Raw genomic sequence first — 115,343 nt, 5'->3', positions numbered from 1 at the left:
TTAAACAAAGTCGGCCAATGGTGTTTCATCATACCGCCGCATGAACCTGATGGCACGACAATCGGCCAGTTTTCAGGGAACAGATCCAATTGGGCTTTGGCTACCTCAAACGCTTCTTGCGGGTGGCCTGAAGAATAAGCAGGCTGGCCGCAGCAGCTCTGACCCATCGGAAAATGGATGCGGATGCCTTGCTGCTCGATTAAGGTCATGGCATCCATACCGGCTTCGGGCATGAAGATGTCGAGAACGCAGGTACCGAAGAAATATGCATCGGTCGGGACGCTGTCGAAACGGATAATGGGGGTAGGGGTTTTTACGCTCATTTTGGCAGAGATTTCTTTATTGTAATGAGTAAAGGATAATTTTGTACTTTAAGTAATTCGATGTAACAGGTCAAGTTGAATTTTTCAAAATAAATTTGCGGATAAATGATTAAAAGCTAAAAAGCTTATTCCTTCTAATGCTTCATATTATGGTAATCATTATCATTAAATTCAATCGATAATTTGTTTATATTGAAATGAAGATAATTTTCAGATGGCATATCTATATATCTATAATCTATATATCTATAAATAAAAATTATGATAAAAGGCCGTCTGAATCAGTTTTAAAGGTTTGAAAGAAAGATTTGACCTTATGCCGAGACCTTTGCAAAACCTGATGAACCACCAATAAAAACCAAAACAGCCGTCATTCCCACACAGGCGGGAAGTCATCTTAAAATTTCAGAAACTTATTTTATTCAATAGTTTGCCATATTCAAAAATGGATTCCCGTCTGTGCGGGAATAGCGTCGATTCTTTGTTCAGTAGCTTTTCAGGGAGTTTTGCAAAGATCTCAGGCAGTCTGAATTCAGCGGTTTTCCAGACTGCCTTGAATGCCTTAAGCAGGCTTTAAATTCAGGTACAATGCTCGATATTGATGAAAAAAAAACATTATTTAAGCCGAATCATGATGACTCAAGCTGCGAAACCCTCCCGCTGGCTGCCGCTGTTGATGGCTATTGCCATTTTCATGCAAATGCTGGATACCACCATTTTAAATACCGCGTTGCCCAAAATTGCCGAAGATTTGCATGAATCGCCGCTGAATATGCAAATGGCGGTGATTGTTTATACCTTAACTGTAACTGTGGCGCTGCTGATTCCTTTAAGCGGCTATTTGGTGGACCGTGTAGGCACGAAAAAAGTATTTCTCGCTGCAATTTCCATCTTTATGCTGGGCTCGCTATTGTGCGCCGCTGCGCCAAATTTGCCGATGTTGGTGCTGGCCAGGGCGGTACAGGGTATTGCGGGTCTATGCTGGTGCCGGTGCCGCGTTTGACGATTTTGCGTGTGTATGAAAAATCACAATTACTCAATGCGTTTAATTATGCGGTGATGCCTGCTTTAATCGGGCCGGTGTTGGGCCGTTGGTCGGCGGCTATTTGGTGGAATATGCGTCTTGGCATTGGATTTTTCTGCTGAATCTGCCGATTGGCTTGATGGGGCTGATCGTCGGCTGGAAAATTATGCCTGATGTCAAAGGTGAGAAAACGGCGTTGGATTTAAGCGGTTTTCTGATGTTTGCTGCGGCAGCGTGTGCGCTGACCTTGTCGGTAGAAATTGTGTCTCATTCTAATGCCGCGCCGTTTTCATTGCTGCTGGCGGCAAGCGGGGCGGTGTTAATGTGGCTGTATTACGTCATGCGAAAACCGCACCCGATCCGATTTATGCCGGCCATCTGTTTAAAGTGCGCACGTTCCGCCTGGGCTTGACGGGCAATTTGTTTAGCCGCTTGGGAATTAGTTCGGTGCCGTTTTTACTCCCTTTACTGTTTCAGGTGGCCTTTGGCTACAGTGCGAGTTTATCGGGCTGGCTGGTGGCGCCGATTGCACTGGCTTCGTTGCTGGTGAAGCCGGCCATCAAGCCGATTATGGCGTGGTTTGGTTATCGTAATGTGCTGATTTGGAATACGCGTATTCTGGGCGTGTTGATTATGCTGGCGATACCTGACGGACAGGCACCGATAGCGGTGTGGGTGATTTTATTGCTGCTGATGGGTATGTGTAATTCGATTCAGTTTTCATCGATGAACACGCTCACACTGGAGGATTTACGCAGTTATCAGACCGGCAGCGGTAATAGCCTGATGGCTGTCAACCAGCAATTGGCCATTGCTTTAGGTATTGCTGTAGGTGCGCTGATGCTCTGGTTCTGGCGCGGTAGCAGCTTTGCTCAGGCGGATTTGCATATTGCGTTCCAACTCACTTTTGTCGGCGTCGGCTTGATTACTTTGCTTTCCAGCGTGATTTTCAACCGTTTGCATGTTTCAGATGGCCAAGATCTTACAAATTAGCAATAAAAATCAGGTAAAATGCGCGAAGCAACAATTTAAGTTCATTTTTTCAGACGGCATGCAAAAAATAAACCGGCAAGGATGTCTTGTATATTCACAAGGCCGTCTGGAAACAGTATTTCAATGAAGACACCATATTTGACATTCATGTTACCAGCGTTTCTTGTCGGCTGTGCCGCTCTGCCGTCTTTAGACGAGCGGGCGGAAAGCCAATATATCGAAGTGGATTCTGCACCGCGCTTGGAAGCCATTTTAAAACCGTCGCAACAAGGCGAGATTGACAATGATCGGGCGACTTCAGGCATCTATTTATTAAACGATGCGCATGAAGCCTTTGTCGCGCGTGCAGCTTTGATTGAGTCGGCTGATGTCAGCTTGGATTTGCAATATTATATTTGGCACAACGATATTTCCGGCCGCTTATTGTTTAATTTGGTACACCGTGCTGCCGAGCGTGGTGTGCGCGTACGCATGCTTTTAGACGATAACAACACCAACGGTTTAGATAATGTTCTGTTGGCGCTGGATAGCCACCAGAATATCGAAATCCGCCTGTTTAATCCGTTCGTGTCACGCAAATGGCGTGCGTTGGGCTATCTGACCGATTTTCCGCGTCTCAACCGCCGTATGCATAATAAATCGCTGACTGCCGACAACCGCGCCACCATTCTCGGCGGCCGCAACATCGGTGACGAATATTTCCAAGTCGGGGAAGACACCGTCTTTGCCGATTTGGATATTTTGGCAACCGGGCCGGTGGTTACCGAAGTGTCGAAAGATTTCGACCGCTATTGGGCGAGCAATTCTTCCTACAACGCCACCAGCATCATTAAAAAGGCAGCATTGAAAAAGGCTACAAAGAGCTGGAATATGATCGTTCGGACAGCAACGAAGTTTTGGCCAAATACCGCAAAGAAGTCGAAAATTCGGGCTTGTTTAAATCGATGCAGGAAAACAACATCGAATGGTTTAACGTGCATACCCGCCTGATTAGCGATGATCCGGCCAAAGGCTTGAACCGCGACCGCTCCAAGCAATCGATTCAGGAGCGGCTGTTTAAAGCGCTGCAAAAACCACAAAAAAGTATATATTTGGTGTCGCCGTATTTTGTGCCGACCAAAAGCGGCACCGAAGCCTTGTTGCAAATGGCCAAAGAAGGCATTGATGTGAACGTGTTGACCAATTCCTTGCAGGCGACCGATGTGGCGGCGGTACATTCGGGTTATGTGAAATACCGCAAACCCTTACTCAAAGCCGGGGTACACCTTTATGAATTGCAGCCCAACCATGCTGTACCGAAAACCAAAGACCGAGGCTTGACCGGCAGCTCGGCCACCAGTTTGCATGCCAAAACTTTTATTGTCGATGCCAAGCGGGTGTTTATCGGCTCGTTCAACCTTGATCCGCGCTCGGCCCGTCTGAATACCGAAATGGGCGTGGTCATTGAAAGCCCTGAAGTGGCGGGCATAATGCAGCGCAGCTTGGTGGAAACCACGCCGAAATACGCTTATAAAGTGACCATGAACAAATTTCACAAGCTGCATTGGTACAATCCCGAAGATGGCAAAACCTACGGCAAAGAGCCGGAAGCAGGATTTTGGAAACGCGTGACCGCGCGTATTTTATCGTTTTTCCCGATTGAAAGTTTATTGTAAGGCCGTCTGAAAAGTGAAAGGAAAAGCGGTGGAACTGATTTGGAAAGCTTTATTTTTAGCTGCAAGCACCATGCTGTTGGCTTCGTGCGGCACCACCGCCAAAAAGCCGAAAAAAACGGTGAAAACCGCCAAACAGGCATCGGTGCGCAAGATCCAGCCGTACGCATCAGCCACATCGACCGTGCCCACGGTTCGCAAGAAATCATGATTCAAAGCATGGGCTTGGTCGGCACACCCTATAAATGGGGCGGCAGTACCACGGCTACCGGCTTCGATTGCAGCGGCATGATTCAATATATTTATAAAAACGCACTCGGCGTAAATTTACCACGCACCGCCCGCGATATGGCCGCCGCCTCGCGCAAAATTCCCGACAGCCAATTGAAACCGGGCGACTTGGTGTTTTTCAATACCAGCAAGCGCACCAAATATTCGCATGTCGGTATCTACATCGGTAATGGAGAATTCATACACGCGCCAAGCAGCGGCAAAACCATTCAAACCGAAAAACTGGCCAAGCCGTTTTACGCCAAAAATTACTTGGGCGCGCATACCTTTTTTACCAATTGATGCCGTCTGAAAGCGGTATTTGTCAAACCACGTCATCAAGGCCGTCTGAAATCTTTCAGACGGCCTCGGCACCAATAAAAACAAGGAAACATCATGCACACCGAAACCGTATTGTCCGTATTGAAAAACCTGCAAAACCACATCTGTGCCGCATTGGAAGCCGAAGACGGCGGCGCGGTGTTTGTACGCGGCGAATGGACGAGTAAACTCGGTAAAGGTGAATCACGAGTGTTAAAAAACGGTGCGGTTTTTGAGCAGGCGGGCGTAAATTTTTCCCATGTCAAAGGTGAAAAAATGCCGGTATCAGCCACGGCCCACCGTCCTGAATTGGCCGGCGCCGCATTTGAAGCCATGGGCGTGTCGCTGGTGATTCACCCGAAAAATCCGTATGTGCCTACCAGCCATGCCAACGTGCGCTTTTTCATTGCGTATCCCGAAAATCAAGCGCCGGTGTGGTGGTTCGGCGGCGGCTTCGATCTGACGCCGTTTTATCCGTTTGAAGAAGACATTCTGCATTGGCACCGCGTGGCGGAAAAGCTGTGCCGCCCGTTTGGCGCGGAAGTCTATCCCGAATACAAAAAATGGTGCGACGATTATTTCTATCTCAAACACCGTGGCGAAACCCGCGGTGTCGGCGGCCTGTTTTTTGATGACTTAAACTGCTGGGATTTCGACACCTGCCTGAATTTCATCCAAGCTGTCGGCGAAGGCTATATGAAAGCCTACCAACCAATTGTTTGCAAAAGGAAAAACACCGCATACGGCGAACGCGAACGTGATTTCCAGATCTACCGCCGCGGCCGCTATGTCGAATTCAATCTGGTGTGGGACAGAGGCACGCTCTTCGGCTTGCAAAGCGGCGGCCGCACCGAAAGCATTTTGATGTCGATGCCGCCACTCGTGCGCTTTGAATACCAATATCAGCCGGAAGCAGGCAGCCCGGAAGCGCGTTTGAATGAGTTTTTAACGCCGCGTGATTGGTTGAGTGAGTCGGAATAATAATGTTTAGGCTGTCTGAAAAACTTATTCAGGTTCAGACGGCCTCAATTTAATCAATGAAAAGTAAATTCAGTAGTAGCAAATACGGGTATAGTAAATTCATCTTGATTTCATATTAGAAAACGACAAATTAAGATGCTGATTTACGCCTGATTGGTATAAAATAACCACTTTATTTTTGTTAACAATTTCCCAATTTTCAGACGGCCTCAAATACGCCGCCACAATAAACAAAGGAACACAACATGCCGGACTACCGCTCCAAAACCTCTACCCACGGCCGCAATATGGCCGGTGCGCGCGCATTGTGGCGTGCCACCGGTGTGGCCGATGCCGACTTCGGCAAGCCGATTATTGCGATTGCCAACTCGTTTACCCAATTTGTGCCGGGTCACGTTCACTTGCACAATATGGGTCAATTGGTGGCGCGCGAAATCGAAAAAGCCGGTGCGATTGCCAAAGAATTCAACACCATCGCGGTGGATGACGGCATCGCTATGGGGCACAGCGGCATGTTATACAGCCTGCCGAGCCGTGATTTGATTGCCGATTCGATCGAATACATGGTCAATGCCCACTGCACCGATGCGCTGGTGTGCATTTCCAACTGCGACAAAATCACCCCGGGTATGCTGATGGCGGCCATGCGTTTAAACATTCCGACTATTTTCGTATCCGGCGGCCCGATGGAAGCGGGTAAAGTCATCGGCGCCATCAATATTGCCGACGAGCGTCGTTTGGACTTGATCGATGCCATGATTGAAGCGGCAGACGACAATGTGTCCGACGCGCAGATTCAGGAAGTCGAGCAAAACGCATGTCCGACTTGCGGTTCGTGTTCCGGCATGTTTACCGCCAACTCAATGAACTGTTTAACCGAAGCCTTGGGCTTGTCGCTGCCGGGCAACGGTTCTTACTTGGCCACCCATGCCGGCCGCAAAGATTTGTTCTTGGAAGCAGGCCGCCTGATTGTTGAGATTACCCGCCGCTATTACGAGCAAAATGACGAATCCGTGTTGCCGCGCAGCATCGCCACCAAAGCCGCTTTTGAAAATGCCATGACCATGGACATCGCCATGGGCGGTTCGACCAACACCATTTTGCACTTGCTGGCCGTGGCCAATGAAGCCGGCGTCGATTTCAAAATGGCCGACATTGACCGTTTGAGCCGCGTGGTGCCGTGTATCTGTAAAACCGCGCCAAACAACCACGACTATTATATGGAAGACGTGCATCGCGCGGGCGGCATTTTCGGCATTTTGAAAGAGCTGGAAAAAGCGGGCAAACTGCACACCGATATTCCGACCATTCACGCGCCGACTTTGAAAGAAGCGATTGCCAAATGGGACGTGACCAATCCGGAAAACACCGAAGCCATCGAGCGCTTCAAAGCCGCACCGGGCGGCGTGCGCACCACGCAGGCCTTCTCGCAAAACCGCATGTGGAAAACGCTCGATCTCGACCGTGAAAAAGGCTGTATCCGCAGCGTGGAACATGCCTATTCGCAAGACGGCGGTTTGGCCGTATTGTTCGGTAATATTGCCGAGCGCGGCTGCGTGGTGAAAACCGCCGGTGTGGATGACAGTATTCTGAAATTTACCGGCCGCGCGCGCGTGTTTGAAAGCCAAGATGCCGCCGTGGAAGGCATTTTGGCCAACCAAATCGTGGCCGGCGACATCGTCATCATCCGCTACGAAGGTCCGAAAGGCGGCCCGGGTATGCAGGAAATGCTGTACCCGACTTCTTATTTGAAATCAAAAGGTTTGGGTAAAGCCTGTGCCTTGCTGACCGACGGCCGTTTCTCCGGCGGCACTTCAGGCCTGAGCATCGGCCACGCCTCGCCGGAAGCGGCAGAGGGCGGCGCCATCGGTTTGGTGAACGAAGGCGACACCATCGAAATCGACATTCCAAACCGCAGCATCAACCTGATGATTTCCGATGAAGAATTGGCACAACGCCGCGCCGAAATGGAAGTACGCGGCAGCCAAGCATGGAAACCGGTCAACCGCGACCGCTACGTTTCCCAAGCCCTGCGCGCCTACGGCCTGATGGCGACTTCCGCCGACAAAGGTGCCGTGCGCGACGTATCGCAAATCAAACGCTAATCGGCAGTAACAGGCCGAGACCTTTACAAAACCCTAGATTTGAGTACAGTTCAAAGTTGTAGCAACACAGAAAGCGCAGACATATCATGAAGATAGGCAGGCTTTCGAGCAAGCGTACAACGAAGAAATGTGCCAAAGATAGGGATTTTGCAAAGGTCACGGGTCGTCTGAAGCATCATGCTTCAGACGGCCTCCTGAAAGAATGCAATGGATAAATTCGTTATCGCCATGATTGCCTTGGCCGTCATCTTATTGATTTTGATGGGCGGTGGTTTTGTGGCGACCGAATATTTGAAAAAACATCCGGATATATTCCAAGTGCAGCCGAAAAAATGAATCGATTGAACAGCAAGGCCGTCTGAAAAAATAGTATTTTCAGACGGTCTTGCTTTTATGTTTGGTAGAATGCCTGTATTCAAACAATTATGCTCAATGGCTCAATCAAGGCCGTCTGAAACACAATCATGAAATCCCTTATTCTTTGGCTCAGCCTGTTTGCCGCTGTGTTTGCTTTTTTCCGGTATCAGCAACCGCCCAAAATGACACCGGAGCAATTGATGCAGGCGAGTGCGCCGCACGATCGTTCGGCGGTGGCGGGTTTGGGCGGCTTGGGCTATTTGAACTTTTTGCGCAAAACGGCCGGTTTGCAGCCCTTGGCGCATTCTTCGATTTTGGAGCAATCCGCCCGCAATCATGCGCTATATCTGACTGAACATCCCGACGATGGCCATGATGAATACAACCGCGCCAGCCGTTATTTTACCGGCAACAGGCCGTCTGAACGGGCAAGACACGCGGGTTATATTTATGAAGGTGTGCATGAGAATGTCAGCACCAGCAGCCGCTTTCAAGATGCGGATAGGGCGGCGGAATTTGCCGTACATCAGCAGCTTGATGGCTTGATGACGGCGATTTATCACCGCTTTTCTTTGTTGGAACAAAATATTAACGAAGCCGGTGTGGCCTATGAAAACGGCCGCAATCATACCGCGCTGGTGGTGAATCAAGGGCATAAAGGGTTTAACCGATTATGCGGTTTAGGCCGTCTGAAAGCCGAGCCGTACCGTCATTACTACAAGCAATCTTGTCACAACGGTGCGCTGGTGTATGCGGATGAAGTGCAAAACCGGCGAGAGTTGTTGTACACGGTTTATCCGATGGGACATTTCGCCATGCCTGATTTTCAGGGCGAGCGGCCGGATCCGATGCCGGGGCATGAGTTTACCGGTAATCCGGTGAGTATTTCTTTTTCCGACCAAGCAGGACGTGTGGTAATGCGTTCGTTCAAATTATATCAAGGCGAACAGGAAATCACCCATAAACGCGTGCTGACCCAACACAACGACCCAAATCAGCAATTCAGTGAGCGGCAATTTGCGCTGTTTCCCGTTCGGCCTTTGGAATACGGCACGCTTTATCGGGCGGTGTTTGAATTTGAGCGCAAGGGCAAACCGGAGCGGGCTGAATGGACATTCCGCACCAAAAAACCGGATTATCCGTATTTTATTGTGAAAGGTAATGAAAAATTATCGCTGCAATCGGGCAAGAAATACTTTATCCATTGGCAGAATCATTGGTGCTTAAAAACTTGCCCGCAATTGGTGTATCAGCAGCGTGGCGGGGCAAAATTGGAAGTGTTGGAGCGACAAATCGGTGGTGTGTTGGTACGCGTGAGCGGCGTAGCGGGTGGCGATGTGCGGCTGATGTTTGAAGGTGACCGTGATAAGGCCTTGCTGCTGTATGTATCTTCCTAAATATGGTATGCCGAGACCTTTGCAAAACCTATCTTCGGCATATCTCTCCGTTATGCGCTGCTCAAAGGCTTGCCTGTCTCAATCATATTTCTGCGCTTTGTGCGCTAATCTAACTTTGAACTGAACCCAAATCGAGGTTTTTGCCAAACCTGATGAATGATCAATGAAAACCCAAATGACTGTCATTCCCGCGCAGGCGGGAATCCATTGTTGAGTATGACAAACTATTGCATAAAATAGGCTTCTTAATTATTAAGATGAATTCCTGTCTGCGTGGGAATCATGTCGGTTTTGAGTGAGCCGGCTTTTTAGGAAATTTTGCAAAGGTGTCAAATCTGGAGTTTGCAAAGGTAGTGTCTCACTTTGAAATTTGATAGGCTAGTCAATAGGTATATTTTGTGGTAGTTTACACTTACTATGAAAAAACGCCAAAGACTAGATTTTAATCAACTTGCAAAAGCTGTTGCTGAAAAGGCAGAGCAAGAGCATATTATGATTAAGCCTCAAACAGCATCAAAAATTCAGGTCTCATCAATTGCTCACAATGATGAAGATTCTGAAACTTTATTGATGGCATTTATCAATGCTCAATCTATTGAAGAGCAAAGTAAGAAATAGATTAATTTATACGTCTATTCCGCTGCAAATGCTGAATTTGGAAAAGCCGCAGACTGACTTGATACACCATACTTCATGCCTGTTTGTGGTTGCTACAAAATTATCCGAATAATCTCATTCAAGTATGGCAAGATAAGGCGGTTCAGTATAACCATTTGCTGAAAGATTTTCGGGATTGCCTCGATAAATTTCGGCAAATGGTTTCGCAGATGAATCGGAATTTAGATAAAACTTTTGTATATGTTGTGGTGGTTTGGTGCTGTTGTTAAAAATCCAGCTAATTCTGAAAATCCTTTACTCCAAGTTCTTTTCAGAAAAATCATTAAAAGAACCCAAACAGAAATTGTTCTGGGTAATTTAGTAAAAGAAGAACTTCCTGTTGCAACCATTTCTCAATACCTGATTGGTTCAATATGACCCAATAGTAAATCGAGTGAAATTGTAGATGGGGCTGTATTAGATTAGCAGTTATGCTACCCTGCAAAAATGAAGATAACAAACTGTAAATTAAACAAAAAAGCACAAAAGAGATTGCTTGAATTTTTTGTACTTGAAGTTACTGCCCGCGCAGCTGCCAATTTGTTGGAGATTAACCCCAATTCAGCAGCCCTGTTTTACCGCAAAATCCGTCAAGTCATTGCCTACCATTTAGAACTTCAAGCAGATGAAGTTTTTGATGGTTCTGTTGAATTAGATGAAAGCTATTTTGGCGGACAACGTAAAGGCAAACGCGGTCGCGGAGTAGTAGGTAAAGTAGCTGTATTTGGTATTTTAAAACGATATGGTAAAGTTTATACCGTTGTTGTTGAAGACACCAAACAAACTACTTTATTGCCTGTTATTAAACGAAAAATCATGCCTGATAGTATTGTTTATACAGACTGTTACAAAAGCTATGATGTTCTTGATGTAAGCGAATTTATTCATCATCGCATCAATCATTCACAGATTTTTGCAGACCGTCAAAACCACATCAATGGCATTGAAAATTTCTGGAACCAAGCAAAACGTGTTCTGAGAAAATACAACGGAATTGACCGTAAATCTTTTCCATTGTTCTTGAAAGAATGCGTGTTCGTTTTAACTTTGGTACGCCAAAAGAGCAGCTAAAAACTCTGCGAATTTGGTGTGGTATTTAGGACTAATCTACGTCAGCCCCAAATAATTTAACATTGATAATTTAAATTTAAAACATTAAATTTTAGTATTAGGAAACAATCATGAACAAAACCCTCTACAAAGTGATTTTCAATAAAAAACGCGGTTGCATGATGGTTGTCGCTGAAAACACCACTCATGAGGGTAAGTCAGCCGCCGATACAACAGCTTAATCCGTTGAAGTGGCTATGGGTTCGGTTCATTCAGCATTCTCCGTATTATCCTTTTCTGTATCATTAATTTTAGGCGCAGCCAGTATTTTGGTCGCGCCTTTAACTTTTGCAGAGGGTATCGTTGCCGATAAAACCGCCCCTAAAACCCAACAACCCACCATTTTGCAAACAGGCAACGGTACACCGCAAATCAACATTCAACCCCCTACTTCGGCGGGGGTTTCTATCAATCAGTACCAGCAGTTTGATGTCAATAACAAAGGGGCAATTTTAAATAACAGTCGTGGTCATACCCAAACGCAATTAGGTGGCTGGATTCAAGGCAATCCTTGGTTGGCAGGTGGTCAAGCACGCATAATTGTCAATCAAGTCAATTCTGCCAATCCATCTTTATTAAATGGTTATATTGAAGTGGGTGGGCGGCGAGCAGAAGTGGTAATTGCCAATCCTGCGGGCATTCAAGTGAATGGCGCAGGATTTATTAATGCCTCTCGCGCCACTTTGACCACAGGTATGCCACAATACCAAGCAGGGGCTTTAACAGGTTTTGCTGTGCAACAAGGCAGTATTGGGATAACTGGGCAAGGTTTGGATGCCAGTCAAACCGATTACACCCAATTATTGAGCCAAGCAGTCAAAATAGATGCGCCGATTTGGGGCAAAGATGTACGCATATTGGTGGGACAAAATAATGTGTCCGCAGATGGGACGGTGTATGCAGTAAACAATATTTCAGGCAGCCAATCATCAACCAACAACCCATCTACTGCTACCATTTCAAGCACACCACTGTATGCCATAGACACAGGTGCATTAGGCGGTATGTATGCTGGCAAAATCACCTTAATCAGCACAGCACAACAAGCTGGTATTGGTAATCAAGGGCAACTGTTTGCTTCTGCTGGCAATGTTGCCATTGATGCCAAAGGGCAGTTGAGCAATAGCGGCACAATTGCTGCTACGAATGCGCAAGATGCCAACAATTTGGCGGAACACAAAGTCAATATCCGCAGTCAAACTGTTGAAAATAGCGGTACAATTGCATCACAACAAAGCACGCAACTTCAAACCCAATCTATTCAAAATAGCGGCACATTATTGTCTTCTGGCGAATTGTCTATTCGCAATTCAGGCAGCCTGAAAAATGAGGCATCAGGTACGATTGAAGCCGCCCGTTTGGCTATCCATACCGATACGCTCAACAATCAAGGTAAACTCGCCCAAACAGGTTTGCAAAAACTCTATATTGCAGCACAGGGCAAAATGGATAATCGTGGCCGCATTGGTTTGCCGGATACGATACCTGCGTCATCAAATGGTTCAAACAGCAATACAGGAAATCACACTCCGAACACATCTTCAAATTCCTCCCCTACCGCACCGACCACTGCAGCAGGTGCAGGTAGTGCAGCCGTTAGTACAGTTACATCAACCGCAGCCCCGACCTTTGCTGATGGTTTGATTCAAACAAGTAATACTTTAACCAATTCAGGCAGCATCATTGCCAATGGGCAAACCACCGTGGTGGCACAGCAAGGGTTAAATAATGCTGGGCAAATAGATGTTCATCAACTGGACGTAACAGGCGCAGCGTTTAACAATCAAAACGGGGCGTTAATCAGTGATAAGGCCCATATTCAAACAGATAGTTTCAATAATCAAAACGGCAACATCACAACACGTAAACAGCTAACGATTGAAACCACTCGGCTGAATAATACTAATGGCAAATTGTTGTCGGCAGGCAAAGCTGATTTAACCGTTTCAGGCAGCCTGAATAATGCCCGACAAGCAGAAATTCAAGCCAAGCATTTAACGCTCAATACAGGTCATTTAAATAACGCGGGTAATATTTTGGGCGAAGGCAGTAGCCGTATTGCCAGTCAAAACAGCTTACGCAATTCAGGCAGCATTGCTATTGGACAACTGACAGCAAAAGGTCAAATCTTAAATAATGCGCAAGGGCAAATTGTTGTAGATACAGCCAATGTTCAAAGTCAGCAACTGCTGAATCGAAACGGCAATATCACGACCACACAACAACTGACTGTTCATAGCCAAAAGGTAGATAACCAACAGGGCAAACTCTTGTCTGCTGGAAATGCACAATTTACCGTTTCAGGCAGCCTAAACAATCAAAATGGCGAAATAGCAACCAACCAACAACTCGCCATTCATGATGATAAGCGGCATACCCTTGAGATTGATAATACAGATGGCACGATTCAATCAGGTCATGATGTTTCTATTCAAGCCAAATCTTTATCCAATAAAGGCACGCTTGCCGCTGACGATAAGCTCGATATTGCACTGCAAGATGATTTCCATGTAGAGCGCAACATCGTAGCAGGTAATGAGCTTTTATTCAGTACACAAGGCAGCCTGCAAAATGCACATACTTTGCAAGCAGGTAAATACATTCAAATTCAAGCGAACAGCATCAATAATGAAGCGCAAGGCAGTATTCAATCAAGTGGTACAACAGATATTGCCGCGCAGCAAAGTTTGGATAATCGCGGCTTAATCGATGGACAGCAAACCAAAATTCAAGCCGAACAGGTGCGTAACATCGGTACAGGTCGGATTTATGGCGATAACGTAGCCATTGCTGCCACTCGTTTAGACAATCAAGATGAAAATGGCACTGGTGCCACCATTGCTGCACGAGAAAACTTGAACTTAGGAATTAATCAATTAAACAACCGTGAAAACAGTCTGATTTACAGTGGCAATGATATGGCGATTGGTGGTGCATTAGATGCCAAAGGTCAAGCCGTAGGTAGAGCTCAAAGTCTGCACAACGCCAGTGCCACTATCGAAGCCGCAGGCAAAATGCGTTTAGGTGTTGAAACGTTGCGTAATACCAATGAGCATTTGCAAACGCAAGTAGTAGAGACAGGGCGCGAGCGTATTGTGGATTACGAAGCACAAGGACGCAACGAACGTTTACGCGAAGGCATGCAACAAACACAGGGTTGGTTTACCTACGATGATGAATCCATCCATCTGCGTACACCAGACGGCGCAACCCATGAGCAATGGCACAAATACGATTACGACCAAATTACTCAAGAAACCCAAGTTACTCAAACTGCGCCAGCCAAAATCATTGCAGGTGGCAATTTAACCATTGATGCCGAAAAAGTCTTCAATACCGACAGCCAAATCATCGCTGGCGGCAGCCTAATTGCGCCTACCGAACAAAACGGTTTGCACAATAAGCAAACCTTTGGGCAAAAAATCGTTTCCAGTGAAAATGGTAAATTACACCGCTATTGGCGTGAGAGACATAAAGGGCGTGATGAAACAGGTTATGACGTATCCTCATACACACTACCTACCGAAATCCAACAATCTCTCACTGGGTTCATTTGCTTACGAGTCCAACCGTAAAGCAACCAGCCATACTGGGCCCGAACAAAACGCAGGTTTGCAGTTGGGTGGTTGGGACAACATTCGCACGCTAACCAATCAAGTAAACATACTGAATGGTACAGGCAGCTCTGCCTTACTACCCACCAGTAGCCTATTTACCATCCATCCAAATCACAATGGTTATTTGGTAGAAACCGACCCACGCTTTACCAACTACCGCCAATGGATAAGCAGTGAGTATATGCTGTCTGCGCTCAAAACAGACTCTGCTCGATTACACAAACGTCTGGGTGATGGTTACTACGAGCAACGTCTCATCAACGAACAAATTACTGCACTCACAGGACACCGCCGTTTAGATGGTTACCAAAACGATGAAGAGCAATTCAAAGCGTTGATGGATAATGGTATTACGGCAGCCAAAGCCATGAATCTCAGTGTCGGCATTGCATTGAGTGCCGAACAGGTAGCGCAGCTGACCAGCGACATCGTTTGGTTAGTGCAAAAAGAAGTCAAACTCCCTGATGGCGGTACGCAAACCGTATTGGTGCCGCAAGTTTATGTACGCGTTCAAAATGGCGACATAGACGGCAAAGGCGCATTATTGTCAGGTAATAATGTACAAATAGACGTTTCAGGCAGCCTGAAAAACTTAGGTACCATTGCAGGGCGCAATGCGCTTATTATTAACACCGATACTTTAGACAATATCGGTGGACGTGTTCATGCTCAAAAAGCAGCTGTTTCTGCTACGCAAGACATCAACAATATTGGTGGCGGTCTCTCCGCTGAACAGGCATTATTGCTAAAAGCAGGCAACAACATCAACAGCCAAAGCACAACCGCCGGCAGCCAAAATGCGCAAGGCAGTAGCACTTACCTAGACCGAGTAGCAGGTATTTACATCACAGGTAAGGAAAAAGGTGTTTTAGCAGCACAAGCAGGCAAGGACATCAACTTCATTGCCAGTCAAATCAGCAATCAATCAACGCAAGGGCAAACCCAGCTGCAAGCAGGACGCGACATCAATTTAGATGCCGTACAAACCGGCAAACATCAAGAAACCCATTTTGATGCCGACAACCACATTATTCGCGCTTCAACTAATGAAGTCGGCAGCAGTATTCAAACACAAGGCGATGTTACTCTGTTGGCAGACAACAACCTTAATGCCAAAGCTGCCGAAGTCAGCAGCGCAAACGGCACGCTTGCCGTATCCGCTAAAAATGACATTAATATCAGCGCGGGCATCAATACTACTCAAGCTGATGATGCGTCCAAACACACAGGCAGAAGCGGCGGCGGTAATAAATTAGTCATTACCGATAAAGCCCAAAGTCATAACGAAACCGCTCAAAGCAGCACTTTTGACGGCAAACAAGTTTTATTGCAGGCTGGACACGATGCCACCATCAGTGGCAGCAATGTCATTTCCGACAGCGGCACCCTGATTCAAGCAGGCAATAATGTTCACATTGGCACAATCCAAACTCAAAACCAAAGTAAAACCTATCATCAAACCAAAAAATCAGGATTGATGAGCGCAGGTATTGGCTTCACGATTGGCAGCAAAAAAGATACGCTGGAAAACCAATCCCAAAGCACAGAACATACAGGCAGCACCGTAGGCAGTATCAAAGGCGATACCACCATTATTGCAGGCAAACAATACACCCAAATCGGCAGTACCGTTTCCAGCCCTGAGGGCAATCTCCTAATTGCCGCAAAAAACATCAATATTAAAGCTGCGCAAAACCAGTTTGACAACAAAACTACCCAAACCTACGAACAAAAAGGTTTAACGGTGGCATTCAGCTCGCCTGTTACCGATTTGGCGCAACAAGCTATTGCCATCGCACAAAGTGGTAAACAAGTCGGACAAAGCAAAAACGATCGCGTCAATGCCATGGCAGCCGCCAATGCAGGTTGGCAAGCCTATCAAACAGGCAAGAGCGCGCAAGATTTAGTCAATGGAACAACCAATGCCAAGCAAATCAGCATTTCCATTACCTACGGCGAACAGAAAAACCAACAAACCACCCAAATTCAAGCAAACGAAGCCCGCGCGAGCCAAATCCAATCAGGCGGACAAACCACATTAATCGCCACAGGTGCAGGCGAACAATCTAATATCAACATCATAGGCGCAGGCGTTGTAGGCAAAGCAGGAACTACCCTAATTGCTGATAACCAAATCAATCTGCAATCAGCCGAACAAACCAATACCGAACGTAGCCAAAACAAATCAGCAGGTTGGAATGCAGGTGCTGCTGTTTCATTCGGGCAAGGTGGCTGGTCATTAGGCTTTACCGCAGGCGGCAATGTTGGCAAAGGCTACGGCAATGGCGACAGCATTCCCCACCGACATACCCATGTTGGCGATTCAAATAGCCAAACCATTATCCAAAGCAACGGCGACACCATGCTCAAAGGCGCACAAGTCATAGGTAAAGGCGTACAAGTTGATGCCAAAAACCTGCATATCCAAAGCGTACAAGACAGCGAGGGCTACCAAAGCAAACAACAAAACGGCAGCGCACAAGTAACCATAGGCTATGGCTTCAGTGCTGGTGGCGATTACAGCCAAAGCCACATCAATGCCGAACACCAAAGCGTTACCCAACAAAGCGGTATCTTTGCTGGTGATGACGGCTATCAAATCCAAATAAAAGACAACACCGACCTTAAAGGCGCATTGATAACTTCCAGCCAAAGCGCAGAAGACAACGGTAAAAACCGATTTGCCACAGGTACACTCAGCTTCAGCGACATTCAAAACCGCAGCAGCTACGATGGCGAGAGCTTCGGTGTTGGTGCGAGTATTGCTGTGAGTGGCGATACATTAGGACAGGGAGCGCAAAATAATCCGCAAGAAAGCCGCTTAAAAACCGTAGCCGATAAAAACGGCACAGGTTCGTCTATCGGTTACGGCAGCGACAGCAACAGTCAAAGCAGCGTAACAAAAAGCGGCATCAATACGCGCAACATCATCATTACCGATAAACAAAAGCAAATCCAGCTGACTGGCAAAACAGCCGAGCAAAGCAAAGCCGAAATTCACACCAAGCTAAATACTGAAGCCCTACAAGAGAACCCAAATCTTTCAGGCAGCCTGAAAAATACCTTTGACAAAGATGCGGTGCAAAGTGAGTTGGATTTGCAGAGAACGGTTAGCCAGCAATTCAGTCAAACCAGCCAGCAAGCAGGGACGCACATCAACAAAAAATATGATGAGCAAAAAGTAAAAGAAAAAGCTGCCATAAAAGCTGCTGAAGAAGCGTTAGCCAATAATGATATGGCAACCTATGTCATTAAACTGCAAGAAGCGGCTAATGCAGAAAAATCAGCGGCAAATTGGCAACGTGGTGGCGTATTGCTCAATATGATAAGCGCAGGATTAAGTGCGCCCACTCAGAGTACAGCAGGGATTGCCGCAGCGACTGCATCGCCAGCATTGTCATATCAAATCGGACAACACTTCAAAGGATTAGCCCAAGAAAACCAACGCAGTGGCAAAACAGAAAATGCCGAACCCACCACAGGACAACAAACCGCCCATATACTCGCCCATGCAGTATTAGGCGCGGCAACTGCTGCGGCAGGAGAGCATAATGCACTGGCAGGAGCGATAAGCGCAGGTGGTGCGGAAGCGGCTGCGCCTGTGATTGGTAAATGGCTATATGGAAAAGACAAAGGAAGCGATTTAACGGCAGAAGAGAAAGAGGCTGTAACGGCGATTACGAACTTGCTGGGGACTGCTGCGGGTGGGGCTGTTGGGAATAGCACAGCCAATGCGGTACAGGGCAGCCTGAATGCGCAGGGGCGGTGGAGAATAATCACTTACGAAAAGGGCAACGGGAAATTAAAAAAGCTGAATTACGTTCCTGCAAAGGGGATTTCTTGTGTGAATTAAAAGTTGAAGAAAAATGGGAGCAGATAGGCTTACAAAACCTACGAGAACTGTATGCAGCTTGTGATAAAGGTATTAAGACAGCAGAATGTAATAATTTCAGAAATCAAATTGATACATCTACATATCAAGGAAAGCGAGATTACAACTATCCTACTGGATTGGAATTAAAAAGCGAATTGGCTGGAGCAATAGGAGTCGGTCCTCAAGTCAATGGTAAGGTCACTATAACATTAGGTAATAGAGGTTCTTCTGCACAAGCAGAGGGTGGAATTGGTTTAGGCATCGGCGTGATAGCTTCTGGTGGTATATCAAAACAAACAAGAAAATTAGAAATTGATGATAATAAGAGTTTTGATGCAACAACAGAATATACCATATGGAATCCTAAATTCGGTTCCAATCCTTCTGATAATAATGCAACACTAGGTACAAAATTAGAACTGGAAGGTAAAGCATTAATATTTCATGGGAATGCAAGTATATATGGAGGAAGGGAATATAAATCCAATAATAGTTCTTCTATATACAGAGGAGCGGAAGGAAAGGTTTCGACAAAAACACAAATAGGTAGTGGATTGATGCTTAAATGGGATATTTGGAATGGCAGGACTCAGAAATATGACTATAAAATTAAAAGATAAAGAAAACGCTATGTTGGTTGCTAGTAAATTCCAAAGAAAAATGCGTTATCCTAAATTGTTTTTTGTGATTTTTGGCATAATTTCAGGTTTGGCACTTATTCAAAAAATAATAACTGGTCATAGTTTTTTAGATAACACCATATTAGGAGTAATGTTTTTTATGTATTTCTTTTTTGGTGGGATAGGTACTGTTTTTTTTATAATAATTGCTGGAATATGTCCGTATTGTCATGAATTTCAAAAACTGAATGGCACAGCTATTAGTTTAGATGACGATAATGTTACTTATTCAAAAGGGGTATCTCCATTTAATATCGATTATTGCAGTAAATGCGGCAATCCTTTGTCCCCAAAGGCAGTTGAACATGTTTTCAATCAATGTACTGATAATTAGCCAGCGTAGCCTGTGCAACATACCAACCGTGAAATGGCAGGGTGTGCATTCATGCACACGCGGTTTTAGCGATGCTTAACTTTATTTACTGCCTACGGCATGCTGTTCTAGCTTTGCATAAGTTCGTGTGGCTAAATCATAGATTTAGACACTCACTTATAGCCAAATCAGAGATTTGGATAAAACATGCAAGGCTGCCTGAAAAATACCCTTTACACTATTTTATTTTGTTTTAACCCTCCAAACTCCCCCCTTGAACTATGCCTACCCCACCCCTAAACATCATCTCCCCAAAGCTCTTCCCCAATGAGACATGGAACGAAAGCGAAGCACTTGGTGCAATGACTTGGCTATGGCATCAATCTGCCAGCCATCGCCAAGTGACTATTGCTGAGATGATGGCGTATGTATTACCTGTGTTAAAAAACGGTCAATTTGCTCTGTTTTGCAAGGGTACGCAACCAATTGGCTATATCTCTTGGGCATATTTTGATGAAGTGGCGCAGGCGCATTATTTGCAATCCGACCGCTATTTACGCGACAACAGTGATTGGAACTGCGGCGATAATATTTGGATTATCCAATGGTTTGCACCATTGGGACACAGCCATCAAATGCGCTCGGCTGTACGCCAGTTATTTCCCAATACAACAGTACGCGCTCTGTATCATAAGGGAGCGGATAAGGGTTTGAGGGTTTTAACCTTTGGAGCTTAATGCAACCGTGTCTTAAATGTAACCATGTATTCAATCAATACTTATTGATGATTTTATTAACTTTGCGACCACACCATGAAACTTCATTTATTTGCCTAATATTCGCCTCTTGTCTTTGTGCTGCTTATCGGCAGGTATCATCGCTCCTGCTACTTTGTTCGCCGCGCCTAACCCTGCTGAAATCCGTTTGCAACAAGATATTTTGCAACGCCAACGCGAAGAACAGTTGCGTCAAACGATGCAGCCTGAAACAGATGTGCGTTTGGATAGTGGGCAGGTTAATGAAACAGTCAATCAGCCTGTTGGCAATGACGACAGCCAACCGTGTTTTGCGATTAATGAAGTGGTTTTAGAAGGCGAACACCATCAAAAATTCCAGTTTGCTTTAAAACGCGCATTGCATGAAACAGGTTTTCAGGCAGGCAAATGTTTGAATGCGGGCGATATTAACCGCATCATGACCGTAGCGCAGAATGCAGTTATCGGACGCGGTTTCACCACCACACGCATTTTGGCTGCACCGCAGGATTTAAACAGCGGTAAGTTGGTATTAACGGTGTTGGCTGGGTATTTGAAAAACATTGAGATTGATGTGTCGCAAAAGGATGAAACTCATGCGGATAGAATTGCGGCATTTCAAAACGAATTCCCCACCCGTTCAGACGGCATCTTGAATTTACGCGATTTGGAACAGGGTTTGGAGAATTTAAAGCGTATTCCAACAGCGGGCGCGGATATTCAAATTGTGCCAGTGGACGGCGTACCCAATCAAAGCACGGTGTTGGTAAAGTGGCAGCAACGATTGTTGCCTTAACGTTTAAATGTGGGCATTGATGATTCAGGCACGAAAGCAACAGGCAAATATCAAGGCAATATCAAGGCAATGTTACTTTTTCAGCGGATAATCCACTGGGATTGAGTGATTTGTTTTATGTGAACTATGGACATTCAATCGGCAATGTACCCGATGAAACAGGCCGTTCAGGCAGCCTGAAAAAAGGCAACAGCCGCAATTATGCCGTCCACTATTCCGTTCCCTTTGGCAAATGGACATGGGCATTTAATCACAGCGGCTACCGTTATCATCAGGCTGTGGCAGGTTTGGCCGAAGCCTACGACTACAACGGCAAAAGTTACAATACAGATTTTGGTTTCAACCGCTTAATCTACCGCGATGCCAAACGCAAAACACATTTGGGTGCAAAATTGTGGACTCGTGAAACACAAAGCTATATTGATGACGCAGAAATCACGGTACAACGCCGCAAAACCGCAGGCTGGTTGGCTGAGTTAAGCCATAAAGAATACATCGGCAGCAGCACCGCCAATTTTAAAATCGCCTACAAATGCGGCACAGGCATGAGCGATGCTCTGCCAGCGCCCGAAGAAGCCTTTGGCGAAGGCACATCGCGCATGAAAATTTGGACAACAAGTGCCGATGTGAATATTCCTTTCCAAATTGGTAAACAACCATTTGCTTACGACACAACCATCCAAGCACAATGGAATAAAACACCGCTCACAGCCCAAGACAAATTTGCCATTGGCGGTCGCTACACCGTACGCGGCTTTGATGGCGAATTGAGCCTAGCAGCCGAACGCGGTTGGTATTGGCGCAATGATTTGAGTTGGAACTTCAAACAAGGACATCAGTTATATTTAGGTGCAGATGTGGGACGCGTTTCAGGACAATCCGCGCAATGGTTATTGGGACAAACTCTGGCTGGCGCAACGCTTGGTGTGCGCGGACAAATGAAAGCGGGTGGGCAACTGTATTATGATTTGTTCGCCAGCCGCGCTTTGAAAAAGCCCGAGGGCTTTGAAACGAAAAGATGGGTAACGGGGTTTCGGGTGGGGTATGGGTTTTAGGAATATTGAAAGGGCTGTATTAGATTAGCCCTAAATATCACGCTAAATTCATAGAATTTTTAGCTACTCTTTGGTGTGTCAAAACTGATAATCTAATACAGCCCCTAAATATTTATTATCAAATTCAAATTTTGCTTGCGAAAATGTCTTTTGAGTTAATCCCTGTATAATTGGCTGGCTGTTTTTATGTCTTTATGATTCATAATAATTCCTTTGCAAAAATATACGATTAAAATTAAAAAAGTGATTTATTCCATGCTAAAATTCAAACTGAATTTTAAGAGAATTTTAGCTATGAATATTCTACCTATTGATAAAAAAGTACAAGTAATCCAGCTTCTTCTTGAAGGCTGTTCTATGCGTTCAATAGAGAGAATTGTTGGTTGCTCAATCAATACTGTTACCAAATTATTGGTTGATACAGGTAGGGCTTGTTTTGAATATCAAGACCTTAATTTACGCAATCTTACCAGTAAATTAGTTCAATGTGATGAAATTTGGAGTTTTGTTTATGCTAAACAGCGCAATGTACCTGAAGAGTTGAAAGGTATTTTTGGTTATGGTGATGTCTATACTTGGACTGCATTAGAACAGAAAGTAAATTGATATTGAGTTGGCTGGTAGGTGCGCGTAATGCAGGTTGTGCTAAACTATTCATGCAAGATGTAGCCAGTCGTTTAGCCAATCGTGTTCAACTTACAACTGACGGTCACCACCCATATCTACAAGCAGTTGAAGATGCCTTTGGTGGTGAAATTGATTATGCGATGTTAGTAAAATTATATGGCAGCCAACCAACTGATGATAAACGCCGCTATTCTCCATCAGGATTTAAAGGTGCATACAAACAAATTATTTCAGGTAGTCCAGTAGATGAACACATTAGTACCAGCTTTGTAGAACGCCAAAATTTAACCATGCGTATGCACATGAGACGATTTACTCGTTTGACCAATGGATTTAGTAAAAAAGTTGAAAATCACATGAATGCAGTCAGCTTGCACTTTATGTATTACAACTTTGGACGAATACATAAATCTTTGCGTATTACCCCAGCAATGGCTGCTGGCATTAGTGACCATGTATGGAGCATTGAAGAGATTGTGCGATTAGTTCCTGAGCCTGTTGCAAAAAAGCGTGGTCCTTACAAGAAGAAAAGCGAATCACAAAAAATAAAATTTTAAAGTGAGACACTACCTTTGATGATAACCGGTTTATCCGTTGACATAATAATCCCGCCGCCCAAGCAAACATCGCCGTCGTAAAGCACGGCAGATTGGCCGGGAGTCACCGCCCATTGCGGTTCATCAAACACCAATTCGATGGTGTCATCATCGAGATAACGTAATTGGCAGGCGGCATCGGCCATACGGTAGCGGGTTTTGCAACTGTAGCGGCCCGGTTGCGGACGCTCGGGCAGGGTAAAGCTTAGATCGTTCATGATCAGGCTGTTGGTGTAAAGCAGCGGATGTTCGTGGCCTTGCACCACGATTAATTCGTTTTTGCTCAGATCCTTGGCGGCAACAAACCACGGCTCCCCCGCGCCACCGATACCCAAGCCTTTGCGTTGGCCTAAGGTGTAAAACATCAAGCCGACATGTTCGCCGACTACTTTGCCTTCAGGAGTAACCATTTTGCCGTTGTTGGCCGGTAGGTATTTTTGCAGAAATTCGCGAAAAGGGCGCTCACCGATAAAGCAGATGCCGGTGCTGTCTTTTTTCGCAGCGATCGGCAGCTCAAATTCGGTAGCCAAGCGACGTACTTCGGGCTTTTCCAAATCGCCCAACGGGAAAATGGCACGCTTGAGTTGATGTGGCTTTAAGCGGTAAAGGAAATAGCTTTGATCTTTGTTCTGGTCAAGGCCTTTGAGCAGGTAATGCACGCCGTTGCGCACTTCCTTGCGCGCGTAGTGGCCGGTGGCAATGGTGTCCGCACCTTGCCCGATGGCGTAATCCAAAAAACATTTGAATTTGATTTCGGCATTGCACAATACATCGGGATTAGGTGTGCGGCCGGCACTGTATTCTTTTAAGAAATAGGCAAATACATTGTCTTTGTATTGTTCGGCAAAATTCACAATATCAATGTCGATGCCGATAATATCGGCCACGGCAATGGCATCGAATGAATCTTGCTTGATGCTGCAATATTCGTCGTTGTCGTCGTCTTCCCAGTTTTGCATAAATACGCCGTTGACTTGATGACCTTGTTTTTTCAACAAAGCAGCAGTCACGGACGAATCGACGCCGCCGGACAGGCCGACGGTGATGTTTTGCGGGGTGTGTTGAGTATTCATGCAGGTAGATATAGGGTAGAAACGGAAAATTTAAAGCGGAATTATAGCATATTTAGTAGTGTTAATTAAAAACAGGCCGCCTGAAAACCATGATTTTCAGACGGCCTGTTTTCAATCATCAACACATTGCAAATTAGTGTTTGTGTGCGCCTTCGCCGTGGTTGTGTTTATCTGCGGCAGGCATAGGGGCGGTTTTTACCGGCACATTAATGGTCTGCGCTTTCTCGTTTTTGAATTTCAGCGTTACCGGAATGGTTTCACCGTCTTTCAGCGCGCGTTTCAAACCCATAAACATAATATGGTAGCTGCCTGGTTTCAATTCTGTGTTGGCTTTGCTTGGCAATGGCACACCGCCTTTGACTTCGCGCATACGCATCACACCGTTGTCGTTGATGTGGGTATGCACTTCAACACGATCCGCCACTTCACTGCTGCCACCAATTAGGAAATCTTGCTTGGCATTGTCATTGTGGATGGTCATGAATGCACCACTTATGTGCATGCCTTCTACGGTGGCACGAGCCCATGCATCTTTAACCTGAATGCCTGCGGCTGAAGCGGAGGTTGCCAAACCGGCGATGATTAAGGTTGCTAAAAGTTTTTTCATATCATATTCCTTGGTGAATGATGGTAATAGAATAATGTTACAAGAAAAGGCTGGCTGAATACTTTGATATGGGTTAAAACGCAGGTTAAAACAGGTTAAACCCGTATTCGCGCCACAGTGACATCAGCCAGGCCAGCGCCAGCAGGGTTAAAGCCAGAAGCTGAGCGGCCGAACCGGCATCTTTGGCGCGCTTGGCCAGTTCGTGTTTTTCGGTGGAGGTATGGTCAACCGCGGCTTCGATAGCGGTGTTGAACAATTCGGTAATCAAAGAAATAAACGAAGCCATAATCAGCAAAATACGCGTGGCGGGGCCGAAGTTCAGCAAAAAGGCGGTGATAATCAAAATGGCGTTGAGCAACACCAATTGGCGGAACGCGCTTTCAAAGCGGTAAGCGGCTTTCAGGCCGTCTTTGGAATAGCCGAACGCATTGATAATGCGTTGCAGGCCGGTTTTGCCTTTTTTGGCGGCGGCGTAAGAGTCGTTTTTCATGGTGATATGGATTTGTTGTCAGCAAGATAAATAGGCCGTCTGAAAAGGGGAAATAATTTCAGGCGGCCTTGATGGTTGGTTAAGCTTTCGACCAATATTCAACCGCGTCGGCAAACATTGCTGCCACATCAAAGCCTTTTTGCTTCATGATTTCTTGGAAACCGGTCGGGCTGGTGACGTTGACTTCGGTCAGGTTGCTGCCGATCACATCCAAACCGGCCAGCAGAATGCCGCGGCGTTTGAGTTCGGGTGCAAGCGTTTCGGCGATTTCACGATCTTTCTCGCTCAATTCTTGCGCCACACCACGGCCACCGGCAGCCAAGTTGCCGCGTGTTTCGCCGTTTTGCGGAATACGTGCCAAAGCGTAAGGCACAACTTCTCCGCCGATAATCAGAATGCGTTTGTCGCCATCGGCGATTTCAGGAATGTAGCGTTGCGCCATAATGGTGCGTGAATCCAGCTGCATTAAGGTTTCCAAAATGCTGCCGATATTGGGGTCTTGCCAGGTTAAGCGGAAAATGCCCATGCCGCCCATGCCGTCGAGCGGTTTGACGATGATGTCGCCGTGTTCTTTCAAAAAGGCGCGCACGTCTGCCGAGCGGGTAGTGACCAAAGTCGGCGCGGTAAACCGGCTGAAATTCAAAATCGCCAGTTTTTCATTGAAATCGCGCATGGCTTGACCGCTGTTGAAAACCTTTGCGCCTTGCTCAGCGGCCAAGGTCAGAAATTGGGTGGCATAAAGGTATTGCATGTCAAACGGCGGGTCGGTGCGCATAATCACGGCATCGAAATCTTTTAAGGCCGTCTGAATTTTATCGCCGTTTTGAAACCATGAATGATCGTGATCGTCTTTCGCGCCCAAAAATTCAAACGGTGCCGCTTGTGCCACCACCAAACCTTGCTGCACCGACAATTCGCCGCTTAAAGTATGAGCAAGCTGCCAGCCGCGTTTGGCCATTTCGCGCATCATGACGTAAGTAGTGTCTTTGTAGGTTTTGAAAGCAGACATCGGGTCGGCGATAAACAGAACGTTCATGGGGATTCCTTAAGATGAGATAGTACCATCATACACTTATTGAGACCGTCTGAAAATTTTCAAAGCAGGATTTATTTTTATATTTTAAGTAAGAGTAATGTTTGTTATTATATAAGAGGTTTAACCATGAAAAGGGAATAGAAATGAATAAAGTGATGTTTGCATTTTTGGCCTTTGGATTATTGTCGGCGCCGGTTTGGGCAAATGATTATGCCAACTATACCAATGAAGAATTACGTAAACTATGTGAGTTTCAAAAGCAGAGCCTGCAAAGAAAACACAACGGTACGCCTGCTTGCGAAGCTTTGAGAAAACGAGGCCGTAAATAAAGTAGGGGCATGGCGAAGATTAAATAGGCCGTCTGAACGCCGATAGATGTTCAGACGGTCTGCTTTTTGGTTGCCAAATTTAAAAGCGATCAAGCAGCGGCTAGTGTTAACAATTCAGCAGCGTGATGACGGGTGGTATCGGTGATGATTTCACCGCCCAGCATACGGGCAACTTCTTCCACGCGTTCTTGTTTGTCCAACACGCGGATTTCGCTGACGGTTTGCTCACCTTCGCTGTGTTTGCGCACTTGCCAATGGTGTTCGCCGCATGAGGCAACTTGCGGTAAATGGGTCACGGCCAAGACTTGGTGTTGTTTGCCTAAGGCGCGTAAGGCTTTGCCGACCATTTCGGCCACGCCGCCGCCGATGCCGGTATCAACTTCGTCAAAAATCAGGGTCGGTACATGGGTGTATTGGCTGGATACGACTTGAATGGCCAAGCTGATGCGCGCCAATTCGCCACCGGAGGCAACTTTGTTTAACGGACGCGATACACTGCCTTTGTTGGCGGCGACTTGGAATTGAACTTGCTCCAGGCCGTGTGCGGTTGGTGATGATGGCAGTAAAACGATGTCGAACCGCGCGCCTTTCATGGCCAAGTGCTGCATGTGTTCGGTAGTTTCTCCGCTCAATCGGCCGGCAGCTTGGTGGCGCATGGCCGAAAGTGTGTGCGCAGCTTCTTGGTATCCGGCAAATTGTTGCGCCACGGCCGCTTCCAAGGCTTTCAAATCGGCGGCTGCATGTAAGCTTTCCAATTGATCGGAGATTTCTGCTAATTTATCCGGCAGGGCTTCCGGCCCGATGCGGTATTTGCGCGCCATGCTCATGAGTTCGGCCATACGGCGTTCTTGTTCGGCCAATTCATCGGGATCAATGTCGGTGTGGCCGGCGACATCGCGCATATTGGCACTGATTTCGCCCAATTCGGCTTCGATGCTGGCGAGCATATTCAGGCTCTCGGCAAAGCGCGGTTCGATGTTTTGCAGGTTGCCGAGCAGTTTTTGGCATTGGTAGATTTGGCGCTGAATGCCGTTGTCGCCATCGATTTTTTCGCCGATTTGTTCGGCTGTTTGCAACAATTCGGCGGCATGCGCCAAGCTGTCGTGGTTATGGCTGAGGTTTCCCATTCGCCGGCTTGCAGCTTGAGCTGGGTTAACTCGTTAAATTGCCATTCCAAACGTTCGCGCTCGATGGCGATATTTTCGGATTGCTCGTGCGCTTCTTGCAGCGATTTTTTGGCGGCAACCCAGCTTTGGTATTGCTGGCGCACGTTTTCCGCTTGCTCTGACGCACCGGCAAAGGCGTCCAAAAGCTGGCGTTGGGCGGATTCTTGATTTAAGGAATGATGGGCATTTTGGCCGTGAATATCGATTAATTGCTCGCCGATGGTTTTGAGCTGCGCCAAGGTGGCCGCTTGGTTGTTGATGTAGCTGCGGCTTTTGCCTTTGGCATCGATGATGCGGCGGATGTTGAGCTCTTCCGCGTCGTCTTCCAGCAAGCCTTGTTCGCGTAACTGGGCTTGCAGTTGCGGCAGGCTGCCGATATCAAATAAGGCGGAAAGTTGCGCTTCTTTGGCACCGTTGCGCACTTGGCTGTAATCGGCTTTGTCGCCTAAAAGCAGGCCGAGCGCGTCGAGTGTGATGGATTTGCCGGCACCGGTTTCGCCGGTTAAGACGGTAAAGCCGTTTTGGAAATCGAGATTGAGCTGTTCGACAATGACGAAGTCGCGCAATGAAAGTGCCATCAACATAAGTTTTCCTCACTGGGCGGTGTTAAATATGATTTGGTTTAGGTTTTTTGAATTATAACTAAGATTTTATATAGTTTGAATAAGTTTTTTTGTATTTTTATTTGATAGATATTGTGGTTTTGTTCATGGTTTTGAATTTATTGATTTTATTTTGTTGGAAAAAGGCCGTTTGAAAACATATTTTCAGACGGCCTTTGTGTAAAGTCAGGATTAGATAAAGATGTCAACAATCAGAACCAATGCCAGTGCGGAGAAGGCACCGATAAAGGAAACCATCGTTTTGGCCATGAATTGGTCTTTTACATCTTTGAGTCCGTAGAGGCCATTGAACACCCAGAAGCCGCTGTCGTTAAAGTAGCTGAAGGATACCGCACCTGCACAGGTGGACATTGCAACTAATACTGGATTCAAGCCCAATTGCGGTACCAAAGGAGCGGTAAGGGTGGCGGCGGTAATCAGTGCCACGGTCGCGCTACCTAAAGAGATACGCATCAGCGCTGCAATCACAAACGGAATGAGGATACCCGGGATACCGATGTTCAATACGGCTTCTCCTAAGGCGTTGCCGATGCCGGCATCGCGTACTACATAACCCAGCGCACCACCTGCACCGGTAATAAACAGAATCATGCCGGTTGATTTTACGCCGTCTTCGATAGCGTCGGCGGATTCTTTGGCGGTCAAACCTCGGCCTAAGCCGTAGAGTGCAATCAGGAGGCCGACAATCAGTGCAATCACCGGATGGCCGATCATTTTTAAGAATGAGGCAAATGTGCCTTCCATCTTCATGAAATCAACCGTGGTATTGCCCAAAATCAGGAGCAGCGGAATCAGAATTGGAGCAAAAGACAAACCGGCACCAGGTAGGTTTTTATCTTTGTAGATTTGTTCCATGTTTTCAATGGATTTGATGTACTCTTGTTTGAAGTCGGTACGGATAAAATCGGTACCGTCTTCTGTAGGGATTTGGTAGATTCTTTTACCCAGCCATTTGGAATAGAGTGTAGACATAATCAATACTGGTAAAGTCATGACCAAACCCCAGACAATCATCATACCCATATCGATTTCCAAGATGCCGGCCACAGCAAGCGGACCAGGAGTCGGCGGGATGAAAACGTGTGCCAGCTGCAAACCGGTAGCCATTGCTAAACCCAAGCCGATGACACTTTTACCGGTCATGCGTGACAGGGATTTGGCCAGCGGAGTCAGAATTACCAGGCCGGAATCGGCAAAGACGGGAATGGCCACTACATAGCCGGTAAGTGCCAGTGCCCATTCCTCTTTCGCCTTACCAATCAGTTTGATGATAGAAAAAGCCATTTGTTCTGCGGCGCCAGAACGTTCCAAGATCGCACCCATCATCACGCCCAAGCCAATGATGATACCGGTACTGCCCAAAGTGCTGCCGAAACCTTTGGTAATCGAACTGATGACGTCGGCGAAAGGCAGGCCGCCGATCAGGCCGGTTACCAAAGACGAGATAATCAGGGCGACAAATACGTGGATACGGGTTTTCATTGCTAAGATCAATAGCAGGATAATCCCCACGGCCAAGCCGATTAACATTTGGCCGCTGCTTACGGTGGCTTCCATAGTTTTTCCTTTATGTATAAAAGTAGCAAATGCAGTTAGTTGCTTATTAATTGGTCGGATAAGCTTGCTAAAGCGGCAGACCGCTTTTCAGACGGCCTGCATTACCGACCCGTCAAACAGGTATTGTTGTTTTAGCGCACCAAGCAAGGTTTTTTGTTGTCGAACTCCCAGCCCGGAATCAGGTATTGCATGGCCATCGCGTCGTTGCGCGCACCCAAGCTCATATTTTTGTACAACTCATGCGCTTTGGCCACTTGATCCATATCCAATTCCACGCCCAAGCCCGGTTTTTTCGGTACTTCAACCAAGCCGCCTTTGATTTGCAGTGGCTCTTTGGTTAAGCGTTGGTTGCCTTCCTGCCAAATCCAGTGGGTATCGATGGCGGTGATGTCGCCCGGTGCCGCCGCAGCAACGTGGGTAAACATCGCCAAAGAAACATCAAAGTGGTTGTTAGAGTGCGAACCCCAAGTCAAGCCCCATTCGTGACACATTTGTGCAACGCGAACGGAGCCTTGCATGGTCCAGAAATGCGGGTCAGCCAACGGAATATCTACGGATTGCAGCGAAATGGTGTGACCCATTTGACGCCAGTCGGTGGCAATCATGTTGGTGGCGGTCGGCAAACCGGTTGCGCGGCGGAATTCAGCCATGACTTCGCGGCCTGAGTAGCCTTGTTCGGCACCGCAAGGATCTTCCGCATAAGCCAATACGCCTTTCAATTCTTTACCGATTCGGATGGCTTGTTCCAAAGACCAAGCGCCGTTCGGTCAAGGGTTATGCGTGCTTCAGGGAAACGTTTGGCCAAAGCTTTAATCGATTCGGCTTCTTCAAAACCATCCAACACGCCGCCTTTCAATTTGAAATCGTTGAAGCCGTATTTTTCGTAAGCCGCTTCAGCCAAGCGAACCACAGAATCAGGGGTCATCGCCATTTCGTGACGCACACGGTACCAATCGCAAGGGTCGTTTCCTTGGTTTTGGTATGGCAGGTCGGTTTTCTTGCGGTCACCGATGAAGAACAAATAGCCGAGCATTTCTACGGCATCACGTTGTTGGCCGTCACCCAGCAAAGAAGCCACGGTAACATTCAGGAATTTGCCTAATAAGTCCAACATGGCCGCTTCAATGGCGGTGACTACGTGGATGGTGGTGCGCAAGTCAAACGTTTGCAAACCGCGGCCGCCGGCATCGCGGTCGGCAAAGTTATTGCGCACGGCATTCATCACATTTTTGTATTCGCCTAAGGTTTTACCGATGACCAAAGGTTTGGCGTCTTCCAAAGTTTGGCGGATTTTTTCTCCGCCCGGCACTTCGCCGACACCGGTGTTGCCGCTGTTGTCTTTCAAAATCACGATATTACGGGTGAAATAAGGTGCGTGTGCACCGCTCAGGTTCAACAGCATGCTGTCGTGGCCGGCTACGGGAATCACGGTCATTTCGGTAATTACTGGGGTAGACATGGTACAACTCCTTAAACGAATGGGTTTGAAATCAGGGGTTTCAGACGGCCTTTCAGTGATTAAGCCGTCTGAAAGAAATACTGTGTCATTCAATTTGTTTATGGCTATTATAGGCAAATGCATTAGGCGGGGAACTGGCCGAATTCATCAATCTAGTTTGATGTAGTCGGTAATTTTTGTGCAAATGTACAAAACTTGACAAAAAGCAAAGTACTTTCTTTACAAAATATTAACGAACGGTATGAATAAAAGATAAGGGTTAATCAGGTTTTCTATAGGTGTTGAGATGATTTGAATACTTATCTTGGATATCGGCCGCCTGAAACTTTTATTGCAGACGAAATAGGGTATGTTGAGATTAAATTACGCTTAATGTTGCCAGTCAAAGTAATATTAATAGAATAAAAAGAAGGTATTGTGACCAAATGCTATTTTTAGGAAACAGGCCTTCTGAAGGAAATAGCGGTCGGATTGGTTGATCATGTATTGGTATATAAGTTGGCGGGAAAGATTGAAAGAAGCCTTATTCAGCATAATCAACAAAACCCGACCTGCCAATGCACATAATTTTGCCAAATCAGCCGCTGTTTTTTAGGCATTTGCACGATGATAAAACAGACGGAAAATTTTAGACTGTTTCAAATTTCAAAATAAGGAGCCGTAGCATGAATGAGAAATATTTTCCTAACCCGTTGCGTCAGCGTTTGCTGAACCATGAAAAATTAATCGGTTGCTGGAGCGCCTTGGGCAGCCCGATTACTACTGAAGTATTGGGTTTGGCCGGATTCGATTGGATTTTATTGGATGGCGAACATGCGCCGAATGATGTGTTGTCGTTTATCCCGCAATTGATGGCTTTAAAAGACGGCAACAGCATGCCGGTGGTGCGTCCGCCGCAAAACGACCCTGTGGTGATTAAGCGCCTGCTGGATATCGGCTTTTATAATATTCTCGTGCCTTATGTTGAAACAGAAGAAGACGCCGTTCAGGCGGTGGCTTCTACCCGTTATCCGCCGGTGGGTATCCGCGGTGTATCGGTCGGCCACCGTAACAACGGCTACGGCACCATCCCGGATTACTTCAATAAAATCAACGACAACATCGGCGTGCTGGTGCAAGTGGAAAGCCGCTTGGGTGTGGAAAATGTCGACGCGATTGCTGCGGTGGAAGGCATTGACTGTATCTTTGTCGGCCCGGGTGATTTGTCGGCGGCTTTGGGTTATCTCGGCCAGCCTAACCATCCGGAAGTGCAAAAAGTGATTCAGGATATTTTTGCGGCAGCCAAACGTCATGGCAAAGCCTGCGGTATCTTGGCACCGGTTGAAGAAGATGCCCGCCGTTATCTCGAATGGGGTGCAACTTTTGTCGGTGTCGGCAGCGATTTGGGCGTATTCCGCGGTGCGAGCCAAGCCTTGGCAGACAAGTTTTTAAAATAAGTTTCAGACGGCATTCAATCATGAATGTCTTGTTTCAGACGGCATTCATTAGGCCGTCTGAAAACCAATGAGTAAATGCGAACAGAAAGGAAGATTATGAAAATCGGTTTTATCGGCTTAGGTATTATGGGCAAACCCATGAGCAAAAATCTGTTGAAAGCAGGTTACGAACTGGTGGTATTGGATTTTAATCAAGAAGCCGTAGCTGAAGTAGTGGCTGCCGGAGCGAAAAGCGCAGCAACCCGAAAGAAGTGGCAGAGCAAGTGGGTGTGGTGGTGACCATGTTGCCAAACTCGCCACACGTGAAAACGGTGGTATTGGGTGAAAACGGCGTGATTGAAGCCGCCCGCGAAGGCTTGGCCGTGATTGACATGAGCTCGGTTGCGCCTCTGGCCAGCCGTGAAATTGCCGAAGCTTTGGCAGAAAAAGGCGTGCAAATGTTGGATGCGCCGGTGAGCGGCGGCGAACCTAAAGCCATCGACGGCACGTTGTCGGTAATGGTGGGCGGCTGCAAAGATGTATTCGACAAATACTACGACGTCATGAAAGCCATGGCAGGCTCGGTGGTATACACCGGCGATATTGGCGCAGGTAACGTAACCAAATTGGCCAACCAGGTGATTGTGGCCTTGAACATCGCCGCCATGTCCGAAGCCTTGGTATTGGCGACCAAAGCCGGTGTGGATCCGGAATTGGTTTACCAAGCGATTCGCGGCGGTTTGGCCGGCAGCACCGTATTGGATGCCAAAGCCCCAATGGTACTCGACCGCAACTTCAAACCGGGTTTCCGTATTGATTTGCACATCAAAGACTTGGCCAATGCCCTGGATACGTCACACGGCGTGGGTGCCAGCCTGCCGCTGACCGCAGCGGTGATGGAAATGATGCAAGTGTTGAAACAAGACGGTCACGGCCAGTCAGACCACAGTGCATTAGCGCGCTATTATGAAAAATTGACCAATACCGAAGTTAAACGTTCAAATTAATCTCGGCACGATAAAAAGGGGAAGAGATTAGCCCCCTTTTTTCAATCGTGGGGAAAGCGAAGCGACGGAATCATTTCGCCACTGCGGTATTTCGTTTGCGTTTCCCACTGTCTTTCAGACGGCCTGAGCCGGAACCAACAGAGAGAGCAGAGCAAATGAAAATTGTGATTGCACCGGATTCTTATAAAGAAAGTTTGTCTGCCATGCAGGTGGCCAACCTAATCGAACAAGGTTTTCAATCGGTTTTCCCTGAAGCCAAGTATGTAAAAGTACCGGTTGCCGACGGCGGCGAAGGCACAGTCGATACCATGATTGAAGCGACCGACGGCAAGAAAATCACCTGTGAAGTGGTCGGCGCATTGGGTGAAAAACAAAGCGCGTTTTGGGGCTTGTCCGGCGATGGCAAAATTGCTTTTATCGAAATCGCGTCAGCCAGCGGTTTAGAACAGGTGCCGTCTGAAAAACGCAATCCTTTAATCACCACGACATACGGCGTCGGCCAATTGATTTTGGAAGCGCTGGATCAGGGCGTGCGCCATTTTATCATCGGTTTGGGTGGCAGCGCGACCAATGATGGCGGAGCAGGTATGTTACAGGCATTGGGCGTCTCGTTAACCGATAAAGACGGTAAAGAGTTGGCTTATGGTGGTGCAGCATTGGCTGATTTAGACAAGATTGACGTGTCCAACCTTGATGGCCGTCTGAAAGAATGCCGCTTTGATGTGGCCTGTGATGTGACTAACCCTTTGGTTGGTGAAAAAGGCGCCTCTCATGTTTTTGGCCCGCAAAAAGGTGCCACGCCGGAAATAGTGGAAGAACTGGATGCCGCATTGAATCATTATGCCGATATTATCCAGCGCGATTTGAAGGTTGAAGTTAAAGAATTGCCGGGTGCCGGTGCGGCAGGTGGTTTGGGCGCGGCGTTTGCCGGTGTGCTGAAAGGCAGTTTGCAAAGCGGTATCGGCATTATTACCCGTTTGCTGGATTTGGAAGAAAAAATGCGCGGCGCATCTTTGGTGATTACCGGTGAAGGCCGTATCGACCATCAAAGCATTAACGGCAAAGTACCGGTAGGCGTGGCGCAATTGGCGAAGAAACAAAATATTCCGGTGATTGTGATTGCCGGCAGCTTGGGCAAAGACGTCGAAGTGGTGCATGATTACGGTATTGATGCGGTGTTCAGCATTCTTAATAAATGCTGCTCTTTCCCTGAAGCAGCTGCTGAAGCGCCTGAAAATTTAGTTCTTTCTGCGTGCAATATTGCTGCAATCCTGAAAATCAACCTGTCGGATACTTAAAGAAAGGGAGGCCTATGTCGGTTTATTCATTGGATAAAAATCTGGCCCAGCAAATTGTCGAACGCACGATGGACATCATCGGCTGCAACATCAATATTATGGATGCCAAAGGCAGAATCATTGCCAGCGGCGATGAAGAACGCATAGGTGAAACCCACGACGGTGCGCTGTTGGCACTCTCGCAAGAGCGTACCGTCGATATTGACGAGCAGATTACCAAAAACCTGCATGGTGTTCGCCCGGGCATTAATTTACCCTTGCGCTTAGATGGCGAAACGGTCGGCGTAATCGGTTTAACCGGTGAGCCGGATAATTTACGCGAATTCGGTCGTTTGGTGTGTATGACTGCCGAAATGATGCTGGAGCAGGCACAGTTGTTTGAAATGCTGGCGCAGGATGCGCGTTTGAAAGAAGAGCTGATTCTTAACCTGGTTTCAACGGAGAAAATCAGTCCGTCAATGAACGAATGGGCGAAACGCTTGGGTGTAGATTTAGCGACACCGCGCGTGGTGTGTATCATTGAAGTCGATACCGGCCATCTGGATATCGAAGCCATCAGCAACGAATTACATAATCTGCAAAACCTGCTGCATTACCCGAACGCGATAATTTAGTGGCGATTTTGTCGCTAACGCAAATCGTGATTCTCAAACCTGCCCTAGATTCGCTTGGCCGCTGGGATGTACACAATCACATGGAGCGGGTGAAGTTACTGGTGTCGCGCATGAGTGAACAAACGTCATTAAACGTGCGCATCGCCTTGGGTAACTATTTCCCCGATTGTGAGGAAGAGACCAACAGTATCGCCTTGTCTTACCAGACGGCCAATACGACTTTGCAGGTGGGAAAAAATCGGTTTCCCAAGCAGCGCATTTACAATTATCAGGAGCTGATTTTGCCGGTATTGCTCAACCAGCTGAAAGACGGCTGGCAGCGGCGCGAATTGGAGCGGACGCTGAATAAACTCAAGCAGGCAGATAAAAACGGCCTGCTGACCAAAACATTGCTGGCTTGGTTTAATCACAACATGCATTCGGCGGAAACGGCTAACGCATTGTTTATTCACCGGAATACCTTGGAATACCGTTTACACAAAATCGCTGAATTGACGCGCTTGAATCTTGATCATACCGATGACCGTTTTTTGCTGTATATCGCAGTACACATGGTATGATTTATGTCTAAATAAAAGGCCGTCTGAAAAACATTTCTGCTTTTCAGACGGCCTTTCGTCAATTAAACCAGTTGTTCGCCCCAGTGCAATTTCTGGCGCAGGGTTTTGAAATATTGGTAATCGGTGGTGTGCAGCACACGCAGCGGATTGTGGTAGCGGCGGATAATCAGGCGGTCAAGGTTTTGGATGTCGTGGAATGATTGCCCGTCGAAATGTACGCGGGCATCGCCGCTTTTGGTTACCAAAATTTCGATTTCACTGGTGTCGGCCACGGCAATCGGGCGGTTGGTCATGGATTGCGGGCAAATCGGTACCAAGGTAAAGGCGCGCAAACTGGCCTGTAAAATCGGACCGCCGGCAGCCAAGGCATAAGCGGTCGAACCGGTCGGGGTGGAAACAATCAGGCCGTCTGAACGCTGGGTGTACACGAATTCTTGATTGATAAATACTTCAAATTCAATCATTTGCCCTGCCCCGCCGCGTGACAGCACGGCATCGTTTAACGCCAGCGAGCGGTGAAGAATTTCACCGTCGCGGATTAAATCCACTTCCAACAAAATGCGCTCTTCCGGCAGATACTTGCCTTCCAAAACCGGCCGCAAATCTTCGACCATTTGCTCGCGCGGGATTTGGGTCAGAAAGCCGAGATGGCCTTGGTTGACGCCAATCATCGGAATACCGCGCCCAGCCACTTCACGGGCGGCGGAAAGGAATGTACCGTCGCCGCCCAATACAATCACCAAGTCGCAATATTTGCCTAAATCGGCTTTGCAGCAGGTGGTGCAGAGCGGAATATCGTCGGCAAGGATGCTGTGTTCGACGATGGTTTCTTCGTCTAGATAAATCGAAAAGCCGGATTGGCATAGAAATTCCACCAAGGTATGCACGGTGGCTTGGATTTCGGGGTGTTCGGGCGGGTGACAATGCCGATGTTTTTGAATGGACTGTTCATGGCGGTGGGATGAAAGTAGGAGGCCGGCTGAAATCAGAGCCGGATATCGCGCTCAAGCCGGTCAAGGCGGGCGTGTAGGCGGGCAACATCGTCGCGCAGTTGGTCGACTTCTTCCATCCACGTGGCCAGCGTGGCTTGGTCGATGACCGGCGATTTCGGTTCGCGGGAAAACTCGCTGATTTGCTCGGCGATGCTTTTGCCGATTTGTTTGACCGTATGGCCGATAACGGCGGCGCGGGTGGCAATGCTGCCGGCTGCGGCATCACCGAAAATGCGGCTTAAATCATCGTTGGCATAATAGCGTAGTCCGCCGAGAATCGGCAAAAGCGACATACCCAAAATCAAATCGCCATCGATGGCAATATCGCCTACACCGGGCTGCCCGCCTTGCAGGATTTTTTGAATGGCGCTGTTGTGGAAAGTGATTTCGGTATCAGGCGCATGGGAGGCGGCTTCTAAAAAGCCTTTTTCGCTGATGCGGCCGTGAATACGGAAACCGGCAATCTGAACGCTCAGGGTTTTACCTGCAAATCCGGCCAGATCATATTGATGCTCGGGATTCTGCTGAATCAGGTGGTTGATCACTGGAAGGAGGGCGGACATGGTTTTCTCTGAGGCCGTCTGAAAATAAAACAAGCTTGATTTTACAGACTTAAGCCGCGCACGCAAACGGTATTTACAATTTTTCCGCTGCTTTGGCCGTCGGGATTGAAATCGGGTGCGGGCAAACCAAGCTTGGCGGCTTCGGCGGTATAGAATTCGGCGCGGGTCGGATGATTCGGTTCGACCACGTTTTTGATACGCTTGCCGTCGGGATTCGAGGCCGTCTGAAGCAACGCGGCCACGGCCAAATCCTGATGCACCACATTTACCGGCTGTTTGCCACCGCTGATATTGCGTTTCAAGAGTAATCGTGTTACCGGATGGCGTTCGGCCGAATAAAGGCCGCCCAGGCGCAAAATATCGACATTGGGAATGCGGCTGTCGAGCAGCAAGATTTCCACCGCGGCAATCTGCCTGGCGTTGTCGGTCTGCGGGTTCAGCGGGCTGGTTTCATCGCACTCGCGCGCTTCGTCGCCGTAAACGCTGGTGCTGCTGGTGAAAATAATGTGTTGCACATCAAGCGATTCGGCCAATTGCAGCCATTGTTGCAGCGTGGCGGTGTAATCGTTGAGCGAAGACGGCGGCAGCAGGCAGAACCATGTCGGTTTGTCTGCCCAATGGTGCAAGGCCGTCTGAAAAGCATTGGGTTGGTTTAAATCGATGGCATCAAGCTGAATCGGCAGGTTGATATCATCGGAAGTAAGGTGGCGTTTGATGGCGGCCACTTCACAGCCGTTTTCATAGAGTTTCTGCGCCAACGGGCGGCCGAGATAGCCCAGCCCGAGAATGGCGCAAGCAGGAAGTGTTTTGTTCATATTAGACGGCCTTTTATTTTTGCCAGCCCGGCTGCACCCACTTAGGCACATCGACAAACTTATACGCCGTCATTTGGGCTGGCAAATCTGATGGATTATCCGCCACGCAGAGCAAGCCCAGATTGGCTTTAGGCATAAATCCTTGCGCGGCGGTTTGCTGCATTAAGCTTATCAACGGATTAAAAAAGCCTTCGATATTCAATATGCCGATGGGTTTGACATGAAGGCCAGCTGGGATAGCGACAAGACTTCAAACAATCCTTCATACGTGCCGATGCCGCCGGGCATGGCGATAAAGGCATCGGATAGGGTAATCATTTTGGTTTTGCGTTCGGTCATGTCGGCCGTTTCGATAAGCTCGGCCAAAGCCTGGTGGGCGACTTCTTTTTCACGCAAAAAAGTCGGAATCACGCCAATGACTTCGCCGCCATGAGCCAAAACCGCATCGGCAACCGTGCCCATCAGACCGACTTTACCGCCGCCGTAAACCAGACGGCTGCCACGCTCGGCAATGGTTTTACCCATGTCTTGGGCAGCTTGATAAAAAGCAGGCGATTCCCCTAAATTTGAACCGCAATAAACAGCGATATTTTTCATGTTATTCATTTTCTGAGTAAAAGCCGAGGCCGTCTGAAAATCAATTCTTTTTCAGACGGCCTGAACAAAAGTAAAAAATCAAACCGGCAGGTTGCTGATTTTTTGGTCGAATTCAACCATGTAGTCCGGTAACAGATAAGGGCGCAACAGGCTCAATGAGCGTTGTACGCCGCGTGCTTTGGAGTCTTCGGTTAATTTTGTGCGGCCTTGCAGTGAGCCATCGAAATCAAACCAGTATTTGGTCATTATCCACATATTCACGGCCAAGTCGTCAATGGCGGTCTTGTCGGCGCAAATGATGCCGTGGTCGTTGAGTTCGTTCAATAATTTTACCAATAGTGGTGACACTTTGGCGTGGGTAAAGTTGTTGTGTTCGCCCAATAATTCGGCGCTGCGTGCCAAGAGGGTGTTCACATCGCTAAATAAGAAACGATATTCCCACATTACATTGTAAATACCGGCCATGTAGGTAATCGCGCCTTCAACATCTTTAGGCAGCTCCGCTTCTTGCAGGTATTGCAGCAAGGCTTCGCTGTAGCGCTTGAAAAGCTGGATAATGATTTCATCTTTATTGCGGAAATGGTAATACAGATTGCCGGGGCTGATGCCCAAGTGCGCTGCGATGTGATTGGTGCTGATGTTTCGCTCGCCTTCTTCATTAAATAAAACAAGGCTGGCATTGATAATGCGGGTATAAGTATTGATTTTGGGTTCTCGTACCACGTGATTATTCCTTAATGGTATAGCTTACAAACTGTATGAAGCCGGAAGCCAGTTGGGTTCGGCATGTAATGTAACTTGGAATTTTTCTTCAATTACGTGACAAATGTGTTGCGCCAAACGGTAAACATCTTCGGCTTGGGCGTTGTTTTTGTTCACCAACACCAAAGCCTGTTTGTCATGCACGGCCGCACCGCCGATTTGGAAGCCTTTCAGACGGCATTGGTCAATCAGCCAGCCTGCAGCCAGCTTAACGGTGCCGTCGGCTTGCGGGTAATGCGGCATATTAGTGTATTCGCTCGATAATAATGCAGCTTGCTCCGCACTGACAATCGGATTTTTAAAGAAACTGCCGACATTGCCGAGAATGTTCGGGTCGGGCAGTTTACTGTTGCGGATTGCGCACACGGCATCAGACACGTCTTTTGCCGTGGCTTCCCGGCCTTGGCAGATGGCTTCGACTGCGGCGGCTAAGTCGCCGTATTTCAGGTTGGGCGTGAAATGCTCTTTGAGGGCAAACACTACCGACACAATCACATAGCGCCCTTTGCCGGTCTGCTTGAAAAAGCTTTCACGATAAGAAAATCGGCAATCGGCATTGCTCAATTCGACAAAGTTTTCGTTGTCCAAATCAAAGCAGCGTACGCTGTGAATGACGTCTTTCACTTCCAAACCGTATGCGCCGATGTTTTGCACCGGAGAAGCGCCGACTGTGCCCGGAATCAGGCTTAGGTTTTCCAAGCCGCTTAAGCCTAAATCCAGCGTGTGCAATACAAATTCATGCCAAATTTCACCGGCTTGCGCTTCGATATACACAAGGCCGTCTGAACGGGCGATTTCGCGCACGCCTTTATTCGCCATGTGCACCACCAAACCGGAATAGTCTTCCATCAGCAGAATATTGCTGCCGCCACCCAGCCACAAGACGTTGTGGCGACTGAATTCAGGCAGGCGGATAATTTTGCGGATATCTTCAGCCTGTTCCAAAACGGCAAAGGCATGGGCATTGGCTTTAAGGCCGAAGGTGTTGTAGGGAGTCAGGTCGGTTTGATAACTGAGTTTCATGATAAAGCCTGAGAAAAGGTTTCAGACGGCATAGGATAAGGCCGTCTGAAAAAAATAAATATGATGGTTTTCAGACGGCACGTGATTCGCGCCGTCTGAAATTTATCGTGCATAAGATTTCACCAATGATTTGCTACACAATTCCAAACACCAAACCAATGCCATCGCGGCAATGCTGAGCGATACGATTAGGGCCGCCCAAAAACCGTTCAAGCCCATGTCGAAGCGGTAAGCCAAGATATAGCCCGGTAGCAGACCGCACAGCCAAAAGGCAATGGCATGGATATACATCGGCACTTTGGTAACTTTATAGCCGCGTAGGGCGTAGGAAGCAATGCACTGGGTCGAGTCAGACAATTGGAACACCGCCGCCAACAGCAACACACCTGCGGCAATGTTCAGTACCGCCGCATCGTCGGTGTACATGCCCACCAAAGGATAACGCAATGATATCAAAGCCAAGGCGGTGATGACAGCCAATGCCCAGCCTAAAATCAACGATACGCCGGAAATATATCGGGCGCGGGCAAATTGGCGGCGGCCGAGTGCAAAACCCACACGCACGGTCGAAGCTGCGCCGACACTTTGCGGCACCATATAAATAATGCCGGTCAGGCTGATGACCACCTGTTGCGCCGCCACGTAATCTTCGCCCAAACGCGCTACTAAAAACACAATGAAGGTAAACGCGCTGGCTTCCAAAAAGTAAGACAAACCAATCGGTGCGCCCAGTTTCCAAAAATTTTTAAAAGCCGCCCAATCCGGCTTGCTGAAGCGGTCAGTCAGCTTGAATTTTTTGAAATAATCCTGTTTGGTAACATACAGCCATAAAGCGATGGCGTTGAACCAAAACACCAAAGCTGTCGCCAAGCCGCAACCTGCACCACCCAAAGCCGGCATGCCGAATTTGCCGTAGACAAATATATAATTGAGAGGCACATTCAGAAAAAACGCTGCCACGCTGACCCACATAATCACGCGCGGGCGGTTGAGGCTGGAGGCATACGCGTGCAGCGCGCGGTGTATCATCGCCGCGGGCATGCCCAAACCGGTAAAAATCATATACAGCGCCATCGTGTCTTCGATGTAGCCGCTCAAATCCAACCAGTTGCGAAACGGCATAATCACCGTCCACATCAGCAGCATACCGATTATGCCCAAGGTCAGCCCGAACCACAAACCTTGGCGGCCGGTTTCACCCACTTCATCAAATTTACCCGCACCATTAAGCTGGGCGATGATGGGGTTCAGCGCAGTCATGATGCCGATAAAAGTGATGAAAATGGTGGCAAATGCGCCGCTGCCCAAAGCCACGGCGGCTAAATCTTCCTTACCCGCACCACCGGCCATCACGGTATCTACGAAACCGATGCCGATCTGCGCCACCTGTGCCAACAGCATCGGCACCGCCAGCAAAATCAAGTGGCGGATTTCTTTTTTGAAAACGGGAAAAGGATAACGGTTGATATCGAGAAGCATGACAATAGCGCAGAAAATAAAACAGGCCGTCTGAACATTCAAACGGCGCGGAATCGTTAAACATGCATTATAGGCTAAATAAGGCAAAGCGGATAGATTGTTCGGGTGGATTGCCAGGCAATAATCTTATCCCGTTTGCAGGTCGTCTGAACCATAAAGCAACATATAAAAAGGCCGTCTGAAAGTGTGGTTAACTTTCAGACGGCCTTTGATGAATGTCAGCAGCCAAATTCAATGAATGTGACACATGTTACAAAAAATTCGGCCTGAGCCCTCTGCAAAATCTTCATCCTTGGCACATTTCTTCGTTATGCGCAGCTCGAAATCTTGTCTATCTTCATGATATGTCTGCGCTTTCTGCGCTGCTCTAACTTCGAACTGTACTCAAATCCGAAGTTTTGCAAAGGTCTCGGCCTCGCTTTCATTTTACAGTGCAGCCAAAGCCGCGTTCAAAGTGGTGCTTGGGCGCATTGCTTCAGAAGCCAACTCTTCGTTCGGGCTGTAGTAGCCTTTGATGTCCACAGCTTTACCTTGACCGGCGGCCAATTCTGCCACGATTTTATCTTCGTTGGCCGTCAGGGTTTCAGCCAATGGCGCAAATTTGGCTTTCAACTCAGCATCTTTGTCTTGATCGGCCAATGCTTGTGCCCAGTAGAGCGCGATGTAGAAGTGGCTGCCACGGTTGTCGAGTTCGCCGGCTTTGCGTTTTGGAGACTTGCCGTTCAACAGCAATTGCTCGGTAGCGGCGTCCAAAGTGTCAGCCAGAACTTGCGCTTTGCTGTTGCCGGTTTTTTGAGCCAAATGCTCAAATGATACCGCCAAGGCCAAGAATTCACCCAAAGAGTCCCAACGCAAGTGGTTTTCTTCCAAGAATTGTTGCACATGTTTCGGTGCAGAGCCGCCCGCACCGGTTTCAAACATGCCGCCGCCGTTCATCAAAGGCACGATAGACAGCATTTTTGCGCTGGTACCCAATTCCAAAATCGGGAACAAGTCGGTCAGGTAGTCGCGCAATACGTTACCGGTTACAGAGATGGTGTCTTCGCCATTTTTGATGCGTTCCAAGCTGAACTTGGTCGCTTCTACGGGAGACAGAATGCGGATATCCAAACCATCGGTATCCAAGTCTTTCAGGTAGGTTTCCACCTTGTTGATCAGGCTCTTATCGTGCTGGCGTTTTTCATCCAGCCAGAATACGGCAGGGGTGTTGCTCAAGCGGGCACGGTTTACCGCCAATTGTACCCAGTCTTTCACCGGAGCATCTTTGGTTTGGCACATGCGCCAGATGTCGCCGGCTTCAACTTCGTGCTTCATCAACACTTCGCCCGAAGCATTAACTACTTCAACCACACCGTCGGCTTCGATTTCAAAAGTTTTGTCGTGCGAACCGTATTCTTCGGCTGCTTGTGCCATCAGGCCGACGTTTGGCACCGTACCCATGGTGGTCGGGTCGAATGCGCCGTGTTCGCGGCAGAAATCGATGGTGGCTTGGTACACGCCGGCGTAGCTGCTGTCAGGAATCACGGCTTTGGTATCTTGCTGCTTGCCTTCTTTATCCCACATTTGACCGGAATTGCGGATCATCGCCGGCATAGAGGCATCGACAATCACGTCGCTTGGTACGTGCAGGTTGGTGATACCTTTGTCGGAATCCACCATCGCCAAATCAGGGTTGGCCGCGTATACAGCAGCGATTTCGGCTTCAACCGCAGCTTTGGTTTCAGGCGGCAGTTTGTCCAAGTTGCCTAACAAGTTGCCGAAACCGTTGTTTACGTTGACACCGGCAGCGGCCAATTCGCCACCGAATTTTTCAAATACAGGGGCAAAGAAAGCTTTCACGGCGTGACCGAAGATAATCGGGTCAGACACTTTCATCATGGTCGCTTTCATGTGCAATGAGAACAGCAAACCTTGCTCTTTGGCTTCTTTCACTTGCTCATTCAAGAAGCTCACCAAGGCTTTTTTGTTCATCACGGTTGCGTCGATGATTTCGCCGTCTTTCAGGTTAACCGGTTTGCGTAATTCTTTTTTGTTGCCTTGTTTGTCGGTGAAGACAATAGAAACAGAAGTGGCGGCCGGTACGGTAACCGATTGTTCGTTATGGAAAAAGTCGCCGCTTTGCATGGTGGCAACGTGGGTTTTGGAATCTTTAGACCAAGCGCCCATGCTGTGTGGGTTTTTCTTGGCAAAGTTTTTCACGGCTTTAGGCGCGCGGCGGTCAGAGTTGCCTTCGCGCAAAACAGGGTTTACCGCGCTGCCTTTGATTCGGTCATAGCGCTCGCGGATGGCTTTTTCTTCATCGGTTTTCGGGTCGGTCGGGAAATCCGGCACAGCAAAACCTTGCGCCTGCAATTCTTTAATCGCAGCAGTCAGTTGCGGTACAGACGCGCTGATGTTCGGCAGCTTGATGATGTTGGCTTCTGGTTTTTTCACCAGCTCGCCCAACTCGGCCAAAGCATCCGGCACGCGTTGCTCTTCTTTCAAAAAATCCGGGAACGTGGCCAAAATACGGCCGGCCAATGAAATATCTTTGGTTTCTACGTTGATGTCGGCGAATTGGGTAAACACACATACGATAGGCAGGAATGATTTGGTTGCCAAAGCAGGTGCTTCATCGGTGTGGGTATAGATAATGGTGGCTTTGTTAGTCATAGAGATTCTCTTGTAGGTTAAGGTTTTTCTTTTCCATGCCAAGCGGTATGGCACACCTTATTATGGCATAATTTAAAGAAATTGGGGAATGCAGTCATTATCAATAAGCTAGTTTTTTGGTATAGCAAACGCTGCCTAATCAAAGATGGGCGAGTGAGCGATGAATATCGGCTGCGGAGGTAAACCGAGCAAGGTGAAATCAGATTGGTCTTAACTATCCGGAGTAATTAATTTTGTTCCCAATTAATTCAGATGTTTATTGAACCGTTCTTTTTTCATGCTTGACAGCCCTGCGGCAAACCAGTATAGTTCAGGTTTCCTTAGGAGTAATGGCTGAGAGGCTGAAGGCACTTCCCTGCTAAGGAAGCATGTGGGGTCAACCTGCATCGAGGGTTCGAATCCCTCTTACTCCGCCAGAACAAAACAAAACCCGCTGATAAATCAGCGGGTTTTGTTTTGTTCTGGTGGAGATTTATTGTGTTATCAACCATCATGATGCAAACGTGTTGCATTGGTTTACGGTTGTTGCTTGAATATCCAAAACAATATTGAGGCCGTCTGAATGAATGATTTGATTGTTTTAAACAAACCTTATGGCGTGATTTGCCAGTTTTCACCGCATGAGAAACACCCATGCCTGAAAGATTATGTCGAGCAGCCGGGTTTTTATCCAGCTGGGCGCTTGGATACGGATAGTGAAGGTTTGTTGTTGTTGACGAATAACGGGCGTTTGCAGGCCAGAATTGCGGATCCCAAGTTTAAACAGGAAAAAACTTACTGGGCGCAGGTAGAAGGCGTGCCGGATGAGGCAAAGTTGGATTTTTTGCGCCGTGGTGTGGATTTGGGTGATTTTGTGACGGGGCCTGCCAAGGTGCGTGTATTGGCCGAGGGGGAAGCGGATAAACTGTGGCCGCGTCAGCCGCCGATTCGGATGCGTAAAACAGTGCCGGATTTTTGGTTGGAAATTAAGATTACTGAAGGTAAAAACCGCCAAGTGCGACGCATGACGGCGAAGGCCGGTTATCCGTGTTTGCGTTTGGTGCGGGTAACGATTGGGTGCTTGGATATTTTTGAATTGGATTTGGCTTTGGGTGAATGGCGGTTTTCGCCTCGTCGGCCTTGAGTTTTTGATTGAAAAAAAGGCCGTCTGAATGTTCAGACGCCCTTTGACGTTTGCAATGTATTGCCGCGTATTTCGGCAGTTTTTAGACGTATGGATTAGTGGTTCGTATGGCCGATTTGGAAGGTGAGCGTGGAGTAGTTAGACTCTTTTTCGCAGACTTTTTGGTCGCGGAAGTCGGTTTTGTGCTCAACATTGACTTTCCAGAAGCCTTGGCGCAATGGAATGATGTCTACTTCGCCTTTGTCGTTGGTCACATCATAGAATGCTTGCGCTTCTACTTTGTGGGTTTTGCTGCGGTCACTGTTGTCAAAGCCGTCGAAGGTTGCGGTTACCGGATGGTTGGCCAACGGTTCGCCACGATAGAGTACGCGTACTTTAAAGCGTTCGCCGGCGTGAACGTTAGCCGGATTGTCGAGCGGTACGATTTCTAAGTTTTGGCCGACTTGTTTGGTGATGATGGCGGTGTCTGCACTTTCATGGCCGACGTTGACGATGTTTTTGCCGTACATACGGCTTTCTTCGCAGTAAGCGGCATCGGCCATTTCGGTTTTATTCACACGTTTCCAACCAGCGGCGTTTTTCGACCAGAAAGTCGGTTGGTATTCGGCAATTACTAAGTAGCTGCCGTCTTTAACCGGACGGTTGCTGCGGTATTGGTAGTTGAATTGGCCTTTTTGAATCAGGTTTTCTTTGCCTTTTTCGGTCACCAGTTGCAATGGTTTGAAGATGTTGAGGCGGTCTTTGGCAATCGGCTCTAATTCTGGAAATTCGCCGTAGCCCAATTCGGCGGTCAGGTGTTCGCCGCCGTGGGTGTGGGCAGTTTCAACCCATACGCGGTGGGCGTGTGCGGCGGTGGATAGGAACAATACGGAAGTAATCAGCAAAATAGATTTTTTCATGATGGCTGTTCTCTAAAAAGTAAGGTGGTTCAAGTAAACGATTAGTTATGGTATAACATATTTTAAATAATGTAAACGATTTTGTTACGGGGTAACAAAATGCCGTCTGAAATGGTTTTTCAGACGGCATTTATCTTCAATTAAGCTTGTAATGGTTTCAATTGATAAACCAAATTTTCGGCTTTTACTTTAAAGAGCAAATCGATGTTAGGGTGTTTGCCCGGATTGGCTTCGGCATCGGCCACATGCTCTGCAAACAAGGCCAAACCGCGTTCGGCGGCAGTGGTGTTTAATTGGTTATCAAATTCTTGCGCCAGCGCGTGATAGAGTTTTAATGATCCGATCTTGCCCGGTGCGGCAGGAATATGATGAACAGTTTCGCCTTGTTCGGTATTAACGTCCAGACCGCTTAAGTGGTCGATTGCAGGCATGGCAGCCAGATTGTCTTGAAAGCCCATGGTGTTCCTTAATTTGATGTGGTGAAGAAAGGGGGAAACAGGCTGAGACCTTTGCAAAATCTTCATCTTTGGTACATTTCTTCGTTGCGCGCTGCTCGAGAGTTTGCCTATCTTTATGATAGGTCTGCGCTTTTTATGCTGCTGCAACTTTGAACTGTACTCAAATCTAGGGTTTTGCAAAGGTCTCAGGCCGTCTGAAAGCTGATATTTTTCAGACGGCCTGCTTATTTGAATCATCGTGTGCCGAAAATCTTATCGCCGGCATCGCCCAAGCCCGGGATAATGTAGCCGTCTTCGTTCAGATGGCTGTCGAGCGCGGCGGTGTAGATGGTTACATCGGGATGCGCATCATTGACGATTTTCACGCCTTCGGGTGCGGCAACCAATACCAAGGCTTTGATGTTTTTGCAGCCTTTGGCTTTCAATAAATCAATGGTGGCAACCATCGAGCCGCCGGTGGCCAGCATAGGGTCGATAATCAAGGCAGGGCGCTCGTCCATGCTGTCGACGAATTTTTCAAAGTAGGAAACCGGCTTTAAGGTTTCTTCGTCGCGTTGCAGGCCGACCACGCTGATTTTGGCAGTGGGAATCAAATCCAATACACCGTCGAGCATGCCCAAGCCGGCACGCAAAATCGGTACCACGGTTAAGGTTTTGCCTTTGATGCGCTCGCCTTCAATACGGCCGCACCAGCCGTCGATGATGTATTTTTCCATGGTGAAATCGCGGCTGGCTTCGTAGGCCATCAGGCGGGCGAGTTCGGTGGCGAGTGCGCGGAATTTATAGGTGCTGCATTCAGCTTCGCGCATCAGGGTTAATTTGTGTTTGACCAAGGGATGGTCGATGACGGTCACATTCATTGCTTCTACTCGGTATCTGGTAAAGTGAGCTTATTATACTTTTTTTTAGGTGTCGCGCAAACAGTGTAAACCATGAAAAAGGCCGTCTGAACAGGGTTTCAGACGGCCTTTGTTAATAATTAGGCTTTTAACACTTCTTCCAATTCGCCGGCTTCGAACATTTCCATCATGATGTCGGAGCCGCCGACAAATTCACCGTTGACATACAGTTGCGGAATGGTCGGCCAGTCGCTGTATTCTTTAATGCCTTGGCGCACTTCGTCGTTTTCCAACACGTTAACCGTTACATAATCGGTGCAGTTAACTGCATTCAAAATTTGTACGGCGCGCGAAGAGAAGCCGCATTGCGGGAATTGCTTGGTGCCTTTCATAAACAAGACAACACGGTGGGTGGTGACAACTTCTTTGATTTGATCATGAATGCTCATGTATGGTTCCTTTAAAACAATCGGATTGATTCGGTTTGAATGTCATCATTATACGCAAGTTGCGGGAATTTAAAATGACTCTTTTGGCAATACGGTGAGTAAATAGGACGTAAAGGATGAAATTCAAGCAACGGCCATCTGAAAATAAAGTTGGCGATCTTTGCAAAGTTCCTTCAAAAACCAGTATATACAAACGCGACGTCATTCCCGCGCAGGCGGGAATCACCGCAAAATCTAAGAAACCTATTTTATTTAACAGTTTGCTATGCTCGAAAATGGATTCCCGCCTGCGCGGAAATGACGTCGGTTTTGTGCGTATTAGCTTTTGAAAGACTTTTGCAAAGGTGTTTCAGTTTATATTTTCAGACGGCCTATTGTCATTTGCGCTGCAATACCGCCGCAAAGAAACCATCGGTATGGTGAACCGCAGAATTCATACGCAGGTATTGACCGGTGTTTAAGTCCACTTTGGCGGCGGCGAGCAATTCGCTGCTGTCGAGCAATTCAAACTCGGGATTTTCGGCCAAGAAACGCTCGACCTGATGTTCGTTTTCTTCCGGCAAAATGCTGCAGGTGGCATATACCAAGCGGCCTTTCGGTTTAACCAATTTGGCAGCTGCGGTGAGAATGCTGTGTTGTTGTGCCAATAAGTCGGACACGGTTTCCGGCGATTGGCGGTATTTCAAATCGGGGTTGCGGCGCAATGTGCCCAAGCCTGAACACGGTGCATCAACCAAAACGCGGTCGGCTTTGCCGGTGAGGCGGGCGATGCGGCTGTCATGTTCGCTGCTGATGCGCTCTGGGTTGATGTTGGTCAGGCCGGCGCGGGTCATTCGCGGTTTGAGATTAGCCAAGCGTTTTTCGGCGATGTCGAAGGCGTAGATGCGGCCTTTGTTTGCCATTTGTGCACCAATGGCCAAGGTTTTGCCGCCTGCTCCGGCGCAAAAATCGACTACGATTTCCCCGCGTTTGGCACCGACCAGTAAAGCCAGCAATTGGCTGCCTTCATCTTGCACTTCGACCGAACCGTCAAGAAACAAATCGTGTTTGTTTAAGGCGATTTTGTTTTTCAAACGGATGCCCCACGGTGAAAACGGCGTGGCTTCGGCGCTCGGTTCTTCGGCTTGCAAGACGGCCAAGACTTTATCGCGCTTGTTTTTCAAGGTATTCACGCGCAAATCCAGCGGCGCGGGTTGGTTGATGCTGCGGCCGAAAGCGAGAATTTCTTCGTCGCTGTAATGGGTTTGCAATTGTGCAATCAGCCATTCCGGTAATTCGGCAGCGGTATGCAGGCCGTCTGAAAACTCGGCTTTGCGCGCTTTTAAATGGCTGAGAAACTCAGTTTGTTCTTCATCGAGCAAATCTTGGATTTTGCCGATGTTGACGCTGCGGCCGAGCACCAATGCCGCCAGCGCGGCTTTGCGCGATTGGGCGTGGGGGCGGCGTAACACGGCGGCGATTTTTTGATAATGACGCAAAGCGGCAAAGGCGGTTTCGGCGATTTCGTGGCGGTCTTGGCGGCCGAGCTTTTTGTGCTCGCGGAAGTAGGCGGACAAAACCGCATCGGCAGGTTGCTTGAAAGTCAGCATGTCGGCCAGCAATGCGGCGGTGTGTTCGAGTTGAATCGGTGTCATGGGCGGGTTACTTTAAATCATGAAATAGGTCGATTATACGGGATTTTCAGACGGCCTGAAGACGATGCCGTCTGAAAAAGAAGCTAGGCAACAGATTGAAGCGGCACTTACACGCTTTTCATGATACGCAATATTTCGTGCCAATAGCCGTCGGGACGACGCTCGAGTACGGCGACTAAGCCGCTGTCGATTTGGCGCACGGCTTCGGTACTTAAGGTTTCTGTTTCAGTCACACGGGCGGGTGCGAGATAGGCCATGCGCTCGAGCAGGTAATAACGCGTGTCGGTGCGGCTGAAATCGTGTGCGTTCCAATCGCTCAGATACACGCCGCGCCAAGCGTAAGGATTGAGCGGCGCTTGGAAATCAGTAAAGCCTTCGGTAAAAAAGCCGATCCGCGCACAATTGAGGCCGGTTGCAAATGGTTCGGTAATTGATGTTGCTGCAAGGTTTTGAGGCCGTCTGAAAATTTCAGCAGCATCAGTTGCTGCGGTAATTTGTTGGCTTTATCGGCCAAGCGGTCTTGCCGGTTTAAACCGCATAAATCATTAAATTGTCCGCTGGTACTGCCATAATATTTACACGTTAATTCAAGATGATAAGCCTTACCGTTGAGTTTGACGATAAAATCCGCTGCGCCGACGGTGAGGCCGTCTGAAACCACTTGCAGGTTTTGTGCCAACAATTCGGCATGCGGCGCGCGGTTGAACCAAAAGGCCAGCAAATGTTCGGCATATAAACCCAAACGGCGGCCAAACGGCGCGTGTTGCGCCAGATAATCGGTGAGCGGCTGGGGATTTTGATCGAGCGAGAGCAGGTAGCGGAAACCGTGTTCGCCCAGCAATTCGCGCACCGGTAATTCTGCTCCGCTGTGCCACAGGGGCGGGGCGGTAAGCAAGCTTGCCAGCTCGCGCACGGACTGGCTGGTGAGTTTCCACCATAAGGCATCAAGGGCGTAATTCATGAGTCTATTTTGATTCAGACGGGCGTTTTAGGAATGAAGGCCGTCTGAAAAAATTAATCTTTCAAACGTTGTTTCAAGGTATTGAAAAAACCGCGCAAAATGTCGATGTCTTCTGTTTGCGTGTTGGCGCGGCCGAACAGGCTTTGCATACGGCGCATCAGGCGTTCGCTGTTGCGGCGTTTGAAAAAGTCTACGTCATGCATCAACGATTCCATGTGTGACACCATGCCTTTGATTTGCTCGTGGGTGGCGGCGTGGTCTTCCTGCTGCAAGTGCGTCATCGGCACATCGGTTTGGCTGAAAATCTCATAGCAAACCACTTGCACGGCTTGGGCGAGATTCAGCGAGAAATAATCAGGATTGCCGTTGATGGTCATCAAGCGGTTGCAGGCCTGCACTTCTTCAATCGACAGGCCGAAGGTTTCGTTGCCGAACACTAAGGCCACTTGTCCGCCGTTGGCCGCTGCTTGTAATAATTCGGGCACTAATTGACGAGGGGTTTGCAGCGGCGCAGTGATTTCACGGCGGCGGCTGGTGAGCGCGCAACTGATGGTCGTGTCGGCCAAGGCCTCATCTAAAGTAGCAACAATTTTGGCGTTGGCCAATACATCGGCCGCACCTGATGCCAGTGTGAAGCTTTCTTCCGGTAATTGGAAATTTTGCGGGTTTTGCGGGTCGAACACAGGCGGATGTTCCGTCATCGGCGTGGCCATCAGGTTGGGCGCGACAATAGTGAGCTTGTACAAACCCATGGTTTTCATGGCGCGCGCGGCCGAGCCGATATTGGCCGGATGGCTGGTGCGCGTGAGAATGATGTGGATGTGGTTTAAATAGTCGGGCAGGGTGGGTTTGGCAATCATGTTTGTTTCGGTTTCAAAGCTAATCGGTTATAATGCGGCATACTTCCATTTCTCCATTTCTTTCAGACGGCCTTTATCAAAACAGGCCGTCTGAAAATCTGAAACGTTCTTTAACAACATTGGAAACGTGAAAACGTTGCGCTTGGCGTGCGGTTACTGTGCGCCAAGCGGTATTGTACCTTATTCTAGAAAGAAACCCATGAACCCGATTTTAAATACTGCCTTTAAAGCTGCCCGTCGCGCCGGCCAGATGATGACCCGTGCCGGCGGCAATCTGGATACTGTCAAAGTCGACAGTAAAGCCTTTAACGATTTTGTTTCCAATGTTGATCGTGAATCAGAAATGATTCTGGTGGGCGCGCTCAAAGAAGCCTACCCACATCACAAAATCACCTGCGAAGAAACCGGTTCCCACGGTAAAGACAATGCCGAATACGAATGGATTATCGATCCTTTAGACGGCACCACCAATTTCTTGCACGGTCATCCACAATATGCGATTTCTATGGCGCTGCTGCACAAAGGTGTGTTACAAGAAGCCTTGGTTTACGCGCCTGAACGCAATGATTTATATATGGCATCGCGTGGCAAAGGCGCATTGCTGAATGATCGCCGTATCCGTGTTTCCAGCCGCGTTGAATTAAACCGTTGCTTAATTGGTACAGGTTTTCCGGTGGTTGATCAAAGCATGATGGACAAGTATTTGGCTATCTTGAAAGATTTTTTGTCGAAAACCGCCGGTGGTCGCCGTGAAGGTGCGGCTGCGTTGGATTTGTGTGCCGTGGCTTGCGGACGTTTGGACGGTTTTTTGAATTTAACTTAAAACCTTGGGATATTGCTGCTGGTGCATTGATTTTACAAGAAGCGGGTGGTATCGTGACTGATATGAAAGGAAACGAAAGCTGGTTGGAAACCGGTGATGTAGTGGCCGGCAATCCGAAAGTATTGGGGCAAATGTTGCAGATTATTTCTTCTCATCAATAAGTTAGAATTATTGCAAGAGTTTGTTTCCAACGACCTCTTGTTTTGTCTGGTTTGCATTAATTAGCAAACGATACATACGGTTCATAGATTCTGATGATAAACAAATAGTCACTTTATTGACAGTATAAAGAAACGTGTACTTTTGGTAGCGTATCGATACCTTTTATCTGAGAAATGATGAGAAATGTTAAATATGATGATATGCTGTGAACATTAATAGAATAGGCTGTCAACCAATTAAATTGCAAGAATTTTTTAGCCCATAACAAACACATATACGGATACACTTGTTGTGAATCATATGCGCCCCCCACTTTCCCATCTTATGCCGTTCAGCGCCCGCCAATCGGGGTTTCTGAAAAAAATTTCCTTACTTTCGATTGTTTGTATGATGTCTGCGCAAACTGTTTCTGCGCAGGATCTCAAAGATATTCTCAAAGCATCCATGCTTTCCGACCCGACCGTGTTGGAAGCGAAAGCTACGGAAGAATCTGCCAAAAGCACCACCAAAGCCACCCGTGCCGGCCACTACCCGATATTGACCTTGACCGGAGTCCAGGTATTGGCTGAAAAAAACCAAGACAAAAGCGATGATATGGACGGCGGCTTGGGTGTGCGCGGCACGCTCAATCTGTATTCTTGGGGCGGTATCGAAGCCGCTGTGCGACGTGATAAAAACAAAGAAAAATATTACAAACACAAATATTTCGAAACGCAAGAACAATTGGGCAGCGAAGTGGGCAAGTTATACCTGACTGCTTTACGTGCCAAAGAAATGTTGCTGGTGAATCAGCAGAGCCTGGTTCGCCATAATAACCTTTTGAAAGATTTGAATGTTATTGCGAAGTATGACAGCGGCCGCCGTTCTGAGCTGATTGAAGCCAGAGCGCGTCAATTGCAAGTAGAAACCACCATTTCGCAACAACGCCGTACCATGGAATTGGCCTTGAGCCGTTTATCGCGCTATACCGGTAAGAAAATGACAGAAGCGGATTTGACTGATCCATTCCGCAGCGATACGTCAACCAGCTTGGTACAAACCTATCAGAATCCGGATAAAAACATTAATCCGTCTTATCAGGCGCAAATCGCTGAGCAGGAGAGTGTAAAAGCCGAGTTGGATGTTTCCAAATCGCAACGCCTCCCAGCCATCAATTTGGAGGGCAATGCTACCAAAGAAACCAAGCAACTTTATTTAAATGTGGCTTGGAATGTGTTGGATATTGCTGCCCGTCATAATGTGCAAAAAAATGCGCATGCTTTGATTGCGGCTGAATCTAAATCCGAACAAATACTGCGTGATGTCAACGAAAAAGCACAAACTGCTGAAATTGACATGAGACAAAGTGAGCAGCGTGCCGAAATCACATCACAACACATCGCGGCGCAAAAAGACGTAGTGAAAACCTACGAATTGCAATTCCGAATTGCCCGTCGCACTTTGACTGACGTATTGGGTGCCTATACCGAGTTATCGCGCATCGAGCAGGAAAACATTACCGCGCACAACGATTTCCGTGATGCCGCTTTGGAATACCTTGTCACACAGTCACAAGTGGCCAATTGGGCCGGCGTGAAGCAATAAACATCAGAAAATTTATCATCATTACGTGAATCCATCATCATGAAAGCTATTATTGAACATGTTGCATTAGTTACCCGCTTATTAGGGGCTCCTGTGTCGGAAGCAGCGCTTTCGGCAGAGGTGGTGCGGGATCAAAAACTGAATGTCAACTATCACTCTCTTACTGAAGTCTTACGCAGCCACGGCTTTGAAAATACCTTGTCCAAACGAAATTTGGAAGACATTCCGTCTTTGGCGGCGCCTGTGCTGATTATTTTGCACAATGAAGAAGCCGCCGTGATTACCCAAATCGAAGGTGCGGGTAAGGGGCGTAAATATCACATCCGCCAGGTGGATGGTTTAGAGCAAGAACTGGATCATGAGCAATTATCGGTGCTGTATTTGGGCTATTGCTGGTTTATTAAACCAAAAATGGTGTCGGATACCCGCTCGGAATTGCCAGAGTACCATCTGCCTAAAGCATGGTTTTGGAAGGTGATTTGGCGTTTCCGCGGTTATTATTACCAAGTGATTTTAGCGACCTTCATCATTAACTTTTTGGCTTTGGTCAGCTCGTTATATGTGATGAATGTTTACGACCGCGTGATTCCCAACCAAGCTTATGAAACCTTATGGGTATTGAGTATTGGTGTGGTCTTGGCGATTACATTTGAATTTGCCGCAAAGATGATTCGCGGCCATCTAACTGATATTGCCGGTAAAAAAGCCGACTTAATCATCAGCTCGGCTTTGTTCCGCCGCGTGATGGCTTTACGTTTGGCTGACCGTCCGGCTTCTTCAGGTTCATATGCGAATAACTTGCGCGAATTTGAATCAGTGCGTGAATTCATGACCAGCGCCAGTTTGCTGACTTTGGTGGATTTGCCATTCTTGCTGTTATTTATTACTGTAATCGGCATTGTTGGCGGCAAATTGGCTTTGGTGCCTTTGGCCATCATTCCGATTGTGATTATTGTCGGCTTTTTGGTTCAGCGTCCCTTATCACGCCACATCAATGAATCAATGAAAGAAGGTTCGCAACGTTCGGGCTTGGCCGTTGAAGCCATTGAAGGCATTGAAACACTTAAAACCAACAATGCGACTTCTTGGGCGCAACAACGTTGGGATGAATACACTGCCAAAACATCGGCATCTGCGATTAAGGTTAAAGATACCAGCAATTTCATGGTTAATTTTGCCGTGGGTATGCAGCAGTTGAATACTGTATTTTTGGTATTGGTGGGCACGTATCTGATTCATGCGGAAAATACTGCTGACCGTATCACCATGGGTGCGTTGATTGCTTCGGTAATTCTATCGGGTCGTGCGTTGGCACCATTGGCACAAATCGCCGGCTTGGCAACCCGCTTCCAGCAAGCAAAATTAGCATTGCAGGGCATCAATGAAATTGTTGAGCGTCCTATTGAGCGCAGCCCGGAACGCAAATACATTACTTTGGATAATGTCCAAGGTGCGATTACCTTTGAAAACGTATCATTTAAATATCAAGACGATGCAAATGCCGCCGTAAGCGACTTGCGCGTTACCATCAAACCGGGTGAAAAAGTCGGTATTTTGGGCCGTATCGGTAGCGGTAAGAGCACCATGCTGAAATTGGCAAGCGGCCTTTACGACACAGATAAAGGCAATGTGACCTTAGATGGCGTAGATATGCGTCAATTGGATCCGAATTTTCTGCGTAATCAAGTGGTTTTGCTGAGTCAGGCGCCACGTTTGTTCTTGGGTACTTTGCGTGAAAACATGGATTTGGCGCGTACCGATGGTTATTCTTCCGACCAAGATTTGCTGAATGCCTTAAAACGTTTCGGCTTGGATAAAATTATCCGCAGCCACCCACGCGGTTTGGATATGCCTTTGGGCGAAGACGGCTTAGGTTTGTCAGGCGGCCAAAAACAAATTATCGCCTTGGCGCGCATGACGTTGCGCAATCCCAAAGTGGTGTTGTTGGATGAGCCGACGACCAGTCTTGACCAAGCTACCGAGCGCATGGCCTTGAATGCGATCGCACAATGGGGTAAAGACCGTACCATGGTTTTGGTGACGCACCGCCCGCAAGTATTGCAAATTGTCAACCGCATCATTGTCATGGATAACGGTAAAGTGGTGATGGACGGTCCGCGTGATTTGGTATTGCAAAACCTGATGCAAAATGAGCAAAACAAAAACAAAGCGGCGCAACAAGGCAATAATAATGCACCTGCACACCAAGCAACTGCCAATGTTCAGGTAAGCGCGCAAGCTTCGGCCAATCAGTCGTAAAAACCGATTCACATAATAAAAAGGTTTCAGACGGCCTTTAATAAAAACACCCAATTGAGGTTTATCATTATGAGTAGTGAAAACAACGTCAAACATAAGGATTTGCATTTAATCAATGATTTGAATGCAGCCTTGCAAAAAGAAAAACACAGCGGGCAATTTTGGGTCATTATCCTGTTTTTCCTGTTTCTGGTGGTCTTCGTGATTTGGGCTTATAACAGCCCGATTGAAGAAGTGACCCGTGGTAACGGCAATGTGATTCCCAGCAGCCGTGAGCAAGTGATTCAAAGTTTGGATCCGGGCATCATCACCGAAATCTCGGTGAAAGAAGGTGATATTGTCGAAAAAGGCCAAATCTTGCTGAAATTAGACGATACACGCAGCTCGGCTGTATTGCGCGAAAGCGAAGCTAAAGTGGCCAACTTAGAAGCCATGGTAGCACGTTTGAAGGCAGAAGCTTACAACACAGCGTTGACTTTTCCAAAAGGCATCAGCAACGAATTGCGTGCGCGTGAACAGGCTGCTTACAATGCCCGCCGTCGTGCAGTGACTGATGCGATTCAAAGCCTGAGCTTGAGCAAAGCAACGTTGGATAAAGAAATTGAAATCACTGCACCAATGGTGGCGCAAGGCGTGGTTTCGGAAGTGGAATTGTTGCGTATGCAGCGTCAATCCAGCGAATTGACTTTGCAAATTGCTGAGCGACGCAACCGCTATATGGCTGATGCCAATAATGAATTGGTGCAGGCTGAATCTGAATTGGCTCAAGCCAAAGAAAACACAGCCATGCGCGCCGACCCAGTAGAGCGTTCGCAAATCCGTGCACCGATGCGTGGTATTGTGAAGGATATTCAAATCAATACTGTTGGTGGTGTGGTGAATGTGGGTCAAGACATCATGCAAATCGTACCTTTAGACGACAAATTGTTGGTAGAAGCCTATATCCGCCCGCAAGACGTAGCCTTTATGAGCCCGGGTTTGCCGGCTGTGGTGAAAATCAGTGCGTATGATTATGCCATTTACGGTGGTTTAGACGGTAAAGTGACCTTAATCAGCCCAGATACCGTAAGTAACTCTATGCAAAACCGTGCCAATGATTTGAAGCTTGATCCGAACCAAGTGTATTACCGTATTTTGGTACAAACGGACAGCAACAGCTTGACGGACAAAAACGGCAAAGAAATGCCGATTATCCCGGGTATGGTGGCAACAGTTGATGTGAAAACCGGTGAAAAAACCGTATTCCAATACTTAATCAAACCAATTACCCGTATGAAACAGGCTTTAAGCGAGCGTTAATTGGATAATCAATAATTTGGAACGGTTTGAAATATGCGTTTCTATAAAAGCTTACTTAATCGCTTAAGTAAGTTTTTTTGTGGGAAATGCACAAATCGTTTCGGTGTGAAAATAATCAAAATGTCAGATTTTTAAAATTCACTGAAATTAATATTCCATGAATAAGGCCGTCTGAAAGTAAGCAATTACTTTCAGACGGCCTATCTTTTTATTCATATTGCCCGATTAATAATGAATCACGCTGCGAATCGATTTACCTTCGTGCATCAAATCAAACGCGGTGTTGTCCAAAGGCATGGTGTGAGTAATGAAATCACTCAAGGCAAATTCGCCGCGCATGTTGGTCGATAATGCCCGGCAATTCGCTGCGGCCTTTTACGCCGCCGAATGCTGAACCGCGCCATACGCGGCCGGTAACCAATTGGAACGGACGGGTGGAAATTTCCGCTCCGGCCGGTGCCACACCGATAATGATGCTTTCCCCCCAGCCTTTGTGGCAGCATTCCAAAGCCGCGCGCATTACTTCCACATTGCCGATACATTCAAACGAATAATCCACACCGCCATCGGTCATCTCGATAATTACTTCTTGAATCGGTTTATCGAAATCTTTCGGGTTGATAAAATCGGTAGCACCAAGTTTCTCTGCCAAAGCAAATTTAGACGGATTGGTGTCGATACCGATAATGCGGCTTGCGCCACTCATGCGTGCGCCGATAATGGCAGCCAAGCCGATGCCGCCCAAGCCGAAAATCGCTACAGTGTCGCCGCGTTTTACTTTGGCCGTGTTCATCACTGCGCCCATGCCGGTGGTCACGCCACAGCCGAGCAGGCAGACTTCTTTTAAATCGGGGCTTCAGGTTGGATTTTGGCTAAAGACACTTCGGCAACAACGGTGTATTCCGAGAAGGTCGATGTGCCCATATAGTGATAAATCGGCTGGCCGTCTTTGAAAAAGCGCACTGTGCCATCGGGCATCAAACCTTTACCTTGGGTGGTGCGGACAGACGAACACAGGTTGGTTTTTCCTGAAGTACAGAATTTGCATTTGCCGCATTCGGCGGTGTAAAGTGGAATCACATGATCGCCAACGGCAAAACCGGTAACACCTTCGCCGACTGCTTCGACAATACCGGCACCTTCATGCTCTAATACGCAAGGGAACACGCCTTCCGAATCTTGTCCGCTAAACGTATAAGCGTCGGTATGGCACACGCCGGTGGTGACAATGCGCACCAACACTTCGCCTTTTTGTGGCGGCATTAAATCTAATTCTTCGATTTTTAAGGGCTCATTGGGCGCCCAAGCAACGGCAGCGCGGGTTTTTGATAAATTTCATGGTTGGCTCTCTCTGTTGTGATTATGTCTGAACATTATACTCCATATAAACGCTTCTCATATTTTCAGACGGCCTTTTAAGCCGATTTCCGCTATAATGAGCGTTTTTGAACAAGATATTTGCATCATGAAACACATTCACATTATCGGAATCGGCGGCACATTTATGGGCGGCGTAGCAGCCATTGCCAAAGAAGCAGGTTTTAAAGTCAGCGGCTGCGATGCCAAAATGTATCCGCCGATGAGTACGCAACTTGAAGCCTTGGGCATTGATGTGCACGAAGGTTTCGATGCCGCGCAGTTGGATGAGTTTCAAGCCGATGTGTATGTGATTGGTAATGTCGCCAAGCGTGGCATGGACGTGGTTGAAGCGGTGTTAAACCGTGGCTTGCCATATATTTCCGGCCCGCAATGGTTGGCAGAAAACGTGTTGCATCATCATTGGGTCTTGGGCGTGGCAGGTACACACGGCAAAACCACCACAGCATCTATGCTGGCTTGGGTGTTGGAATATGCAGGTTTGGCGCCGGGCTTTTTGATTGGCGGCGTGCCACAGAATTTCAGCGTGTCGGCGCGTTTACCGCAAACTCCGCATCAAGACCCAAACAGTAAATCGCCGTTTTTCGTGATTGAAGCCGATGAATACGATACGGCGTTTTTCGATAAACGCAGCAAATTCGTGCATTACCGCCCACGCACGGCGATTTTGAATAATCTCGAGTTTGACCATGCCGATATTTTTACCGATTTGGGCGCAATTCAAACCCAGTTTCACCACTTAGTGCGCACGGTGCCTTCAGACGGCCTGATTGTTGCCAACGGTCGCGAAGAAAGTATTCACGAAACCTTAGACAAAGGCTGCTGGACACCGGTCGAACTATTCGGCAACCAAGCCGGTTGGCAAATTGGTGAAGCAGACGAGCAGGGTGGCTTTGACGTATTTTTCAAAGGCGAACAAGTCGGCCACATTGCATGGGCATTATTGGGCGAACACAACCGCATGAACGCATTGGCCGTGATTGCTGCCGCACGTCATGTCGGTGTGGATGTTCAGACGGCCTGCGAAGCCTTAGGCCAATTCCAAAACGTGAAGCGCCGCATGGAAATCAAAGGCACGGTTAACGGCGTGACTGTTTACGACGATTTTGCCCACCATCCGACCGCGATTACCACCACCGTGGCCGGTTTGCGCCAAAAGGTGGGTAACGCCCGCATCTTAGCCGTGCTGGAGCCACGTTCCAACACCATGAAACTGGGCACCATGAAAGCCGCGCTGTCCGAAAGCCTGCGCGAAGCCGACCAAATATTCTGCTATGCCGGTGGCGTGGATTGGGATGTAGCTGAAGCGTTGGCGCCGCTGGGCGACAAACTGCATGTTGGTCAAGATTTTGATGCCTTCGTAGTCAAGATTGTGAAACACGCGCAAAGCGGTGATCAGATTTTGGTGATGAGCAATGGTGGCTTTGGTGGCATTCACGATAAAATTTTAGCAGCGTTAGCGGCGTGAATTTTTTCTGATAGATTGGTTTGAAGGATGTGAAACATCATATTTAGAAAATATATCAGAAGTAATTGATTGGCTTTTTGTAGTTGCTATTTGTACAATTGACAGATTGTTAACAGTAATTTTTGATTAGGTGGTTAGTTAATACATACACCCTCAATCTGAAATGGATGCATTATTTGGTGGATTTATAGGGGCTGAACCAGTCATAATTGCTTTACTGACGATTAATTCTGATTAAGCTTCTTAAAATGAAGTCCAATGAAAATCAAATAAGCTAATTTCTCAAATTTCTTAAATCAATGTTTTAAAAGTAAAAAAAAGCCGTCTGAAAATTTCAGACGGCTTTTCATCTATTTAAAAAACAATATATTAGTTACTTCTTCACGCCTAAGAAAGCGTTATACATCCAAATCAATTTCTCTTGCGCCTGTACATAGCCGGTAATCAAATCAACCGTGCCTTCATCACCGGCTTCGCCTGCCGCTTCAATCACAGAGCGTTGCTCTTCAATCAGTTCCTGTAAGCCACTGACCAGACCTTCTACACATTCGCGGCCGTCAAACACATTCTTATCTTCTTTGATAGAAGAATATTTCGTAAAGTCGCTGTAAGCATGCAGCGGTGTGCCTGCCAGCGTCAAAATGCGCTCGGCAATTTCATCAATCTGCAATTGCAGCTCGGTATAGAGTTCTTCAAATTTGGTGTGCAGTGAGAAAAAATGCTCGCCTTTAACATTCCAATGATAGCCGCGCACATTTTGATAAAACACATGATAGCTTGACAACAGAGCAATTTAACTTCTCATTAATCGGTGCAGTTTCGCTTTTTTCCAAACCGATTTGGTTGGTTTTCACTTTTTCTTCTGCAGCAGTTTTCTCTTTTTTTGCTTTAGCCAAGATGATTTTTCCTTTAAGTAAATAGATAAACAGATGTAGCCGCTAAACTTCATTGATTCTTGAAATATAAGGTTAATGTAGTCCTATGGCTTGGACTTATCAAGGATTTTTCCAAATCTTAACCTGACAAATTTTCAGTATAAAAATACTTTTTATAATATGATTTACATTAATAATATAGGGCTTAGGAAGCAAAACCTATTTTAAGGGGCTCTCGGACAACATTCACAACAGCTCTTTGTACAAAATTATGCCGGTCATTGAACCCGAATTCGGTTTCTTTCAGGTGCAGTTAAAACGTATGTTTTGCTGCAGCATTAAATTGTACCAAGCGGTGCTTGGCATTGCCGCAGAAGAATTCGATACCGTTTTATATGCTGCGCACTAAGGGTAAATTCATTGTCACGTTGATGCACTCGGAGATACTTTGCAAAACCCATGTCAATCAATTCCCGATAACCGCATCATCCATCAGCATTGGGACGCCATCAACCGCCCTAATAACCTTTTGCAGCCTTGCTTTGAACGAAGAAATGTGCCAAAGATGGCGATTTTGTAAAGGCCTCAGTTTACGATTATTTTTTAAAGGACTAAGGATGATTTTAAAAGCGATCTTGAAATCAAAACATGCCGTCTGAAACGTTTCAGACGGCATGTTGACTGGAGCGGACAACCTTACTGTACACCATTTTGCTTGGCTTCCAAACGTTCCCACAATTCCAGTTTATCCAACAGCAGCATTTCAATTTCTTCCGAACGTGCTTGTAATGCGCCGGCTTTCTCGTAATCTTTGAAGATGTCGGGGTCGGAAAGCTGAACGTTGAGTTCGGCCTGCTCCTTTTCCAAGGCCGTAATTTCTTCGGGCAGGGCATCGAGTTCGCGCTGTTCTTTGTAGGAAAGTTTGACCGTGCGGTTGGCTTTAGGCTTTTCTTTCACCAGCTCGGCTGCGGCTTTCGGCGCTGAGGCCGTCTGAAGGGTTTGCTCGCGCTTTTTGGCATCGAGATAATCTTCATAGCCGCCGATGTATTCTTTCAGACGGCCGTTTCCTTCAAAAACAATGCTCTGTGTAATCACATTATCGAGGAACATACGGTCGTGGCTGACCAAAAACACCGTGCCTTGATAATCGCGCAGCAGCTCTTCCAGCAATTCTTGCGTGTCGATATCCAAGTCGTTGGTCGGTTCGTCCAGCACCAAAATATTGGCCGGTTTGGTGAATAATTTTGCCAGTAACAAGCGGTTGCGTTCGCCGCCGGAGAGTGAAGAAACCGGTGATTGCGCGCGCGCAGGGTGGAACAGGAAATCTTCCAAATAGCTCATCACATGGCGTTTTTTGCCGCCGATTTCAACAAAATCATTGCCTTGACCGAGCGTGTAAAACACGGTGTCGTTTTCGTTCAATGCGCTGCGGAATTGGTCGAAATAGGCCACTTCCTGCTTGGAACCGATGCGGATGCGGCCGTAAGTAGGCTGCAATTCGCTCAAAATCAGTTTTAAAAACGTGGTTTTGCCGATACCGTTGGAGCCGATTAAGCCGATTTTGTCGCCGCGCTGAATAATGGCGGAGAATTTGTCCATAATGACTTTGTCGCCGTATTGGAAAGATGCGTGTTCCAATTCAGCGATGATTTTGCCGCTTTTTTCACCACTGTCGAGCTTGAAGTTAACTTGGCCTTGCACATTGCGGCGTTCGGCACGTTGGCGGCGTAATTCTTCCAAACGGCGAACGCGGCCTTCGTTGCGCGTGCGGCGGGCTTCAATGCCTTTGCGAATCCACGCTTCTTCTTGCGCGTGTAATTTGTCGAACAAGCGGTTGTGTTCGGCTTCAACGGCCAATTCCTGCTCTTTTTTTTCGCTGTATTTGGAAAAGCTGCCAGGATAGGAGCGCAGCGTGCCGCGGTCGAGCTCGACAATGCGGGTGGCGACATTATCCAAAAAGCGGCGGTCGTGGGTAATCACCACTAAGCTGCCTTCAAAGTTTTTCAGCAGGTTTTCCAGCCAGATAATCGCGTCGATGTCCAAATGGTTGGTCGGCTCATCAAGCAGCAACACATCGGGCTTTTGTACCCATGCTTGCGCCAAGGCCACACGCTTTTTCTGACCGCCGGAAAGGTTGCTGATTTTTTCGTCTTCCGGCAAGCCCAGTTCGCTGATGGTTTGTTTTACCGCTGCATCCAGTTTCCAGCCGTCTTGTGCTTCGATTTTCAGCTGCAATTCGTTGAGTTCTTTTAATAAACTTTCATCGCTGCTGCTTTCCAGCTGATGGCTGACTTGGTGATAACGGCTCAACAGCCCGCGCATTTCGCCCAAGCCTTCAGCCACAATATCAAACACCGTTGCCGCGTTATCGAAAAACGATTCTTGCGACACATAAACGATTTTCAGGTTGTTTTGCAGAATAATCTGGCCATCGTCCAGTTTTTGCGCGCCGGCGAGAATTTTTAAAAACGAAGATTTGCCCGCACCGTTGCGGCCGATTAAGCCGATTTTTTCGCCGCTGTCGAGCTGGAAAGCGGCTTTGTCCAATAAAGCGACATGGCCGACGGCGAAAGAAGCGTTTTCAACTTGCAGAATATTCATAACGGTAGCGGTAAAGTACAGAAAGGGCGTATTTTAACTGATTTTGCAGCGGTTTATAAGGTGACAGGTTGAGCCCTTTGAAAAATCTCCATCGGGGGTTTACAAAGGTCTCAGGCCGTCTGAAAACGAAGTTTTAGACGGCCTAGCCTATTCCTGATAAAACTCAATCGGCAAGCCATCGGGATCTTGGCAGAAGAAAAATGCTTTGCCGGTGTATTCATCGATGCGGATGTCTTCGCACGCAATGCCTTTTTTGCTTAATTCATCGCGTTTGGCGGCAACATCATTTACGGCAAAGGCCAAATGGCGCAGGCCACAGGCTTCGGGATAACTTGGGCGCGGCGGCGGATTGGGAAAGGAAAAAAGCTCCAGCACATAATGCGAGCCGATGCCTAAATCCAATTTGTAGGAATCACGTTCGGCGCGGTAGTGTTCGGCGAGAATGTTTAGGCCTAAGATTTCGGTGTAGAAATGTTTGCTTCGCGGGTAATCAGAGCAAATTAAGGCGACGTGGTGTAGGCGCATGGTTTAATGGTTCTCTTTTTTAATGAGGCCGTCTGAAAAAGAAGTTTCAGACTAAGAAAAGCTAGCGTTTTTTACAGTATTTGAAAGACAATTCTGCCATGAACATCCACAAAAACACCCGCCTTACTCCGCACCAACGCCAAGCCGTTTGGCGCGCCTATACACAGGATAAAATTACCGTTACTTCACTGGCTCGGCAATACCAAGTCAGCAGGGTCACCATTTACCGTATCCTTAAGGCCGCACGGCTGTAACTTCCCGCACCGCAAAACAGCACCAACAACCGTTTCAAACAAGCCAAATATGGCATGAAACGTTTGGCTAAAGTTGAAAAAGCCATCGAAGAAAAGCTCAAGAAACAGGCTAAGCGCTACAATAAGCCGTACTCCGGCGAAATGGTGCATTTCGACACCAAACGGCTGCCCTTATTGCAGAATCAAAAAGCAACCGAACCGAGGGATTACCTGTTTGTCGCCATTGATGACTATTCCCGCGAACTGTATGCGGCCATTTTGCCTGACCGTACTGCCGCCGGTGCAGCCAAGTTCCTTTTGCATGATGTGATTGATTGCTGTCCGTATACCATTGAGTGTACCTACTCGGATAATGGGATGGAATACCGGGGCAATGCGTCACATCCGTTTGCGGTTGCCTGTGTGCAAAACAATATCGGTTAAAAGTTTGCCCGTATTGCCCGACCGCAGACGAACGGTAAAGCGGAACGGGTGATCCGTACCTTAATGGAAATGTGGCATGATAAGTTTGCGTTTAAAGATTCGGAAGACCGGCAAAAGGAGTTGTGCCGTTTTGTGAATTTTTATAATACGGTTAAGCCGCATAAGGGTTTGAAAGGTGATACGCCTTTTGAGGTTTTACAGGCTTATTTTTCTTAACCTGTTGTGTAAACAACGCGACTATTTCTTACACCTGAGGCCTTTGTAAAACCCCAGATTTGAGTGCAGTTCGAAGTTATAGCAGCACAGGAAGCGCAGGCATATCACGAAGATAGGCAAGCTTTCGAGCAGCGCATAACGAAGAAATGTGCCAAAGATGGGGATTTTGCAAAGGTCTCAGCCTTTGGGTTTATTTCATTAACTCAGGCGGAATATTGCACACCGGAATCGGGTTGATTTTGTGTTGCATGGCTTTGTGCAAGCGCGTGTAGATTTCCAAAACTTCGCGCTCGCGGCCACTGAAGTCTTCAGGCTTATGGGTATTGTAAACGCTCATCGCCCATTCAAGCTCGGGATAGCTCGCGCCCATTTGTTCTTCATCGGTGCGCTCGGTGTCCCACAAACCATCGGTCGGTACGGCTTGTTGAATGGTTTCGATGACATTCAGCTCTTTGGCCAACGCGTAAACTTGGGTTTTGGTTAAATCGGCAATCGGGCTGATGTCTACGCCGCCGTCGCCGTATTTGGTGAAAAAGCCCACGCCGAAATCTTCGATTTTGTTGCCGGTGCCGGTGACGAGCAGGCCGTGCAGTTGTCCGTAGTAATAAAGTGTGACCATGCGCAGTCGGGAGCGGGCGTTGGCCAGCGCAAGCTGTTTGTTAGGGAATGCGCTTTCATCGACTTCTACTGTTTCGGCAAAGGTGTTAAATGTGGGGTTAAGTCCACACTTATGGCGGTCACGTTGGTGTAGCGTTGTTGCAAATTATCCATGTGTTCGCGTACGCGGTTAACTTGGTCGGCTTTTTGGCGAATGGGCATTTCAATCAGCAACACGTTTAGGCCGGTTTCGGCGGCCAGCGTAGACACAACGGCAGAGTCAATGCCGCCGGATACGCCGACCACAAAGCCTTTGGCGCGTGCGCTTTCTGCATAGTTTTTCAACCAATCGACAATATGGCGGACAACAGCTTGGGTTTGCATAAATCAGCTCCTGATGGCGGGATATAAGATGATAATGCTATTTGAGGCCGTCTGAAAGTAAATCAGGCAATTTCTTGGGTTCTTTTGTTAAAAATAGTTATTTTGTGGCGTAGAGAAAAGGTTGAAAACTGATATAGTTGTCGACAATTTTTACCTTGTTTATAGGTAAAATCAATCAGTTAATCTATTGTTATTTGAGGTTGCCATGAAATCTCTAAGCCGTGAGGCTACCATAGCCAAGCCGGGTTTCAATCGATGGTTGGTGCCGCCTGCGGCATTGGCCGTGCATTTGGCCATCGGCCAGATTTATGCGTATTCTGTGTTTAATGCACCGCTGACTAAGGTAATCGGGATCACCGAATCGGCAGCAGGCGATTGGAAACTGACCACAGTCGGCTGGATTTTCAGTATTGCCTTAGCAGTATTGGGTGCATCAGCAGCGATGTGCGGTACATGGATGAAGTGTATCGACCCAGGAAAAGCGATGTTTGTGGCGGCCTGCTGTTTCAGCTTGGGCTTTTTGGTGTCGGCAATAGGTGTCAGCACCCACAATTTAGCCCTGCTGTATTTGGGCAACGGCGTAATTGGCGGTATTGGTTTGGGGCTGGGCTATATCGGACCGGTTTCAACCTTGATGAAATGGTTTCCCGATAAACCGGGCATGGCGACCGGATTGGCAATTATGGGCTTCGGTGACGGCGCTATGGTGGCACCGCCTTTGCCAGTATGGCTGATGGGTTTATTCAGCAGCAATGGTTCTGTGGGCGTGGCGCAAACTTTTGTGGCATTGGCGTTTATTTATTTTGCCTTGATGATGTTCGGTGCGTTCACTATCCGCGTACCGGCGGCGGATTGGAAGCCGGAAGGCTATGTCGCACCGAAAATCAAAAATAAGCTGGTCAGCAGCAATCATGTCAACGTTAACCAAGCAATGAAAACACCGCAATTTTGGCTGCTGTTTTGGGTGTTGTGCCTGAATATTACCGCCGGTATCGGTGTATTGGGGCAGGCGGCAGTGATGATTCAGGAATTGTTTTCAGAAGCATCGGTGGGTAAGCAGGCAGCAATTAGCGTGGGTGCCGCGGCAGGGTTTATGAGTTTGCTGAGCTTGTTCAATATGGGCGGGCGTTTTTTCTGGTCGAGCATTTCCGATAAAATCGGCCGCAAAAATGTTTATACCATTTTCTTTGTGCTGGGTTCGCTACTGTATTTTGCCGTGCCGTCGATTGGTGCCAGCGGCAATAAAGCCTTATTTATGATTTGCTTTTGCGTAATTTATGTCGATGTATGGCGGCGGTTTTGCGGCGATTCCGGCTTACTTGAAAGATTTATTCGGCACTTATCAAGTCGGTGCGATTCACGGGCGGATTTTGTTGGCTTGGTCAACCGCCGCCGTGATTGGCCCGGTGTTGGTCAACTATATTCGTCAAAGCCAAATCGACAATGGCATTCCGGCGGCGCAGGCGTATAGCGTGACCATGTATATTATGGCCGGTTTGCTGTTGGTGGGTTTGCTGTGCAATTTGTGCGTGAAAGTCGTGCATGAAAAGCATCATGAAACGGATATTCACAAAGCTGCTTCAAGCAGCAATCCGGATGACGAAACTGCGATTTCCGACGCCTATCTGCTTCAGGAAAGTATTAAGCGCGGTGGTTTTTCAGTATGGTGGCGCTGGGCATTGGTGGGAATTCCGTTGATTTACGGTATGGTGATGGTATTTGTGAAATCATTGGATTTGTTCCGCTAAATTGATGAAAGGCCGCCTGAAACGCTTCAGACGGCCTCTGTTTGTTTGGGAAATAAGCAATATATTCCTGAGACCTTTGTAAAACCCTAGATTTGAGTACAGTTCAAAGTTGTAGCAGCGCAGAAAGCGAAGACATATCATAAAGACAGGCAAGCTTTGGGGCAGCGCAAAAGAAAGAAATGTGTCAAAGATGGGTATTTTGCAAAGGTCTCGGCCGAGACCTTTGCAAAATACCGGCCACCCCATCCAAACGGTTACCTGAACAATCAGGTAACCGTTTTTTCATTTTCAGACGTGTTTCCCGTCCGTATTTCCCCCAATCAGCCCCTTTATCGGGTGCCTGTTGCCCTTTTCAGGCAGCAGCAGGCACACGAAGCCTGCCGGCTGCCTTTGGCAGGTTCAGGCACACCGCTTTCAAATGGCTTTGCGCCGGCACTTTCCGCAAACCGAAATAACGCGCTCTTTTACAGCCGGATTTCCGGTGTGGCGTACCGAAGGTTTGCCCGGCCGCACAGCGCACTTCCGACAGCTGCGTATTGCGCTGTTTCTCCTGCTCCGTTAAAGGTTTGCCCCGCTGTGCCTTACGCATCATGCCGCCGGACAGCCGTTTGCTTTGCAGATGCTCCCGGTTGGCTTTACTGTCATACCCCTTATCGGCACAGACGGTTGTTCCGGGTGCGGTGCCGTCCGGCAGCGGTTCGAAATGGTTGCACTCACGGGCGTCGGCCGGGGTGGTGTGCAGTTTCCCGATACAGCCTTCCGAACCGGTGCGGGTGTGTTGTTTGCAGCCCGAGGTGAATCTGCCCTCTTTCTTCACCCGGCGCGCATCCTTGTCTTTGCCGGGCAGGGTTTCGGCAGTGATGCCGTTTTCATCGGTTTCGACAGCCTGACGCTGTTTGCCGCCGGCAGTTTGGATGATGGCGGCATCAATCACTGCTGCCGGGGCTTTCTCTGTTTTTAAGCCTTTTATCGGTCAGCCGGCGGTTAACCGGTTCGGGAAGCCGGGCTAAGGTGTCATCCTGTGCCGGCCGGTTGCGGAAACGGCAGGGGTGCTGCGGCCGGGTAAGGCGGCTTCATCAAAGCCGCAGAAGAAGCAGAAATCCGGACGGGCGGCTGAACAGCGTTCCGATTCCGGATCGGAGAGGTTGTGCCATTGGCCGGGCAATACGGCTTTGAGCACGGGCGGCAGCGGATAGGCGGGGCGGCCGCGGTGGCCGCGGATGTAACGGGTCTTTTGCCGGTTGGGCAGTTGTCCGGCGGGCTGCCAATCGGGCAGCCGGTTAATTTTGAGCAACGGGCAGCTGCCGGTATGTTTACCCGTCATGATTCGGGCTTGTTGCTGGAAGAAGCTGCTCATAAAAAACTCCTCTGAATTCTTTAGGGGGAATTTAGGGGAGTTTTGGGTTTTTTGCAAAGGTCTCGGCCTTTGTTTGTTCAACAAATAAGCAATATATTCCTCATAAAAAGAGCCACTTTAAAAGTGGCTCTTTTCTTTGCTTTATGCGGTTGATTTATTGAATCGCTGCTTTTTCTTGGCGGTAAGCTTCGGCAGCTTCACGGTCACGCTTGGTGGCTTGGCGCATCATCCAATAGTTACCCAGAATCACCAGTGTGCCGATCACGGCGATAAAGATGGTTGCCAATACGTTCATCTGCGGATCCAAACCCAGTTTGATTTTAGAGAAAATCACTTGCGGCAAAGTCGAAGACCCCGGGCCTGACAAGAACGATGTAATCACCAAATCATCCAGCGACAAAGTAATCCCAACAGGAAGCCGGAAGCAATTGCAGGGGCAATCAGCGGCAGGGTAATCACGAAGAAGATTTTCAGCGGACGAGCACCTAAGTCCATGGCCGCTTCTTCCAACGATTGATCTAATTCAATCAAACGCGAGCGAATCACCACCGTAATATAGGCCATGCATAAAGTGGTGTGACCCAAGAAAATGGTAAAAAAACCGCGCTCGAAGTAAAGCGCTTGCAGCCATTCGCTGTTTTGCAGGAACATTTGCACCTGGATAATCAGCAGCAACATCGACAAACCGGTAATCACATCCGGCATCACCATCGGCGCGGAAACCATGCCCGCAAACAAGGTGTTGCCACGGAAACGCTTAATACGCGCCATCGCATAGCCGGCCAGCGTGCCGAGCACCACTGCGGCCAATGATGAAACCACGGCAATGCGCAGCGACAACCAAGCGGCTTCCAGAATGGTACTGTTTTGCATTAAGGCTGCGTACCATTTGGTGGAAAAACCGCCCCAAACCGTTACCAGCTTGGATTCATTGAATGAGTAAATCACCAGCACAAACAGTGGGATATACAAAAATGCCAATGAAATGAACAGCATCAACTTTAAGAACCAAGATAATTTTTGTTTATGCATTATTTCGATCCTTCTTCAATTTGACGGTTGTCGTAATGCTGATACAGCGCAATCGGAATCACCAGCAAAATCACCATCACCACGGCAACGGCAGAAGCCAGCGGCCAGTTGTTTTGGTCGAAGAATGCCTGCCACAATACTTTACCGATCATCAGGTTTTCCGAGCCGCCGACCAATTCCGGAATCACAAATTCACCGACCGCCGGTACAAATACCAGCATAGAGCCTGCGATAATGCCGGTTTTCGACAATGGCAGAGTAATGGTGAAAAAGGATTTAATCGGCCCGGCACCTAAGTCGGAAGCGGCTTCCAGCAAACGGCCATCGAGTTTCACCAATTGTGTGTACAAAGGCAGAATCATAAACGGCAGGTAAGCGTAAACCATCACCAGATTTAGGGAAAAGGCATTGTAGAACAAATCCAGCGGCTGGCTGATGATGCCGTTTTTCATCAAGAAGTTGTTGATAATGCCGTTGTGTCCCAATAAGCCCATCCATGCGTAAACGCGTAGCAGGAATGATGTCCAAAACGGCAACATAATCGCCAGCAGCAAGCCGTTGCGAATCGACGGATTGGCGCGGGAAATGGCATAGGCTGTAGGATAGCCGATGAGCAGACAGATAATTGTTGTTGTCAACGCGGTTTTAATCGAAGACCAATAAGTCAGCAGATAAATGTTTTCGCCATTGTTACTGAACGGATTGAGCAATTGACCAATGTCGCCCAGAAATTCTGGAAAATATCCGCATAGTTTTGGAAACTAAGCAGAATATTCAGACGGCGGAAATCTTCATCATAAGTAGTGAGTGGTGTGAACGGCGGAATGGCGATTTCCTGCTCGGCGAAGCTGATTTTCAGCACAATCACAAACGGAATCAGAAACAGCACCAGCAGCCACAGATACGGGATGCCGATCACCATGCGCTGCCCCGGTTTGCGGAACAGCTTTTTCTTTAATTGGATTAGATTCATCGCGGTATTCCTTGTTTATCGGAACAACGGCGTAGGTTGGTTTTCAGGCCAGCTTACGTAAACAGTTTCGTCCCAAGTCGGCGGTGTGATGTTACGCACGTACCAGTAAGGCGCAGGCACTTGGCTCTTAATCACACGGCCATTGGGCAATTGGATGTGGTAGATGGCAAAGCTGCCCAAGTAGGCGATTTCTTTTACTGTGCCTTGCGCCCAGTTGTAATTGCCTAAATGCTCTGGTTTGTCTTTGTACACATCGATGTCTTCCGGACGAATACTCACCCATAAATCTTGCTCGGCAGGGCCGCCCAGACCGTGGTCGATGCGCACATGATTATCCAAGCCTTCGCATTGGATAATCGCGTAATCGGCATGGTCTTCCACTACCACGCCTTCGAAAATATTGGTTTCGCCGATAAATTCAGCGGTAAAGCGGCTGTTTGGATAATCATACACATCGCTTGGCGTGCCGACCTGCTGTAATTGGCCGTCGGACATAATGGCCACGCGCGTGGCCATGGTCATGGCTTCTTCTTGGTCGTGCGTCACCATGATGCAGGTTACGCCCACTTGCTCCAGTGTGTTTACCAATTCCAATTGGGTTTGCTGGCGCAGTTTTTTATCGAGCGCGCCCAAAGGCTCGTCAAGCAACAGGATTTTCGGGCGCTTGGCCAAGCTGCGTGCCAAGGCGATACGCTGCTGCTGACCGCCGGACATCTGATGCGGTTTGCGTTTGGCAAATTTGGTCATTTGCACCAAGCGCAGCATTTCTTCTACGCGCGCATCAATTTCGCCTTTGGGCATTTTGTCTTGTTTCAGACCGAAAGCGATGTTTTGTTCAACCGTCATGTGGGGGAACAGGGCATAGCTTTGAAACATCATATTAATCGGGCGGTCATACGGCGCGAGCTTGGTAATATCTTGGTTATCCAGAATAATTTTGCCCTGGTTCGGGATTTCCATGCCCGCCAGCATACGCAGCAGCGTGGATTTGCCACTGCCCGAGCTGCCCAAAAGGGCGAAGATTTCGTGTTGATAGATATCCAAGTCGATGTTATCGACAGCGTAATTGTCACCAAACTTTTTCACCAAACCCTGGATTTGCAAATAAGGTTTGGCAGAAGACGCAGTGGTTGCGGTCATAATGGCAATACTCCAAAATTGAAACGAGTACCGGCAAAACGGATTTTCGATGGGTGATAAAAAGCTGTTTTGATTGCTGGAGGGCGTTTCATACGGCATAAAAAAAGGCCGTCTGAAAACGCTTGCAGAGCGCACGGGCAGCGGGAAAGGGGGGAACAACGTTCCCAAAATTAAATAAACTGGCTGATTTGCAGACTATTTAATTTTGAAGACGTGAAAAGACTTACTTCAAGTGAACTTAACATTATATTAGTCTAAGTGGGTTGGGGGCAATATTAAATTTTTGTTAACGGCTTATTTAAATAGATTCGCCGTGATTCAGCGGCAAAAAAGGGATAAGGTGGAAAGCCGATTGATTTAAGCCGATGATATTTTCAGACGGCCTGAAATGCCGTCTGAAAGCAAAATGGTCATATTATTAAGAGTATATTTGGCCTGAGTTTTTTGTTAAGATAAGCATGAGAAGATTATCATGGCAGTATGGAAGGGAAGAGATGGAACTCAAAAAAATAGTCAAAATCAGCAATATCATCGGCTTGATTTCGATATTGTTGTTGATGTATTGGGTGTTTTCATTTGTGTTGATTGAAGTGTTCGGGTTGAAAGTTTTCCGTGAACACATGACCGGTATGTTTGGCTTGAGCATTTTGGGTATTTTGGCTTTGATGGCCGGCGCATTGATGTTGAATATCATGGCTAACTTAACGCGCATTGCCGAGCGCGGGCAGCAAGCAACAGTTGTCGGCGGTAAGAAACTGATTCATGGCGTATTGCTGGTGTTTCCTTTGTTGGCAGCAATCTTATTCGGCGGCAATTATCTGACCATTCAGAAAAAGCAGCAGCTGTTAGAGCATTCTGCGCAAAGCTTGATTCAGGATAATCAGCAACAAGTGGCATGGCTTGCCGGCTATCGTTTTGCCCCCAAGCAATTTCAGACGGCCAAAGAGATTTTGATCTTACTGAACAAGCAAGGCCGCTCGTTTAATCAGGTTTCCTTGATTGTGCCCGATAAGATTAACGGTAAACCGGTATTACTGAATTTAAGCCTTGATAAAATGGCTTATTTAGGTGATAAAACTCAACCGGCCGGTAAAAGCGATTTTCTTTATGCCGCCGATTTAGCCGAGCGCGATTATTTAAATGCCGCTTTCCGGCAGCACGCCAATGCGTCGCGTTTTGATCATGCAAATGGCCATTATGTCTTGCTTTATCCTTATCAAAAAGACGGTAAAACCGTGGGTGTGCTGCGTTTGAGTGATTATCAGGCTTATGGCAAATTAGGCAGTTAAAATGTATCCATGCCGTCTGAAACCGATTTCAGACGGTATTGTTGTATACAGCAAACGTATTCGCCATGATTTCTATATTTTGAATAAAGAAAGATTGGATACTACCTTAAATTAATATAGTATAAAACTATAATAAAAGTAATTATTATAAAGGTTTGTATGAGTATTAAAGAATGGCCTGAAGGGGAACGGCCGCGTGAAAAATTATTGGCACGCGGGGCAGCAGCATTGAGTGACGCCGAATTGCTGGCGATTTTGCTTAGAGTAGGCACGCGCGGTATGAGCGCGGTGGATTTAGCGCGTTATCTGCTGCAACAATTCGGCAGCTTGGGCAAGCTGATGAGTGCAGAAGCGCGCGCATTATCTGCGCATAAAGGCATGGGCTTGGCCAGCTTTACCCAGTTTGCGGTAGTGAAAGAAATCGGGCGGCGGATTTTAAGCGAAGAGTTGCAGCAAAACATGACGCTGAGTAATCCGCAAGCCGCCGGCGATTATTTGAGGCTTAACTTAGGACACGAAAAAGTTGAAGTCAGTTTAGCCTTGCTGCTCAATCGTCAAAACCAACTGATTGCCGTGCGCGAATTGTCGCGCGGAACGGTGGCGGAAAACACGGTTTATATCCGTGAAATTGTCAAACTGGCGCTTGACGAATACGCCGACAGTCTGATTATCGCCCACAACCATCCGGGCGGACACGCGAGGCCGTCTGAAGCGGATATTCAGTTCACCAAAAGATTGGCGCAGGCGCTGAATTTGGTGGATATTTGGCTGCTGGATCATTTTGTAGTTACCGCGCGGGAAGCTTATTCTATGCGGCAGGCGGGGTTGATGGACTAACATCATCAAGGCCGTCTGAAAGCAAATCAAGTTTCAGACGGCCTCATCATTCCCATTACTCACGCTCGCTAAGTTTATCGGACAAACCCACTTCGTGCGGATTCAAACGTGCGTGTTCCTCCTGCCCCAATCCGGCCAATTTACGCAAACGCGTCATGTAAGCATTGACATCCAAACCGCGGCCATAGCGTTGCGCTTCCCACAAGGTTTCCGCCAGCGCGTCCATCATCTCATGCTCGGCACGAACCCAGTCATAATGATAACGCGCGCACAATTGCGCATGTATCACACGAATGCCCGGCGGCTGGTCGATGGCCGCTTGTTCCTGCAAAGACAAATGCAGCGACATGTGCAAAAAAGGATTGCTTTCCCCATCTTCCGGCAGCCAGTTTTTATCTAAATAATTGTCGATGTCTGCCAAGTAATGTTCATATTCCGGATGAGCTTCAATGATGCGCAAAGCCTTTTGCTGCAAACCATCCAGTTGCAGCGGTGTGAAGCGGTGTTGCCATACATGGGCAAAGAAACGGCGCACATCGTGGGTGTTGACATCATACATGTTGGGTATCCTGTTCAGACGGCCTTGTATATTTGCTTCAGATAGAAATAATATAGCGTTGCCTAGGTGTACACGGCAGCTGCTGTCGTTTGTCTGATTTCTATTTGAAACGAAATATCTATATCAATAGATATCAATGGGCCGTCTGAAAATTAAGTAGGTGTTGCGGAATAATCGAGAGAGTGTAGCCCTTTTTTATCCTGCTTGCCACAAACAATCGTTTCAGACTGCCTGATAAAGATTGGCAAAACCGCATACTCTGCGTATAATGAACCTTTCCTATCTGGGGGCGATCTTGGTTTCGACGGGGGTTGCGAAGCAGATGCGGGCATACCGGGGTCTCAGATTCCCGTAAAACACTGAATCTAAATAGTCGCAAACGACGAAACTTACGCTTTAGCCGCTTAAGGCTAGCCGTTGCAGCAGTTGGCCGATGGGCTGTGTAGGGTCAAACCTACGGCAACGTCATTTCACATTGGCTGGTTTTCCGTCGGGTTACTTGGCGGAAAATAAGATTTAAGGTAACTGGCTTCCCAAGAGCCTGTCTGTCGGCGCAAGGGAAGCAAGATTTCAAGTAGGCAAGACTAAGTATGTAGAACGCTTTGTAGAGGACTTTCGGACGGGGGTTCAATTCCCCCGCCTCCACCAGATTCTCTAAACGCCATGTTGCAAAACATGGCGTTTTTTATTTCATATTATCTCAGAAAAATCTTGACAAAAGCATAGGTATAATTCCGGTTTTGAAGCTATTTTTATGACGAAAGCTTATATTTCAAGACCGTGGAAATCTATACACAAACTTTGTGGATAACCTTGTGGGTAAACTTTGAATAAACAAAAAAAACGTTTTAGCGACAATCATGCTGTTAAGTTGCTTAAAATTTAATCAATTTAAATTCAATAAAATCAATATGTTATATATTTAATGGTATTTGGGACCCTGTGAAAATAAAATTTTTAAGTAAAACAAAGTGCTGCAAAGGTGTGCACAAATTTCCGTTGACAGGTGAAAAATTATTAAATTTCTGCCAATCGCGTTACAATAGCTGTTTATTTTGAACATTCGAACCAGACATCATGAAAGCCAGTCAATTTTTTATCTCTACTTTAAAAGAAGCGCCTGCGGAAGCTTCGCTTGCCAGCCATCAATTAATGCTGCGTGCCGGTTTGATCAAATCGGTGGCGTCGGGTTTGTACACGTGGATGCCTATGGGCTTGCGTGTGTTGCGCAAAGTGGAAAATGTGGTGCGTGAGGAAATGAATCGTGCGGGCAGCGTGGAATTGCTGATGCCGGTAGTGCAGCCTGCTGAATTGTGGCAGGAATCCGGCCGCTGGGAGTTTTACGGTAAAGAATTGCTGCGCTTGAAAGACCGTAAAGATGCCGATTTCTGCATGGGGCCGACTTGTGAGGAAGTGATTACAGATATTGTGCGCAAGGAAATCAGCAGCTACAAGCAATTGCCGAAGAATTTTTACCATATCCAAACTAAATTCCGTGATGAAATCCGCCCTCGTTTCGGCGTGATGCGTGCGCGTGAGTTTGTGATGAAAGATGCTTATTCGTTTCATGCGGATTTTGAATCTTTGCAGGCGACTTATCAGGATATGTATGACGCGTATTGCCGTATATTTAACCGTTTGGGCTTGGATTTCCGCCCGGTGGCGGCGGATACGGGCAGCATCGGCGGCACGGGTTCGCATGAATTCCAGGTGTTGGCCGATAGCGGTGAAGACGTAATTGCTTATAGCGATGCGTCTGATTACGCCGCCAATATCGAATTGGCACCGACGTTGCCTTTGAGCGGCGAGCGTGCGGCAGCGCAAGCAACATTAAATAAGGTTCATACGCCGAATGTGAAAACGATTGCGGCCTTGGTCGGATTTTTGGATATTCCGATTGAGCAAACGCTGAAATCGATTGTGGTTGAAGGTGAGGAAGAAGGCGAAATCGTGTTGCTGCTGTTACGTGGCGATCATGAGTTTAACGACATTAAAGCGGAAAAATTGGCCGGTGTGAAATCGCCTTTGAGTATGGCGGCTCCGGAAGCGATTTTGGCGCAATTTGGTGCCAATGGTGGTTCGCTGGGGCCGGTTGGCTTCAAGGGCAAGATTTATGCCGATTTCGCCACTGAAAAAGGCACAGATTGGGTAATTGGTGCCAATGAAGACGACTACCACTACACCGGCTTCAACTTTGGCCGCGATTCGGCAGAGCCTGAATTTGTCGATTTGCGCAATGTGGTAGAGGGGGATACCAGTCCGGACGGTCAAGGCCGTCTGAAACTGGCGCGCGGTATTGAAGTGGGTCATGTGTTCCAATTGCGCGATAAATATTCTAAAGCTTTGAATGCGTCTTTCTTGGATAATAATGGTAAGTCGCAGATCATGGAAATGGGTTGCTACGGCATTGGTGTGACTCGTGTGGTGGCGGCGGCGATTGAGCAAAATCACGATGATCGCGGCATCATTTGGACGCCGGCAATGGCGCCATTTGAAGTGGTGATTGTGCCGATGAACTACAAAAAATCTGAAGCGGTGCGTGAAGCGGCCGACCGTATCTATGCCGAACTGCAAGCCCAGGGGGTGGATGTGTTGCTAGACGATCGTGATGAGCGCGCGGGTGTATTGCTGAACGATTCCGAGTTGTTGGGTATCCCACACCGTATCGTGATTGGCGACCGTGGCCTGAAAGAAGGCAATGTAGAATATGCGCAACGCCGTGATGCCGAATCGCAAAGCGTTGCGGTTGATGATGTAGTGGCTCAAGTTGCGGCAGTGCTGAAAGCTCATTAAGGCAGTCATACTAAAAGATCGAGACCTTCGCAAAATTCCTATTGGGGTACATTGCTTCGTTATTCGCTATTCGAAAGTTTGCCGATCTCAATGATATGTCTGAGCTTTCTTTACGCTCTAACGTCGAGCTGTACTCAAATCCGGGATTTTACAAAGGTCAAAGCCGTCTGGAAAGGATAGTTTCAGACGGCCTTTTTTATAAACAAAAAACAGGGCAGAAAACACATTCTGCCCTGTTTGATTTTGAATTCAGACCAAGAATTATTCCTTATCTTCTTTTTTATTGTCCTTTTTGGGTACCGGTTTTTTCACAGCCAAACCTAACGATTTTTGCCATTCGGTCGGGTTTTTTACCAAATCCAAAGCTTTACGTAATTGATCGTCTTTGGCTGGATTCGGCGTGCGGCGTGCGATGATGTCTTCTTCTATTTCCTTGTCGGTTTTCGGTTTGGCATCTTGTTTTAAGGCTTCTTCGGCCACTTCAGGAATCTCATTGCTGCTGTTGACATCCGTGCCGCCGAGTGGGTTGCCGATATGGCCGATTAAGTCGGCTTCGCGGCTTTCGTAGGCGCGGTCTTTGTCTTTGACTTCGACATCAGGCACAATGCCTTGCGCTTGAATCGAGCGATCATTCGGGTGTAGTATAAAGCAGTAGTCAGTTTGACTGCGCTGCCGTTGGATAACGGAATCACGGTTTGCACCGAACCTTTACCAAAGCTTTGCGTGCCGACGACTACGGCGCGTTTGTGGTCTTGCAGCGCACCGGCCACGATTTCCGAAGCGGAAGCGGAACCGGAATTAATCAACACCGTCATCGGAATGGTCTTCAGCTCGGTAGGCAGATCGTCGAGTGGATCTTTGCCGCCGGATAAAATGTAATCTTCAGGCGTCGCTTTCAAGACCATACCGGCTTTGCCGTCGCGACCTTTGGTGCTGACAACGTTAACATCATTCGGCAGAAAGGCTGCCGATACGCCGACCGCACCGTTAAGCAGCCCCCCGGGATCATCGCGCAGGTCTAAAATCAAGCCTTTCAATGGGGCGCCGTTTTGCTTGGTTAAATCTTTTGCGGCATCTTTCACGCCGGCGATGGTGCGCTCTTGGAACTGGGTGACACGGATGTAGCCGTAACCCGGCTCAAGCAGGTGATGGCGCACGCTTTTCACTTTGATGATGGCGCGGGTCAGGTTCACCACAATCGGTTTGTCGGCATTTTTACGTGACAGGGTCAGAGTAATTTTAGTGCCGGGTTTGCCGCGCATTTTTTTCACGGCTTCGCTGACGGTCAGGCCGCGCGTTGAAGTATTGTCGATTTTGACGATGAAGTCGCCGCTTTTCACGCCCGCACGTTCGGCCGGAGTATCTTCAATCGGGCAACCACTTTGATAAAGCCATCTTCTTGACCGATTTCCATGCCCAAGCCGCCAAATTCGCCGCTGGTGTTTTCTTTCAAGTCGGAATAGCCTTTTTTATCCATGTATTCGGAATGCGGGTCGAGACCGGCAACCATGCCTTTCATTGCGCCTTCGAATAGTTCTTCATCGGATTTGTCTTGGTAATAATTGGCTTTGATTTGGCCGTAAACTTCGGCCATGGTGCGGATGGATTTCACTGGCAAAGATTCGTCTTTAGCGCTTTTTTCGGCGGCAATGCTTTGAACGCTGAGGCTGATTGCCACACCGCTGAATGCACCTAAGGTGTAAAGTGCAACTTTTTTCAAAGTGGATTTCGACATTATTGTTAACTTTCTTTGTGTGCTTTATGAGGCAGTCTGAAAAGATGAGTTGATTTCAGACGGCCTAAATACATCGTTCATGAAACTTTAGGCGATTTGGCCTGAGGAAACAACCGTTTTAGGGTAAAAAAATGCTAGCAACTGTTTGTTTCATGCTTTTTGTTATGTTGATCAATATTCAGACGGCCTTGATATGCTTTGGAAAACATATCAAGGCTGTCTGAACATCAATTAATCCAAGAGAGCGGATTCATGTTTTGACCGTTGTAGCGGATTTCTAAATACAAGCCTTCTTCACCGCTTGGCAGGGTGCCGCTGGTGCCGATTTTATGGCCTTGGCCCACACTGTATCCTTTAACAACGCCGATTTCGCTCAAGCCTGAATACACGCTGACGTATTGGTCGCCGTGATCGACCACGACCACATTACCGTAGCCTTCCAATTCGCTGGCATACACCACATTACCCGCAGCAATGCTGTTTACCGCGGCAGGTGGCGTACTGTAGAAAACGCCTTTCCAAATCTCGCCGCTTTCACGCTGATGTCCGAACAAACCTGAGAGCATGCCGTTAACCGGCTTGTTCAGACGGCCTTGCATGCGGCTGAAGCTGTTTGGATTGCTGATGGTTACAAAGCTGCCCGATTTCGGCGCTTGCAGCTTCAGATCTTCGTCGGTGAGGTTCGACATGGCGGCACGCTCTTTCTCGGCTTGTTCCTCTTTGGCTTTGGCCGCTTGGCGGGCTTTTTCAGTAGCGGCCAAACGCGCTTCTGCTGCTTTCTTACGCGCTTCTGCTTCTTTTTTGCGCTGCTCGGCTTTTTGTTTGTCCAAATCTTTAATCAGATTGTTCAAACGTTGCTCGTTGTCTTTTTGGGTGACTGATTTTTTCGCCTCTTTGGCCATCGCGGCATTTTGGCGGCGGCTTTCGACTTGTTCGGGGGTATTTTGTGCACCTTGTTTTTTTAACGCAGCTTGTGCATTGGCCTGCAGGCGTTTCAGACGGCTTAATTCATTGTTGATTTTGCTCTCTTGCGTAGCCAGCTCTTTTTGCTGCTTGGCCAGATCTGCCATCACCTTTTCGTTTGAAGCATTGATGTAGCGGGTATAACGCAGAAAACGCGTTTTCTGGCCCGGCTCGGCATTTTTCAAAAACAAGGCCACGGCATTCGGTTGGCTGTTTTTATAATTACCGGAGACAAAACGTGAAATTTGTGCGCGTGTGTTGCCGACTTCGGCTTTGAGGCGGGTCAGTTCTTTATCCAATTGTTGCAATTTGTTCCATGCATCGCGTTGTTGGCGGTTGATGTTGGATAAATTGTTGCGGGTTTGTTGCAGCTTTTTTAAATCGGCATTTACGCGGACTAAGAAACCGGCGGTGCGCTTGCTCAAGGCTTGTTTGGCCTCCAAATCATTGGTAGCGGCGCTGACAGCGGCGCGCAATTCGTCGCTGTCTTTACTTGGTACAGTGGCGGTTTTCTTATCGTTGGCCGCATTGGCTTTAGCGGCTTCTGTTTTAGCGGCTGCTTTTTTTACCGGTTCTTTTTTAGCTGTTTCTGGCTTGGCTGGCTGTTTGCTTGTTTCTTTTTTATTGTCTTTATTGTCTTTATTGTCTTTATTGTCTTTATTGTCTTTTTTTGCTGTGGCTTCCGATTTTGCAGCTGCTTTTTTAGCCGTTTGTTTGGCGTTGCCGTCTTTCTCTTTTGCCGATTCTTTTTCTTTAGGGGTTCGGGCTGTGGCTTTTTTTACCGGCTGCTCATTGGCTTTGGGCGCTTCTTTTTTATTGTCTGCCGTTTTGGTGTTGTCATTTTTGCTATCGGTTTTGGTTTTATCGTCTTTTTTAGCAACGGCTTTGGCTTTTTCAGCAGGTTTTTTGTCTGCTTTTTCTTTGGCTTTGGACGCAGTTTTTTTATCCGTGGTTTTAGCTGCTTCTTTTGACGTGGTTGCTTTTTTGGTTTGGGTGTTTTTCTTCGCAGCGGTGGTTTTTTCTTTGGTTGAATCGTTGGCCGCGAAAGAAGGTGCGGCAAAACTGAGCAATAAGGCGAGTAAAAGAGGTTTGTAACGCATGATGTATTTTCTTAAAAGTCATTAAAAGCAACAAAACACGATTATACTGATTGTCAGGCCGTCTGAAAATCTTATTTAAACGCGTTTCACAAATGCTTGCAATCTTGTCAAACGGTCTTATATAGTATCTGTAAACTTTATCAATGAAAAAAGTAGCGATGTTGAAAAAATTGGCATTGGCCGCCGTTACAGCGGTATTGTTGGCGGCTTGCGGCGGCGGTGATTCGGATAAAATCGGTAAGGCCAGTACGGTTTTCCACATGCTGGGTAAAAACGACCGCATCGAAGTGGAAGCGTTTGATGACCCTGATGTGCAGGGCGTGGCATGTTATATTTCCTATGCCAAAAAAGGCGGGCTGAAAGAAACCGTGAATTTGGAGGAAGACGCCAGCGATGCTTCAGTATCCTGTGTGCAGTCGGCCAATATCATCCGCTACAGCGAAGCAGCAGTCGCTAAGCCGAAGCAAGTTTTCAAACGCAGCGCCAGCGTGGCGTTTAAGAGCCAGCAGATTATCCGTTATTACGACCCGAAGCGTAAGGCTTTTGCCTATTTGGTGTACAGCGATAAAATTGTGCAAGGTTCGCCGAAAAACTCTTTGAGCGCGATTTCCTGCTTCGACGGGCAGCGTGCAGATGAAAAAGAAATCGCCGGTTTGGCCAATAAGCAAGTGTATGGTGTATGTATTGTCGAAGTGGCGACGCCGGCGCAATCCTAAATAATCAAGAGAGCATATGAATTTAGCAAACTACTTTTTGGTGGCCATGCCCAATATGGACGATCCGTTTTTCCAAGACAGCGTAATTTATCTTTGCGAGCATGATGAAGAAGGTGCGTTGGGCATCATCATCAATAAGCCGTCGCCGATTACAATGGATATGATTTTTGCCGCGAGTGACCGCAATATTCCGTTGCGTATGCAGCATGAGAGTGTGATGATGGGCGGGCCGGTTCAGGTTGACCGCGGCTATGTGGTGCATACACCTTTGGGTAATTGGCAAAGCACGCTGGCGGTTACCGATAACGTGGCACTGACATCTTCGCGCGACATTATCGAGAATTTATCCGAACCCGGTGCGGTGGATAAGGCTTTGGTGAGCATTGGTTATTCAAGCTGGGGCAAAGGGCAGTTGGAACGCGAATTGGCCGATAATGTATGGCTGACCGTGCCTGCCGATGAGCATATTTTGTTTGACGTGCCGTATGAACACCGCTATGCGGCTGTGTTTGAAAAGCTCGGCATTCAGCCTGACCGTTTAGTTACAGGGGCAGGGCATGCATAAAGTACCCAAAGGCACTACGCTGGCGTTTGATTTTGGTGAAGCGCGCATAGGTGTGGCACAGGGAGATGCCGAATTAGGCATGAGCCATCCGCTGACCACCGTGACCGGCAACAGCAACGGTGCTAAGTTTGAATCGATCGCCAAGCTGATAACAGAATGGCAGCCGCGTCAATTGGCAGTCGGCCTGCCCACGCATACCGACGGCACCGAGCATAACTTAACGCGCTTGAGCCGCAAGTTCGGCCGTCGTTTGCATGGGCGGTTTAATTTGCCGGTATATTGGGTGGATGAGCGTATGTCGTCGCTGTATGCTGAAAGTTTGCTGGTTGAAGCGCAGGTATTTGGCCGGAAACAGAAATCAGTATTGGATCAAGTGGCGGCACAGGCGATTTTGCAGGGCTTTTTTGAAGGTGGTGCAGCGGAATATTTTAATGGTCGGGAAGCAGAAGACGACGAATAAAAAGCCTTTGGAGACCGTCTGAAATAAACTGATTGCTTTGTGCAACATCTTTTCAGACGGCCTGCGTATATTTTCGTTAAGAAAACAGGTAAACACGCTAATGTTTGCTACACTCAAGCCGTTTTACAACAACACATTATTTAAATTTAATTTAAAGGATAAATCATGGCTTTAATGAATACTTTGTTGAATGTGGCAACCCAAGCCCTAAATAATAATGACAATGCTAACAGCCAAAACCCATTGGTTGATATGGCGATGGATTTGGTGCAGCAGCAAGGCGGTGTGGGTAACTTGATTAACCAATTGCAACAAGGTGGTTTAGGCGAGACATTGGGTAGTTGGGTTTCTACTTCTCAAGACAATGCGCCGGTTTCAGGCAACGAATTGCAAAGCGCCTTGGGCAGTGATGTGATTGGCCAAGTGGCACAAAAATTCGGTATGGACGGTCAGCAAGCCAGTGATTTGTTGGCTCAAGTGTTACCAAACCTAGTTGACAGCGCCACGCCAAACGGCAATCCGCAAGAAGCCGATGGCTTTGGTTTGGACGACATTGCTTCGTTGGTGTTGAAAAACTTCATTAATTAAATAAGCCACCTGAAACATTGGTGTTTCAGACGGCCTTTTCCAATCTGTGAGACCTTTGCAAAACTTCCCCAAATCCTCTAAATTTGCCTCACATCGTGCCAAGGAATTTAGAGGATATTTTCATGAGCAGTTTTTTAGACCCCGACGCCTTCAACACATCGAAAAACATCTCCGATGTAGGAAATTGTCGGGTTGTTTACACTTTTTATGCAAAACAGCTTTTATTTTTTGCCTAAATGATTGTTTTAGGATTGTTGAGCATTATCAAGAACCATGCGGCGTTGCCGTGCCTTTCGGCATTCTTGACAACACTCAAAAATCCCAAAATGGGTCTTCAAGCAAAAAAGAAAAAGTAAACAACGCTAGCTTTTCTTATATCAAAAAATACTTAAGCTAAGGGGCTGTACTAGACAACTAGAATAAATTCTGCTTTACTAATTGTTTTAAAATAGAACAAGAGACTTTATCTCACTGTGGTTAAAACGCCATTCACATTCCTTCAAATACAGCTCAAAATACTCTTTGGGAATGCCGTTAAACTTACGTAAGCGGCGTTTTGCCTGATTCCAAAAGTTCTCAATTCCGTTGATGTGATTTTGCCGATCAGCAAAGTGTGTACTGTGATTGATGCGAAAGTGGCTAAACTCACTCACATCAAGTACGTCATAGCTTTTGTAACAATCAGTGTAAACAATACTGTCAGGCTTTACTTGCTCACGTATTACCGGCAATAAAGCGGCAGTTTGTTATTGGGCACGGCAACGGTGCAAACCTTGCCGTTGCGCTTCAGAAGCCCGAATACAGCGACTTTGCCGGCTGCACCGCGACTACGTTTGCCTTTGCGCTGTCCGCCAAAACAGGTTTCATCAACTTCTACTCCGCCATCAGACATTTCCGGATGCGGGCTGTTATGGAAAATCAGTACGCGCAAACGATGAAAGCAATAGGCTGCCGTGTTTTTATTAACACCGGCTAATTGAGCTGCAGTACGGGCAGTAACACCCGCAATAAACAGTTCAATCAGTTTGTTTTGCTTGTACTGACTTAAACGGCTTCTTCTCATAGGGATTATTCTAACCTGAAATTAGATTTCCCTAGTTATCTAGTACAGCCCCTTATTTTTTTTAGAAATGTTGCATGTATTTATTCATATTTTAAATAAATACATAATATACTGATTTTCGTTAAAATAAACGGAAATCATCAACCATACTCATCAATTTTAAATTTTGGAGCATTTATGAGCCACTATCGCATTTCCCCAAGCATTCTTTCTGCTGATTTCGCCCGATTGGGCGAAGAAGTCAGTAATGTGATTGCTGCCGGTGCCGATTTGATTCATTTTGACGTGATGGATAACCATTACGTGCCGAATCTCACGTTTGGCCCCATGATTTGTTCGGCATTGAAACCTTATGCCACTGTGCCGATTGATGTGCATTTGATGGTTGAGCCGGTAGATGATTTGATTCAGTCTTTTGCCAAAGCAGGTGCCGGTATAATTACTTTTCACCCTGAGGCGAGTAAACACGTTGACCGCAGTTTAAGCCTGATTTGCGATTTGAGCTGCCAAGCGGGCTTGGTACTGAATCCGGCCACTTCCGTAAGTGTGCTGGAGAATGTTTTGGATCGCTTGGACATGGTATTGTTGATGTCTGTGAATCCGGGTTTTGGCGGACAAAGCTTTATTCAGCAAACCTTAGTGAAAATCCGCCAAGTGCGTGCCATGTTGGACGAATATGAGGCGCAGAGCGGCCGACACATTGCGCTGGAAGTGGATGGCGGCGTAAAAGTGGACAATATTGCCGAAATTGCCGCTGCCGGTGCAGATACTTTTGTGGCTGGTTCGGCTATTTTTGGTAAACCAGATTATAAAGCGGTGATTGGCCAAATGCGTGAAGAATTGTCGCGCGTTTGAAGAAGAAAAATAGGCCGTCTGAAACTTTAAATCGCCTGATATTTTAGGTATTGTTAAATATTTGTTTGATAAAAGTGCACACAATAAAAAGGCCGTCTGAAATTTCAGACAGCCTTTTTTATTTCAAATCAGATATTAAGCACGTTTACGGAATTCGCCGGTGCGGGTATCAATTTCGACTTTGTCGCCGGTTTCGATGTAAGCCATCACTTGGATTTCGGTGCCGCCAACTAAGCGGGCAGTTTTCATCACTTTACCTGAAGTGTCGCCTTTAACCGCCGGCTCGGTGTATTCTACTTCGCGCACGATGATGGTCGGCAATTCGACAGAAATCGGGTTGCCTTCGTAGAAAGTCACTTCGCATTGGTCTTCCATGCCGTCCACGATGAATTTCAACGCGTCGCCGATGTTTTCAGCTTCGATTTCGTATTGGTTGAATTCTTCGTCCATGAAGACATACATTGGGTCGGCAAAGTAGCTGTAAGTACAGTTTTTACGTGACAATACCACGACGTCGAATTTGTCGTCGGCTTTAACGATGGTTTCGGAAGCAGCGCCGGTCAGCAGGTTTTTCAATTTCATGCTGACTTTGGCTGAGCTGCGGCCGCCTTTGATGTATTCGGTTTTTTGTACCACCATCGGGTCGCTGCCGACCATGAATACGTTACCCGGGCGCAGTTCTTGAGCTGTTTTCATTGTGTGTTTCCAATCAGATTTTAGTTACAAAATAAACGCGCTATTTTAGCGTATTTGAAACAAATTTGGCTAGTTTTTCCAGCGCGGTTGGTTGGGAAAACAGGAATTTCTGCCAATCTGCGACACTTTGCTGCCATTGCTCCCGGTGTGCCGTCAGCGTTTGCCAAGCGAAGAGGCGCTGTTCGGCCGATAACTCATGCGCTCCGTTGAGTTCGTCAGATAAGGCTTGGTGTGCGGCCATGAGATTGGGCGGATAAAACGGTGCGGTTTTTTGCCAAAACGCGTGCAGTTTATCTAGATGCACCATTTCGTTTTGCGGATAAATGTGCCAGAAAAACGGCTTGGCGGCTAATTGGGCGCGCACGAAGCTGTCTTCGCCGCGAATCATCAGGCCGTCTGAAAGTTGCAACAGCTTGTCGAAATCCTGTTGCGGTACAAAAGGGACTTTAACCAGTGTCGCACAGGCCGTCTGAAAGGTATCGCCGGCGTGTTGTAAGGCGGTTTGCGGAATGGCTTGCGCTGCTTTCAGGCTGTCGATAATCTGATTACCGGCCAACAGCAGGGTAATGGGTTGGTCGTGTTGTTGCCACATTTCTAGCCATTTTGCCCAAACCGGGTTGTGATAGCCGAACAACAGCCATTCATCGGCAGTTTTGTTGGGTAAGCCATAATGCTGTCTGAAAAGGCCGGTCTCGAAATCGATGCGTTTGCAAAAATCGGCTTCGCGTATTAGGCCGCCGCTCCGGTCACTAAAGCCCATAAACCAGAAAAATTTCTTCAAACCGTTGGCTTGCACCGACGGCAGTAAATGTAGGCGTTCGTTGCTGTCTTCCGCGCTCAAATATTCCCAGTTGAGCCAAAGCGGCCGGTGTTGCAGAATGATGTGTAAAACGTTGTCAGGCAGGTCACAGGCGAAGGTTTCGATGACGATGTGGGGTGGGGGCAGGAGGGGGGTATCATTTGCCGATTGCAGCGTCCATTGGTGTACGGCGATGTTTTGATACGTGCAGGGAACAGCCGGTAAATCAGGGCAAATTGCTTGTAAGGCGGCTACGTCGTCCACCCACAAATGCACTTGCCAATCCAGCTCATGATAAAGCGCTTGCGCCAAACGCCAAGATACACCGATGTCGCCGAAATTGTCGATGACATTGCAAAAAAGCCAGCAGGTTTTTTTTTCAGACAGCTTGGTTATTTCATTATTCATAAATTGTATTCGCAAATCAACAATGGGGATGGAGTAAAATATTATGCGGCTGCACAAATCAGATTTTTGATAATTTACCGATTAAAGACAATTGCTTAAATAGTTAAGCTGTAATGTTTTGTAACTTGATTTATATCAATTTCTTTTCGGGTATGGAGTATAAAATAAGGCTTAATTAAGATTTTTTCTACGTTAATGAAAGAGAAGGTAGCTATGATTAAAGGTATCCAAATTACACAAGCGCAAAACGAAGCATTGTTGAACTCATTCTGGTTGCTGGACGACAGTACCAACGAAGCCCGTTGTTTGGTGGCAAAAGAAGGAAGCGGCTATCAAGCTGATGCCGTGGTGGCTTTGGCAGATTTGGGCGAAGTTTCTTACAAAGAAATTCCGCTGGATGTGAGCGCGCGCCCTAAAGTGGAAGGCGGCCAGCATTTGAACGTCAATGTCTTGACTCGCGAGACCTTGGAAGATGCCGTAGCCAATCCGGATAAATATCCGCAATTGACTATCCGCGTTTCCGGTTATGCCGTGCGTTTTAATTCTTTAACGCCTGAGCAACAACGCGACGTGATTACCCGCACATTCACCAACAGCCTGTAATTTGCTTTAAGGTGTATCAAAGGCCGTCTGAACTTTTTCAGACGGCCTTTTGCATTACAATCCACCGAAATAATGTACCAAATAAACAATCAGCAGCACAATTGGAATAAACAGCAGCATGGTTTTGCGTTTTAACTCAAATTCGCCTTTTAAATGATGCTTAATCACGTCAAAAATCACGAATTTAAATAAAAATGTCGCTTCGCAAGTCAAAATGATGCCGTTAATTAGATATTGTGTGTGATCCGGCGGCGGAATTAAGGCAAAAGCCAGCATAGTAAAGAGCGGAATCAGGCAGACAATCAGCCAGCGAATAAGCAAACCTTTGGAATTATTCATTATTCAATCAAACCGCATTATTTCAATAAAGGCGTATTATTCACGCAAGCGGCAGAGTCGTCCAGTAGCATTTCTCATTCATGGTATAAAAATGATAGGCTGTCTTAAAACCGATTCGTGATTGCCACCATTAAATTTAGCAAAAATCAGCGCCGTCTAAATGGATTTAGGGAATGCTTGTCGCATAGGTTAGCACCAAAATACCGTTCCATTAAGTGGTTCGGACAGTATTCTTTACACTTTGAAAGCTTTGTTATATAGTTTGTAGCGTTATGTTATTTTTAAGGCCGTCTGAAAAACAGATTGTCAATTTTTAGTTTAAAAAACAGCGGCTACACTCAAGATCCAAATCAAAGGAGAAAGCAAATGATTAATGCAGAAGAACGCATCCACCACGAAGGCTTACGCAACAAGATTATGTCTGCCGAACAAGCAGCCGAATTTGTACAAAACGGTATGAATGTTGCCATCACGGGCTTTACCGGAGCAGGCTATCCGAAGCTTCTGCCGACTGCTATTGCTGAAAAAGCCAAAGCCGAACACGCTGCTGGCCGCCCATTTAGCATCGGTATGATTACAGGTGCTTCGACTGCGCCTGAGTGTGACGGCGTATTGGCTGCTGCCAATGCCGTGCATTTCCGCAATCCGTTCCAATCGGATCCATCGCTGCGCAACAGCATCAATGCCGGTAATATTGCTTATCAAGACATGCACTTGTCGCACGTTGAACAACAAATGCGCCAAGGTTTCTATGGCGATTTTGACTTGGCCATTATTGAAGTTTCCGGCATTACGAAAGACGGCAAACTGATTCCGGCGATGGGTATCGGTCACGCCAACGAAGCCTTGAAAGCGACGGAAAAAGTCATTATTGAAGTAAACTTTACCCAAAATGCCAAATTAGAAGGCATGCACGACGTAGTATTCGATATCGGCGTGCCGCCACACCGCAAACCGATCGCCATTACCGGCCCATTTGACCGCGTAGGTTCACCATATTTGGAATGCCCGGAAGAAAAAATCATTGCCATTGTATTGAGCAATTCAGGTGACCGTAACAGTAAATTTGCCGACCCTGATGAAAATTCAAAAGCCATCGCTGCCCAAATCATCAATTTCTTCAGCCATGAAGTAAAAGCAGGGCGCTTGCCGAAAAACCTGTTGCCATTACAATCAGGCGTGGGCAACGTCGCCAATGCCGTAATGGCAGGCTTGCTGGATGCCCCGTTTGAGGAATTGACCGGCTATACCGAAGTATTGCAAGATGGTATGTTGGACTTGATTTTGGCAGGAAAAATGCAACACGCATCAGCGACTGCTTTGTCGTTCAGCCCGGATGCATTGCAACGCTTTAACGACAATATTGATTTCCTGCGCGATAAATTAATTTTGCGTCCGATGGAATACACCAACAATCCAGAAGTTATCCGCCGCTTAGGTGTGATTGGTATGAACGCCATGATTGAAGCCGATATTTACGGCAACGTAAACTCTACCCATGTGATGGGTACAAAAATGATGAACGGTATCGGCGGTTCGGGCGATTTTACCCGTAATGCTTTCTTCTCATTCTTTGTATCGCCGTCTGTGGCCAAAGATGGTGCCATTTCATGTATCGTACCGATGGTTTCGCACCACGACCACACCGAACACGATGTAATGTTTATCGTAACCGAGCAAGGTATGGCGGATTTGCGCGGCAAGTCACCACGGCAACGCGCCCAATTAATTATCAATAACTGTGCGCACCCTGAATACCGCGATATGTTGCGTGACTACTATGACCGTGCCGAAAAAGCAGGTGGCTTGCACACCCCACATCTGTTAATGGAAGCCTTGTCATGGCACCAACGTTTTGTTGAAACCGGCGATATGCGTATTAAATAAGATTAAGTAGATCTTCATTTAAAATAAAAAAAGCAGCTTGATGTTGTCAAGCTGTTTTTCTATTTGTGATCATGATTACAAAAGGTTATAAATGTAGAGACCTTGCAAAACCTCATAAACCATCAATAAAAACCAAAACAGCCGTCATTCCCGACCACAGCACACTTTGCCGTTTCCGCAACCGGCTGGCGTAAGAAGACACTTTAAGTGCAACTGATGACGCTGATTAACCCCCAAACTTACCGAAAGAGGCCTCAAAGCTGGGAATGCCCAAGCAGCCGTTATTAATGCCTTCATCATCTAAAACGCTGTCAAACAACACCAAGCCATCGAAGCAGGCAAAAGCGGAGCAATCTGCGGCGAAATCATCCCCAGTGTTCCGCTACAGCTTTGAACTGCATTCAAATCTAGGGTTTTGCAAAGGTCCCGGCCTGTTTGTTAGGCAATCCGAGAAGGCAAAAGAGAGGCTTCGGGTTAAAACCAATGAAAACAGTCGAAACTGTACTTTGTAGTTTCGGCTGTTAGTTTGATGCGGAGTTTGGCAAAGGTCTCGGCCTTGTCCTAATAGATTGATTAATGGGTAAAGCTGTATACCGCATAGCCGACTACCGCCAAGGCTACTGTAGCCCAGCCCAGCATTTCGATATAATGGCGGATTTTATCGGCATATTTTTCCCCGCCCCAAGCCGATAATCTGGCGACCAAGAAAAAGCGGGCAAAGCGGGAAACCGCTGCTGATAATACAAACGGTAAAAACGCCATATTCATCACGCCGGCGCAAATGGTGAACACTTTAAACGGAATCGGTGAAAAACCTGCCAAAAATACCACGACCACGCCCCACGTTTCAAACCAAAGCTGTGCCTGATCGAATTGAGTCTGGAAACCCCAGCTTTGAATATAGCCGGATATCCAATCAAAGGCGAAATAGCCAATGGCATAACCGATTATGCCGCCTAAAACCGAGGCCAGTGTGGTGTATACCGCGAAACGCAAAGCTTTTTTCGGTTCGGCCATCGACATCGGAATCAACATTACATCCGGAGGTACAGGGAAGAAAATGGCTTCGATAAAGCTGACAAAACTCAACCAAAACGGCGCAAAACGGTGTTTCGACCATTGCAGCGTTTTATCGTAAACGGTTTCAAAAATTTTCATTCTAGAGCTTTCAAACAAGAAAAACGGCGGCCACGCACAAAGCAACCGCCAAAGACAGCGAGCATTTTAAACCAAATGCAGGCTTGGACAAGAAAATTTTGCTTAAGTTTGCAGGCCGTCTGAAACCTTGATACAAGCCGCCAAAACAACGTAAAATAAACCCGATTCCCATACAGGCCGAAATATTTCCGTGAACCAACTCATTTTCGATTTTGCCGCGCACGATTATCCCAGCTTCGATAAATTTCTCGGTACCGAAAATGCCGAGCTGGTGTACGTTTTGCGGCATAAACACGGCCAGTTTATCTATGTTTGGGGCGAGCAGGGGGCAGGCAAAAGCCACTTGCTGCAAGCATGGATTGCCCAAGCCTTGGAAGCCGGTAAAAATGCCGTGTATATCGATGCCACTATTCATCCGCTTACCGAAAAAGCCTTTGACGCCGATTATTTGGCTATCGACAAAGTCGATCGTCTCAATAATGAAGAACAAGCCCTGCTGTTTGCCGTTTTCAACCGCTTTCGCAACAGCGGTAAAGGCTTTCTGCTGCTCGGCTCCGAATACACCCCGCAACAATTGGTTATCCGCGAAGATTTGCGTACCCGCATGGCCTATTGCTTGGTTTACGAAGTCAAACCTTTAACCGACCAAGAAAAAATTGATGCCCTAGCCAGCATGGCCGCTGCAAGACAAGTCACCATCGATACCGAAATCTTTGAATATCTCTTAAACCATTGGCGGCGGGATATGGACAGCCTCGTGCAAATGCTCGACACGCTTGACCACTACGCCGTCATGATGGGCAAACGTATTACCTTACCGCTTTTGCGCCAACTTTTGAAACAACAGGAAACAGAATGAAAAACCTCGCCATCTTCGATCTCGACAACACCTTAATCAACACCGATTCCGACCACACGTGGCCGCAATACCTGATGAAAAAAGGCTTGGTCGATGTCGAATACACTGAAGCGCAAAACGAAAAATTCTACCAAGATTACCGCAACGGTTGCCTGAATATCGATGAATTTCTGAAATTCCACCTTGCCCCGTTGAAAGAATACAGCATGGAACAATTGGCCGAGATGCATCGCGAATTTATGGCCGAATTCATTACCCCGAACATCACACCCATGCAGCGTATGCTGGTCGACAGCCACAAAAATGCCGGCGACGAATTATTGGTGATTTCATCAACCAACGAATTCATCATTACCCCGATTTGTCACGCATTCGGTATTGAAAACGTCATCGGCACCCAGCTCGAAATCGGTTCGGACGGCCGCTACACCGGCAATTACTACGGCACACCGAGCCTGAAAGAGGGCAAAATCACCCGCCTGAACGAATGGCTGGCCGCGCGTGGCGAAACCTTAGACAGCTACGACAAAGTGTATTTCTACAGTGATTCCAAAAACGACTTGCCGCTGCTGCGTCATGTGAACGAGCCGGTGGCGGTAAATCCCGATGCCGAATTGTTGGCCGAAGCGCAGGAAAAAGGCTGGCCGGTGTTGAATTTTAAATAAAGGCCGTCTGAAATGCCCGCATTCAAACCCGTTATCATTACCACTACAACCGCCACGCGTGAAGAAGCCGAGAAAATAGGCATGGCTTTGCTGCAAAACCAAATTGCTGCCTGCGTGCAGTATGAAGCCATCAGCAGCCATTATGTGTGGCAGGACGAGGTGTGTTGCGATGAGGAAATCCGCGTGGTGATTAAATCTTCGCGTTGTCATTATAAAGCGGTGGAAAAGCTGATTATGGCCAACCACAGCTACGATTGCCCACAGATTTTGATGCAGCCGGTATCGCGCGGTTTATCGGCATATTTGCGCTGGATGAAGACGCAAATGGGGTTATAATAGCGGTTTGTTTTTCAGACGGCCTGAGTTAACGCTTGAGGCCGTCTGAAATGCTGTAAACCCAAAATTGATTGAGAAAGAAAAAGAAACCCATGTTCCGTACCATGCTCGGCGGCAAGATTCACCGCGCCACCGTTACCGAAGCCGATTTGAATTATGTCGGCAGCATCACCGTTGACCAAGATTTGCTGGATGCCGCCGGTATTTGCGTTAACGAAAAAGTCGCCATCGTCAACAACAACAATGGCGAGCGCCTTGAAACCTACACCATTCCCGGCGAGCGCGGCAGCGGCGTGGTGTGCTTGAACGGCGCAGCGGCGCGCTTGGTGCAAAAGGGCGACATCGTGATTATTATGTCGTATGTGCTGCTGTCTGAACCGGAAGTGGCCAACCATGAGCCAAAAGTAGTGCTGGTGGACGAACACAATAAAATCCGCGATGTGATTTCGTATGAGCCGCCGCATACGGTGTTGTAATGCACACAGGCCGTCTGAACGGTGAAACTTTCAGACGGCATTTCAATATTCAGTAGTTTTTAAATAGCGACGAGCGCCGTTGCCTTCAGACGGCCTAGTAAAAGGATTCAGCCATGAATGTTCAAATCAACCAAATCCACGTCGGCAACGATTTGCCGTTTACCCTGTTTGGCGGCATTAATGTCTTGGAAGACATGGGCTCCACGCTCAAAGCTTGCGAGCATTACGTCAAAGTGACCGATAAATTGGGCATTCCGTATGTGTTCAAAGCATCGTTTGACAAGGCCAACCGCTCGTCGATTCATTCCTTCCGCGGCGTGGGCTTGGACGAAGGCCTGAAGATTTTTGAAGCGGTGAAGCGCGAATTTAATGTGCCGGTGATTACTGATGTGCATGAGCCTTACCAATGCGCGCCTGTGGCACAAGTGTGTGATGTGATCCAATTACCTGCATTTTTGGCGCGTCAAACCGATTTGGTGGTGGCGATGGCGCAAACCGGTAATGTCATCAACATCAAAAAGCCGCAATTTTTAAGCCCGTCGCAGATGAAAAATATCATTGAAAAGTTCAAAGAAGCCGGCAACGACCAATTGATTTTGTGCGAACGCGGCAGCAATTTCGGCTACGATAATCTGGTGGTCGATATGCTCGGTTTCGGTGTGATGAAGAAAACCTGCGAACAAACTCCGATTATTTTCGACGTCACCCACTCGCTGCAAACGCGTGATTCCGGTGCCGCCGCTTCCGGTGGCCGTCGCTCGCAAGTGGTCGATTTGGCTCTGGCCGGCATGGCTACCCGCCTGGCCGGTTTGTTTTTGGAATCACACGAAAATCCCGACCAAGCCCGTTGCGATGGTCCGAGCGCATTGCCGTTGGCGAAATTGGAAGATTTCTTGCTGCGTGTGAAAGCGGTTGATGAAACGGTGAAATCATTTCCGCCGTTGGTGATTGATTAAGATTGGCATGATAATAAAAGGCTGCGACCTTTGTAACCCCCCCTGAAAAGCCACTGCACAAAGAACCGACGTCATTAGCTTCGCAAGCCCGCTGCGCGGGAGAAGCGCAGCGGGCTTGCGAAGCTAATGACGGATGTTTTGGTTTTTATTGCTTCATAAGGTTTTGCAAAGGTCTCAGGCCGTCTGAAAGTTAATTTTTCAGACGGCCTTTTGATTTATAGCTGTTTAAAATCAAAAAAAGCTGATTAATCATCCTATCTGTTTGACCGCCCATACCGACAAGCTGCCGCCACGTACGGGGAACATTGCCCAGCCTTCGTCATCAATCTCGATTTCGGCATCGTGATGGCCGAGATAATCAACAAAGGTTTTACCTGCGTTGAGAATACCGACGTGCATTCTTTTTTCTGCTTCACCGCTGTTGCTGATGATGGCGGCTAGACCGTCGGGGTATTCTTTATTGCCTAAGCGCGTCCAGCCGATGCAGTTGGGGTCGTCTAAATAATCGATTTGCTCGCCATAGGCGTGATATCCCCGCAAATAAAGCAATTTGTCGATAACTTCGCGGAAAGACTCTTGGCCGAATTCGCCTTCAATACCGTAATAATCGCCATAAAACACGCACGGCAAGCCGTGTTCGCGCAGCAGGATAATGCCGTAAGCGATTGGTTTGAACCAATCATCCACGGTGGATTGCAGTGACTGGCCTCGTTGGGTATCGTGGTTATCGACAAAGGTTACGGTCGAAATCGGGATATGTTCGGCCAAGCTTCCTTGGAAAATCTTCGTTAAATCATAGGCTTCACCGGATTGAGCGGCATTGAAGAAATTCATGTGCAAGCCAACGTCGACCAAGTCGAAGATAAAATCGGTGCCGTTGAGATAATCGTCTTTAATGTCGAAATCACCGTGCCAATATTCACCGAACACATAAAATTCATCGCCGTAAAGCGTTTTGGCGTGTTGCATCAGTTCGCGCATAAAGTTTTGATCAATGTGTTTGATGGCATCCAAACGCAAACCGGTAACGCCGGTGGTATCGACAAACCATTTGAGCCAATCGCGCACATGGGCAGCTACATCGGGGTGTTTGTAATCGATGTCGGTAAACATTAAATAGTCGTAATTGCCATGCTCGGAATCGACCGATTCGTTATCTGCCCAGCCTTTATTTTCGCCCAGAATCATAAAGATTCCGGTCTCTTCGTTTTTGGCATCGTAGTCGGTGCCGCTGAAATGTTGCCAGTGCCATTGGAAATCGCTGTATGTATTGTTGCGCCCGGGAAAGGTGAAATGCGTCCGGCCTTCGATTTAGTAAGGCTCGGAAATCGGTTGTTGGCGGTTGCCGGGATTCATTTTCAATACGGTAAACGCTTCTTTTTCATCGCCGCCGGCCTTGTGATTCAAGACCACATCGGCAATTGGGCGAATACCTTTTTCTTTTAAGGCTGAAATCGCGTGAAGGTATTCGTCTTTGGTGCCGTATTTGGTGCGGACGGCACCTTTTTGGTCAAATTCGCCCAAGTCGTAAAGGTCGTAAATGCCGTAGCCGACATCGTTGGTGCCGGTGGCTTTGCAGGCGGGCGGCAGCCAGACTTTGCTGATGCCGATATCGGCCAGGCGTTGCCAGTGTCGGCCGTCATCGGGCAGATACCACTCGAAATATTGCATGATGGTTTGATTTTTCATGAGCGAACCTTTGATTAGGAATTTTATTTCTCTGTTATTGTGTTTAGGACAGTGATTTTGATGTTGGATGACAACTTTTTGAATGTAGTACCAATCTCGGTGAACTGCCAAACTTATTTTTTTGTAGTTGGCTGAGTTTAATCAGTAAGGATACTGAAAGTGAATATTGCTGATTAATGTATTGATTTTTGCAAATAATCGGTAAAAATCAAATGATGCAAAAAGCCGTCTGAAATGTTTCAGACGGCTTTTTAGACAGTCAAAAAAGGGTTATGGTGCAGTTGATGCCGCTCTATCTTCAAAGGCCTCATCGCGCAGCATATCGCTTTCGTCGAATGCCGCTTCCGGTTCGATTTCCAATACTTTACCGTTAAGCTTCAGCTCGCTGTTTTGCAGATTGAGATGTGTTTTCACAAGATTATCTTGCAAGGTCAGGTATTGGTCGCGCGCCATGCTTTGGATGGTGCTGTCGACCATCAGGCGCAAGGTTTCGTTGATGTCGTCAATGGTAGTGCGTCCGGCAGCTTCGTCTTCAGGATTCACGCTGAAAATGCTGCGCGCTTGGTTGATGGCCATTTGCTCCAACAATTTTTGCGGCACTTGGATATTGAAATCGGCTTCGGTTTTCTTGAGCATATCCGCCAGATTATCCAAATCTTTCTGCACCAAGCCTTTAAAGGCCAATGTACCGGAAGCATCGACATTGCCTTGCGGCATGGTGAATTTAAATGCCTTCACGTTTAGCACCGGGTTTTGGGTGAACAAACCTGAAGCATCGGTCTTGGCCGTCTGAATCAATTCGTTTTGAATCTGCTCTTCGCTCATTTCCGTATCGGCAATTTGCGCAAATTTGGTTTTGAGCGCTAACAAACCTTGTGCATCCAGATGCTCTGCGGCGACATTGATGTCGAGCGGGCCGTAGCGGTCTTTGCCGTAGGTCAGGGTGTCGAATTGGAAGCGGCCTTCGCTATTGATAAATTTATCGACTTCGTTGGTTTGGGTCTCAAATTTCAACTTCGTCACTTCAATGGTGGAAGGTGTAATCGTGCCGGTCGGATTGATAAACGCGCCGATTTGCAGATTGGTCACCAAATTCACCAGTTCGTTTAATTTGACATTGTAATCAATGCCTTCTTTCCATTGCAGCAGGAATTTATCCAGCGTGATGCTGCTTTTGCCTAAAGAAAGTTTGTTGAGGCCGTCTGAAGTTTCCGATTTGAAATGCAAATTTTCCAGGGAAATATCGCCTTTGTCGGCCAATTTGACTTGTAGTGAAGGCGCGGCGTAGTCGTGTGAATAGCCGATGAAGTCGTTTTGATAATCGGTTTGGCCGCTTAAGCCTTGCCATGTCAGCTTAATGCCGGACAATTCTTCGTAATCGAATGCCGGAATGCTGAGTTTCATCACGCCGTTGCCGTTGAAATAAACGGTGTTGGTCATGCTGACCGGTGTTTGGTCGCCGAAGAAACGAGCCAATACTTTAGCTGCTTCAGGATGGTATTGAAATTCGGTTTTTACTTTCGCGCGCGTGCCGAAGCCACCGGCAAAAGGACCGTGGGTCACATGGTTGACCACGGTAATCGGCTCTTTTAACACGGTTTTCAGATTGTCAGGCAGGTATTTTTGCGTATTTTTCAGCAAGGTCGGTTTCAAGCGGATGACGGTGGTTTCGGTGGATGTAAACCAGCCGCGGTCGTAGTCGTGTGACTCAATGGTCAGAAAGCCCGATTCTTGCAGTAATTTTTGCTGCGAAGTCAGGCTTTTTTCGGCTTGAATGCCCAGATAGTAAGGTGTGCCGAGTGCTGCAGCGGTAATAAGCGCAGCGGTCGGATAAGAAACTTTTTCATTGCTTCAAACAATCAGTTCGACAGATTTAAAAGAGAAAGCATAGCATTTTTTCGCAGATTTGTCTTGGATAAAGGCTGTTCAGACGGCCTTTGCATCATTAATAACTGTTCGGGATATGCTTGAAATACAGCATAATCAAATACCAAATCAGTGTTGCTACCGAGGCGCCCGCCAATACCCACGCACTGATTTGTGCCACTTCGCGCATGGCACGTTTCTGCTTGCGGTTGAACAGACGGTTGATAATCAGGGCAATAATGGCAAAAAGGAAAAAAATTCGCAGCAGGCGGCCTATCATGGGGTGGCTCTTTGGTGATTTCTTAGAATAAGGCCGTCTGAAAGAAGGCTGTAAAGGAATTTTATGGACAGGATATGTCAAAATGTTGGCTAAACGCTATAATACATTTTTTGCATCACCCTTGGAATAATCATGAATAAAAATGGCTCGTTGGGCATTGTAACCCCCGAAAAATTGCATTTGAAGCGCCCTTTGTACTGGTCAACGGCCAGACTTTGCCGCGTTTTGATTTGATGATTGAGACCTATGGCGAGCTGAATGCGGAAAAATCCAATGCGGTATTGATTTGCCATGCTTTGTCGGGCAATCATCATGTGGCCGGCTACCATACCGCAGAAGATAAATATCCCGGCTGGTGGGACAACATGGTCGGCCCCGGCAAGCCGATTGATACCGAGCGTTTTTTGTGGTCGGGTTGAACAATTTGGGTGGCTGCCACGGCACGACGGGGCCTTTGTCGGAAAACCCGGCAACCGGCCAAGATTATGGTGCTGATTTTCCGGTGGTAACGGTCAAAGACTGGGTGAAATCGCAAGCGATGTTGGCCGATGCTTTGGGTATTCAACAATGGTCGGCGGTTGTCGGCGGCAGCTTGGGCGGTATGCAAGCATTGCAATGGACAATTGATTTCCCCGAGCGCGTGCGCCATGCTTTGGTGATTGCTTCTGCGCCGAAACTTTCCACACAAAACATTGCGTTTAACGACGTTGCACGACAGGCTATTTTGACCGACCCTGATTTTAATGACGGACACTACGCACGCGAGCAAAAAATCCCGACCCGCGGCCTGCGCATCGCCCGTATGATGGGGCATATTACTTATCTGGCGGAAGAAGGTTTGGGCAAAAATTCGGCCGCGAGCTGCATTCGGACGGCTATCAATATGGTTACGGCGTAGAGTTTGAAGTCGAATCGTATTTGCGCTATCAAGGCGATAAGTTTGCCGGACATTTTGATGCCAACACCTATTTATTGATGACCAAAGCCTTGGATTATTTTGATCCGGCGGCCGATTTTAATAACAATCTGAGCAAAGCGCTGCAAAACGTGCAGGCCAAATTTTTTGTTGCCAGCTTCAGCACCGACTGGCGTTTTGCGCCCGAGCGCTCGAAAGAGTTGGCCAAAGCGCTGATTGCTGCACGCAAATCGGTGCAGTATATTGAAGTGCAGTCCAACCACGGCCACGATGCCTTTTTGATGGAAGACGAGGCCTACATCCGCGCCGTTGCCGCTTACATGAACAATGTTGCCAAGGAGGTTCAATCATGAATTTACGCGATGATTTACAATTGATTTATGACTGGATTCCTGAAGGCAGCCGCGTATTGGATTTGGGCTGCGGCGACGGTGAATTGCTGGCTGCGTTGGTGGCGCATAAAAATTGCAGCGGTTACGGCATTGAAATCGACACCGACAGCATCATTGCCGCCATGGCACGCGGTGTGAACGTGATTCAGGCCGATTTGGAGCGCGGTTTGGAAGAGTTTGGTGACAATTCGTTTGATATGATTGTGTTGAGCCAAACCATTCAGGCCATGCAGAATACCGAATTGATTTTGCAAAGCCTGATGCGCGTATCCAAGCAGGCCATCGTCAGTTTCCCGAATTTCGGCTATTGGCGCAACCGCATTCAAATCGCGTTGGGCGGCCATATGCCGGTGTCGGAACGCATGCCTTATCATTGGTACAATACGCCGAATATCCATTGGTGTACGCTCAAAGATTTTGATTTGCTGTGTGCCAAAACAAAATCCGTGTGCAGGAACGCGCAGTGATGGCCGGTAGTAAGCAGGTGAAATATTTGCCGAATTTGTTGGGCAGTTTGGCGTTTTACCGTGTAGGTTGAGTAGAAATATCGAGACCGTCTGAAAAATGTTTTTCAGACGGTCTCGATCCTTTTGTATTGAATTATCGGATTGAATCCAATAATGATGGAATGAAGATTTCTGAGGCATTTCGGGTGTTGCAACAGTCTCGTTATTTTAATGATATAAAACAATGCCGTCTGAAAAGCTTCAGACGGCATTGTCAATGGGGTTTAAAGAAACCTGTAGTTAAGATTCGCAAGAAATCTTGCTGCTTTGCAAGCTCATTTCTTTGCGTTTTTTGGCTTTTTCCCAGCGGCAGCGTTGTAATTCGGTTTTCACTTCCAATTGCGGAATTTCAACCGTTTTGCCGTTTTCCATGGCGACCATGGTGAAATAACAGCTGTTGGTGTGGCGGATGACGCCGGTGCGGATGTTTTGCGCTTCGACACGGATGCCTATCTCCATGGATGTTCGGCCGGTGTAGTTGACGCTGCCGTAGAAGGTGACCAGTTCACCAATGTGAGAATCGGCTCTTTAAACAACACGCGGTCGCAGGAAAGGGTGACGCAATAGTAGCCGCTGTAACGGCTGGCGCACGAGTAGGCCACTTGGTCGAGCAGACGCAGTAAATCGCCGCCGTGAACGTTGCCGCTGAAGTTGGCAGTATCGGGCATCATCAGTTCGGACATGATCAATTCGTGTGATGCTTGGCGTTGGGTATTTTCCATATTGATGGCTTATGTTTGCTATAGATTTAATAATTATAATAAATTAAAAAATAAAATCCAATTTAATTTGTAAATTTTGTTATAACCATTTTCTACGGGAGAAGAAAATCAACAGGCCGATGATAATCGTCGCCATTAGGCCAAGCACGGCGTAATAGCCGTAATACCAATGCAATTCGGGCATATTGTCGAAGTTCATGCCATAAGTGCCGGTAATCACGGTTAGGGGCATAAATATAATGGTGATGACGGTTAATACGCGCATTTGCTGGTTCAGGCGGTTGGATTGGAACGACAAATACACGTCCATCATGCTGACGACCATGTCGCGCGAGGCTTCCAACGTTTCGATCAGCTGCAAATTATGATCGTACACGTCGCGCAGGTAAACGGTAGACTCGCCTTTGAAAATATCGTAGTCGCCACGTACGGCAAGCTGGTAAAACACGTCGCGCATGGGCAATAAAGTACGACGCAGACGCACGGCATCGCGTTTGAGACGATGAATGCGGCTTAATAAGGTGTCGTCGTTTTCATTTTTGAATAGGGCGTTATCGATGGCCTCGACGCGGTTGTCGTAATCTTCCAAGACGATGAAATAATCATCCACAATGCGGTCAAGCAAATAATAAGCCAAAAATGCGGCGTTTTTATCCAAAACATGATGGGGGTTGTGGCGCATAAGCTGGCGGAATTGGCTGAACAAGCCCAACGGCTTTTGCTGGAACGACAAGACAAAATCTTTACCGATTACCAAATACACTTGATCCGAATGCAGCTTGGTGGCGCCATAATTGTACACTTGCGCGGCGATGAAGATATAGTGGCCGTAATCTTCGATTTTTGGGCGTTGCTTGCGGCTGAGAATGTCTTCAATCACCAATTCGTGAATGCCATAGGGCTGAAGCGCGTGCTTGAGCAGATCGATGTTGTTGATGCCGATAAAATGCAGCCAATTGGTTTGCCCGGCTTCGGCGGCAATGATTTTGGGCAGCTTTTTGCCTTTGGCTAAATAATCATGCTGCGCAAAGTTGTCGGCAGAATATAAGGTTTGGTGGATGGCGGCTTTGGGCGCGTTGCTGGTGTTGCTACGCGGCGCAGTTTGCTCGACATTGGTGTCGGGCTGTTCACCTTCGGTAGTGTGAGCAGGGTGATTCTTCATGATAGACAAGTTAACATTAAAAAGGCCGTCTGAAAAAACATTATAGCTTTTCAGACGGCCTTTGTATGGTTAAATCGAAATTAATCCAATTTTTTGAAGTGGCGGCGGCGTTCTTGTTCGCTCAAGTGGCGTTTACGCAGGCGGATGGATTTTGGCGTAATTTCTACCAATTCATCATCGTCGATAAACTCTACCGCGCCTTCCAAAGTCAGCTTGATTGGCGTGGTCAAGCGCACGGCTTCGTCAGTGCCGCTGGCGCGTACGTTGGTCAGTTTTTTACCTTTTAATGGGTTAACGACCAAATCGTTATCGCGGCTATGGATACCGATAATCATGCCTTCATAGATTTTTTCGCCCGGAGACACAAACATGCGGCCGCGGTCTTCCAAGTTCCACAAGGCATAAGCCACGGCTTCGCCTTGTTCTTGCGAAACCAACACACCGTTGTGACGACCCGGCATATCGGCTTTCACCGGTGCATAATCATCAAAAACGTGACTCATCAAGCCGGTGCCGCGGGTCATGGTCATGAATTCACCTTGGAAGCCGATCAAACCGCGTGCCGGAATGTGGTATTCCAAGCGGGTGCGGCCGTTGCCGTCGCTTTCCATGTTGGTCAATTCGCCACGGCGGCGGCCAAGCTCTTCCATGACTGCGCCTTGGTTGTCGTCAGGGACGTCAACGGTCAGGTTTTCATAAGGCTCGCATTTTTCACCGTTGATTTCGCGGTACACCACGCGCGGTTTGCCGACGGCCAATTCGTAGCCTTCGCGGCGCATGTTTTCCAACAAAATGGTCAAGTGCAATTCACCACGGCCGGAAACGCGGAAAATATCGGCATCATCGGTATCTTCGACACGCAGGGCGACGTTGGTCAGCAATTCTTTTTGCAAACGGTCGCGGATTTGGCGCGAAGTCACGAATTTGCCTTCGGTGCCGGCCAATGGAGAAGTGTTTACCATAAAGTCCATAGTCAACGTTGGTTCGTCAACGCTGAGCATAGGCAGGCCTTTAGGGTTGTCTTTTTCTGTGATGGTGACGCCGATACCGATGTCTTCGATACCGGAAATAATCACGATGTCACCGGCTTCGCCTTCTTCCAATGGCACGCGTTCCAAGCCTTTGAAGCCCAGCAATTGGTTAATGCGGCCTTGAGCGACTTGGGTGTCGTGGTTCATTACGGCAACCACTTGACCCGGCTTGATACGGCCGTTCAAAATGCGGCCAATACCTAAGCGGCCGGTGTAGTTGTCGTAGTCGAGTTGGGAAATTTGCAGCTGCAGCGTTTCATCGGCGCTGCCGTTTGGTGCCGGAGTGTGTTTCAAAATGGTTTCAAACAGCACACGCATGTCGTTTTCAGTGCCGTCTTCTTCCAAACGGGCAAAGCCGCTTAAGCCGGAAGCGTATACGATTGGGAAGTCGAGTTGCTCATCAGTCGCACCCAAGGCATCGAACAGTTCGAAAGTCTGATCGATTACCCAGCTTGGGCGGGCGCTTGGTTTGTCGATTTTGTTGATCACAACAATCGGTTTCAAACCCAAAGCCAATGCTTTTTTGGTCACAAAACGGGTTTGCGGCATAGGGCCTTCTTGCGCATCAACCAACAACACCACGCAATCAACCATGCCCAATACACGTTCTACTTCACCGCCGAAGTCGGCGTGCCCCGGGTATCGACGATGTTGATGTGGTAGCCTTCGTATTCGATGGCGGTGTTTTTAGCCAAGATGGTGATGCCGCGCTCTTTTTCGATATCGCCGCTATCCATCACGCGTTCGTCAACCTGCTGGTTGTCGCGGAATGTACCGGATTGGCGTAATAATTGGTCAACTAATGTGGTTTTGCCGTGATCGACGTGTGCGATGATGGCAATATTGCGAATTTGTTTCATGGCTTAAATCGTGCCTTAATAAGATTTTTAAGATAACTCGACATTATAGCACGATAAAAATAAAGCCGTCGGGTTGAGACGGATATTTTTCAGGCAGGATCTAATGGTGTTGTAGGATAATGTATAAAAGCAGTTGAGAATAATTCATAATTAAATTTGATGGATTTTTTTACTTTATTTGCTTTTATTTATGGTTAAAAAATGTAAATATCTGATTGCGTTGCAAGAGATTCTTAATACCAATGGCAACAAAAAGTGATAAAAATCAGCCAATTGATTTTTTCAGACGGCCTTTTTTCTTTAAGATATTTTTGATAATTATTTGTATTTTAAATAGAAAATTTGTATCGGGCGGCAATCTTCAATACAATATATTACATCCAATCCCGAAACCAACACATTTGCCCGAAACGGCATTCAAAAAAGAGGAAACACCATGCAAGGCAATCAACAAGTTATCGACTATATGAACGAATTGCTGGCCGGAGAATTGGCCGCCCGCGATCAATATTTCATTCATTCGCGTCTGTATTCAGAATGGGGCTACACCAAATTGTTCGAACGTCTGAATCACGAAATGGAAGAAGAAATCCAACACGCCGAAGCCTTCATCCGCCGTATTCTGATGTTGGGGGGCACGCCGAAAATGGTTCGTGCCGATATCAATATCGGTACTGATGTAAAAAGCTGCTTGCAAGCAGATTTGAACACCGAATACGAAGTGCGCGATACGCTGAAAAAAGGTATCAAATTGTGTGAAGAAGTTCAAGATTACGTTACCCGCGACTTGATGATTCAGCAATTGAAAGACACCGAAGAAGATCATGCCCACTGGCTGGAGCAACAATTGCGCCTGATCGAATTGATTGGTGAAGGTAATTATTACCAAAGCCAAATGTAATTGAACGAGGAGGCTATTTATGAAAGGCGACCGTTTAGTTATCCGCGAGCTGAATAAAAACTTAGGCTTGCTTTTGGTAACCATCAACCAATATTTTTTACATGCCCGCATTTTCAAAAACTGGGGCTTTGAAGATTTGGGCAAACATTTCTACAAACAATCCATCATCGAAATGAAAGCTGCCGATGATTTGATTGAGCGTATTTTGTTTTTGGAAGGCTTGCCGAACCTGCAAGAATTGGGCAAATTGCTGATTGGCGAGAGCACCGAAGAAATCATCACTTGCGATTTGACCAAAGAAAATGAAAAACACGAAGCCTTGGTCGCTGCTATTGCCTTGTGTGAAGAAAAGCAAGATTACGTCAGCCGCGACTTGTTGGAAAAACAAAAGATACCAACGAAGAGCAAATCGACTGGCTTGAAACCCGGCAGGAACTGATTGCCAAAATCGGTTTGGCAAACTACCTGCAAACCGGGGCGCAAGAGGACTAAAACACAAACCACTACCATATATAGCGGTTCTCTTAACCCAATCAACGGTATATCTGTGAAGATATGCCGTTTTCTTTATGGTTTTTAGTCATCAAAAGGCCGTCTGAAAGCAATGAGCGTTCAGACGGCCTGGTTTTCATTTAACAAGTATTAAGTATTTTTATCCGCTTTACCGGCCCAATAAAGAAGCCAGCAGCGAACCGGAAATATTGTGCCACACGCTAAACAGTGCGCTCGGTACGGCCACCACCGGTGCTGCGGCAAAGTGTGCAGCTGCCAAAGCTGCGCCTAAACCGGAATTTTGCATACCCACTTCGATGGCCAAGGTTTTTTGCGCATCGTAAGACAGCTTGCAGAATTTGGCTGTCAAAAAGCCCAACAAATAACCGATACCGTTGTGTAGAACCACTACGCCGAAAATCAGCAAGCCGCTTTCAATAATTTTGCCTTTGCTGGCGCCGACCACCGCACCGATAATCAGCGTAATCGTAATCACCGAAATCAACGGCAATATGCCGACGGCTTTTTCGGTTTGGGTTTTAAACAGCGTATGCGCAATTACGCCCAGCACAATCGGGAGTAACACTATTTTCAAAATCGACACAAACATCGATGTGGCATTGATGTCGAGTAATTCATTGGCCAGCAGCATAAAAATCATCGGCGTGAGAATCGGTGCCAATAAAGTAGAAATCGAAGTTACAGCCACCGATAAGGCCACATTACCGCGCGCGAGATAAGTCATTACGTTGGATGACGTGCCGCCCGGGCAGCAGCCGACCAAAATCACACCAACGGCCACTTCGGGCGGCAGACTAAATAATTGGGTCAGCAGATAAGCCACCAGCGGCATAATCACGAATTGCGCCACCACACCGATAATCACGGCTTTCGGGTGTTGGGTAATGATTTTGAAATCCGAAGGGCTGAGCGTCAAGCCCATGCCGAACATCACCACGCCGAGTAAAACCGGTACATATTGCAGCACCCATTTAAAGGTTTCAGGGGAAACAAACGCGATGATGGCGCATAAGGCTGCCCAAAAAGCAAAGGTTTTGCCGATAAAATGGCTGATTTGAGTAAGTTTGTTCATCATTGTTGACAATAAAATAAAAATCGCAAGCATACACGCGTTAGCGGCAGAATGCAAAACAGGCCGTCTGAAAATATATTTTTGGGTTTTCAGAAAATATATTTTTGGGTTTTCAGACGGCCTTTACGATAATAATGAAATAACTAAGCATGCCAAAGCTTAACCGGATTGGTTGTCTGATTGGTAAGCCGATTGCGCAACCAACGCGCGACCGGTGCAATTTCGCCGGCCAGCATACCGATTTCGCCGATTTGGCTGTCGCGCAAGACATCCGCTGCTGCGCCGTGCAACCACACACCGGCTTGAACGGCTTCTTGCGTATCAATACCCTGTGTTAATAGGCTGCCGATGATGCCGCTCAACACATCGCCGCTGCCTGCCGTCGCCAATCCGGCATTGCCGCTGAAGTTGGTATAAATCTGCCCGTCGGGCGTGGCGACCAAGGATTGATGACCTTTCAATACAGTGATGGCATTGAATGTTTGGCTGATGGCTTTTGCCGATTCCATACGGTTGGCCTGAATATCGGCGGTGGTGGCTTGCAACAATCGCGCGGCTTCGGCCGGATGCGGCGTGAGCACCAATTGGCCGTGTTGCTCAGCCATATTGCGGTAGGTTTGTGAGCGGGCAATTAAAGTGAGCGCATCGGCATCGAGTAATAAAGGCCGATTTCGGGTGTGTTGCAATGCCCATGTGATGATGTGTTCCCCATCTTCCTGTAAACCCAAACCGCAGCCGACTACCCATGCACCGATATCTGTACGCTGGCAGAGTTGTCCTGCTGTGGAGAGCATGATTTCAGGCCGCTCGGGAATCACGGCAAAGGGCAAACCGGTTTGGTTAAACCCTGCCCAAACCTTGCCGCAGCCTTGATACACCGCCGCTGTAGCCGCCAATACAACGGCACCACTCATGCCCGCTGCGCCGCCGATTATGGCTAAAGTGCCGTAAGTGCCTTTGTGCGAATCGCCCACGCGCGGGCGGAACACATGCGGAAATTGTGTGGCCGTCTGAAAAAGATGTTCCGGGTTAAGAATTCGATAAGGTGGATAAATCATGATGATACCGTCGGCAAATTTGTTTAAAATGGGGCAAACACAAATCTTCTCCATCTTATAAGAAAGAGCATAACAATGAAACAGAAAATCAAAGTTTGGGATTTGCCCACACGCATTTTTCACTGGATGCTGGTGTTGGCCATTGCCTTTATGTGGTACAGCGGCGAGACTGGCGGTAACTTGCTCGCTTGGCATTTGCGCTGCGGCCTGTTGGTTTTGGCTTTGGTGGTGTTCCGCGTGTGTTGGGGTTTTTGGGGCAGCGATACGGCCAAATTCAGCCGATTTGTGCGCGGGCCGAAGCAGATTATCCGCTACCTTAAAGGCGAAATTACCGAAAACGAGCAGCCCGGCCACAATCCGCTGGGCGCTTTGATGGTGTTGGCTTTGCTGGGTGCGGTGTTGGTGCAGGTAACCACGGGCTTGTTTTTACCTGATGACAACACGTTTATTTTCAACGGCTATTTAAACAGTCTGGTAAGCAGCAGCACGGGTGCGGCCATGCGCAAAATCCACTTTGGTTTCTTCAATCTGCTGTTGATTTTGGCCGCAGTGCACATCATCACCATTTTGGCATATAAGTTTTTGAAAAAACACAATTTGATTACGCCGATGATTACCGGCTGCAAAGAATTGGAAGGCAAGCTGCCGTTACTGAAATTCGCCGGTTCCGGCAAATTTGTTGCGGCTTTGGTGGTGGCGGTGATTGTAGTAGCGATTGTGGCGAATATCGGCTAAGTTGATGTTTAGCTAACAAAAAGGCCGTCTGAAAGATTTTCTTTCAGACGGCCTGAGACCTTTGTAAAACCGCGGATTTGAGTGCAGTTCGAAGTTATAGCAGCACAGAAAGCGAAGATATATCATAAAGACAGGTAAGCTTTCGAGCGCATAACGAAGAAATGTGTCAAAGATGGGGATTTTGCAAAGGTCTCAGCCTTTAGTTTAACCGCGTTTTTTTTGAAAAAAAGCCTGTAACAGATTCCGGCATTCATCGGCCAACACACCGCCCAAAACGGCAGTGTGTTTGTTTAATAAGCTGTTCTCGAACAAATTCAACACACTGCCTGCTGCGCCGGTTTTCGGTTCGACCGCCCCGAAAATCACCCGTTTTACCCGCGCCTGAATCAGAGCCGAAGCGCACATCGCGCAGGGTTCGAGTGTGATGTAGATATCACAGCCGTCGAGACGGTAGTTATTCAATGCCGCGCCTGCTTGTGCCAAAGCGCGGATTTCAGCGTGGTGGCTGATGTTGCAGTCTTGTACGCAAGTGTTGTGGGCAGCGGCGATGATTCGGCCGTTGTGTACCACCACTGCGCCGACGGGAATTTCACCCGTTTGGCCAGACTGCTCGGCTTGCCGCAACGCTGTCTGCATAAAGCTTGCCATTTCAGACGGCGTAGGGAATACGGACACGGGCATATGCTGCTTGATTTTTTGGTTTAATGCCGCTTTTTGCGCCTCACTTAAATCGGTAGCGGCAACGCCCAGCAGCAGGGCTTCGAGTTGCCATAAGGTGCTTTGGGTGACGGTGCAGCCGGCAGCTTTGAGCAGCAAGAATGCTTTTACCGAACCGGTTTCACGCAAATCCGCCAAGGTTGTAATACCTAAGCGATTCAGCGCGGTTAAAGTTTTTGGTGCAATGGGCGGAGTGCTCAATTTCATTTCAGACGGCCTGTTGGTCAAAATGATGGCGCACTAAGTTTAAGGCCGTCTGAAGATAATTATCTCCGCTATAAGGATCAAGCGCGTGGGCGAACGGAATTTTGTGCAGCCAGGTAAGCTGCCGCTTAGCCAGTTGGCGGGTGGCGACAATGCCTTTTTCGACAAAGGTGTCGTAATCGGTGAGGCCGTCGAGATAATCCCATGCTTGGCGGTAGCCGACGCAGCGCATGGCGGTGGAATCGGGCGTCAATTCAGGATAGCGGCTTTTGAGCAGCAGCATTTCGTCTAAAAAACCTTGTGCCAGCATCTGCCCGAAGCGCTTGCCGATTTGCGCGTGTAATAAGGCGCGGCTTTCGGGAATCAGCGCAATGGTGCACAAATCCAGCGGCGGCGTGTAGGCGGATTGTTCGGCAAAATGTCGGCTTAAGGGTTTGCCGGTCAGCATAAATACTTCAAGGGCGCGTTCGATGCGCTGGCTGTCGTTGGCTTTCAGACGGCCTGCGGTTTCGGGATCGATTTCCTGCAAACGCTGATACAAATGCGCCAAACCGTGCGCGGCTTTATCGGCTTGAAGCCGGCTGCGGATGGCGGCATCGGCTTCGGGCAAATCGTTCAAACCTTCGGTCAGCGCGTGGAAATACATCATGGTGCCGCCGACAATTAAGGGCAGCCTGTCACGCGCATGAATCTCGTTGACCAAGCGCACGCAATCGGCGACAAATTCCGCCGCGCTGTAGCTTTCCAGCGGCGAAATGATGTCAATCAAATGGTGTGGCACGGCAGAGCGTTCTTCAGCGGTAGGCTTGGCGGTACCGATGTCCATATCGCGGTACACCAGCGCGGAGTCGAGGCTGATAATTTCCACGGGCAGGGTTTCGGCGATTTTGAGCGCGAGGCCGGTTTTGCCGCTGGCGGTCGGGCCGAGAATGGCAAAGGCTTTGGGCGTGTTCATACAATGATTCAGATAATAGGGAACGGTAAACTATAACAAAAAAGTTGAGACCTTTGCAAAATCCCCATCTTTGGCACATTTCTTCGTTATGCGCTGCTCGAAAGCTTGCCTGTCTTCATGATATGTCTGCGCTTTCTGTGCTGCTTTAACTGCGAACTGTACTCAAATTTGAAGTTTTGCAAAGGTCTCAGGCCGTCTGAACGTTTTGAGTTTCAGACGGCCTTGACATATTAAACCTTACAATGCTTCGGTAATCTCACCGAACACGTCAAAATAAGTCGGGAAGGTTTTGTGCGTGCATTTCGGGTCGTTGATGATAACCGGCACGCCCAGCAGCGACACCAACGAGAAACACATGGCGACGCGGTGGTCGTCGTAGGTATTGATGACAGCATCGGCGTTTAATTGTGCCGGCGGTGTGATGTGGATGGCTTCAGGTTCTTCCACCACTTCCGCGCCGAGTTTACGCAATTCATTGGCCATTGCGGCGATGCGGTCGGTTTCCTTCACGCGCCATGAGCCGATGTTGCGCAGGGTGCAGGGTTTGCCGCTGGCCAGCGCAATCACGGCCAGCGTCATGGCTGCGTCGGGAATATGGTTCGCGTCCAAATCAAAGGCTTGCACGATTCGGTTTTCGGGACGCGAAACTTCGATGAAATCGTCCCCCATACTACGCCTGCGCCGATTTTTTCCAATTCGCGCGCAAAAGCCACGTCGCCCTGAATGCTGTTCAAACCGATACCCGTAACGCGTATCGGCGCGCCGGAAATCAGGCCTGCGCCCAAGAAATAAGATGCGCTGGAGGCGTCGCCTTCGACGTGCAGAACATCGGGCGCATGGTAACGCGCATCTGCCGGAATTTTGAACAAGCGGTAGTCTTCGTTAGCCACGTTCACGCCGAACTGCGCCATAAGCTTCAGCGTGATGTCGATGTAGGGCTTGGAAATCAGCTCGCCGACCATATGGATTTCAAAGGCCTGACCGGTCAGCGGCAAGGCCATCAACAGCGCGGTCAAAAATTGGCTGGATACGTTGCCTTTAATCGGAATCACGCGCGCGCCGTTGTCGGTAAACGCGTTGATATTCAGCGGCGGATAGCCTTCGTTGCCCAGATATTCAATGTCGGCACCGGCAATGCGCAGCGCATCGACCAAATTGCCAATCGGGCGCTCGTGCATACGCGGCACGCCGTGTAAGTGGTAATTGCCACCTAAAACGGCCAAAGCAGCGGTTAACGGACGGAATGCGGTGCCGGCGTTGCCCAAGAACAAATCGGCTTCACGATTGGGGAAAGCGCCGCCTGTGCCGTGTACTTTCAGACGGCCTGTTTCTAAAAATTCGATTTTCACGCCCAGTTTATCCAAGGCTTCGAGCATGCGGTCGGTATCGTCGGATTTCAGCAGGGAGCGGATTTCGCAGACATTGTCGGATAATGCGGCCAGCAGCAAAGTGCGGTTGCTGATGCTTTTAGAGCCGGGCAGGGCAATGGTGGACGGTTTGAGGCGGGAAGCGGGTAAGCGGATGGATTCGGTCATGATGTCGGGAATGAAAATGGTGGAATAACAGAATAAACGCATTATACACAGTTCGCCCCGATTACGGATAAGCAGTATGCAAGCCTGATGTGGGTTTTCGCCATTCTAATCAAGCTAAATGAATTTTCAGACGGCCCGAAACCTTTGCAAAACCTCAGATTTAAGGCAGTTCAAAGTTGTAGCAACACAGAAAACAAAGGCCTATCATGAAGATAGGCAGGCTTTCCAGCAGCGCAACGAAGAAATGTGCCAAAGATGGGGATTTTGCAACGGTCTCGGCCTTATATTGGAAAATAGATAAATCACGCATAAAAATGGCGCAAGTTGGATAAATAAAATATAAATGATGAGCGTGTATAGATTGAAAAAGGCCGTCTGAAAGATATTGTTTTCAGACGGCCTTTTATTCATGGCGCTTAGCCCACTTTAGCCAAGGCATCAGCAAATGAAGCAACCGTGCGGTCGGTGTTTTGCAGTTTGTCCAAGCCGAACAAGCCTAAGCGGAAGGTTTGGAAATCGCTGCGCTCGCCCACTTGCAGCGGAACGCCTGATGCGATTTGCAAACCTTGTGCGATAAAGGCTTTGCCGTTTTGAATGTCGGGATTATCAGTGTAGGCCACCACAACACCCGGTGCTTCGAAGCCTTCGGCAGCCACGCTCGGATAGCCGCGTTCGGCCAATAAACAGCGGATTTTGTTGCCCAATTCGGTTTGGCGGTCACGCAGGGTTTCAAAGCCGATGGCTTCGGCTTCGCGGATGACTTCGCTCAAGCGGAACAAACTGTCGGTCGGCATAGTGGCGTGATAAGCATGGCCGCCGTTTTCAAAGGCTTCTATGATTTGCAGCCATTTTTTCAAATCTACGGCGAAGCTGTCGGACTGGGTTTCTTGTGCTTTTTGGTAGGCGGCTTCGTTCAACATCACCAAGCCGGCACATGGTGAGCCGCTCCAACCTTTTTGCGGCGCGGAAATCAACACGTCGATGCCCAGTTTTCCATATCCAGCCAAATGCAACCTGAGGCAATACAGTCAATGACCAGTAAGCCGCCGGCTTCATGCGTGGCTTCGGCTAAGCGGGCGATGTAGTCGTCAGGCAGGATGATGCCGGACGCGGTTTCAACATGCGGCGCAAATACTACAGCTGGACGGTATTTGGCAATTTCGGTGCATACTTCATCAATCGGTGCAGGTGCGAAAGGTGCTTGATATTCGTCGGCTTGGCGGGCGGTCAAGACTTTGGTGTCATCGGTAATACAGCCTTGCTCGATGATTTGTGTCCAGCGGTAGCTGAAAAAGCCGTTGCGCACAATCAGGCATTTTTGATTACGGACAAACTGGCGTGCCACGGCTTCCATGCCGGTGGTGCCGCTGCCCGGAATCACGGCAACGTGCCGGGCATGGTAAATGGATTTTAAGGTAGAGGAAATATAGCGTAAGGCCGTCTGAAACTTTTGTGACATGTGGTTTAGGGCGCGGTCAGTGTATACCACCGAATATTCCAGCATACCGTCCGGGTCGATTTCCGGGCGGGGTAATGTAGCAGACATGGCGTTTCTCCTTGCGTTGTAGTTGGATGTTGTGCGGA

81 protein-coding genes, 1 tRNA gene, 1 other RNA gene and 28 pseudogenes (1 of these 111 running past the window's edge) are annotated in these 115,343 nt (G+C 47.7%); 55 read left to right on the top strand and 56 right to left on the bottom strand.

The features are described 5' to 3' along the window. Nucleotides 1-323: the beginning of a (Fe-S)-binding protein gene (locus CGZ65_RS07570; protein WP_096295404.1), read on the bottom strand. Its footprint begins 457 nt before the window's first position; 323 of the gene's 780 nt are visible here — the first part of the coding sequence; the start codon lies at nucleotides 321-323; the stop codon falls past the left edge of the window. A gap of 631 nt (nucleotides 324-954) precedes the next feature. Between CGZ65_RS07570 and CGZ65_RS14645 the strand changes: the two are divergent. The 18 genes and pseudogenes from CGZ65_RS14645 to CGZ65_RS07485 all read left to right on the top strand — a co-directional run bounded on the left by CGZ65_RS14645 (nucleotide 955) and on the right by CGZ65_RS07485 (nucleotide 23,464). After that, nucleotides 955-2,340: pseudogene (locus CGZ65_RS14645) on the top strand (MFS transporter). Nucleotides 2,341-2,463: 123 nt separating this feature from the next. Continuing rightward, nucleotides 2,464-3,995 (top strand): annotated as a pseudogene (locus tag CGZ65_RS07560) (phospholipase D family protein). A 70-nt stretch (nucleotides 3,996-4,065) separates the two neighbouring features. Continuing rightward, nucleotides 4,066-4,565, top strand: a pseudogene (locus tag CGZ65_RS07555) (C40 family peptidase). A 93-nt stretch (nucleotides 4,566-4,658) separates the two neighbouring features. Next, the gene (gene hemF, locus CGZ65_RS07550; RefSeq protein ID WP_096295403.1) at nucleotides 4,659-5,564 is read left to right on the top strand and encodes an oxygen-dependent coproporphyrinogen oxidase; all 906 of its coding nucleotides are present in this window, start codon (nucleotides 4,659-4,661) and stop codon (nucleotides 5,562-5,564) included. Nucleotides 5,565-5,809: 245 nt separating this feature from the next. Beyond that, on the top strand, nucleotides 5,810-7,669 hold the full coding sequence (ilvD, locus tag CGZ65_RS07545; RefSeq protein ID WP_096295402.1) for a dihydroxy-acid dehydratase: 1,860 nt from the start codon (nucleotides 5,810-5,812) through the stop codon (nucleotides 7,667-7,669). Nucleotides 7,670-7,876: 207 nt separating this feature from the next. After that, nucleotides 7,877-8,005, top strand: coding sequence for a hypothetical protein (locus tag CGZ65_RS14640; RefSeq protein ID WP_269768586.1), 129 nt, complete (start codon nucleotides 7,877-7,879; stop codon nucleotides 8,003-8,005). Between the two features lie 128 nt (nucleotides 8,006-8,133). Continuing rightward, a complete protein-coding gene (locus tag CGZ65_RS07540; protein WP_096295401.1) occupies nucleotides 8,134-9,423 on the top strand; it encodes a CAP domain-containing protein in 1,290 nt (429 codons plus the stop codon). Nucleotides 9,424-9,840: 417 nt separating this feature from the next. Next, nucleotides 9,841-10,041: a hypothetical protein gene (locus CGZ65_RS07535; RefSeq protein WP_096295313.1), complete on the top strand. Its 201-nt coding sequence runs from the start codon at nucleotides 9,841-9,843 to the stop codon at nucleotides 10,039-10,041. 240 nt (nucleotides 10,042-10,281) lie between these two features. Continuing rightward, on the top strand, nucleotides 10,282-10,458 hold the full coding sequence (locus CGZ65_RS12860) for a hypothetical protein (RefSeq protein WP_157742735.1): 177 nt from the start codon (nucleotides 10,282-10,284) through the stop codon (nucleotides 10,456-10,458). Nucleotides 10,459-10,527: 69 nt separating this feature from the next. Next, a pseudogene (locus CGZ65_RS07525) lies at nucleotides 10,528-11,180 on the top strand (IS1595 family transposase). Nucleotides 11,181-11,261: 81 nt separating this feature from the next. After that, on the top strand, nucleotides 11,262-11,372 hold the full coding sequence (locus CGZ65_RS15150) for an ESPR domain-containing protein (RefSeq protein WP_096295314.1): 111 nt from the start codon (nucleotides 11,262-11,264) through the stop codon (nucleotides 11,370-11,372). 15 nt (nucleotides 11,373-11,387) lie between these two features. Continuing rightward, a pseudogene (locus CGZ65_RS14110) lies at nucleotides 11,388-18,567 on the top strand (two-partner secretion domain-containing protein); the annotation flags it as partial. 80 nt (nucleotides 18,568-18,647) lie between these two features. Then, entirely contained in the window at nucleotides 18,648-19,301 is a 654-nt protein-coding gene (locus CGZ65_RS07510) for a hypothetical protein (RefSeq protein ID WP_096295315.1), read from the top strand. Then, nucleotides 19,279-19,695, top strand: a complete 417-nt coding sequence (locus tag CGZ65_RS07505) for a hypothetical protein (RefSeq protein ID WP_096295400.1) — start codon at nucleotides 19,279-19,281, stop codon at nucleotides 19,693-19,695. The genes CGZ65_RS07510 and CGZ65_RS07505 overlap by 23 nt, the downstream gene beginning before the upstream one ends. A gap of 260 nt (nucleotides 19,696-19,955) precedes the next feature. After that, nucleotides 19,956-20,411 (top strand): protein-lysine palmitoyltransferase, encoded by a 456-nt coding sequence (locus tag CGZ65_RS07500; RefSeq protein WP_096295316.1) that lies wholly within the window; start codon nucleotides 19,956-19,958, stop codon nucleotides 20,409-20,411. A 91-nt stretch (nucleotides 20,412-20,502) separates the two neighbouring features. Continuing rightward, nucleotides 20,503-21,225, top strand: coding sequence for a POTRA domain-containing protein (locus CGZ65_RS07495; protein ID WP_232507391.1), 723 nt, complete (start codon nucleotides 20,503-20,505; stop codon nucleotides 21,223-21,225). Nucleotides 21,226-21,326: 101 nt separating this feature from the next. After that, nucleotides 21,327-22,280 carry a ShlB/FhaC/HecB family hemolysin secretion/activation protein gene (locus tag CGZ65_RS07490; RefSeq protein ID WP_332457905.1) on the top strand — a complete coding sequence of 318 codons (954 nt, stop codon included), beginning with the start codon at nucleotides 21,327-21,329 and terminating at the stop codon, nucleotides 22,278-22,280. A gap of 294 nt (nucleotides 22,281-22,574) precedes the next feature. Continuing rightward, nucleotides 22,575-23,464 (top strand): annotated as a pseudogene (locus CGZ65_RS07485) (IS1 family transposase). On the opposite strand, the gene mnmA reads toward CGZ65_RS07485, so the two are convergent. From mnmA to gshB, 4 genes are all read right to left on the bottom strand, one after another. Continuing rightward, on the bottom strand, nucleotides 23,461-24,576 hold the full coding sequence (mnmA, locus tag CGZ65_RS07480; protein ID WP_096295399.1) for a tRNA 2-thiouridine(34) synthase MnmA: 1,116 nt from the start codon (nucleotides 24,574-24,576) through the stop codon (nucleotides 23,461-23,463). The pseudogene CGZ65_RS07485 and the gene mnmA overlap by 4 nt on opposite strands. Nucleotides 24,577-24,709: 133 nt before the next feature. Beyond that, entirely contained in the window at nucleotides 24,710-25,183 is a 474-nt protein-coding gene (locus CGZ65_RS07475) for a copper chaperone PCu(A)C (RefSeq protein WP_096295398.1), read from the bottom strand. An 85-nt stretch (nucleotides 25,184-25,268) separates the two neighbouring features. Then, complete coding sequence (locus CGZ65_RS07470) at nucleotides 25,269-25,673, bottom strand: diacylglycerol kinase (RefSeq protein WP_096295397.1); 405 nt, start codon at nucleotides 25,671-25,673, stop codon at nucleotides 25,269-25,271. Between the two features lie 79 nt (nucleotides 25,674-25,752). Continuing rightward, entirely contained in the window at nucleotides 25,753-26,709 is a 957-nt protein-coding gene (gene gshB / locus CGZ65_RS07465) for a glutathione synthase (protein ID WP_096295396.1), read from the bottom strand. Between the two features lie 143 nt (nucleotides 26,710-26,852). Between gshB and CGZ65_RS07460 the strand changes: the two genes are divergently transcribed. Beyond that, a complete protein-coding gene (locus tag CGZ65_RS07460) occupies nucleotides 26,853-27,038 on the top strand; it encodes a hypothetical protein (RefSeq protein WP_096295395.1) in 186 nt (61 codons plus the stop codon). A gap of 89 nt (nucleotides 27,039-27,127) precedes the next feature. On the opposite strand, the pseudogene recN reads toward CGZ65_RS07460, so the two are convergent. The 4 genes and pseudogenes from recN to CGZ65_RS14630 all read right to left on the bottom strand — a co-directional run bounded on the left by recN (nucleotide 27,128) and on the right by CGZ65_RS14630 (nucleotide 31,843). Continuing rightward, nucleotides 27,128-28,788 (bottom strand): annotated as a pseudogene (recN, locus tag CGZ65_RS07455) (DNA repair protein RecN). A gap of 210 nt (nucleotides 28,789-28,998) precedes the next feature. Continuing rightward, nucleotides 28,999-30,384, bottom strand: a complete 1,386-nt coding sequence (locus tag CGZ65_RS07450; RefSeq protein WP_096295394.1) for a GntP family permease — start codon at nucleotides 30,382-30,384, stop codon at nucleotides 28,999-29,001. A 131-nt stretch (nucleotides 30,385-30,515) separates the two neighbouring features. Continuing rightward, entirely contained in the window at nucleotides 30,516-31,133 is a 618-nt protein-coding gene (locus CGZ65_RS14635; RefSeq protein ID WP_269768585.1) for an enolase C-terminal domain-like protein, read from the bottom strand. After that, entirely contained in the window at nucleotides 31,100-31,843 is a 744-nt protein-coding gene (locus CGZ65_RS14630) for an enolase-like domain-containing protein (RefSeq protein WP_269768584.1), read from the bottom strand. Before CGZ65_RS14630 ends, CGZ65_RS14635 begins: the two co-directional genes overlap by 34 nt. A gap of 665 nt (nucleotides 31,844-32,508) precedes the next feature. On the opposite strand from CGZ65_RS14630, the gene garL reads away from it, so the two are divergent. From garL to CGZ65_RS14620, 5 genes and pseudogenes are all read left to right on the top strand, one after another. Beyond that, a complete protein-coding gene (gene garL, locus CGZ65_RS07440; RefSeq protein ID WP_096295393.1) occupies nucleotides 32,509-33,279 on the top strand; it encodes a 2-dehydro-3-deoxyglucarate aldolase in 771 nt (256 codons plus the stop codon). 111 nt (nucleotides 33,280-33,390) lie between these two features. Then, nucleotides 33,391-34,265: pseudogene (gene garR, locus CGZ65_RS07435) on the top strand (2-hydroxy-3-oxopropionate reductase); the annotation flags it as partial. Between the two features lie 155 nt (nucleotides 34,266-34,420). After that, nucleotides 34,421-35,563 carry a glycerate kinase gene (locus tag CGZ65_RS07430; RefSeq protein ID WP_096295392.1) on the top strand — a complete coding sequence of 381 codons (1,143 nt, stop codon included), beginning with the start codon at nucleotides 34,421-34,423 and terminating at the stop codon, nucleotides 35,561-35,563. Nucleotides 35,564-35,577: 14 nt separating this feature from the next. After that, nucleotides 35,578-36,177, top strand: coding sequence for a sugar diacid recognition domain-containing protein (locus CGZ65_RS14625; protein WP_269768583.1), 600 nt, complete (start codon nucleotides 35,578-35,580; stop codon nucleotides 36,175-36,177). A 26-nt stretch (nucleotides 36,178-36,203) separates the two neighbouring features. After that, nucleotides 36,204-36,737, top strand: a complete 534-nt coding sequence (locus tag CGZ65_RS14620) for a helix-turn-helix domain-containing protein (protein WP_269768582.1) — start codon at nucleotides 36,204-36,206, stop codon at nucleotides 36,735-36,737. 62 nt (nucleotides 36,738-36,799) lie between these two features. On the opposite strand, the pseudogene CGZ65_RS07420 reads toward CGZ65_RS14620, so the two are convergent. From CGZ65_RS07420 to CGZ65_RS07380, 8 genes and pseudogenes are all read right to left on the bottom strand, one after another. Beyond that, nucleotides 36,800-37,689: pseudogene (locus tag CGZ65_RS07420) on the bottom strand (NAD(+) kinase). A gap of 33 nt (nucleotides 37,690-37,722) precedes the next feature. Beyond that, nucleotides 37,723-38,292 carry a ubiquinone biosynthesis accessory factor UbiJ gene (locus CGZ65_RS07415; protein ID WP_096295391.1) on the bottom strand — a complete coding sequence of 190 codons (570 nt, stop codon included), beginning with the start codon at nucleotides 38,290-38,292 and terminating at the stop codon, nucleotides 37,723-37,725. Between the two features lie 41 nt (nucleotides 38,293-38,333). Further along, the gene (locus CGZ65_RS07410; protein WP_096295390.1) at nucleotides 38,334-39,107 is read right to left on the bottom strand and encodes an SDR family oxidoreductase; all 774 of its coding nucleotides are present in this window, start codon (nucleotides 39,105-39,107) and stop codon (nucleotides 38,334-38,336) included. A 13-nt stretch (nucleotides 39,108-39,120) separates the two neighbouring features. After that, a pseudogene (locus tag CGZ65_RS07405) lies at nucleotides 39,121-39,704 on the bottom strand (LOG family protein). Nucleotides 39,705-39,782: 78 nt separating this feature from the next. Next, entirely contained in the window at nucleotides 39,783-40,427 is a 645-nt protein-coding gene (locus tag CGZ65_RS07400) for a TetR/AcrR family transcriptional regulator (RefSeq protein WP_096295389.1), read from the bottom strand. 24 nt (nucleotides 40,428-40,451) lie between these two features. Then, on the bottom strand, nucleotides 40,452-41,489 hold the full coding sequence (gene murB, locus CGZ65_RS07395) for a UDP-N-acetylmuramate dehydrogenase (RefSeq protein ID WP_378595648.1): 1,038 nt from the start codon (nucleotides 41,487-41,489) through the stop codon (nucleotides 40,452-40,454). Nucleotides 41,490-41,591: 102 nt separating this feature from the next. Further along, nucleotides 41,592-42,968 (bottom strand): MATE family efflux transporter, encoded by a 1,377-nt coding sequence (locus tag CGZ65_RS07390; protein WP_096295387.1) that lies wholly within the window; start codon nucleotides 42,966-42,968, stop codon nucleotides 41,592-41,594. A 426-nt stretch (nucleotides 42,969-43,394) separates the two neighbouring features. After that, nucleotides 43,395-45,620, bottom strand: coding sequence for an NADP-dependent isocitrate dehydrogenase (locus CGZ65_RS07380; RefSeq protein WP_096295385.1), 2,226 nt, complete (start codon nucleotides 45,618-45,620; stop codon nucleotides 43,395-43,397). Between the two features lie 323 nt (nucleotides 45,621-45,943). Here CGZ65_RS07380 and CGZ65_RS07375 point away from each other — a divergent pair. Both CGZ65_RS07375 and CGZ65_RS07370 read left to right on the top strand, forming a co-directional pair. Next, nucleotides 45,944-46,036, top strand: a tRNA-Ser gene (locus tag CGZ65_RS07375). 146 nt (nucleotides 46,037-46,182) lie between these two features. Next, nucleotides 46,183-46,743 carry a pseudouridine synthase gene (locus CGZ65_RS07370; protein ID WP_096295384.1) on the top strand — a complete coding sequence of 187 codons (561 nt, stop codon included), beginning with the start codon at nucleotides 46,183-46,185 and terminating at the stop codon, nucleotides 46,741-46,743. Nucleotides 46,744-46,838: 95 nt separating this feature from the next. Here the strand turns inward: CGZ65_RS07370 and CGZ65_RS07365 are convergent, their stop codons facing one another. From CGZ65_RS07365 to grxD, 4 genes are all read right to left on the bottom strand, one after another. Continuing rightward, a complete protein-coding gene (locus CGZ65_RS07365) occupies nucleotides 46,839-47,642 on the bottom strand; it encodes a DUF4198 domain-containing protein (RefSeq protein WP_096295383.1) in 804 nt (267 codons plus the stop codon). A 140-nt stretch (nucleotides 47,643-47,782) separates the two neighbouring features. Beyond that, a complete protein-coding gene (locus CGZ65_RS07360) occupies nucleotides 47,783-48,100 on the bottom strand; it encodes a DUF2322 family protein (protein WP_096295382.1) in 318 nt (105 codons plus the stop codon). Between the two features lie 233 nt (nucleotides 48,101-48,333). Further along, nucleotides 48,334-48,960 (bottom strand): uracil phosphoribosyltransferase, encoded by a 627-nt coding sequence (gene upp / locus CGZ65_RS07355; RefSeq protein WP_096295381.1) that lies wholly within the window; start codon nucleotides 48,958-48,960, stop codon nucleotides 48,334-48,336. Between the two features lie 119 nt (nucleotides 48,961-49,079). Continuing rightward, complete coding sequence (gene grxD, locus CGZ65_RS07350) at nucleotides 49,080-49,388, bottom strand: Grx4 family monothiol glutaredoxin (protein ID WP_096295380.1); 309 nt, start codon at nucleotides 49,386-49,388, stop codon at nucleotides 49,080-49,082. A gap of 116 nt (nucleotides 49,389-49,504) precedes the next feature. On the opposite strand from grxD, the gene CGZ65_RS07345 reads away from it, so the two are divergent. Next, the gene (locus CGZ65_RS07345; RefSeq protein WP_096295379.1) at nucleotides 49,505-49,717 is read left to right on the top strand and encodes a hypothetical protein; all 213 of its coding nucleotides are present in this window, start codon (nucleotides 49,505-49,507) and stop codon (nucleotides 49,715-49,717) included. A gap of 48 nt (nucleotides 49,718-49,765) precedes the next feature. On the opposite strand, the gene CGZ65_RS07340 is transcribed toward CGZ65_RS07345, so the two are convergent. From CGZ65_RS07340 to CGZ65_RS07330, 3 genes and pseudogenes are all read right to left on the bottom strand, one after another. Continuing rightward, nucleotides 49,766-51,022, bottom strand: coding sequence for an RsmB/NOP family class I SAM-dependent RNA methyltransferase (locus tag CGZ65_RS07340; protein ID WP_096295378.1), 1,257 nt, complete (start codon nucleotides 51,020-51,022; stop codon nucleotides 49,766-49,768). Between the two features lie 107 nt (nucleotides 51,023-51,129). Continuing rightward, nucleotides 51,130-51,983 (bottom strand): annotated as a pseudogene (locus CGZ65_RS07335) (DUF1853 family protein). A 53-nt stretch (nucleotides 51,984-52,036) separates the two neighbouring features. Beyond that, nucleotides 52,037-52,843, bottom strand: coding sequence for an RNA methyltransferase (locus CGZ65_RS07330; protein ID WP_096295377.1), 807 nt, complete (start codon nucleotides 52,841-52,843; stop codon nucleotides 52,037-52,039). A 199-nt stretch (nucleotides 52,844-53,042) separates the two neighbouring features. On the opposite strand from CGZ65_RS07330, the pseudogene CGZ65_RS07325 reads away from it, so the two are divergent. From CGZ65_RS07325 to CGZ65_RS07310, 4 genes and pseudogenes are all read left to right on the top strand, one after another. After that, nucleotides 53,043-53,827: pseudogene (locus CGZ65_RS07325) on the top strand (inositol monophosphatase family protein). 391 nt (nucleotides 53,828-54,218) lie between these two features. Continuing rightward, entirely contained in the window at nucleotides 54,219-55,412 is a 1,194-nt protein-coding gene (locus CGZ65_RS07320; RefSeq protein ID WP_096296131.1) for a TolC family protein, read from the top strand. 39 nt (nucleotides 55,413-55,451) lie between these two features. After that, nucleotides 55,452-57,671, top strand: a complete 2,220-nt coding sequence (locus CGZ65_RS07315) for a type I secretion system permease/ATPase (RefSeq protein ID WP_232507397.1) — start codon at nucleotides 55,452-55,454, stop codon at nucleotides 57,669-57,671. A 69-nt stretch (nucleotides 57,672-57,740) separates the two neighbouring features. Further along, complete coding sequence (locus CGZ65_RS07310; protein WP_096295376.1) at nucleotides 57,741-58,970, top strand: HlyD family type I secretion periplasmic adaptor subunit; 1,230 nt, start codon at nucleotides 57,741-57,743, stop codon at nucleotides 58,968-58,970. Nucleotides 58,971-59,195: 225 nt separating this feature from the next. Here CGZ65_RS07310 and CGZ65_RS07305 read toward each other — a convergent pair. Then, nucleotides 59,196-60,251, bottom strand: a pseudogene (locus CGZ65_RS07305) (S-(hydroxymethyl)glutathione dehydrogenase/class III alcohol dehydrogenase). Nucleotides 60,252-60,435: 184 nt separating this feature from the next. Here CGZ65_RS07305 and mpl point away from each other — a divergent pair. Further along, complete coding sequence (gene mpl, locus CGZ65_RS07300) at nucleotides 60,436-61,815, top strand: UDP-N-acetylmuramate:L-alanyl-gamma-D-glutamyl-meso-diaminopimelate ligase (protein WP_096296130.1); 1,380 nt, start codon at nucleotides 60,436-60,438, stop codon at nucleotides 61,813-61,815. 373 nt (nucleotides 61,816-62,188) lie between these two features. On the opposite strand, the gene CGZ65_RS07295 is transcribed toward mpl, so the two are convergent. The 4 genes from CGZ65_RS07295 to gloA2 all read right to left on the bottom strand — a co-directional run bounded on the left by CGZ65_RS07295 (nucleotide 62,189) and on the right by gloA2 (nucleotide 65,816). Then, entirely contained in the window at nucleotides 62,189-62,584 is a 396-nt protein-coding gene (locus CGZ65_RS07295; RefSeq protein WP_198345249.1) for a Dps family protein, read from the bottom strand. Beyond that, on the bottom strand, nucleotides 62,544-62,711 hold the full coding sequence (locus CGZ65_RS13335; protein ID WP_198345248.1) for a hypothetical protein: 168 nt from the start codon (nucleotides 62,709-62,711) through the stop codon (nucleotides 62,544-62,546). Before CGZ65_RS13335 ends, CGZ65_RS07295 begins: the two co-directional genes overlap by 41 nt. 675 nt (nucleotides 62,712-63,386) lie before the next feature. Beyond that, entirely contained in the window at nucleotides 63,387-65,291 is a 1,905-nt protein-coding gene (locus CGZ65_RS07285) for an ATP-binding cassette domain-containing protein (RefSeq protein WP_096295374.1), read from the bottom strand. Between the two features lie 147 nt (nucleotides 65,292-65,438). Then, on the bottom strand, nucleotides 65,439-65,816 hold the full coding sequence (gene gloA2 / locus CGZ65_RS07280) for an SMU1112c/YaeR family gloxylase I-like metalloprotein (protein ID WP_096295373.1): 378 nt from the start codon (nucleotides 65,814-65,816) through the stop codon (nucleotides 65,439-65,441). 98 nt (nucleotides 65,817-65,914) lie between these two features. Between gloA2 and CGZ65_RS15360 the strand changes: the two are divergent. Continuing rightward, nucleotides 65,915-66,747, top strand: a pseudogene (locus CGZ65_RS15360) (integrase core domain-containing protein). 152 nt (nucleotides 66,748-66,899) lie between these two features. Here CGZ65_RS15360 and nadE read toward each other — a convergent pair. Next, a pseudogene (gene nadE / locus CGZ65_RS07270) lies at nucleotides 66,900-67,690 on the bottom strand (NAD(+) synthase). A gap of 205 nt (nucleotides 67,691-67,895) precedes the next feature. Between nadE and CGZ65_RS07265 the strand changes: the two are divergent. Beyond that, nucleotides 67,896-69,438, top strand: a pseudogene (locus CGZ65_RS07265) (OFA family MFS transporter). A gap of 352 nt (nucleotides 69,439-69,790) precedes the next feature. On the opposite strand, the pseudogene CGZ65_RS07260 reads toward CGZ65_RS07265, so the two are convergent. The 4 genes and pseudogenes from CGZ65_RS07260 to CGZ65_RS07245 form a co-directional block, all read right to left on the bottom strand. Next, nucleotides 69,791-70,795 (bottom strand): annotated as a pseudogene (locus CGZ65_RS07260) (IS5 family transposase). Nucleotides 70,796-70,949: 154 nt separating this feature from the next. Further along, a pseudogene (locus tag CGZ65_RS07255) lies at nucleotides 70,950-71,827 on the bottom strand (ABC transporter permease subunit). After that, nucleotides 71,827-72,800, bottom strand: a pseudogene (locus tag CGZ65_RS07250) (ABC transporter permease subunit). Before CGZ65_RS07250 ends, CGZ65_RS07255 begins: the two co-directional pseudogenes overlap by 1 nt. 15 nt (nucleotides 72,801-72,815) lie before the next feature. Further along, entirely contained in the window at nucleotides 72,816-73,940 is a 1,125-nt protein-coding gene (locus CGZ65_RS07245) for an ABC transporter ATP-binding protein (protein ID WP_096296129.1), read from the bottom strand. Between the two features lie 494 nt (nucleotides 73,941-74,434). Between CGZ65_RS07245 and CGZ65_RS07240 the strand changes: the two genes are divergently transcribed. Beyond that, nucleotides 74,435-75,229 (top strand): peptidase, encoded by a 795-nt coding sequence (locus tag CGZ65_RS07240; protein ID WP_096295372.1) that lies wholly within the window; start codon nucleotides 74,435-74,437, stop codon nucleotides 75,227-75,229. A 159-nt stretch (nucleotides 75,230-75,388) separates the two neighbouring features. Next, nucleotides 75,389-76,066 carry a RadC family protein gene (gene radC, locus CGZ65_RS07235; RefSeq protein ID WP_096295371.1) on the top strand — a complete coding sequence of 226 codons (678 nt, stop codon included), beginning with the start codon at nucleotides 75,389-75,391 and terminating at the stop codon, nucleotides 76,064-76,066. Nucleotides 76,067-76,121: 55 nt separating this feature from the next. Here the strand turns inward: radC and CGZ65_RS07230 are convergent, their stop codons facing one another. Continuing rightward, entirely contained in the window at nucleotides 76,122-76,625 is a 504-nt protein-coding gene (locus CGZ65_RS07230) for a DUF1841 family protein (RefSeq protein WP_096295370.1), read from the bottom strand. A 285-nt stretch (nucleotides 76,626-76,910) separates the two neighbouring features. On the opposite strand from CGZ65_RS07230, the gene ssrA reads away from it, so the two are divergent. Together ssrA and CGZ65_RS07220 are read left to right on the top strand one after the other, a co-directional pair. After that, nucleotides 76,911-77,273: a transfer-messenger RNA gene (gene ssrA / locus CGZ65_RS07225) on the top strand. Nucleotides 77,274-77,702: 429 nt separating this feature from the next. Continuing rightward, entirely contained in the window at nucleotides 77,703-79,418 is a 1,716-nt protein-coding gene (locus tag CGZ65_RS07220) for a proline--tRNA ligase (RefSeq protein ID WP_096295369.1), read from the top strand. Between the two features lie 261 nt (nucleotides 79,419-79,679). Here CGZ65_RS07220 and CGZ65_RS07215 read toward each other — a convergent pair. Both CGZ65_RS07215 and CGZ65_RS07210 read right to left on the bottom strand, forming a co-directional pair. Beyond that, a pseudogene (locus CGZ65_RS07215) lies at nucleotides 79,680-81,153 on the bottom strand (S41 family peptidase). Nucleotides 81,154-81,380: 227 nt separating this feature from the next. Beyond that, a complete protein-coding gene (locus CGZ65_RS07210; protein ID WP_096295368.1) occupies nucleotides 81,381-83,216 on the bottom strand; it encodes a peptidoglycan DD-metalloendopeptidase family protein in 1,836 nt (611 codons plus the stop codon). A gap of 158 nt (nucleotides 83,217-83,374) precedes the next feature. Here CGZ65_RS07210 and CGZ65_RS07205 point away from each other — a divergent pair, with 158 nt between their 5' ends. The 4 genes from CGZ65_RS07205 to CGZ65_RS07190 all read left to right on the top strand — a co-directional run bounded on the left by CGZ65_RS07205 (nucleotide 83,375) and on the right by CGZ65_RS07190 (nucleotide 85,545). Further along, entirely contained in the window at nucleotides 83,375-83,932 is a 558-nt protein-coding gene (locus CGZ65_RS07205) for a CreA family protein (protein ID WP_157742739.1), read from the top strand. 16 nt (nucleotides 83,933-83,948) lie between these two features. Beyond that, nucleotides 83,949-84,497, top strand: a complete 549-nt coding sequence (locus tag CGZ65_RS07200; RefSeq protein ID WP_096295367.1) for a YqgE/AlgH family protein — start codon at nucleotides 83,949-83,951, stop codon at nucleotides 84,495-84,497. Beyond that, nucleotides 84,490-84,957, top strand: coding sequence for a Holliday junction resolvase RuvX (ruvX, locus tag CGZ65_RS07195; RefSeq protein WP_096295366.1), 468 nt, complete (start codon nucleotides 84,490-84,492; stop codon nucleotides 84,955-84,957). The genes CGZ65_RS07200 and ruvX overlap by 8 nt, the downstream gene beginning before the upstream one ends. 165 nt (nucleotides 84,958-85,122) lie before the next feature. After that, nucleotides 85,123-85,545, top strand: a complete 423-nt coding sequence (locus CGZ65_RS07190) for a YidB family protein (protein WP_096295365.1) — start codon at nucleotides 85,123-85,125, stop codon at nucleotides 85,543-85,545. Between the two features lie 414 nt (nucleotides 85,546-85,959). Here the strand turns inward: CGZ65_RS07190 and CGZ65_RS07185 are convergent. Next, nucleotides 85,960-86,608: pseudogene (locus tag CGZ65_RS07185) on the bottom strand (IS1595 family transposase). Between the two features lie 177 nt (nucleotides 86,609-86,785). On the opposite strand from CGZ65_RS07185, the gene rpe reads away from it, so the two are divergent. Next, entirely contained in the window at nucleotides 86,786-87,463 is a 678-nt protein-coding gene (rpe, locus tag CGZ65_RS07180; protein ID WP_096295364.1) for a ribulose-phosphate 3-epimerase, read from the top strand. Nucleotides 87,464-87,598: 135 nt separating this feature from the next. On the opposite strand, the gene efp is transcribed toward rpe, so the two are convergent. After that, the gene (gene efp / locus CGZ65_RS07175; RefSeq protein ID WP_095502041.1) at nucleotides 87,599-88,159 is read right to left on the bottom strand and encodes an elongation factor P; all 561 of its coding nucleotides are present in this window, start codon (nucleotides 88,157-88,159) and stop codon (nucleotides 87,599-87,601) included. Between the two features lie 40 nt (nucleotides 88,160-88,199). Then, nucleotides 88,200-89,366 (bottom strand): elongation factor P maturation arginine rhamnosyltransferase EarP, encoded by a 1,167-nt coding sequence (earP, locus tag CGZ65_RS07170; protein WP_096295363.1) that lies wholly within the window; start codon nucleotides 89,364-89,366, stop codon nucleotides 88,200-88,202. Nucleotides 89,367-89,561: 195 nt separating this feature from the next. On the opposite strand from earP, the gene grcA reads away from it, so the two are divergent. Further along, entirely contained in the window at nucleotides 89,562-89,969 is a 408-nt protein-coding gene (gene grcA, locus CGZ65_RS07165; RefSeq protein WP_415906948.1) for an autonomous glycyl radical cofactor GrcA, read from the top strand. Nucleotides 89,970-90,023: 54 nt separating this feature from the next. Here grcA and CGZ65_RS07160 read toward each other — a convergent pair whose 3' ends face one another. Next, nucleotides 90,024-90,308: a hypothetical protein gene (locus tag CGZ65_RS07160; RefSeq protein WP_096295361.1), complete on the bottom strand. Its 285-nt coding sequence runs from the start codon at nucleotides 90,306-90,308 to the stop codon at nucleotides 90,024-90,026. Between the two features lie 366 nt (nucleotides 90,309-90,674). Here CGZ65_RS07160 and CGZ65_RS07155 point away from each other — a divergent pair, with 366 nt between their 5' ends. Beyond that, the gene (locus CGZ65_RS07155; protein ID WP_096295360.1) at nucleotides 90,675-92,195 is read left to right on the top strand and encodes an acetyl-CoA hydrolase/transferase family protein; all 1,521 of its coding nucleotides are present in this window, start codon (nucleotides 90,675-90,677) and stop codon (nucleotides 92,193-92,195) included. Nucleotides 92,196-92,768: 573 nt separating this feature from the next. Here CGZ65_RS07155 and CGZ65_RS07150 read toward each other — a convergent pair. Continuing rightward, on the bottom strand, nucleotides 92,769-93,353 hold the full coding sequence (locus CGZ65_RS07150; RefSeq protein ID WP_096295359.1) for a YqaA family protein: 585 nt from the start codon (nucleotides 93,351-93,353) through the stop codon (nucleotides 92,769-92,771). 190 nt (nucleotides 93,354-93,543) lie between these two features. Between CGZ65_RS07150 and hda the strand changes: the two genes are divergently transcribed. The 5 genes from hda to kdsA all read left to right on the top strand — a co-directional run bounded on the left by hda (nucleotide 93,544) and on the right by kdsA (nucleotide 96,645). Beyond that, entirely contained in the window at nucleotides 93,544-94,212 is a 669-nt protein-coding gene (hda, locus tag CGZ65_RS07145; RefSeq protein WP_096295358.1) for a DnaA regulatory inactivator Hda, read from the top strand. After that, a complete protein-coding gene (locus CGZ65_RS07140; protein WP_096295357.1) occupies nucleotides 94,209-94,877 on the top strand; it encodes a histidinol-phosphatase in 669 nt (222 codons plus the stop codon). Before hda ends, CGZ65_RS07140 begins: the two co-directional genes overlap by 4 nt. 12 nt (nucleotides 94,878-94,889) lie before the next feature. Next, nucleotides 94,890-95,213 (top strand): divalent-cation tolerance protein CutA, encoded by a 324-nt coding sequence (cutA, locus tag CGZ65_RS07135; protein ID WP_096295356.1) that lies wholly within the window; start codon nucleotides 94,890-94,892, stop codon nucleotides 95,211-95,213. Nucleotides 95,214-95,305: 92 nt separating this feature from the next. Then, on the top strand, nucleotides 95,306-95,689 hold the full coding sequence (panD, locus tag CGZ65_RS07130; RefSeq protein WP_096295355.1) for an aspartate 1-decarboxylase: 384 nt from the start codon (nucleotides 95,306-95,308) through the stop codon (nucleotides 95,687-95,689). Between the two features lie 113 nt (nucleotides 95,690-95,802). Then, complete coding sequence (kdsA, locus tag CGZ65_RS07125) at nucleotides 95,803-96,645, top strand: 3-deoxy-8-phosphooctulonate synthase (protein WP_096295354.1); 843 nt, start codon at nucleotides 95,803-95,805, stop codon at nucleotides 96,643-96,645. 249 nt (nucleotides 96,646-96,894) lie between these two features. Here kdsA and CGZ65_RS07120 read toward each other — a convergent pair whose 3' ends face one another. The 4 genes from CGZ65_RS07120 to CGZ65_RS07110 all read right to left on the bottom strand — a co-directional run bounded on the left by CGZ65_RS07120 (nucleotide 96,895) and on the right by CGZ65_RS07110 (nucleotide 100,480). Next, nucleotides 96,895-97,956, bottom strand: coding sequence for an alpha-amylase (locus CGZ65_RS07120; RefSeq protein WP_198345384.1), 1,062 nt, complete (start codon nucleotides 97,954-97,956; stop codon nucleotides 96,895-96,897). Continuing rightward, nucleotides 97,957-98,334, bottom strand: coding sequence for an alpha-amylase family glycosyl hydrolase (locus CGZ65_RS15355; protein ID WP_198345247.1), 378 nt, complete (start codon nucleotides 98,332-98,334; stop codon nucleotides 97,957-97,959). 270 nt (nucleotides 98,335-98,604) lie between these two features. Further along, the gene (locus CGZ65_RS07115; RefSeq protein WP_096295353.1) at nucleotides 98,605-100,149 is read right to left on the bottom strand and encodes a YdgA family protein; all 1,545 of its coding nucleotides are present in this window, start codon (nucleotides 100,147-100,149) and stop codon (nucleotides 98,605-98,607) included. A 130-nt stretch (nucleotides 100,150-100,279) separates the two neighbouring features. Next, a complete protein-coding gene (locus CGZ65_RS07110) occupies nucleotides 100,280-100,480 on the bottom strand; it encodes a protein MIGRI (protein ID WP_096295352.1) in 201 nt (66 codons plus the stop codon). 132 nt (nucleotides 100,481-100,612) lie between these two features. Here CGZ65_RS07110 and metX point away from each other — a divergent pair. Both metX and metW read left to right on the top strand, forming a co-directional pair. After that, nucleotides 100,613-101,749 (top strand): annotated as a pseudogene (gene metX, locus CGZ65_RS07105) (homoserine O-succinyltransferase MetX). Further along, nucleotides 101,746-102,326, top strand: a pseudogene (gene metW, locus CGZ65_RS07100) (methionine biosynthesis protein MetW). Before metX ends, metW begins: the two co-directional pseudogenes overlap by 4 nt. A gap of 208 nt (nucleotides 102,327-102,534) precedes the next feature. On the opposite strand, the pseudogene CGZ65_RS07095 reads toward metW, so the two are convergent. The 3 genes and pseudogenes from CGZ65_RS07095 to typA form a co-directional block, all read right to left on the bottom strand. Further along, nucleotides 102,535-103,016: pseudogene (locus CGZ65_RS07095) on the bottom strand (acyl-CoA thioesterase). A 79-nt stretch (nucleotides 103,017-103,095) separates the two neighbouring features. Continuing rightward, nucleotides 103,096-104,178, bottom strand: a complete 1,083-nt coding sequence (corA, locus tag CGZ65_RS07090; RefSeq protein WP_096295351.1) for a magnesium/cobalt transporter CorA — start codon at nucleotides 104,176-104,178, stop codon at nucleotides 103,096-103,098. A gap of 80 nt (nucleotides 104,179-104,258) precedes the next feature. Then, nucleotides 104,259-106,069, bottom strand: a pseudogene (gene typA / locus CGZ65_RS07085) (translational GTPase TypA). A gap of 436 nt (nucleotides 106,070-106,505) precedes the next feature. Between typA and bfr (CGZ65_RS07080) the strand changes: the two are divergent. Beyond that, entirely contained in the window at nucleotides 106,506-106,970 is a 465-nt protein-coding gene (gene bfr, locus CGZ65_RS07080; RefSeq protein WP_096295350.1) for a bacterioferritin, read from the top strand. 19 nt (nucleotides 106,971-106,989) lie between these two features. Further along, a pseudogene (bfr, locus tag CGZ65_RS07075) lies at nucleotides 106,990-107,462 on the top strand (bacterioferritin). 150 nt (nucleotides 107,463-107,612) lie between these two features. Here bfr (CGZ65_RS07075) and CGZ65_RS07070 read toward each other — a convergent pair. Both CGZ65_RS07070 and CGZ65_RS07065 read right to left on the bottom strand, forming a co-directional pair. Next, nucleotides 107,613-108,555, bottom strand: a pseudogene (locus CGZ65_RS07070) (bile acid:sodium symporter family protein). A gap of 143 nt (nucleotides 108,556-108,698) precedes the next feature. After that, a complete protein-coding gene (locus tag CGZ65_RS07065; protein WP_096296127.1) occupies nucleotides 108,699-109,613 on the bottom strand; it encodes an NAD(P)H-hydrate dehydratase in 915 nt (304 codons plus the stop codon). A 75-nt stretch (nucleotides 109,614-109,688) separates the two neighbouring features. Between CGZ65_RS07065 and CGZ65_RS07060 the strand changes: the two genes are divergently transcribed. Then, nucleotides 109,689-110,348 carry a cytochrome b/b6 domain-containing protein gene (locus CGZ65_RS07060; protein WP_096295349.1) on the top strand — a complete coding sequence of 220 codons (660 nt, stop codon included), beginning with the start codon at nucleotides 109,689-109,691 and terminating at the stop codon, nucleotides 110,346-110,348. A gap of 204 nt (nucleotides 110,349-110,552) precedes the next feature. Here the strand turns inward: CGZ65_RS07060 and tadA are convergent, their stop codons facing one another. The 5 genes and pseudogenes from tadA to CGZ65_RS14080 all read right to left on the bottom strand — a co-directional run bounded on the left by tadA (nucleotide 110,553) and on the right by CGZ65_RS14080 (nucleotide 115,305). Then, on the bottom strand, nucleotides 110,553-111,272 hold the full coding sequence (gene tadA, locus CGZ65_RS07055; protein WP_096295348.1) for a tRNA adenosine(34) deaminase TadA: 720 nt from the start codon (nucleotides 111,270-111,272) through the stop codon (nucleotides 110,553-110,555). Between the two features lies 1 nt (nucleotide 111,273). After that, nucleotides 111,274-112,224 carry a tRNA (adenosine(37)-N6)-dimethylallyltransferase MiaA gene (miaA, locus tag CGZ65_RS07050; protein ID WP_096295347.1) on the bottom strand — a complete coding sequence of 317 codons (951 nt, stop codon included), beginning with the start codon at nucleotides 112,222-112,224 and terminating at the stop codon, nucleotides 111,274-111,276. A 237-nt stretch (nucleotides 112,225-112,461) separates the two neighbouring features. Next, nucleotides 112,462-113,759: pseudogene (gene aroA, locus CGZ65_RS07045) on the bottom strand (3-phosphoshikimate 1-carboxyvinyltransferase). 416 nt (nucleotides 113,760-114,175) lie between these two features. Further along, complete coding sequence (locus CGZ65_RS14085; protein WP_232507394.1) at nucleotides 114,176-114,766, bottom strand: pyridoxal-phosphate-dependent aminotransferase family protein; 591 nt, start codon at nucleotides 114,764-114,766, stop codon at nucleotides 114,176-114,178. Then, a complete protein-coding gene (locus CGZ65_RS14080) occupies nucleotides 114,730-115,305 on the bottom strand; it encodes a pyridoxal-phosphate-dependent aminotransferase family protein (RefSeq protein ID WP_232507393.1) in 576 nt (191 codons plus the stop codon). Before CGZ65_RS14080 ends, CGZ65_RS14085 begins: the two co-directional genes overlap by 37 nt. Between the last annotated feature and the right edge of the window lie 38 nt (nucleotides 115,306-115,343).

The organism is Neisseria weixii, from assembly GCF_002327085.1.
GTDB classification, from domain to species: domain Bacteria; phylum Pseudomonadota; class Gammaproteobacteria; order Burkholderiales; family Neisseriaceae; genus Neisseria; species Neisseria weixii.
This window is presented reverse-complemented; position numbering and strand designations above follow the sequence as displayed.

Bases quoted from the DNA above. Each gene is read 5' to 3' on its own strand.
- CGZ65_RS07110 (WP_096295352.1), bottom strand. From the start codon at position 100,480: ATGATAGGCCGCCTGCTGCGAATTTTTTTCCTTTTTGCCATTATTGCC.
- CGZ65_RS07320 (WP_096296131.1), top strand. From the start codon at position 54,219: ATGTCTGCGCAAACTGTTTCTGCGCAGGATCTCAAAGATATTCTCAAA.
- CGZ65_RS07450 (WP_096295394.1), bottom strand. From the start codon at position 30,384: ATGGAAGCCACCGTAAGCAGCGGCCAAATGTTAATCGGCTTGGCCGTG.
- CGZ65_RS07205 (WP_157742739.1), top strand. From the start codon at position 83,375: ATGTTGAAAAAATTGGCATTGGCCGCCGTTACAGCGGTATTGTTGGCG.
- CGZ65_RS07330 (WP_096295377.1), bottom strand. From the start codon at position 52,843: ATGATTGCCAAACCCACCCTGCCCGACTATTTAAACCACATCCACATC.
- CGZ65_RS07285 (WP_096295374.1), bottom strand. From the start codon at position 65,291: ATGAATATTCTGCAAGTTGAAAACGCTTCTTTCGCCGTCGGCCATGTC.
- cutA (WP_096295356.1), top strand. From the start codon at position 94,890: ATGCCCGCATTCAAACCCGTTATCATTACCACTACAACCGCCACGCGT.
- CGZ65_RS14640 (WP_269768586.1), top strand. From the start codon at position 7,877: ATGGATAAATTCGTTATCGCCATGATTGCCTTGGCCGTCATCTTATTG.
- miaA (WP_096295347.1), bottom strand. From the start codon at position 112,224: ATGAACACGCCCAAAGCCTTTGCCATTCTCGGCCCGACCGCCAGCGGC.
- CGZ65_RS07220 (WP_096295369.1), top strand. From the start codon at position 77,703: ATGAAAGCCAGTCAATTTTTTATCTCTACTTTAAAAGAAGCGCCTGCG.
- grxD (WP_096295380.1), bottom strand. From the start codon at position 49,388: ATGAGCATTCATGATCAAATCAAAGAAGTTGTCACCACCCACCGTGTT.
- bfr (WP_096295350.1), top strand. From the start codon at position 106,506: ATGCAAGGCAATCAACAAGTTATCGACTATATGAACGAATTGCTGGCC.
- CGZ65_RS07540 (WP_096295401.1), top strand. From the start codon at position 8,134: ATGAAATCCCTTATTCTTTGGCTCAGCCTGTTTGCCGCTGTGTTTGCT.
- gloA2 (WP_096295373.1), bottom strand. From the start codon at position 65,816: ATGCGCCTACACCACGTCGCCTTAATTTGCTCTGATTACCCGCGAAGC.
- CGZ65_RS07140 (WP_096295357.1), top strand. From the start codon at position 94,209: ATGAAAAACCTCGCCATCTTCGATCTCGACAACACCTTAATCAACACC.
- CGZ65_RS07430 (WP_096295392.1), top strand. From the start codon at position 34,421: ATGAAAATTGTGATTGCACCGGATTCTTATAAAGAAAGTTTGTCTGCC.
- murB (WP_378595648.1), bottom strand. From the start codon at position 41,489: ATGAAACTCAGTTATCAAACCGACCTGACTCCCTACAACACCTTCGGC.
- CGZ65_RS07340 (WP_096295378.1), bottom strand. From the start codon at position 51,022: ATGACACCGATTCAACTCGAACACACCGCCGCATTGCTGGCCGACATG.
- garL (WP_096295393.1), top strand. From the start codon at position 32,509: ATGAATGAGAAATATTTTCCTAACCCGTTGCGTCAGCGTTTGCTGAAC.
- CGZ65_RS07365 (WP_096295383.1), bottom strand. From the start codon at position 47,642: ATGAAAAAATCTATTTTGCTGATTACTTCCGTATTGTTCCTATCCACC.
- CGZ65_RS15355 (WP_198345247.1), bottom strand. From the start codon at position 98,334: ATGAAAAATCAAACCATCATGCAATATTTCGAGTGGTATCTGCCCGAT.
- gshB (WP_096295396.1), bottom strand. From the start codon at position 26,709: ATGAACGTTCTGTTTATCGCCGACCCGATGTCTGCTTTCAAAACCTAC.
- CGZ65_RS14625 (WP_269768583.1), top strand. From the start codon at position 35,578: ATGTCGGTTTATTCATTGGATAAAAATCTGGCCCAGCAAATTGTCGAA.
- mnmA (WP_096295399.1), bottom strand. From the start codon at position 24,576: ATGAATACTCAACACACCCCGCAAAACATCACCGTCGGCCTGTCCGGC.
- CGZ65_RS07345 (WP_096295379.1), top strand. From the start codon at position 49,505: ATGAAATTCAAGCAACGGCCATCTGAAAATAAAGTTGGCGATCTTTGC.
- CGZ65_RS14630 (WP_269768584.1), bottom strand. From the start codon at position 31,843: ATGTCTACCCCAGTAATTACCGAAATGACCGTGATTCCCGTAGCCGGC.
- grcA (WP_415906948.1), top strand. From the start codon at position 89,562: ATGAAAGAGAAGGTAGCTATGATTAAAGGTATCCAAATTACACAAGCG.
- CGZ65_RS07160 (WP_096295361.1), bottom strand. From the start codon at position 90,308: ATGAATAATTCCAAAGGTTTGCTTATTCGCTGGCTGATTGTCTGCCTG.
- efp (WP_095502041.1), bottom strand. From the start codon at position 88,159: ATGAAAACAGCTCAAGAACTGCGCCCGGGTAACGTATTCATGGTCGGC.
- CGZ65_RS07360 (WP_096295382.1), bottom strand. From the start codon at position 48,100: ATGGGCTTTCAAGACAATCTGGCTGCCATGCCTGCAATCGACCACTTA.
- CGZ65_RS07500 (WP_096295316.1), top strand. From the start codon at position 19,956: ATGCCTACCCCACCCCTAAACATCATCTCCCCAAAGCTCTTCCCCAAT.
- CGZ65_RS07190 (WP_096295365.1), top strand. From the start codon at position 85,123: ATGGCTTTAATGAATACTTTGTTGAATGTGGCAACCCAAGCCCTAAAT.
- CGZ65_RS07460 (WP_096295395.1), top strand. From the start codon at position 26,853: ATGAATAAAGTGATGTTTGCATTTTTGGCCTTTGGATTATTGTCGGCG.
- ruvX (WP_096295366.1), top strand. From the start codon at position 84,490: ATGCATAAAGTACCCAAAGGCACTACGCTGGCGTTTGATTTTGGTGAA.
- CGZ65_RS07370 (WP_096295384.1), top strand. From the start codon at position 46,183: ATGAATGATTTGATTGTTTTAAACAAACCTTATGGCGTGATTTGCCAG.
- tadA (WP_096295348.1), bottom strand. From the start codon at position 111,272: ATGAAATTGAGCACTCCGCCCATTGCACCAAAAACTTTAACCGCGCTG.
- upp (WP_096295381.1), bottom strand. From the start codon at position 48,960: ATGAATGTGACCGTCATCGACCATCCCTTGGTCAAACACAAATTAACC.
- CGZ65_RS15150 (WP_096295314.1), top strand. From the start codon at position 11,262: ATGAACAAAACCCTCTACAAAGTGATTTTCAATAAAAAACGCGGTTGC.
- CGZ65_RS07210 (WP_096295368.1), bottom strand. From the start codon at position 83,216: ATGCGTTACAAACCTCTTTTACTCGCCTTATTGCTCAGTTTTGCCGCA.
- earP (WP_096295363.1), bottom strand. From the start codon at position 89,366: ATGAATAATGAAATAACCAAGCTGTCTGAAAAAAAAACCTGCTGGCTT.
- CGZ65_RS07060 (WP_096295349.1), top strand. From the start codon at position 109,689: ATGAAACAGAAAATCAAAGTTTGGGATTTGCCCACACGCATTTTTCAC.
- rpe (WP_096295364.1), top strand. From the start codon at position 86,786: ATGAGCCACTATCGCATTTCCCCAAGCATTCTTTCTGCTGATTTCGCC.
- CGZ65_RS07415 (WP_096295391.1), bottom strand. From the start codon at position 38,292: ATGTCCGCCCTCCTTCCAGTGATCAACCACCTGATTCAGCAGAATCCC.
- CGZ65_RS07155 (WP_096295360.1), top strand. From the start codon at position 90,675: ATGATTAATGCAGAAGAACGCATCCACCACGAAGGCTTACGCAACAAG.
- CGZ65_RS07230 (WP_096295370.1), bottom strand. From the start codon at position 76,625: ATGTATGATGTCAACACCCACGATGTGCGCCGTTTCTTTGCCCATGTA.
- CGZ65_RS07390 (WP_096295387.1), bottom strand. From the start codon at position 42,968: ATGCTTCTCGATATCAACCGTTATCCTTTTCCCGTTTTCAAAAAAGAA.
- CGZ65_RS07535 (WP_096295313.1), top strand. From the start codon at position 9,841: ATGAAAAAACGCCAAAGACTAGATTTTAATCAACTTGCAAAAGCTGTT.
- CGZ65_RS07475 (WP_096295398.1), bottom strand. From the start codon at position 25,183: ATGAAAAAACTTTTAGCAACCTTAATCATCGCCGGTTTGGCAACCTCC.
- CGZ65_RS14080 (WP_232507393.1), bottom strand. From the start codon at position 115,305: ATGTCTGCTACATTACCCCGCCCGGAAATCGACCCGGACGGTATGCTG.
- corA (WP_096295351.1), bottom strand. From the start codon at position 104,178: ATGAAGAATCACCCTGCTCACACTACCGAAGGTGAACAGCCCGACACC.
- hemF (WP_096295403.1), top strand. From the start codon at position 4,659: ATGCACACCGAAACCGTATTGTCCGTATTGAAAAACCTGCAAAACCAC.
- CGZ65_RS07245 (WP_096296129.1), bottom strand. From the start codon at position 73,940: ATGACCGCAACCACTGCGTCTTCTGCCAAACCTTATTTGCAAATCCAG.
- CGZ65_RS07240 (WP_096295372.1), top strand. From the start codon at position 74,435: ATGGAACTCAAAAAAATAGTCAAAATCAGCAATATCATCGGCTTGATT.
- CGZ65_RS07200 (WP_096295367.1), top strand. From the start codon at position 83,949: ATGAATTTAGCAAACTACTTTTTGGTGGCCATGCCCAATATGGACGAT.
- CGZ65_RS12860 (WP_157742735.1), top strand. From the start codon at position 10,282: ATGTTGTGGTGGTTTGGTGCTGTTGTTAAAAATCCAGCTAATTCTGAA.
- panD (WP_096295355.1), top strand. From the start codon at position 95,306: ATGTTCCGTACCATGCTCGGCGGCAAGATTCACCGCGCCACCGTTACC.
- CGZ65_RS07505 (WP_096295400.1), top strand. From the start codon at position 19,279: ATGACTATAAAATTAAAAGATAAAGAAAACGCTATGTTGGTTGCTAGT.
- CGZ65_RS07380 (WP_096295385.1), bottom strand. From the start codon at position 45,620: ATGACTAACAAAGCCACCATTATCTATACCCACACCGATGAAGCACCT.
- CGZ65_RS07410 (WP_096295390.1), bottom strand. From the start codon at position 39,107: ATGAACAAAACACTTCCTGCTTGCGCCATTCTCGGGCTGGGCTATCTC.
- radC (WP_096295371.1), top strand. From the start codon at position 75,389: ATGAGTATTAAAGAATGGCCTGAAGGGGAACGGCCGCGTGAAAAATTA.
- CGZ65_RS07310 (WP_096295376.1), top strand. From the start codon at position 57,741: ATGAGTAGTGAAAACAACGTCAAACATAAGGATTTGCATTTAATCAAT.
- CGZ65_RS07065 (WP_096296127.1), bottom strand. From the start codon at position 109,613: ATGATTTATCCACCTTATCGAATTCTTAACCCGGAACATCTTTTTCAG.
- ilvD (WP_096295402.1), top strand. From the start codon at position 5,810: ATGCCGGACTACCGCTCCAAAACCTCTACCCACGGCCGCAATATGGCC.
- CGZ65_RS07150 (WP_096295359.1), bottom strand. From the start codon at position 93,353: ATGAAAATTTTTGAAACCGTTTACGATAAAACGCTGCAATGGTCGAAA.
- CGZ65_RS07315 (WP_232507397.1), top strand. From the start codon at position 55,452: ATGAAAGCTATTATTGAACATGTTGCATTAGTTACCCGCTTATTAGGG.
- CGZ65_RS07470 (WP_096295397.1), bottom strand. From the start codon at position 25,673: ATGAAAAACGACTCTTACGCCGCCGCCAAAAAAGGCAAAACCGGCCTG.
- kdsA (WP_096295354.1), top strand. From the start codon at position 95,803: ATGAATGTTCAAATCAACCAAATCCACGTCGGCAACGATTTGCCGTTT.
- mpl (WP_096296130.1), top strand. From the start codon at position 60,436: ATGAAACACATTCACATTATCGGAATCGGCGGCACATTTATGGGCGGC.